This window comes from Agromyces sp. Leaf222 (assembly GCF_001421565.1).
Classification (GTDB): domain Bacteria; phylum Actinomycetota; class Actinomycetes; order Actinomycetales; family Microbacteriaceae; genus Agromyces.
In genome coordinates this window covers 1,196,403-1,311,745 of record NZ_LMKQ01000001.1, presented here as the reverse complement: position 1 = coordinate 1,311,745, position 115,343 = coordinate 1,196,403, and the positions used below count along the sequence as shown (strand labels likewise).

The window sequence follows — 115,343 nt, the reverse complement described above, 5'->3', positions numbered from 1 at the left end:
ACGACGCTCATCGCCCTGTCGGCCTCGAATGCGGCACGATTCGGTCCCGGACTCGGCGCGGTCGCCTCCGGCCTCCCGCCGCACTCGGACGCGTCCGCGCTCCCCTCGGGTGCATCGAGGCTCGAGGTCGCCGTGAGCCTCACCTCCCCCGAGGGAACGCCCGGCGAGGTCGCCGTCTCCGCCTGGCTTCTCGGAGCGGACGGCGAGGCGAGCCGAATCGACGCGGGAACGATTCCGGTCGGTGCCGGCGGCGGCACGGCGCGGGTCGAGCTGCCCGATGCCGCCGGCCTGCAGCTGCTCGGCTTCGACGCGTCGCTCTCCGGGTCGCAGGGCGTCGGCGAGGTCGTGGCACGATTCGGCCCGCTCTCGATCGACGGCGTGCCCGCGGCATCCGGCCTCCAGGTCGACGGCGAGACCACGCTCGACGCGACGCAGCCGACCGGCAGGGTCGGCATCGCGGGCACCGCCCCGCGCGCCCCGGTGCCCGTCGTGCTCGGCGCCGCGCTCGCGGAGCGCATCGACGTGCGCCCCGGCGACACGTTCGCATTCCGGATCATCACCGGTGGCGCCGACGTCGACGCGACCGTGGCCGACGTCGTCGCCGCGGTGCCCGGCGCCGGCGACTCCGGCCTGCTCGCCGACCTCGCCGAGATCTCGCGAGCGGCGTTCGACGCCGACTCCGGCGTTCCCGCCTACACCGAACGCTGGCTCTCGACGCTGGATCCCTCGGCGGTCGCCGACGAGGTCCGGCAGCAGTCCGCCGTCGCGCTCACCGCCACCACTCGCGCGGACGCCTCCTCCGCGCCGCTCATCGGCCCCGCCGTCCAGGCCCTCTGGGCCGGTGCTGCGGGCGCACTGCTGTTCGCCGCGGTCGCGCTCGCCGCGCTCACGACCGCGCTCGCTCGAGCCCGGTTCGGCGAGGTCGTCGTGCTGCGCGCACTCGGCGTGCCGGCTGGCATCCAGGCACGGGCGCGCTTCGCCGAGCTCTCGGTCTCGCTCCTCACGGCGACGTTCATCGGCGTCGTCATCGGCGTCGTCTCCGCAGCCGTGACCGCGCGCGAGCTCGCCAGGGCGGCCGTCTCCGGGGCGCCCGGGGCGCTGGCGGTCGACCTCGAGTTCGACGCGGCGCCATGGGCGCTCGGCCTGCTCGCCTTCCTCGTCGCCTCGGCCGCGATCGGCTGGGCGGCATCGGCGGCGGTCCGGCGTCTCGCCGCGACGCCCGGAATCCGCGAGGAGGAACGATGAGCGCGCGGCATCCGCGACGTCGCCGGCACCGGCGCTCGACGCTCTCGTCGGCGGGCCTCCTCCGACGGCAGCTCGCCGACGCGCCGGGCGCGTCGATCGCGCTCGCCCTGCTCGTGCTCATCGGCGCATTCCTCGCGGTCGCGGTGCCCCGAGCCGCCACGTTGCTGCACACGCAGGCCGTGCACGAGCAACTCGCCGACGTGCCCGCCGCCGAACTGGATCTCACCGCGACGTCGAGAGACCACCCCGAAACGGGCCCGGCCACGGGCCCGACCGAGCTCGACGACGACGTCGCGGCCGTCTGGGGTGCGACCGAGGACCGCCTCACGGCCGTCGTCGACGACATGCCCGCCGAACTCGCGGCCGTCATGGCTCCACCTCGCGCCGTCCTCACCGTGGGGCCGATCCGCGCGCAGGTCGACGGCGCCGGTGCCGGATCGCCCTCGTATCGGATCATGCCCGGCTTCGACCCGCTCATGCGCGAGGACCTCGAACTCACGTCCGGCACCTGGCCCGCACCGGTGGATGCGGACGTGCCCTCCTCCGCTCCGATCGAGATCGTGCTGACGGACCCGGTGGCCGAGCGCATGGAGTGGCCGGTCGACGAAGCACGCACGATCGAGGTCGGGGGCGGCGAACAGCGCGTCGTCCTCTCCGGGACGGTCGCACCCGTCGACGCCGGCGCCGGCGTCTGGACCCACGTGCTCCCCGCCCTCGCCCCCTCCGTCGTCGACAACGGGATCTCCGCTCCCGAGATCACCGCGGTCGCGTTCCTCGACCCCGCCTCGTGGCCCGCATTCGCGACGGCGGACGTGCCGCTCACGCTGACCGTCTGGATCCCCGTCGAACCCACGCGCATCACCGCCGACACGTCCGCAGACCTGCAGAGCCAGCTCGGCCGGTTCGCCAGTGATCCGCACACGGTCGGGTCGGGCACCTGGCTCGAGGAGTACGGGATCGTCGGCGACCTGTCGTTCTCGAGCAGCCTGCGCGACGAGCTCGCGATCGCCGCGACCGCCGCCGCCGCGGGCGACGCCGTGCTCGCCACCGTCGCCTCCGGCCCGATCGGCGTGATGATCGCGGTGCTGGTCCTCGGCGGGCGGACCGTGTTCGAACGCCGCCGCCAGGGCCTCGAGCTCATCGCCGCCCGCGGCGCCTCGACCGGCCGGCTGCGCGGCATCCTCGCCCTCGAAGGGCTCGCGATCGGCGTGCCGGCGGCGATCGTCGGCGGCATCGGCGGAGCCCTCGCCGTCGCGGCCGACGGCGGCTCGGTCGGAATCGCCGTCGCTGCGGTCTTCGCCCTGACTCCGGCGGCGCTGCTGCTCGCCTCGGCTCCGTCGCTGAGCCCGCTCCGCCGCGCTCGCACCGACCTCGGCACGACGGGCGGCGGGCGCCTGCGCCGCCTCGGCGAACTCGTCGTGCTGCTCCTCGCCGCGGCCGCCGTCGCCCTGCTGCTCCGGCGCGGTCTCGCGAGCTCGGCAGCGACCGTCGGCGTCGACCCGCTGCTCGCGGCCGTTCCACTGCTGCTCTCCCTCGTGGCCTGCATCGTCGTGCTCCGCATCTACCCCGTCCCGCTCCGCCGAATCGTCAGGTCGATGGCCGCCAGGCCGGGCCTCGTCGGATTCCTCGGCTCGGCTCGCGCGCTCCGCGATCCCTCGGCCGGCCTCGTCCCCGTGCTCGCGGTCGTCGTCGGCGTGTCGGTCGCGGTGTTCTCCTCGGTGCTGCTCGGCACGATCCGCTCCGGCGTCGAGGCCGTCGCATCCCACCGCGTCGGGGCGGATGCCTCGATCTCGGGCCTTCCGCTCACGCGGGTGCAACTCGAGGCGATGCGCGACGTGCCGGGCGTCGACGTGACCGCCCCCGTCTATTCGACGCGCAGCGTCTCGCTCTCGGTCGACGGGCGCCAGCGCACGACGACCCTCATCGTGATCGACGTGGCCGAGATGCAGGCGGTGCAGGCCGGCCGAGCGGATGCCACGCCGCTCCCCGACTCGCTCGCCGCCCCGCCGGGCGAGGCAGGCGTTCCCGTGCTCGTCTCGGGCCTGGTCGCCGCCGGCACCGCCGACGCCGCCGACGTCACGATCGAGGGCGACCCGTACCTGGTCGAGGGCGTCGTCGACGGCACGACCGCCTACTCGCCCCGAGTGAACTGGATGCTCATGGACCAGGCGAACGCCGGCCCGTACACCTCCACGCTCGTGCCGCGCACGGTGCTCGTCCGCTTCGATGCGGGCGCCGACGACGACGACGTCGTGAGCGCCCTGGCCGAGATCGTCGGCGACGGCAGCACGATCGAGACCGCCGAGCGCGTCGCCGACCGGCTCGGCTCCACGACGACCGTGCGCGGGCTCGTCACGGCGCTCACCGCCGCCATCGTGCTCTCGAGCCTGCTGACCGCGTTCGCGATCGTGCTGACCCTCGTCGTCGGACGCCCCGGACGCGACCGCCTGCTGCCCCTGCTCGCCACGCTCGGGCTCGACCGCCGAGGGCGACGCGCGCTCGTCGCGTGGGAGATCGGCCCCGTGACGGCGATCTCGCTCATCGTCGGCGCGGCGCTGGGAGCCGTCCTGCCGTACGTCGTGCTCGGCGGCATCGACCTGAGCGCCTTCACCGGCGGCGACGCGCAGCCGGAGGTCGCCTACGATCTCTGGCTCATCACGGCCGTGCTCGCGGCATCCGTCGTCGTCACGGTCGTCGCGTCGATGCTGGCCGCATCGCTCGGGTCGCGCATCGACGTGGCACGCGCACTGCGCAAGGAGGAGGAAGGATGAACACCGTGGCAGACACGCTGACCGACCCGCACATCCTGTGCAACGACCTGGTTCGCATCTTCACGGCCGACGGGGTCGAGGTGCAGGCGCTGCAGGGTCTGAACCTGCGCGTCGGCGCGGGCGAGATGGTGGCCGTGGTCGGCGCCTCCGGGTCTGGCAAGTCGACGCTGCTCACGATCCTCTCCGGCCTCGACACCGCCTCGGCCGGAAGCGCGAGCGTGGCCGGCCATGATCTGCTCGCGATGCGGTCGCGCGAACGCGTCGAGTACCGACGCCGAACCGTCGGGTTCGTCTGGCAGCAGGCCTCGCGCAACCTGCTCCCGTACCTCACGGCCGCCGAGAACATCGCGCTCGCGATGAACGTGGCACGCACGGTGCGGGGCGCCGCGCGGGCTTCGCGCATCGACGACCTGCTCGACCTGCTCCAGGTCGGCGAGTTCCGCGACCGTCGGCCCGCGGAGCTCTCGGGCGGGCAGCAGCAGCGGGTCGCGATCGCCGTCGCCCTCGCGAACTCGCCGCTCGTGCTCCTCGCCGACGAACCCACCGGCGAGCTCGACGAAGCGACCTCCGCGAGCGTACTCGAGGCCATGCGCAGCGTCAACGAGGAGCTCGGCGTGACCACGCTCATCGTCACCCACGACCCGACCGTGTCCGGCCATGTGCGGCGCACGGTGCAGATCCGCGACGGCCGCACGTCCACCGAGGTGCTGCGCTCGACCAGGCTCGACGAGCACGGGGGCGAGGAGCACGTCGCCGAGGAGTTCGCCGTCGTCGACCGGGTGGGCCGCCTGCAGCTCCCGCAGGAGTTCGTGCAACGGCTCGACCTGCGTGACCGCGTGCGCCTCGCGCTCGAGCCCGATCACGTGGGCGTCTGGCCCGGCACCGGCACCGGCACCGGCACCGGCAGCGGCGCTGCGGATGCGCCGGGCGGCACCGTTTCCGAGACGGATGCCGCGACCAGCGCACCGACCGATGCGGCCGCTGATGCCGCGGATGCCGCGACCGACTCCGATGACCGCCCCACGACCGAGGAGCAGCGATGACCACGCTCAGAGCCGAGCACGTCAGCCGGGACTTCGCCACGGACGCCGGGGTCGTGCACGCCGTCGCCGAGGTCTCGCTCGAGGTGCGCCCCGGCGAGCTGGTCGTCGTCACCGGTCCGTCGGGCGCGGGCAAGACGACCCTGCTGAACCTGCTCGGCGGGCTCGATCGACCCACCTCGGGGCGCGTGCTGCTCGGCGATGTCGACCTGTCCACGCTCGGCGACGACGACCTCGCGGCCATGCGGCGCGACCGACTCGGGTACGTCTTCCAGTCGTTCGGGCTGATCCCCGTGCTCTCAGCCTCCGAGAACGTCGAGGTCCCGCTGCGGTTGCTCCGCCTGGCGCCGGGCGAGCGCGACACGCGCGTGGCCGAGGCGCTCGACGCCGTCGGGCTCGGCGCGCACGGCGCCCAGCGCCCCTACGAGCTCTCGGGCGGCCAGCAGCGCCGTGTCGGCATCGCCCGCGCGATCGCCGCGAGGCCACCGCTGCTGCTCGCCGACGAACCGACGGGTCAGCTCGACAGCAGCACGGCGGCCACCGTGATGGACCTCATCGGCGACCTGGTGCACTCGCGCGGGGTGGCCGCGGTCGTCACCACGCACGACCCCACGCTCGCGAGGCGAGCCGACCGCGTGCTCGAACTGCACGACGGCCGGGTGCGATCGTTCAGCGCACCCGCACCGACAGGCACGTGACGCAGCCCTCGAGCTTCTCGAACTCGCTGATGTCGACCGTGACGACGCGGTAGCCGAGGTTCGACAGCATCGCGGCAGTCTGCGGCGCCGCCGACGACATGAGGAGCGACTCGTCGCTGAGCGCGACGACGGCGACGCCCTCCGGCTCGTGCACCGGGAGGAACCGCGGGAACAGGCTCGGCACGTCGACCCGCTCGGGGTCGCCGATGACGGTGCCGTCTGGCAGCGCGGTGACGGCGCTCTTGAGGTGCAGCGCCTTGGTGAGCGGCACCGCGACGACCTCGTAGCCGTGCGGGGCGAGCAGCGCCCGGAGCTGGCGGATGCCCTCGGCGTCGGTGCGTGCGCTCGCGCCGACGTAGACGGTGGAGCCGACCTTGAGCACGTCGCCGCCGTCGAGGGTGCCCGGCGCGAGGATGCTCGCGACCGTGACGCCGGGGATCGCGCGCACCGCGCGTTCGACGGCCTCGGTCTCGGGCCGCCGCGACTCGGCGCCGGGGCGGGTGATCACGGCCAGGTCGCCGAACATGACGACCGCGTCCTCGACGAACACCGAGTCGGCCAGGTCGGGCGCGGCGTCGACCTCGACGGTCTCCCAGCCCTCGGCGACGAGCGCGGCGCAGTAGTTGTCCCACTGGTCGTCGGCCAGCGCGTGGTCGACCGGGCGGCGTTCGAGGTGCGTGAGCAGGCCCTCGTCGAGGTTCGTCGCGGGGATGCGCACGAGCGCCAGGCGGCGGGGCGCGCGCTGCGGCGCGTAGTCGAGGATGCCGCGCAGCACGCGGGGCGCGAGGAACATCTCGCCGGCGACCACGGCGAGGATGAACAGGAGGTTGAGGCTCACGAGCGAGCCGACGACGAAGAGGAAGAGCGGCCCGGAGAACGGGATGCCGATGGAGGCCGCGGTGACCGTGGTGCCGACGAGCGCGGCGAGGCAGGCCGACGCGAACCCCGTGATGAGCGTGAGGAACCACGCGCGCGTCGCCCCGGCGGCGTTGCCGACCGAGAGCAGCGCCCACGTGATGAACGCCATGAGCGCGAAGTGGCCGGAGATCTGCCCGAACGCCTGCGGCGACTGCCCGTTGCCGATGAAGAACGCGACCACGGCCACGGCCCCGGCGAGTGCCGCGACCGCCGCCGAGGCGACGAAGACGGCGAGCACGCGGCGCCCGAGTGTCGGCTCGGCCCTGAACCGGGCAGGGGTGGCGGGCGTGGCGGCGGGGGACGTCATGGGACTCGAGCCTAGCGGCCCCGCCGCCGCACTCAGTTCGCCGCGTCGAGACGTGCGTGCGCCAGCCGGTCGGCGGCGGCGAGGGTCGTGATGCCGTGCTCGTCGGCCGATCGCAGCACGGATGCCACGGTGTCGCCGATCGCGGCGATGCGCGCGTCGAGCGCCGCGGCATCGGCGTCCTCGCGGCTCGCGACATCGAGGTAGATGACGCCGCCGGCGTTCACGACGAAGTCGGGCGCCCAGACGATGCCGCGCTCGGTGAGCAGGCCGGCCACCTCGCGGGACGCGAGCTGGTTGTTCGCGGCGCCGACGACGGCGCGCACGTGCAGCTCACGCACCACCTCGGGCGTCAGCACGCCGCCGAGACCGCACGGCACGAACACGTCGGCCTCGACGAGATGGGCGTCGGCGGGGTCGACCCAGGACGCGCCGAGTTCGTCGGCCAGCGCGCGCTTGTCGTGCGCGACATCGGTCACCGTCAGCTCGGCGCCGCCGGCGGCGAGCGAACGGGCGAGCCGGCCGCCGACCTGGCCGAGGCCCGAGATCACGAGGTGCCGGCCGGTGAGTTCGCGGGAGCCGAACACGTGCTCGAGCGTCGCGAGGATCGACGCGTGCACGCCGGCGGCGGTCGCGTCGGCGGGCTCGCCGACACCGCCCTGCTCGGGCGGGAGGCCGCAGACGTGCGCGGTGCGCTCGGCGACGACGGCCATCAGCTCGGCGCTCGTGCCGACGTCTTCTGCGGTCATGTACGCGCCGCCCAGCGACTCCACGGCATCGCCGAGGTCGAGCATCGCGTCGTGGATCGCCCGGCCGTCGAGGGCCGCGCCCTCGGGGATCACGATGACGGCCTTTCCGCCGCCGCGCGCGAGTCCGGCAGCGGCGTTCTTCATCGTCATCGCCTGCGAGAGGCGCAGCGCGTCGGCGAGGCCGTCGGTCCAGCTGGCGTAGCGCCAGAGCCGGGCGCCGCCGAGGGCCTGGCCGAGCCGCGTCGAGTGCACGGCCACGATGATCGAGAGCCCGGATCGGCGACCGTGCGAGATGAGCACGCGCTCGTGATCGGGGGCTTCGAGCGGGAGGGATGCGGCGGTGGCCCGGGCCGTGAACGGGTTGGCGGGGGCGTGGGTGATCGTCATCGATCGTTCTCCTTGTTCATCCGCCTTGTGGGCGGAACGGTGGCGGCGCCTCATGAGCGCCTTCACCTCAAGGATACGTCGATCGGGCGGTGCGTCGACGGGGTTGACGACGGCCCGGAGCCGGGACGACGCGAATGCCCCGAGACGACACGGATGCCGCGGGCGGCCGCCCGCGGCATCCGTCGCCGATCAGTGGAAGAAGTGGCGCTCGCCCGTGAAGTACATCGTGACGCCGGCCTCGCGAGCGGCCGCGACGACCTCTTCGTCGCGCACCGACCCGCCGGGCTGCACGACCGCGCGCACCCCGCCGTCGAGGAGGATCTGCAGGCCGTCGGCGAATGGGAAGAACGCGTCGGACGCGGCGACCGAGCCTGCGGCGCGCTCACCGGCACGCTCGACGGCGAGCTTGCACGAGTCGACGCGGTTGACCTGGCCCATGCCGACGCCCACCGAGGCGCCGCCCGAGGCGAGCAGGATCGCGTTCGACTTCACGGCACGGCACGCGCGCCAGGCGAACTCGAGGTCGGCGAGCGTGGCTTCGTCGGCGGGTTCGCCGGCGGCGAGGGTCCACTCGGAGGCCGGGGCGAAGTGTCGGTCGGCCTGCTGAAGCAGGAGCCCGCCCGAGACCTGCTTCAGTTCGACGGTCGTCGCCTCGAAGCCCTCCGGCAGCGTGAGCAGGCGGATGTTCTTCTTCTTCGTGAGCAGTTCGAGCGCCTCGGCCTCGACGGCGGGCGCGATGAGCACCTCGGTGAAGATGCCCGACACGGTCTCGGCCATGGCGAGCGTGACCGTGCGGTTGGCCGCGATCACGCCGCCGAAGGCCGACACGGGGTCGCACTCGTGCGCGCGGGCGTGCGCGTCGGCGATGGGGTCGGATGCCCCGGCCGACGCCACGGCGATGCCGCACGGGTTCGCGTGCTTGATGATCGCCACGGCGGGCTCGTCGAAGTCGAACGCGGCGCGCACGGCGGCGTCGGCGTCGACGTAGTTGTTGTACGACATCTCCTTGCCGTGCAGCTGCACGGACTGGGCGATGCCGGGCCGGCCGCCGTTCGAGGCGAACAGCGCCGCCTTCTGGTGCGAGTTCTCGCCGTAGCGGAGGTCGGCGTCCTTCGACCAGGTGCCGCCGACCCATGCGGGGAAGGGCGACTCCTCTGCCGGCTGGTCGGGCGCGACGACGGACCCGATCCACGAGGCGACGGCGACGTCGTACGACGCGGTGTGGCGGAACGCCTCGCGTGCGAGGAGGGCGCGCTGGGCGAGCGTGGTGCCGCCGGCCGTCACGGCCGCCGCGATCTCGTCGTAGCGGTCGGGCGAGACGACCACGGCGACGTTCGCGTGGTTCTTCGCCGATGCGCGCACCATGGCAGGCCCGCCGATGTCGATCTGCTCGACGACCTCGGCCTCGCCGGCGCCCGACGCGACGGTCTCGGCGAACGGGTAGAGGTTGACGACGACGAGCTCGTAGGGCTTGATGTCGAGCTCGGCGAGCTGGGTCTCGTGGTGCTCGAGGCGGAGGTCGGCGAGCAGGCCGGAGTGCACCGCGGGGTGCAGCGTGCGCACGCGGCCGTCGAGGTGCTCGGGGTAGCCCGTGACCTCGGCGACCTGGGTGACCGGCAGGCCGGCGTCGGCGATGGCCTTGCCAGTGCCGCCCGTCGAGACGAGCTCGACGCCCGATGCCACGAGCGAGGTCGCGAGCTCGACGAGGCCGCGCTTGTCGCTCACCGCGATGAGCGCACGACGCACGGGAACGACGTCGCGGGGGCGGTAGAGGCTCGGGTCGATCGTGTGTCCGCTCATCGGGCGAGTTCCTTCAGGTCGAGATGGGAGTTGGCGATGTCGAGCACGGCCTGGATCATCAGGCGGCGTTCGACGGGCTTGATGCGGTCGTGCAGGCTCGACTCGGTGTCTCCCGGCAGCACCGGGATGCGCTCCTGCGCGATGATCGGGCCGCCGTCGACCGAGTTGTCGACGACGATGAGGCTCGCACCCGTCTGGTCGACGCCGGCGGCCAGCGCGTCGCGCACGCCGTGCGCGCCCGGGAATTCGGGCAGGTAGGCCGGATGCGTGTTGATGAGCGCCGGTGAGAACGCGTCGACCACCGCGGGCGGCACGAGCCGCATGAGCCCGGAGAGGATCACGAGGTCGGGCTCCCAGAGGCGCACCTGCTCGATGAGCTCGGCGCCCCACGCGTCGCGGTCGGGGTATGCGGTGAACGGCACCGTGAAGGTCGGGATGCCGAACTCCTCGCCGAGCGCGAGTCCGTCGGCGTCGCGGTCGGCGCCGATCGCGACGACCCGAGCTGGGAACTCGGCGTCTCGCGAGGCTTCGAGGAGTGAGCGCAGGTTTGATCCGGTGCCCGAGATGAGCACGACGAGCTTCAGCACCATACGAGCCTACCGGGTCGTGTCGAAGGCCTCGGTGTCGGAGGCGTCGCCGTCGCCGGGCTCGCCGTCATCGCGACCCGGGGCGGCCTCCCGGCGCCACCACGGAGCGTCGGGGTCGGGCGCGACCGTGCGGGCTGGCTGAGCGGGCGCGGGCGCCGACGTGGTCGCGGGCCCGACCGGCCGCGGCGACGGCGCGGGATCGCCGGCTCCGACGGTGCCCACCGGAGATGCGGATGCCGCAGCCGCACCGGAGGCACCGGATGCCGCGGCCCCCGCACGGGCGGCCGCCGACGCCGCGGCCGGCTCGCGGTCGGGAACGGGCTGGAACCGGGGCGCCGGCCGGTCGACGCGCCCCGTCGCCCGGTCGTCGCGCAGCGCGAGCCCGGCACCGACGTGCTCGTTCGCCTCACGGGCGCGCAGGAGTGCGGCGTACCCGCCGACCAGGGCCCCGATGCCGATCGTCGCCGCCGCGACGAGGGCGACGGCGAACCCATCCGGCCCGATCTCGGCGAGGCGGCCCGGACCGACTGCGCCCGACGACCAACGCGCGAGCACGCCGAGGGTCGCGCCGGCGACGATCGCGGAACCGGCGGCGACCGCGAGCGGACGCCACCACTCGGTTGCGGAGCCGTCGGACACCCGACCCCTCGTGGTCGCGACGATCCACGCCCCGACGAAGCCGAGCAGCACCGGCACGACCAGCCACAGTCCGCCCAGCGCGGGCGATGAGTCCGGCAGCGCGCCCAGCAACGGGATCCCGGGCACGGGTCCGAGGACCGTGGACCCCGACGACACCACAGACCCGGCGCCGAGCGCGAAGCCCGGCCCGAGCAGCCATGCCGCGGTCCACACGACGAGGTTCGGCAGCAGGGCGAGCTCGGCCATCGTCAGGGCGATGCCGCCGTCGATGCCGGGATCGAGCGCCTGGTAGAGGCCGGCGATGGTCGCGTAGTCGAGCGTGATCGCGACGGCCAGGAGCACGCCCGCGACGGCCAGCACGCCGAACGCTGCGCCGGCGCCGATGCGCACCGAGACGGCCACCACCTCGGTCAGCAGCGGCGGCAGCGCGGCGACGAGGCGACGCACGGGCCCGGCACCCGCGACATCCGTCGAGGGATTGCGCACGGACTCCCCCACCGAGCCGATGAGCGCGCCGAGGCCGACGACGAAGGCGGGTAGGCCGATCGACCACCACGGGTTCGCGTGCAGGGCGGGCGAGTCGACGATGAGCCCGGCGCCGGCGCCCGCGAGCGCGAACACCGCCATCGCCGCGAGGGCCCCCGTGAGCGCGTGGCCGGCGGCCGCCGAGCGGCGCCCGATGCGCAAACCCGCCGAGATCGACAGCAGCGCGATGCCGAGCAGCGCGATCGCGATCGTGAACGGCTCGGCCGCGCCCTCGAGGCCCGTGCGCGACGCGGTGACCGGATCCGCCTGCGCCGTGAGGTTGACCCCGTGCCCGAGCAGCCACACGCCGGCCGCGGCGTGCACGAAGACCATCGCGTCGACCGCGAGACCGAAGTGCACCGCCCACAGCAGCATGAGCGGCACGAGGGCGAGCGCGAAGCCGATGAGCGCCGCGACGAACGCCTCCAGCGAGGCGAGCAGGGCGATCGTGGTGCGTCTCATTCCTCCGGGAGCCTAGCCCGGAGAGCGCCGCTCACTCGACAGGCTTCGCGCGATCCTTCGGACCCGCCGGCTTCTTCGTCGCGGTCGCGGTGCTCGTGCCCGCGGAGGCTGCGCCGGCGTCGAGTCCGATGCGTTCGTCGGCCTCGATCGTGACGTCGTCGACGACGACGGGACCCCCGTCGAGCTCATCGTCGAGCACGAGCGTGTCGGCCTCGCCGAAGGCACCCGATGCAGCCGCCGCCGCCTCCGCCTCCGCCTCGCGTGCGACCGCGGCCGCGGCGACCTCGTCGGCCGGACGCTGCAGCAGCTCGACGAGCGCGACCAGAAGCAGCGCGACGACGATCGTCCACACCACGAGACTCACGGTGATCGGCCTCGTGAACAGGATGACCGCGACCGCGCCGAGCGTGATGAGCGAGAACACGAGCACGCGCTGGCGGCCGAGCCATGCGCCGAACGAGCCGGTCGTCAGCCCCCGCGCGGCGGCTGCTCGACGCACCGAGCCGAAGCCCGCGTCGGCGAACCCGCGCAGCTTCGCCGGCGTCGGCGTCGGCCCGCTGAGCCAGGCGATGAGTGCTGCGGCCACCGCGAAGACGATGAGCGCGACCGTCGTGGCGAACATGCGATCGACGATCTGGTCGTATATCACCTCTGCGGCGCCGGTCGGCACGATGCCGGGCGAGACCGTGCCGATGAAGTACAGCCGGCCGATGCCGAAGCCGCTCGCGAGGATCGCGAGCGAGACCGCGAGGGCCGACGTGGTCCAGATGATGGCCGTGCGGCGACGCGGCGCCACGAGGATGCCGGCGATGAGGAAGGCGAGCGCGATCCAGGGCAGCCAGATGCCGACGGAGACGGCGAGCCCGTACACGAGCTGCACCGTCACCAGCGATTCCGCCTTCGCCACGACGATGGTGCGATCGATCGCCGGAATGTTGGCCGCGAATCCGACGCCCGCGTCGACGAGCCGTTGCTTGATCTCCTCGATGATCGGCCCCAGCTGGATGCCGAGCTCGCCGTCGCCGCTGATCTGCAACGCCGCATTCGGGTCGCCCTGCAGGGCCGCGATCGTCTGGGTGTGCGTCGTTCGCAACGCTTGCTCGAAGATGTCGCCGAACGCGTCGGAGGTGACGAAGCGGTTCACGATCTGCCCGACGAGCGTCTCGATGCCCTGCGTCGCAGGCCCCTCGAGCAGCCCGAGGGCCTGTTCGGCACGCGGTGGGAGCCCGAGGTCCTTGATGGCGTCGAACACGGCCGATGTGTACGCCGCGATGTCGACCGACTCGAGGATCGCGGTGGTCGCCGCGTCGGAGACGTACGCCTGCACCTCGGGGTCGTCGGCGAGCGGGGCGAACGTCGCGACGAACGTGTCGGTATCGACGAGCTGGTTCTTCGCCCACCCGCCGAGCACGGCGATCGGTGCGAGCAGCACGCCGATGATCACGAGCGCGGTGGCGGCGGCGACACGGCCTCGCCCCGACCGGCGGACCTTGGTCGGCGTCCCGGCGACGGCGCGCGGCACCTCGACCTCGACCCGGAGTCGGGCGTTCTCGGCCTCGAGGGCCTCGATGCGAGCCAGCAGTTCCTGATCGTCTCTTGCAGCCATGCCGTCCCCCTCGGACTCGCCTGTCATCCACACCATATCGGCGCAGGCGCGACGAGCGCAGCGTTCCGAGGAGCGGAGACGCGAAAACGCCCGCCCCGGCCGCCGTGCGAGGCACGGACAGTCGGAGCGGGCGTTTCAGGATGCGGTGCGGGCGACGAACGGGCGCCGGCCCACGGCATCCGGGATCAGAGGGCGGCGTAGACCTCGCGCAGCAGCTGCGCGGTCTCGGACGGCGTCTTGCCGACCTTGACGCCGGCGGCCTCGAGGGCCTCCTTCTTCGCCTGCGCGGTGCCGGCGGAACCGGACACGATCGCACCGGCGTGACCCATGGTCTTGCCCTCGGGGGCGGTGAAGCCCGCGACGTAGCCGACGACCGGCTTGGTGACGTTGGCCTTGATGAAGTCGGCCGCGCGCTCTTCGGCGTCGCCGCCGATCTCGCCGATCATCACGATCGCCTTGGTCTCGGGGTCGGCCTCGAACGCCGCGAGGGCGTCGATGTGCGTCGTGCCGATGATCGGGTCGCCGCCGATGCCGATGGCGGTCGAGAAGCCGAGGTCGCGCAGCTCGTACATCATCTGGTACGTCAGCGTGCCCGACTTCGACACGAGGCCGATCGGGCCCTTGCCGGTGATGTTCGCCGGGGTGATGCCGACGAGCGACTCACCGGGGCTGATGATGCCGGGGCAGTTCGGGCCGATGATGCGGGTCGTGTCGCCCTTCTCCTTGGCGTACGCCCAGAACTCCGCGGAGTCCTGCACGGGCACGCCCTCGGTGATGATCACGAGGAGCGGGATCTCGGCGTCGATGGCCTCGACCACGGCGTCCTTCGTGAACGCCGGCGGCACGAACGCGATCGACACGTCGGCGCCGGTCGACTGGATGGCCTCGGCCACCGAGGCGAACACGGGCAGTTCGACCGAGTTGCCGGAGGCATCGGTGTGCAGCACCGTCGTGCCGGCCTTGCGCGCGTTCACGCCGCCGACCACCTGGGTGCCCGCCGCGAGCATGCGCGCGGTGTGCTTGGAGCCCTCGCCGCCGGTGATGCCCTGGACGATGACCTTGGAGTCCTTGTTGAGGAAGATCGTCATTGCTCTGCAGTCCTTCTTCTACCTACGCGGCGTTCGCGAGCTCGGCGGCCTTGTCGGCGCCCTGGTCCATGTTCTCGGCGAGGGTGACGAGCGGGTGCGCGGCCTCCTCGAGGATGCGGCGGCCCTCGACGACGTTGTTGCCGTCGAGGCGCACGACGAGCGGCTTGTTCGCGGTCGAGCCGAGCTCGGCCAGTGCGCCGACGATGCCCTTGGCGACCTGGTCGCACGCGGTGATGCCGCCGAAGACGTTCACGAACACGCTCTTGACCTGCGGGTCGCCGAGGATGATGCCGAGGCCGTTGGCCATGACCTCTGCCGAGGCTCCGCCGCCGATGTCGAGGAAGTTGGCGGGCTTGACGCCACCGTGGTTCTCGCCGGCGTACGCGACGACGTCGAGCGTGGACATGACCAGTCCAGCGCCGTTGCCGATGATGCCGACCTCGCCGTCGAGCTTGACGTAGTTGAGGTCGAGCTCCTTCGCAGCGGCCTCGAGCGGGTCCGCCGCGGCCTTGTCCTCGAGGAGGGCGTGGTTCGCGTGACGGAACTCGGCGTTCTCGTCGAGCGTGACCTTGCCGTCGAGGGCGATGACGTTGCCGTCTTCGTCGAGGATGAGCGGGTTGACCTCGACGAGCGTCGCGTCTTCGCCCTTGTAGACCTCGTAGAGCTTCACGAAGACGTCGGCGACCTTGTCGACGAGCTCGGCCGGGAAGTTCGCGGCGACCGCGATCTCACGGGCCTTGGCCGCGTCGATGCCCGCGATGGGGTCGACCTCGATGCGGGCGAGGGCCTCGGGCTTCTCGACCGCGAGCTGCTCGATCTCCATGCCGCCCTCGACGCTCGTGAGCGAGAGGTAGGAGCGGTTGGCCCGGTCGAGCAGCACCGAGAAGTAGAACTCCTGGGCGATGCGTGCGCCGCCGGCGACCATGACGCGCTTGACGACGTGGCCCTTGATGTCGAGGCCGAGGATGGCCTGCGCCGCCTCGAACGCCTCGTCGGGGTTCTTGGCGACCTTGACGCCGCCCGCCTTGCCGCGACCGCCGGTCTTCACCTGCGCCTTGACGACGACCACGCCGCCGAGCTTCTCGGCTGCTGCGCGAACCTCCTCGGCGGTGTCGGCGACGATGCCGGGGAGCACCGGCACCCCGTACTGCTCGAACAGGTCTCTGGCCTGGTACTCGTAAAGATCCACGCTCTACTTCCAATCGGTCCGCACGCGCGACCGCGCACAGTGGCTGGTGGGTGTATGCCCGACTGGAATGTCTCGATATCGAGAGATCCGCTGGGGCCGGGTCAATGCTACTCCGCTCGCATCGAGGCTCCGAACCCGCCGTCGACGCGTGGGCCTGGGCCTGGCGAGCTCGGGCCGATCTCTGCGCCGATCAGGGGCGCCGATCAGGAGCGGTCGGATGCCGGTGGCCCGACGCTCGGCATCGTGCTCGTGGGCGGCGGCATCGGTCGCACCTCGACGAACCGCCGTGCGGCGAGCACCGCGAGCAGGCCGACCGCGGCCCCGAGCACCGTCTCGAGCACGCGATCCGCGATCAGGTCGATCAAGGGAACGGGCGAGGCGAGGTGCACGACCGTGAGGGCGAGCGGCGTGATGAAGACGAGGGCTGCGCCGTAGTGGCGGCCGACGAGCAGCTCGGCGCCGAACTGGCACACGGCGATCACGACGATGAGCACCCACGGCGGCGGGTCGGGCCAGAGCACGAGGGCCGTGGCCACGACTCCGACGAGGGTGCCGACGACGCGATGCGCGGCCCGTTGCGCGGTGTGCGCCGCCCGCGCGGGCGGGATCACCGCGACGGCGCTCACGACCGCCCAGTACGGATGGCCGATGCCGAGCGCGAGCGCTGCGGCACCCGCGAGGAGCGCGGCCGCGACGTTCTGCACCACGTTCAGCCAGAGGCGCGGGTCGGTCCAGCCGCGAGCACGCACCGGCGTGCGGCGCGGCAGGTCGCGGAACACGGCCTGCGTGCGTCGAGGAGCCGCGCGTCGCAGCACCCACCCCGACATCGCGAGCAGCCAGGCGAACGCGGCCGCCGCCCACGCGACGCCCCAGCGCTGCCATCCGGTGCCGTCGTCGACCGGCTGGGCCGCGCACACCAGCAGGCCGAAGACCGCGAACAGCGGCCCGGAGGGGGTGACGCCGAGCACGTTGAACACGACGATGACGGCCGTGATGAGCAGCGCGAGCACCGCGGCCTCGACGCCGAGCGGGGCGTGCACGACCGCGAGCAGGATGCCGAGTCCGGTCGCCGCGACCTGCACGGCGCCCGCGGTCGTGACGGTGCGCATGCGCGTGCCGTAGGGCTCGCTTCGGCCGAAGATCGCGGTCATCGCGCCGAACGCGGCGTACGCCGCCCACTCGGTGCGCCCGATCGCCACGAGGATGGTCAGCGGAACCGCCGCCGCGAGGGCTGCGCGGAGTGCGACCTCGACGTCGAGCGTGCGGAACTCCCGCCACCACCCGCCGATCGGGGTCGACGGGCTCATGACACGCGGCCCAGATGCACGGCGGCGTAGGCGAGGGCGGCGACCGTCTCGCCGTCGGTGATGCCGCCGTCGCGCACGAGCCGCCACACCTCGGTCCATGGCACGGCCCGCACCAGGCTGATGCCCTCTTCATGTTGCGAGTGGCCTGCGGATGCCGCGACCTCGAGCCCGGTCGCGAGGAACACGTGCTCGGGCGCCTTGGCGATGCCGTTGAGCGCGCTCATGCGGCCGATCTCGCGCCACTCGGACGCCGCGTACCCGGTCTCCTCGAGGAGTTCGCGCTGCGCGGCGAGCAGCACGTCTTCACCGTCGGTGCCGCCGGCCGGCACCTCGATCGAGGCTCCGACGGTATGCCGGTCGACCGTGACGAGGAGCACCTCGTCGGCGTCGGTCATGGCGACGATGAAGACGGCCGGATGCCGCATCTCGACGACGCCGTAGATGCCGGTCTCGCCGTCGGGTCGCTCGACGTCGTCTTCGACCACGCGGATCCACGGGTTCTCGTAGACCGTGCGGGTGGCGCGGATGGGCCAGGCCATGTCGCGCCTCAGAGCTTCTCGATCGGGGCGATCTTGATGAGCAGCTTCTTCGGCCCCGCGGTATCGAAGGCCACGTGCGCGATGCGCTTCGTGCCCTCGCCCGTGACCTGGTTCACCCGGCCCTCGCCGAAGTCGACATGGCGGATGCGGTCGCCGGCTTCGAGCGTGAGGTCGCCGTTGTCGCGCACGGTGCCCGTGACGCGGTTCGCCCACTCGGCCTTGGGCTTGGCGGACGCCGTGACGCTGAACCGCTCGAGGTCGCGGTCGCGAGTGCCCCAGGCGCCGCCCGGGCGCCGGGCGTTGAGGGCGCGGGGCTGGGTGCCGCCGCGCGAGGTCGCCATTCCGGGCGACTGCTTCCAGTCGACGAGCCCCTCCGGGATCTCCTGCAGGTAGCGGGACGGCATCGCCACGGCGACCTCGCCGAACTGGGCCCGGCTCATCGCGAGCGAGATGTAGAGGCGCTGGCGTGCGCGCGTGATGCCGACGTAGAAGAGCCGGCGCTCCTCGGCAGGACCGCCGGGCTCGGAGGCCGACATCTGGTGCGGCAGGAGCCCCTCTTCGAGACCGGTGAGGAACACGGCGTGGTACTCGAGGCCCTTCGCGGTGTGCAGCGTCATGAGCGACACGGTTCCGGAGGCGTCGTCGAGCTCGTCGGCCGCGGCGACCAGCGAGACCTGGGTCAGGAAGTCGACGACCGTGGCCAGCGGGTTGTCGCGGTCGAAGTCGCGGGTCTGCGCGACGAGCTCGTCGACGTTCTCTGCGCGCGTCTCGTCTTGGGGGTCGCGGCTGCGGCGCAGCGTCTCGATGAGGCCGGAGCGCTCGAGCAGGAACACGAGCACGTCGGACACCTTCGAGGCGCCCTCGTTGGTGCCGGCGGCGACGCCGGCCGCCGAGGGTGCGAGCATGGCCGCGGCCTCGTCGAGCACCGTCGCGAGCGTCGTGATGGCACCCGTGACCTTCGGCCCGAGCCCGAGCGCGTCGGCCGACCGCATCGCCTCGCGGAAGGTGACCTGGTTCGCCTCGGCGAAGCTCGACAGCGCGGTCTCGGTCGCCGGCCCGATGCCGCGCTTCGGCGTGTTCAGGATGCGCCGCAGCGCGAGCTCGTCGAGCGGATTGGCCACCGAGATGAGGTAGGCCATCGCGTCCTTGATCTCGGCGCGCTCGTAGAACTTCGTGCCCCCGACCACCCGGTAGGGCAGCGCCGAGCGCACGAAGATCTCCTCGAGCGCTCGCGTCTGCGCGTTGGTGCGGTAGAACACGGCGATGTCGCGGTAGGCGACGCCCGAGCGGTGCAGCGCCTCGATCTCGTCGGCCACGAACTGCGCCTCGTCGTGCGCGGTGTAGCCCGTGTAGCCGGTGATCTTGTCGCCGTCGCCGACCGCGGTCCAGAGCTTCTTGTCTTTGCGGTCGAAGTTGTTCGAGATCACGGCGTTGGCGGCCGAGAGGATGTTCTGCGTCGAGCGGTAGTTCTGCTCGAGCAGCACGACCTTCGCCCCGGGGAAGTCGCGCTCGAACTCGGAGATGTTGCGGATGTCGGCCCCGCGGAACGCGTAGATCGACTGGTCAGAGTCGCCGACGACGGTGAGGCTCGCGCCCGGGATGCCGCCGGTGGCGTCGGCCACCGCCCTCACGTTGAACCCGTGGTCGGCCATCTCGGCGACGCGCTCGGGCGGAATCGGCTGCGTGAACTCGCGGATCAGCGAGTACTGCGCGTGGTTCGTGTCCTGGTACTCGTCGACCAGGATGTGGCGGAACCGGCGCTGGTAGAGCGACGCGACCTTCGGGAACGCCCGGAACAGGTAGACGGTCTCGGCGATGAGGTCGTCGAAGTCGAGGGCGCTCGCCGCGCGGAGCCGCCGGGTGTACTGCCGGAAGATCTCGAGGAACATGACCTCTTGGGGGTCGTTCATGTTCGCGTTGCGCGCGTAGGACTCGACGTCGGAGAGCTCGTTCTTGAGCTTGGAGATCTTCGACTGCGCGCCGGCGGGGGTGAACCCCATGGTGTCGGCGTCGAGCTCCTTGATGATGCGCTTCAGGACCGTGCGCGTATCGGCCGAATCGTAGATCGTGAACGTCGACGACAGCCCGATGGCCTCGGCCTCGCGGCGCAGGATGCGCACGCACGCCGAGTGGAACGTCGAGATCCACATGCCGGACGCGCCCTCGCCGAGCAGGGCCTCGACGCGTTCGCGCATCTCGGCGGCCGCCTTGTTCGTGAAGGTGATCGCGAGGATCTGGCTGGGCCACGCCTCGCGGCTGTCGATGAGCCCCGCGATGCGATGCGTCAGCACGCGGGTCTTGCCGGAGCCGGCGCCGGCCACGATCAGCAGCGCCTGGCCGCGGTACTCGACCGCTTCGCGCTGCTCGGGGTTCAGGCCGTCGGTGAAGCGGTTGCCGGATGCCGCGGGCTCACCGGATGTCGCAGGTGCACCGGCTGCAGCGGGCGCCTCGCGCCAGCCGGCCGGGTCGTCGGGGTCGAGGATCAGCGTCATGTCCCGACAAGTCTAGGCGCGGCATCCGACAGCGCTCCCCCGCTCCGGACGGAACGAGGGAGCGCGAACGAGCCGGCGCTGAACCGGCTCAGGCGAACTCGACGAGCAGCTCCACCTCGACGGGCGAGTCGAGCGGCAGCACCGCGACGCCGACGGCCGAGCGCGCGTGGCGCCCGGTCTCGCCGAACACCTCGCCGAGCAGCTCGGACGCGCCGTTGATCACGCCGGGCTGGCCGGTGAACGCGGGGTCGGAGGCCACGAAGCCGACGACCTTCACGATGCGCGTGATGCGGTCGAGGGAGCCGATCTCGGCGCGCACCGCCGCGAGGGCGTTGAGCATGCAGGTGCGGGCATAGGCCTTCGCGTCGTCTGCGGGAACGAGGCCGTGGCCGTCGCCCACCTTGCCGGTCGCGGGCAGCGCCCCGGCCGTGAAGGGCAGCTGGCCCGACGTGTGCACGTAGGGCCCGGTGGCCACGGCGGGGATGTACGCGGCGACGGGCGGCGCGACATCCGGGAGCACGATGCCGAGCTCGACGAGGCGCGCCTCGAAGCCGGCCATCAGGCGTGCCCCTCGCCGTCGAAGGCCTTCGCGGCCTGCGCGGCCGCTGCGGCTCCCGCGGAGGCGGCGACCGACTCGGAGCCGCCGACCGGGCGCTTGAGGTACGCGACGAGCCCGCCCTCGGGCCCCTGCACGATCTGCACGAGCTCCCAGCCCTCCGAACCCCAGTTGTTGAGGATCGCGGCGGTGTTGTGGATCAGCAGCGGGGTGGTGATGTATTCCCAGGTGACCATGGGATCCTCGTCTCTCCGTCGACAGGCGGCTCGGTCGGAGTCGGCCGGGGCGACCGGGCAGCATTCAACCCGGCACCCGGGCAGGCGTCATGGGTTTGCCCAGCATCCGTGCCGTTGTTTGTCAGCCTTCTCCGTTAAGCTCCACTATATGTCTGCCCAAAATCGTACGATGAGCGGTGTCGGCTCCGGAGTGCTCGCATTCCTCGGCATGAGCGCTCTCGCCGGCGTGCTCGTGACGGCTGCTGTGACCCCTGCACTCGCTGTGACCGGCATGGCCGCGAACAACAGCATCACCATGTTCGAGAACCTTCCGGGCTTCCTCAAGATCGGCGAGCTCGCGCAGAAGTCGAGCATCTACGCGATCCAGCCCGACGGCACCCCCGCGGAGATCACCTCGTTCTACGACGACAACCGCGAAGAGGTCGAGTTCGACTACATCTCGCAGTTCCTGAAGGACGCCGCGGTCGCCGGTGAGGACCCCCGCTTCTACGAGCACGGCGGCATCGACATCAAGGGCACGCTGAGCGCCGTCGCGAACGAGTTCATCCCGGGCGGTGCGACCCGAGGCGGCTCCTCGATCACGCAGCAGTACGTCAAGAACGTGCTCATCAACAACGGCATGAACGAGGCGAAGACCGCCGAAGAGAAGCAGGCCGCGTACGACGAGGCGACCGCGACGACGCCCGAGCGCAAGCTGAAGGAGATGCGCTACGCCATCTCCATCGACAAGAAGTACCCGAAGGACGAGATCCTCAAGGGCTACCTGAACATCGCCGCGTTCGGCGGGCAGGTCTACGGCGTGCAGTCCGCCGCGCAGTACTACTTCAAGACGAACGCGAAGGACCTCACGCTGCCGCAGGCCGCGAGTCTCATCGCGATCGTGAACTGGCCCGAGAAGTTCCGCCTCGACTACCCCGACAGCGAGACGAACGGCGCCAACACCGTCGTCGACGGCGAGAAGGTGCCGTACGCCGACAACAAGAGCCGTCGCGACTACATCTTGAAGGAGATGCTCGACGAGAAGAAGATCACGCAGGAGGACTACGACGCCGCCGTCGCGACTCCCGTGGAGCCCGTCATCTCGCCGCCGACCACCGGATGCCAGGCCTCGCCGTACTACGCCTACTTCTGCGACTACGTGACGTGGGAGATCAAGGACAAGATGGACAAGGCGGACACGCCTGACGTCAACGAGGGCGCCGAGATGCTCTCGCGCGGCGGTCTGAAGATCTACACGACCATCGACATGCAGATGCAGGATGTCGCGACGCAGGCGCTGAAGGAGAACGTGCCGTCGTCGATCCCCGAGATGGACCTCGGCGGCTCCGTGGTGTCGGTCGAGGTCGGCACCGGCCGCATCCTCGCGATGGTGCAGAACACCGACTACAACGTCGACCCCGACGTCACCGGCGACAACTACTCCGCCGTCAACTACAACTCGGGCATCGACTACGGCGGATCCAGCGGCTTCCAGCCCGGCTCGACGTTCAAGACGTTCACGCTCGCCGAGTGGCTCAACGAGGGTCACTCGCTGAACGAGAGCATGAACGCCACGAAGCGCAGCAACTGGGGCACGTTCAACGACAGCTGCTCCGGCCCGATCGACGTCGGCGGCTGGGACCCCGGCAACGACGAGGGCGGCAACGGCGGGTTCTGGACCGCGCTGTTCAACACCATCAACTCCGAGAACACCGGCTTCGTCGCCATGGCGAAGCAGCTCGACCTCTGCGGCATCAAGAAGACCGCGACCGCGCTCATGAGCGCCGGCCGCGCCGACGGTGGCGAGCTCGGCACCCCGGCCGGCACCGACTGGACCTTCCAGCCCTCGGCCGTGCTCGGCACCGAAGAGGTCGCCCCGCTGTCGATGGCCACCGCGTTCGCGGCGTTCGCCGGCGGCGGCGTCTCCTGCACGCCGATCGCGATCGACAAGATCGAGGACGCCGAAGGCAATGCGGTCGAAGCGCCGAAGTCCACGTGCACCCAGGCGATCACGACCGACGTCGCGGCGGGCATGGACTATGCCCTCAACAAGGTCATGACCCAGGGCACCGGTACCTCCTCGCTCTACAAGATGGACACCTCCGGCACGCCGATGATCGGCAAGACGGGCACCACCGACAACAACGAGGCCACCTGGATGAGCGGTGCCTCGTCTCGGGTCGCCACGGTCGTCGGCGTCTACAACGCGACCGGGCACGTCAACCTCCGCCAGACGTACGTCAACGGCGAGCAGGCGGCCGTGCTCCGACACAACATCTGGCCGCGCGTGATGGACTTCGCGAACACGAAGTACCCCGGCACCGGGTTCCCCGAGCCGAAGAGCGAGTACCTCAGCGCCCCGCAGGCCGAGGTCCCGAGCGTGCTCGGCCTCACCCCCGACGCCGCGCAGAAGGCCCTCGAGGCCGCCGGATTCGGATGGGCGCTCGACGGCGAGGTCGACTCGGCCCAGCCGAAGGGCACCATCGGCGAGCAGAGCGCGACCGGCATGACCTCTCGCGGTTCGCAGATCATGCTGAAGGTCAGCAAGGGAAACCTCGCTCCGGTTCCGAACGTGGTGGGCCAGCAGGCCGACGCCGCCGAGGCCGCGCTGAAGCAGGCCGGCTACAAGGTGCGTCGCGCGAACGAGAACACCGACGACGACAGCAAGGTCGGCATCGTGCTCTCGCAAGACCCTGCGGGCGACGGTTCGGCCGCGGCCGGCGCCACCGTGACGATCACCATCGGCAAGAAGTCGGCCGGCGGCAACGACGGTGGCAACGACGGCGACGGCGAGACCCCGACGGTTCCCGGCGGCGGCGGTTGAGCCCCTCGAAGCTGGCACCGGCCGCGTCGATCGCACTCGCGATCGGCGCGGCCGGTGCCGCAACACTCGCCTGGGGCGTGCTCGTCGAGCGCAAGCGCTGGACCCTGCGCCGCGTCGAGGTGCCCGTGCTTCCGGCAGGTTCGAGCCCCATCAAGGTGCTGCACCTCTCCGACCTGCACATGGCCCCGTGGCAGCGCGAGAAGCAGGCGTGGGTCCGATCGCTCGCCGAGCTCGAACCCGACCTCGTCGTCGACACCGGCGACAACCTCGGCCATGAACGCGGCATCGAGGGCATCCGGGCGGCGTTCGAACCGTTCCGCGGGGTTCCCGGCGTCTTCGTCAACGGCTCGAACGACTACTTCGGCCCGGTGCTGAAGAACCCGTTCCTCTACTTCACGGGGCCGTCGGGCCATGTTCCGCGCAGCAAGCGGCTCGACATCGGCGAGCTGCACGCCTACTTCGCCGAACTCGGCTGGCAGGACCTCGACAACACCGCGACCACGCTCGACCTTCGCGGCACGCACTTCGAGTTCTTCGGCGTCGACGACCCGCACAAGGGCTTCGACCGCCTCGACCTCATCACGGGCGCGATCGACGACCTGCGCGCCGACGACCCGCTCGCCGACGACCGGTGGCCCGATGCGGCATCCGGAACCCCGACCCGGCCGACGGTGACCGTCGGCGTGACGCACGCGCCCTACCAGCGGGTGCTCAACTCGTTCGTGAACCACGGCGCGCAGCTCATGCTCGCCGGGCACACGCACGGCGGCCAGGTCTGCGTGCCCGGCTTCGGTGCGCTCGTCACGAACTGCGACATCCCGCGCACGCAGGTCAAGGGGCTGAGCGTGTGGCGCCACGGCCTGCGATCGGCGTTCCTCAACGTCTCGGCCGGCCTCGGAACCTCGATCTACGCGCCGGTTCGGTTCGCCTGCCCGCCCGAGGCGACGCTGATCACGCTGGTCGCGTCGAGCTGACTCCCCGAGTGGTCTGCGGGCCCCGGTTTATCGGCTATCCTTGTTGAGGCCCGCAAGGGCACCGGGGTGTGGCGCAGCTTGGTAGCGCGCGTCGTTCGGGACGACGAGGTCGCAGGTTCAAATCCTGTCACCCCGACACACATGATGAAGGCCTCCGCGAGAGCGGGGGCCTTCGTCGTTTCCCCGGCGAGACGCTCGCATCGCGGCGTTTCGTGGGGCGACCACCATGAGGTGCAGTGCGGATGCCGCGGGGCACTCCGGAGGCCGCAGGGCACTGCGGATGCCGCGGATCTCAGTCCTGCGGATGCACGACCTCGGGTCGACCACCACCACCGTCGCCGCCGCGGCCACTCGCGGCGAAGCGGACGATCGACATCTCGGGTGGGCCCTCGAGCCCCCACTCGGCCGACCGCGCCTCGACCGCAGCGAGGACCGCCTCGGCGTCGATCGCGACGCTCCTCGGATCGACGGCGAGCCCGACGCCCCTCGCCTTCAGCACGGCCTCCTTGAGCGTCCACGCGCGAGCGAGCGCCCGACGCCGGAGCGGCCCGTCGTCGATCCTCGCGAACACGGCGAGCTCCTCGGGCGAGCACATGCGCCGCACGAGCTGCGGGCGCGCGAACGCCTCGAAGGGCGACGTCTCCACGTCGGCGCCGACGAGGGCGCCGATGCCGACCGCGACCAGCATCGAGGTGCCGCTGTGGGCGATGCTGACGTCGACCGCGGGGTCGCCGCGCAGCCTCGGCTTCTCGCCTGGGCGTTGCTCGGCGAACTCCGGTCGAACTCCGAGGTGCTCGTGCACGAGGTCACGGGCCCAGGCCCGCCCGATCGAGCGCCGAGCGGCGAGACGGAGTCGCCGCGCCTCGCCGTCGGACGCCATCGGCGCTCCCGCCAGCGGGGCGGGCAGCTCGACCGTCCAGTCGCCGCTTCGCCACCACAGGCCGTCGGCGCCGCCCAACGTGCCGCCCCGCGCATCGTGGGGGGCGAGCGCGGTCGGGCCGCCGGTTCCGGTCACGCCGCGGCGAGCCGTTCGGAGATGCCCTCGGCCAGCTCGCCGATCGTCGGGTAGTCCCAGACGATCGTCGGGTCGACGTCGAGTTCGAACTCGTCCTCGATGTCGCCGCACAGGGTCAGGGCGTAGACCGAGTCCAGCCCGAGGTCTGCGAGCGGCGTCGCCGCGTCGAACGTTCCGGCGTCGACCTTGCCGTAGGCCACGACGCGGCCCATCAGCCAGGACTCGATGGTCGGGGCATCCGTGGTCATCTGGTGTCTCCTTCTTCGTGTGGAACCGTCGGCGTCGCCGCCCGTTCCGAGATCGTGAACCGAACGTCGCGGTCGACGAGGTCGTCGGCGATGCCGACGAGGTGCTCGACCGTCTCGGGCGCGAGCGGCGGAACCCGCCCCGCGAGCCTGGCCTCGATTCGGCTCAGGACGGCAGCCCTGACCACCTCGTCGGCCAGGACCGAATCCGTCGGCGCAGCCGCGCACGCCCCGGCCCAGGCGCCGGCGGCGAACAGCAGGGTCAGACGGTGCGCGAGGGCGAAGGCCTCCGGCGGGGCATCCGCCCCGAGCAGCGACGGCGAGATCTCCGAGGCCTCGGCGCGTAACCGGTCGAGCTCGGCGGCGAGCCGGTCGAGCGCGTCGCGCGCATCGCGAGCCTCGACGGAGTCACCGCCGAACGCCGCCCGGACGGTCGGATCCGTCAGCGCGGCGCCGAGCGGGTCGCTCGCCCCCGCCCCGAGCGAGAGCCGGCCGAAGTCGAGCTCGCCGAGCGGGGCGCCGAGCTCGAACAGGTCGGCATCGGTCGCCGTGGTGCGGCGCGAGCGGCGAACCCAGGCCGGGAGGTTGGGCAGGATCGTCAGCAGGCAGGCCGTCGAGCCGGCGTGCCCGATGGGCACGACGGCGAGGTCGCGCACGAACTTCTCGACGACGTCGTACGGCGCGACCCTGGCGTAGAAGGTCGATCCGAAGAGCACGGAGAGGTCCTGCATCGCCGACTGCAGCAACTGCGGCACGAGGTACTTCGACGCCGCCGTCAGCACGAGGCATTCGGCGGGCGCCAGGTGCAGCGCGCGCACGACGACCGCGCTCATCGCGTCGGCGAGCCAGAGATCGGCCATCGCGCCGGCGAGCAGGGCTCGGGCGTGCGGCAGGTCGAGCACCGCCCCGCCGTAGAGGGAGCGTTCGCGGCCGTAGTGCACGGCGAGGTCGAGCGTCGCATCGACCGTCGCCACGGCGAGGGCGGGGATCACCGCGCGGCTCACCTGGAACGCGGTGAGCGCCGTCTGCGCCGCGGTTCCGGGCGCCCCGACGACCGCCTCGGCGGGCACCGGCAGCCCGTGGAACTCGGCCACGCCGATGCGGCAGCCGCGCATGCCGGCCGTGAGCACGCGACGGCCGGTGTCGACGAGCGGCCTGCTCGCGGCATCCTTGTGCCAGAGCAGCAGCGAGTGGCTCCTGGCACCGGCATCGGGCGAGGTCCGCGCCATGACGAGCACCGACTCGGCGCGATCGACGTTGTTGATCACCTGCTTGACCCCGGTGAGCACCCATCCCCCGTCGCCGTCCGGCTGCGCGGTGAACTCGTTCGCGAGCAGGTCGTTGCCGTGGTCGAGCTCGTGGAAGCCGACCGCGATGCGTTCGCCGCGGAGCAACCGCGCCGCGACCTCGCGCTGCTGCGTCTCGTCGCCGGCGACCCACACGTTCAGGGCCGCCATGAGCGACGTGACCCCGTAGCCGAGCCCGAGTGCCGGGTCGCGGCGGAAGATCGGTCGCCAGCGGCGCACGAGGTCCTCGGTCGAGACCCAGCGCCCGCCGAGCGAGGCCGGCACGAACTCCGCCGCCGCATCCCATTCGTCGAGCAGGCTCTCGGCGGTCGTACTCAGTCTCCGCGCGTCGTCGTCGGCGACGATCGACGCGTAGTCGAAGGGGCCAGGATGCCGCGGGTCGCCGAAGAGCTCGTCGAGGTCGTCGGGCGGGGTCGCCGGGGTCGGGGTCGCCGGGGTCGGGGTCGTCGCCTCGGCGCGGCCGTCGAGCATGGTCATGCGGCGTCCGCCCATCCGTCGAGCATCGAGACCGCCCGTGCGCGCGCCGACTCCTCGAAGGCCAGCTCGGCGAGCGCGGACGCCGACGGTGCCGCCGACGTCGAGGCCTGCAGGCCGAGCCGCACGGCGACCCGGTCGAGGATCGCGGTCAGGCGCACCTCGGACGGGGCGCTCGACGCCTGCGGCGACCCGAGGTCCGTGGCGATGGCGCACGCGGCGCCGAAGCAGAGCGCGATCCGCTCGGCGAGGTCGAACGAGGCCGCCGACGGCGCCGACTCCCGCGGCGCGGCTCCGGCCGAGGCCACGAGCCGGTCGTACTCGGCGACGATGCGCCTCGCAGGCGAGGCGGCCGGCCGCGCGCCGAGCAGGTCGACCAGGCCGGGCAGGCTGCGGAGCACTCGCGATCCGCGCTTGGTGACGAGCCTGAGCCTCGACGTGTCGACCCATCCGTCGCGAGCCGCGAAGCCGAAGTCGGCGACGATGCCCTCGGCATCGACGGGCTCGGTGACGCGCGCGATCGACGGGAACTCGTTGATGATCATGTTCAGGTTGACGACGGAGTTGCCGTCGAAGATGCCGACGACCCGGTTGTCGCGCGCGGCCTTCTGGAAGGCGCCGGCGCCGGCGATGCCGAGCAGCTGCGACCTCGCCCCGACGAAGGGCGTGAGATCCCGGAACATGAGGTCGACCGTGTCGGGCACGAGGAACTTCACGAGCGCGCTGACGAGGGACATCTCCTCGGGAGTCCGGTGCGCGCCGCGGGCGCCCGCGTACATGACGGCCTCGGCCAGCAGCGAGTCCGCGATCGCGGTTCCGAGCGTCGCCCGCGCCGCCGGAAGGCCGGCGAGCGAGCGCCCGAAGAGCCGGCGGCCCGACGCGAACCCGGTCGCGATCGCGATCGCGTGATCGGCCGCCCCGAGCGAGAGGGCCGTGGTCAACGGCCTCGTCAGCTGCAGGCTCTTCAGCACGATCTCGAGTCCGTGGCCGGGCGCCCCGACGAGGCGGTCGGCCTCGACGATCGTGCCGTTCAGCTCGAGCCCGCTGATGTCGGCACCGCGGATGCCGTGGGTGGCGACCTTGGGGCGAGCGGACAGGGTGCCCGCGTCGACGCGCTGCTTGTCGACGAGGACGAGCGAGAGCGCCCGCGGCCCCGGCTGTTCGGAGCTGCGGGCGAGCACGGTCATCGCGCGGCCGCGCGTGGCGTTGTTGATCGGCCACTTCGCACCGGTGATCCGGATGTCGCCGCCGATGGGGGCCGCGGTCGCCGTGTTCGAGAGGTCGGAGCCGCGTCCGGGCTCGGTGAGACCCCACGAGACCGGGTCGCCCGCGAGCACGAGCTCGGCCATGTCGCCCGCGATCCGTCCGCCGGCGATCCAGGCTCCGACGGCGCCGAGGAAGGTCTTGCCGTGCGCGACGGCGACCGTGAGGTCGCGACCGGCGAGCCGCCGGATCATCATCATCGGCACGAACACGTCGCCGAGGCCGCCGCCGTGCGACTCCGGCACGTAGGCGCGCTGCAGTCCCCAGCCGTCGACGGCGTCGACGGCGTCGCCGGGGAACTCGGATGCCTCGTCGAGCTCGATCGACCGATCGGTCGTGATCACCGCGCCGGGCTCGTCGGGTTCGCCGAGGAACGCCTCGAAGGCGGCCACCGCCGGGCGATCGAGCCGCTCAGTCGGCGGCGCGGTCTCGTGCGCGTCGATCGTCGAGACCGAGCCCGGGGCCGCCGCGCTCATACGGTGCTCCGATCGAATCCGACGCTGAGCACGGTCGCGAGCCGCTCGTCGGCGAGCAGCGATCGGGTGAGCGCGCGCTGCACCTTGCCGCTCGTCGTGCGGGGCAGCGTGCCCTTGCGGATGAAGGCGATGCCGAGTTCGGGCAGGGTGTACTCGTCGACGACCCTCCGGCGCACCTCCTCGGCCAGCCGCTCGAGCTCGTCGAGCGGCACGCGCGCCGAGTCGACCTCGGCGACGAGACCGACCGCCGGTTGCGAACCGAGACCCTCGAACGCCGCGCTGAGGCATCCGGACTGCAGGAACACCTCAGCGGTCGTCTCGAGGTCCTGCGGATACAGGTTGCGTCCGCGGATGATGATGAGGTCCTTGATGCGGCCCGTGATGACGAGCTCGCCGTCGACGAGCGACCCGAGGTCGCCGGTTCGGAGGTAGCGGCGGTCGCCGGGCTCGCCGACGAGGGTCGCGCCGAAGACGAGCTCGGTCTCCTCCGGACGGTCCCAGTAGCCGCGGGCGACGCTCGGTCCGCGCACGAGGATCTCGCCGATCGCGCCCTCGCCGACGCGGAGGCCGGAGGCGGGATCCATGATCGCGATCTCGTGCCCGGCGGCCGCCGGCCCGCACGAGACGAGTTCGACCACCCGGTCGTCGGATACGGGGTCGTGCAGCTCCCCGGCCTCGACCCCGGCGGCATCGACCCGGATCGGCTTCACCGGCCCGGGCCGCACGCTCGCCGTCACGAGCAAGGTCGTCTCGGCCATGCCGTACGCGGGGATGAAGGCGCGGCCGTGGAACCCGGCCGCGGCGAACCGGTGCGAGAAGGCGGCGAGGGTCGATCCGCGCACCGGCTCGGCGCCCGTGATGACGCCCCGGAGCGCCGACAGGTCGAGTTCGGCGAGCTGCTCGTCGGTGACGAGCCTCGTGCACAGGCCGTATGCGAAATCCGGCCCGACCGTGTGCGTCGAGCGGTACCGGCTGATGAGCCGGAGCCAGAGCAGCGGACGCCGCAGGAACTGGCTCGGCGAGGTGAGCACGCTGTCGGCACCGACGAAGATCGGCTGGAGGAGCTGACCGACCAGACCCATGTCGTGGTAGTGCGGCAGCCAGCCCATCGTGCGCGACTCGGCCGAGATGCCCGCGGCCGCCGTGATCGCGGCCTCGTTGGCGACGAGGTTGCCGTGACTGACCATCACGCCCTTCGGCGTTCCGGTCGAGCCGGAGGTGTACTGCAGCAGGGCGAGCGACTCGGCGGTGATGGCCGGCGGCGTCCACGACGCGGCATCCGCCTCGCCCGCGAAGGTCGTGACCTGCGTGACGGAGGCACCGGCCGGGGCGTCACCGGGCTCGAGGCCCATCGCGGCGAGCGCCGTGCCGTCGGTGAGCACGAGCACGCTGCGGGAGTCGGCGATGATCGCCTCGAGCCGAGCCAGCGCGGCACCCGGCTGACGCATCGCCGCGACGGGCACGGGGGCCGCGACGAGGCCTGCGTAGAACGTCGCGTAGATCGCCCGGATGAAGGCGAGGCCCGGATCGAAGGCGAGGATCACCACGTCTCCGGCGGCGTGGCCGCGCGCGGCCAGTGCGGCGGCGTCGGCGCGAGCCTGCCGGTCGAGGGCCGCGTACGACCTGAACTCGGAATCGGTCGGGCTCGAGTAGAACCTGATTCCGCGCTCCTCGCCGGCCTCGGCTGCGGTGCACATCATGACGTCGACGAAAGTCATGCTCATGACGTCGGCTCCCTCCCCTGTCGGCCGCCCGGCTGATGGAACTCCGTCGTCCGGCGCAACCCCGGGTGTGCCGAGCATATGGAGCGTTGTTGAACACCGCGCGCACACCGTGTTGCGCGCATGTTACGGCTTGGCCCGGAGGCACCCCCAGCTCGGGGGGTGGGATCCGGGCGCGGAGATCGTGCGGATATGCTGACCGCCTGTCGGCGGAGCTCGCCGCACCCACGCACCGGAAGGACCCTCGATGGCCAACGGACTCGGCGCACTCCGCCAACGCCTCTCGCAGCCGCTGCGGTCGCCGGGGCTGCTCGCGGCAGCCGACCGCATCCTCCTCTCCAAGCGCCACGTGGCGGGCCCGAGGGATGGAGCGCACCACGTGCTGCTCGCCCCGGCCGGCGGCGGGAACATCGGCGACCAGGCGCTCGTCGAGGCGTTCATCGAGAACGTCGACGGCCGCGTGAGCGTCATCTGCCGGCGGCCGACCGACTACGCCATCGACGACGACCGGGTGCGCGTGGTGCCCCTGCTCTCGCTCGCCTACGGCGACCTGATCGGCCACGCACGCGACATGCGGGCCTTCCGCGAGCTGCTGCGCACGGCGACCTCGTTCTCGGTCGTCGGCGCCGACGTGATGGACGGCGGCTACGGGCACCGGGCCTCGGCGAACCGCGCAAACCTCGCCCGCCGGGCGGCCGAGGTCGGCATCGACGCCCGGATCCTCGGCTTCAGCTGGAACGCCTCGCCGCATCCCGTCGCGCTCCGTGCGGTGCGCGACGCGGCGGCGAGCGGCGTCGAGGCCGTGCTGCGGGACCCGCGCTCGGCCGCACGCGCCAGGGCCGACGGCATCGAACCCGTCGTCGACGGCGCCGACATCGTCTTCCTCGCCAGGAGCGCCGACGCGGACACCGCGTCGATCTGGGCCGACCGGGTGCGCGGGCCGCTCGCCCTCGTGAACTTCTCCGGCCTCGTGCCGGCCGACGGCGGCCTCGAACCCTATGTCGAGGTCGTGCGCACCCTTCGCGACCGAGGGCACGGCGTCCTCCTGGTGCCGCACGTCTCGCGTCCGGGCGCCGACGACCTGCCGATCTGCCTGGCCGTGGCCGAGCGGTTCGAGCACGACGCCGACGTGGTGCTCGTCGACCACCTGCTCTCGCCCTCGGCGATCCGCGGGCTGACCGGTCGGGCGAGGGTCACGGTGACGGGGCGCATGCACCTCGCGGTCATGAGCCTCATGCAAGGGGTTCCCGCGGTGACCGTGGCCACGCAGGGCAAGGTCGAGGGGCTCATGGACCTCTTCGGCGCACCCCGGCTCTGCGTCGCGAGCGATCGCCTCGCGACCGACCTCGCCCGTGTCGCGGGCGAGACCGCCGACGACGCCGAGGAGCTCTCGAGGCGAATCGTCTCACGGCTCGCCGACGTGCAGGCGCTCGCCGGTCGCAACCTCGCGCGGCTCCCCGTCAGGGATCGGACTGTTACCTCCGGGTAAACAATCGGCGTTCGACCCTCGGTTCACGACGTCCGCCGGATACGCTGAGCGGGCTGGCGACTCGGCCGATGACGGACGCTCGAAGGACGTATTCGGATTCGGGCGTCACACGGGTCGCCGCCGGTAGGGGAGGCGATGTGAACGGTCTGAAGCTGGTGCTGCTGATGCAGCGGGCCCGCGATGCGCTCTTCTCGAAGATCGCCTCGACGGGGTTCGCGAGCTTCGGTGCGCGAACCCGCATCCTGCTGCCGTTCCGGGTCGGCAACGCCCACCGCATCGCGGTCGGTTCCGACGTGCTCATCGGGCCAGGGTCGTGGCTGATCGTGCCGCGGCTCGACGAACCCTCCCCCACGATCGTGATCGGCGACCGGGTGCGCATGAACCAGACCTCGATCTCCGCCGTGCAGAGCGTCGTCCTCGAGGACGGCGTTGCCATCGCGCGCGGCGTCTACATCTCCGACCACACGCACGGGTTCGACGACCCCGACGTCTTCATCCGCGACCAGCCGCTCGCCCGCGTGGCGCCCGTTCGCATCTGCCGCGGCGCCTGGATCGGCCAGAACGCGGTGATCATGCCGGGTGTCACGATCGGCGCCGGCGCGGTCGTCGGCGCGAACTCCGTCGTGCGCGACGACGTGCCGCCGCGCTGCGTGGTCGCCGGCGCGCCCGCGCGCGTCATCCGGGAGCTGACGGCGTGAGCGAGCACCCCGACGCCTCGTACGCCCTCTCCGAGGACGACGCAGCAGCGGATGCCGGCCGAGGGGGCGCGCCTGCCCCGTCCGACTTCGTCTTCACGTTCAGCTACGAGACCTACTCCGACGCGGTGCGGCGCGGCATGATGCGTCCGCCCGACCGGATCCTCTCCAGCCTCATGCGCAGCCCCGAGGTGCGGCGGCTCCTCGTCGCGGACCCGTTCCGCTGGGTGCCGCGCGTCGCCGCCTCGCCGATCCTCGACCGCGACGTGCGATTCCCGGCAGACGAGCGCGTCTCGTACCACCGGCCGGCACGCCTGCGGCGGGAGGACCCGGTCGACGTCGACGGCGTCGCGTCCGAGTACGCGCGCTACGACCGGTCGCTCGAGCGGGCTGCGGCCCGCGCGGGTCTCACGACACCGCACCTGCTCACCACGAATCCGCTCGTGGCCGGGTTCGCGCCCGCCGACTGGGCCTCGGGGGTGACCTTCTTCGCCCGCGACGACTGGCTGAGCTCGCCGGCCAGGCAGGCGTACTGGCCCGCGTACCGCGAGGCCTACCGACGCATCTCCGAGACCGGCCGCTCCGTCGCCGCGGTCTCGGCCGAGATCATCGACCGCATCTCTCCGACCGGTCCGGCGATGGTCGTGCCGAACGGCGTCGAGCCCGACGAGTGGCTCGGCCTGCTCCCGGCCGCCCCGGCCTGGTTCGCCGAGATCCCCGGCCCGCGCGCGGTCTACGTCGGCACGCTCGACTCGCGACTCGACGTGCCGGGCATCGCCGACCTCGCGACGCGCAGGCCCGAGCTCCACGTGGTGCTGCTCGGGCCGTGCCCCGACCCGGAGTACGTGGCCGGCCTGCGTCGGTTCCCGAACGTGCACATCCACCCGAGCGTGGCGAGGGCCGAGCTCGTCGCGACGCTGCGGAACGCCGAGGTGTGCCTGCTGGCGCATCGGCGCACGCCGCTCACCGAGGCCATGAGCCCGCTCAAGGTGTACGAGTACCTCGCCGCCGGCATGCCCGTCGTCTCGATCGACCTGCCGCCCGTGCGCGGCATCGACGACCGCGTGCTGCTCGTCGACAGCGTCGCCGATTTCGCCGACGTCGTCGACCACGCGCTCGACCTGGGCAGGGTGTCGGAGCGGCACCGCATCGACTTCATCGAGGCCAACTCGTGGTCGGCGCGGCACGAGATGGTGCTCGCGCTCGCACGCGCCTGAGCGTCCGAGTCTGAGCCGCCCGCGGCATCCGATCGACCCTCGACCGAGCCCCGTTCGACCTTCGAACACCGCTGCGCCCGAGGCGTGCCCCCCGTTCGGAGGGCACGCCTCGCTGCTTTGTGTCGAGGATGTATCACTCGGCTGAAGAGCCTGTGAACAGGGGGGCGTGCGCCTATCGCCGGGGAGGGGCGAATGCTTTGATCGGCGAAGAGCGCGTTTCGAAGTCGTCGGTTCCCGAACGACCTTCGACCGGGAAACCGCAGGAACCGCTCGATCACCCACAGGCAACGACCGCCTGGCCAAGCACCCATCCCGCATGCGGGCTCCGGCGGTCATCCGTGACCCTGGCTTCCGCTGCACGCTGACTGACGTCCAGGGGGCCAGATGTCCAGTGAGGCCGAACCGATCACCCGAATCGGCATACCCGGCGAGCGCCTGCTCGAGCGCGCATCCGCGGTCGGGCAGCGGGTCACCGCCCAGCCGCGGCGGCTGGGCTGGCGTCGGCGCCTCGTGGTCGCGATCTCGGTGACGGATGCCGCGATCGTGCTCGTCGCGCTGCTCGTCGCCCAGCTGCTGCGATTCCAGACGAACGGGTTCCGGGCGTCGACCCCGCAGTCCGACCTCGCGTACCTGACGCTGACCGCGGCGATCGCGGTCGGATGGCTGGTCGCGCTCTCGGCCACGCGGTCGAGGTTGCTGCGCAACATCGGCACGGGCATGGTCGAGTACCAGCGCGTCGTGAACGCGACCTTCCTCACGTTCGGCACGCTCGCGGCGGTCGCGTTCCTGTTCCAGGTCGACATCGCCCGTGGATACCTCGCGGTGGCGTTCCCGCTCGGACTCGTGCTCCTGCTGCTGGGGCGGGTCGGCTGGCGCGCCGCGCTGCACTCGATGCGACGCGTCGGCCGGTGCACGACCGGCGCGATCATCGTCGGCCGGCCCGACGACGTGGCCCGCGTCGCCGGCGAGCTGCGGCGCAAGTACCGCGTGGGCTATCGGCCCATCGGCGCGACCTACGCGGGCACCTCGCGCTCGTCGCAGCTGGCCGAGATCGACCTGCCGGCCATCGAGTTCAAGGACCTCGCGGCGACGTCGAAGCGCACGAGGACCCGCGCCGTGATCGTCGCCGGCGACCTGCCCGGCGGCAATGCGACCATCCGCCGGCTCGGCTGGGACCTCGAGAACTCGAACACCGAGCTGATCCTCGTCTCCAGGCTCACGGATGTCGCGGGCCCGCGCATCCACCTCAGGCCGATCAACGGCCTGCCCATGGTGCACGTCGACCTTCCGCAGTACTCGGGGTTCGCGCACGCAGTCAAGCGGGTCTTCGACGTGGTCGTCGCCGGAGGCATCCTGCTGCTGTTGCTGCCGCTCATCATCGCGATCGCCATGTCGGTGCGCCTGACGAGCGAGGGCCCTGTGCTGTTCCGCCAGGAGCGCGTCGGGGTCGGCGGGTCGCGTTTCACGATGCTGAAGTTCCGCTCGATGGTCATCGACGCCGAGGCGCGCCTGGCCGAGCTGCAGTCCCGCAACGAGTCCGATGGCGTGCTGTTCAAGCTCAAGGACGACCCGCGCATCACCTCGATCGGCAAGACCCTGCGCCGCTACTCGCTCGACGAGCTGCCCCAGTTGTGGAACGTGCTCGTCGGCGACATGAGCCTCGTCGGCCCGCGCCCGCCGCTGCCCGCCGAGGTCGACCGCTACGAGGAGGACGTCAACCGGCGCCTGCTCACGAAGCCGGGCATCACCGGCCTCTGGCAGGTCAGCGGCCGCTCGAACCTCACCTGGGACGAGAGCGTGAAGATCGACCTCTACTACGTCGAGAACTGGTCGCTGACCGGCGACATCGTCATCCTGCTGAAGACCGCGCGAGCGGTCGTCGGCAGTCATGGCGCGTACTGATCCCCCACCGTCTCCACGAGCAGATCGGACCAGCACATGACCGGATTGATCGTTCAGGAATGGATCGAGGAGTCGGGCGGCGCCGAGCAGGTGCTCGACGGGCTGCGCACGGCACTTCCCGACGCCAGGGTCGCCGCGCTCTGGAACGACGATCCGACGCGATTCCCCCCGGACACCGTCGACGAGTCCTGGCTCGCGCGCACGCCGCTGCGGGGGCGCAAGGCCCTCTCGCTCCCCCTCATGTCCGGCACGTGGCGGCGCGGCTGGGGCACGCTCGAACCCGAGTGGGTCGTCACGAGCAGCTACGTGTTCGCGCACCACGCCGGGTTCGGCACGTCGCGCGGGGTTCCGAAGTTCTCGTACGTGCACACGCCGGCCCGCTACCTCTGGGAGCCCGACCTCGACAGCCGCACCGTCGTGCCGCTCGCCGGGCTCGCCAGGGCGTACCTGCGCGGCATGGACCGTCGCGCGGCCGCGGCATCCGGGTCGCTGGCGGCGAACAGCGCGTTCGTGCGCGACCGCATCCGGCGGGCGTGGGACCGCGACGCCCGCGTCATCCATCCCCCGGTCGACGCCGCGTCGATCGCGGGCGTCCCCGACTGGGCGGTGCACCTGACGCACGCCGAGCGGGAGCTCCTCGAGACGCTGCCCGATCGCGGGTTCCTCATGGCCGCCTCGCGCCTCGTGCCGTACAAGCGGCACGACGCCGTCATCCGCATGGGCGTCGAGCTCGGGCTGCCGGTCGTGGTCGCGGGTTCAGGGCCGGAGCGGGACCGCCTCGAGGCGATCGCGGCCGCAGCACCGGTTCCGGTGCACGTGCTGGGGCGGGTCTCCGACGAGATGATGCGCGCGCTGTTCCAGCGCGCCCTGGCGTTCGTGTTCCCGCCCGTCGAGGACTTCGGCATCATCCCGGTCGAGGCGATGGCCGCCGGATGCCCCGTGATCGTCAATCGCGTCGGCGGGGCGGCCGAGTCCGTCGTCGACGGCGTCACGGGCGTGCACTACGACCCCGACGACCCGAGCGGCTTCGCCGCAGCGGTCGACGCCGTTCGCGCGATCGAGCCGGATGCGGCTCGATCGAGGGCCCTCGAGTTCGACGCCTCGCGCTTCGTCGAGAAGGTGCAGGACTGGGTGCTCGGCGATCAGGCCGTGGCGAGCTCGCGCCCGAACAGCGTGGCCTCGGCGCGCGGGTAGCCGTCGATCCAGTCGGCGCGCCGACGCCAGACCGTGCGCCACGGCGCACGGTCTCGCCGGGTGAGCTTCTCGAGGGCGGCTCGCACGCCGACCCCGGCGACCAGTAGGCGAACCCCGATCGCGGCGCGCGCCGGCGACCACGTCTTGCGCAGCAGCGTGACCTTGCCCGCCATGACCATGCAGCCCTTCGCGCCGCCCGCGTCGCTCGATCCGCCGACCTCGTGCACGATCTCGGCGGCGGGCACGATGACCCGGCGGAGCCCGGCCCGGCCCGCCCGCATGCTGAACTCGGCGTCCTCGCCGTAGAGGAAGTACTCCTCGTCCATGCCGCCGAGGGCCTCCCAGTCCTCGCGGCGCACGAGCAGCAGGCAGCCCGTGATGATGGGCACCTCGCGCACCGTGTCGCGCGGCCAGGTGCCGAGCGATTCGGGGTCGAAGATCGGCGAGTGCTTGAACGCGGTCGACGCCATGGTGGCGAACATGGCGAGCGACCAGAGACTCGGCGCACCCCAGCACGAACTCGGGTCGACGGCGCCGTCCGGCCGCAGGGTGCGGCCGCCGAAGACGCCGTACTCGGGGTGCGTGCGCGCGAAGGCGAGCAGCGCCTCGAGGGATCCGGGTAGCGTGATCGTGTCGGGGTTGAGGAGCAGCACCCATGACCCGGCCGCGGTGCGAGCGCCCAGGTTGACGCCACGCGCGAAGCCGAGGTTCTCGCCGGCGGGGATGACGGTCACCGCGGCATCGGCGAACCGCTCGCGGAAGGCGTCGACGCTGCCGTCGGTCGACCCGTTGTCGACGACGACGAGTTCGAGGTCGACGCCGGGCGACGCGTCGAGCACCGACTGCAGGCACGCGCTCGTCGCCTCGCGGGTGTTGTAGTTCACGACCACGATGCTGAGTTCGGGCACGCTGTCTCCTCTCACGGCCGCGCTCACGATGTCGCGCGGCTGGCTGCTCAGATGCTCACGGGCTCGAGGTCGTCGCGCCGCGTGACGCGCCAGCGCGAGGCCTCCTCGAGGTCGGCGGCGGTGATCTCGTCGGCCGGGCGCACGATCGCGAGGCCGCGTTCGGCGAGGAACGCGGCCAGGTCGTCCTGATGGGCGTCGACGTGCTCGCCGTGCCCGACCGAGCGCGCCGCGAGCACGGGCACCTTGCCCGCGCTGAGCGCGGCGAGCGCGGTGCCGGTTCCGGCGTGGCCGATGACGACGTCGGCGCGCTCCAGCTCGGCCGAGAGCACGGCCGACGGCACGGTGGGCTTCGCGTCGATCGCGAGGCCCGTGACATCCGTCGACCCGGTCTGCCAGAGCACCTCGGCGTCGGCGGGCAGGGCCCGGGCGGCGGACTCGATGAGCCGGCGGAATCCGTACTCGCCGTTGCCGCCGACGGTGACGACCGCGCGTCGGATGGGCTCGGAAGGCGCAGCTGCCCCAGCGTCGGAACCGTCACCGGGAACCGCCTCGACCTGGAACCCGTCGAAGACCGACAGCGCGTAGCCCCATCGCTCGGAGGTGCGATTCGGGTACTGCACGTAGCGGCGCACGCTCGGGATGCGGTCGATGACCTTGCCCGTGGTCGAGAGGTCGGTGACGCGCGTGGCGCTCTCGACGTAGCTGAACGGCACGCGTCGCAGCAGCGCCGGGATGAGCGCGGAGAGGGCGATCTGCGCCCCCGAACTGACCACGCGGTCGACCCCGTGGTCCGAGAGCGCCCTGGTCGCGATGCGGGTGTCGCGGAGCACCCCGATGGTGTCCCTCGGCGGCCTCGTCGGCACGTGCACGACCGTCTGCCCGTCGAGGAGCGATCGGCTCTGCGCGGTGTCGTCGGTCATCCAGACGACGTCGTCGCCCGCGGCGATGCGCGGTGCGAGCATGTGCAGCTGGGCGAGGTGGCCTCCGGAGATGGCCACGAGCATGGTCGTCATCCGATGCCTTTCTCGAGCGCCTGCCAGGCGATCTCGGCGATCACCTGCTGGCCCGTGATCGATGGGTGGAAGTGGTCGATCGACGAGATCTCGTCGGTCGTGAACGGGTACGCGTACACCGCGCCGTCGTCGTCGATGCAGCGTTCGGCGGCGGCGCAGACCGTCTCGATGGCCGCGTTGTACTCGACGACCCTGGCGGCGACCGCGTCGCGCCGGTCGTTCGCCTCGGCGGAGTCGTCGTCGGCCGAGCCCAGCAGGTTCTTGCACGACGGGCTGGAGTTCCACGCCTGCACGGCCCCGGCGTCGGTGCGGCCGATCTCCCAGAGGTGGTGCAGGTCGGGCACCGAGAGCACGAGGATGGTCGCTCCGGGCACCTCGTCGTTCAGCCGCGTGAGCAGCTGTCCGAGGCGGGCCTCGTAGTCGGCCGTCGAGGTCATCTCGCCGAGGGTCGGCGCGCATGCGTCGTTGCCGCCGAGCAGCACGGTCACGAGCTCCGGCTGGGCGGCGACGACCTCGTCGGCGAGCCCGAGCGCGTCTTCGACGTCGCCGCCGTCCTTGGCCGCGTTGACGACGTCGGGTTCGGTTCCGGATGCCGCGGCGAGACGTGCCGCGACCGAGCCCACGACGGGGTCGGTGCCGCCCGACCACGACGCCTTGGCGCATTGCCCCTGTTCGGCGCAGGCGTTGACGCCGAGCGAGACGGAGTCGCCGAGGATCCCGAGGGTGGTCACGGTCGGTGCCGCGGCCGGCTGCTCGACCTCGGTGAGGTCGGGCGGCGCGGCGGCGCTCGGGGTGCAGGCGGCGAGGGCGACGGCCGTCAGCGCAGCGAGCACCGCGGCGGCCATGTACTTCGGGGGTCGCGTCACGAATCGGCCTTCCTGTGCTCGGCCGAGGGTCGGCCGGCCTGCCCATCGGGCTCGACGGGCTCGAGCAGGTCGACCGGATCGCGCGGCTCGATCGGCTCGAGCAGGTCGACCGGGTCGCGCAGGTCGGCCGATTCGACCGGGTCGGCCTGCGCCGCGGCATCCGCACCGCTCGGGGCCTTCGCGGCGGCCGGCTTGCGCACCTGCTTGACGAAGCCGATGATCGCGGCGAGGTCGCGTCGGTAGGCGGGAATGGCGAGGCAGGCGAAGAGCGGCAGGACGCCCGCGGCGACGCCGAGGAGCAACTGCACGATGTTCGGCAGTCCGTCGGTCAGGCGTTCGACGCCGTACGCGGCGCCGAAGCAGAGCGGCGCGAGGATCACGGGCCGGTAGATCGGCTTCAGGATGTCGCCGACGCGCACGAACGTGCCGACGGTCGCGTAGTAGAAGCCGGGAACCAGCAGCACCATCGTGAGCAGGCCGTAGACGAGGGCGAGCCCCTCGACCCCCGCCCACCAGAGGCCGAGGAAGTAGCCGGCGATCACCATCGGCCGGGTCACGAGGTAGTAGACGAGCTGGCGGTGCGCTCGACCGAGGGTGATGTAGAGCCAACCGAGCACGCTGCCGATCGACTGGGCGATGCCGGCGATCGCGAGCAGGCTGAAGAGCGTGGCGGCCTGCTCCCACCCGGGCCCGAGCAGGATCGCGATCAGCGGCTGCGACACCGCGGCGGCCACCGCGTACACGGGGATCGTGAGGTACCCGATGATCATCAGCGCGCCGCGGATGTAGCGGCGGTAGCGGTCGCCGTCGTCCTGCAGCTTGCTGAGCACGGGCAGCGCGACCCGGCCGAGCGTGCCGTTCAGCTGCTGCATGGGCAGCAGGTAGAGCGCGTACGCCCGTGAGTACTGACCGAGGGCGGCCGGGCCCATCTGCTGGCCGATGATGACGTTGTCGGCGTTCTTCGCCGCGTAGTTCAGCAGCTGGACGCCGAAGATGCTGCCGCCCGTCGTGACCAGCGGCACCACGTCGCGCGAGATGTGCGGTCGCCCGAACTTCGGCCGCGACGCGACCCAGAGCGCGATGAGCCGGTAGAGCTGCCCCGCGCCCGACATGACGACGAGCGCCCAGACGCCCCACCCGAGGGCGGCGGCGGCGATGCCGAGCACCACGCCGCAGAGCATCGAGACGACGTCGATGTTCGCGAGCGTGCCGAACTTGAGGTCGCGCTGCACGCGCGCCTGCATCGGCATCGAGAGCCCGTTGATGAGCAGGATGGGCGCGATCGCGAGCGTGAGCGGAACCAGCCGCTCCTCGTCGTAGAGCAGCGCGATGAGTGGGGCGCACGCGGCGATGAGCACCATGAGCCCGACGCCGAGGGCGACCGAGAGCCACATGACGCTCATCCACATGCGCTCGCTGAGCTTCTTCGCCTGGATGATCGCGCCGGTCAGGCCGAAGTCGCGCACGAGGTCGGCGACGCCCACGATGGCGGTGACCATCGCGACGAGGCCGAAGTCGGCGGGCGTCAGCATGCGCGCCAGCACGACCGTCGACGCCACCTGGATCAGCGTCTTGCCGCCGAACCCGCCCATGGTCACGAAGACGCCGCGCGAGGACGTGTGCGCGAGGCGGTCGCCGCCCTGGCCGCTCATGCGCTCACCCGGCTCGTGTCGTCGCGCGCCCAGTCCCGCGACGCATCGCCGATGACCGCCCGGTGCGCACGCACCCGCGGGATCGTCGAGGTGGCGCAGTACACGGCGAACGCCGGCCAGAGCGCAGGGCGCCTCGCCACGCGGCGGATCAGGTTGCCCATCCGGTCTCCGATCGGGTCGTCGGACTGGAGTCGCTCATCGTCGGGCAGCTCGAGGTTGCCGCGCGCGATGCGCGTGGTCCGGCGCAGGTGCGCGCCGAGGGTTCGGGCGCTGCGCACCGTGAAGACGTGGCCGTCGAGCGTGCCGCGTTCGTCGAGCGCGAAGAGCTGCTGCACGAAGCGGTCGTCGGCGATCACGTCGGGCCATGACCCGAACCGTTCGCGGCCCGCCTGCGAGAGGGCGTAGACCCCGGAGCCGATGTGGCCCTGCCTGCGATAGTCGGTCAGCTCCCAGATGCGGTAGTGCGCCTGCACCGGCCACGAGGATGCCGCGGTGTCGACCTCGAAGCGAGGCGACGCGATGAGCGGGCCGTCGGGTTCGCCGAGCAGGTCGGCGAGCGCGAGCAGGGCCGGCAGGTCGATGAGCACGTCGGCGTCCACGTAGGCGCGCGGGAACGCGGTCGTCGCGGCATCCCCCGCATCGAGGGCGGCGATCTTCGACGCCGTCTCGATCTCGACGACCCGCACGCTCGGCTCGAAGGTCCTGGCGATGCGCACGGTCGCGTCGGTGCACCCGTTCGCGACGACGAGGATCTCGCACTCTGCCGCCCTCGGGTCGGCGACGAGCGCCTCGAGCAGCCGGCTGATGATCGCCGCCTCGTCGTGCGCGGGGATGACGATCGACATCCTGGCAGTCATCGCGTCGCCCCCTCGAGCGCGACCTCGTCGGCGGTCGGGGCGTCGACGGATGCCGCGGCATCCGCTCGTTCGACCATGGGCCGCCTCGGCGCCTCGGTGAGCAGCCACGCCCCGACCGCGAGCAGGATGCACAGGACGAAGAACGCCTGGAAGAAGCCGAAGGCGTCGTAGAAGAAGATCGCCGCGATGTAGCCCGAGATCGCCACCGCGATCGCCAGCGCGAGCACCGCGTGGCGTCGCTCGGTGGCCTGCGCGAAGGCGAACCGCAGCAGCATGATCGGCGGCACGAGCAGGAACACGGCGAGGCCGAGCACCCCGAGCGCGCCGGTCTCCATGAGCGTGCCCAGGAACTGGTTGTCGAGGATGAACGCGTTCGCCTCGTCGCCGATCACGATGCGGCTGCCGAATCCGCTGCCGAAGAACGGATGCTGCGCCACCTCGGCCATGGCCGGCTCGAGGTCGGCGAGGCGGCCGGCACCGCCCATGCCGGCGGAGGTGTACTGCGAGGCGACGAGCGAGTCGACGTCGAGGAAGGACAGCACCATCGACTCGAACACCTTGGGCACCACGGCGGCCGCGAGCAGGACCACCGGGAGTGCGAGCGCGAAGATCGCCCCCGCCACCTTCGGATGGAAGATGAGCGTCACGAGGAACATGATCGCGAGCACGACCACCGCGGTGCGCGAGATCGCGGCCATGATGCCGCCGAACAGCATGATCGTCGCGCCGCCGTAGACGATCTTGCGGTTGATCTCGTTGAGCGGCCAGGCGGCGTACTTCGCGAGGTAGACGGCGAGCGGGATCAGGATGCAGAGCACGACCGCGAGGGCGATCGGATGCTGCGCCGAGCCGAACGCCCGCGCGACGCCGGCCCTGCTGACGTCGCCGCCTTCGCGGAGGAGGGTCAGCGGCAGGAAGTTGCCGAGCACGAGGAACACGTTGAACCGGGAGAACCGCTCGATGAGCGCGAAGAACGAGACGACCACGCCGGCCCAGGTGACGAACGTGATGAGCAGCATGACGTCGCGCTCGCTGCGCAGCAGCTGACGGAAGCAGAAGAAGACGGCGAGCATGAAGAGCATCTGGAACATGCCGCCGACGGCCGTGCCGATGAGCGCATCGTTCGCGAGCCCCGTGACGTTGACCACGAACGACACCGCGATGGTCACGAGGAAGATGCCGATCGGCCATCCGAACGCGACCGGCCGCCAGCGCACCTCGGGCTTGAGGATGAGCGAGACGACGAGCGCGATGATGACGATCCCGAGCACGAGGCGATACGGCTCGAGCTGGAACGGCAGCGGGATCGGGATCGCGTACCGCCTGGCCGGCACGAGCATGATGACCGCGGCGAGGCCGATGATCATCGCCGTCCACGTGAAGATGAACCGTCGGAGCAGCACCAGCGCGGCGATCGACCCGATCGCCGCCGCCGCCATGAGCGGCGGCAGCAGGAGCACGGCCGTGAGGGAGACGACCGCGAGCACGACGGCCGCGATGATGACGCGGCGGCGGCTCGGCCGCTCGGGTGCGGGCGGACCCGACCCGAGCCGCTGCCCGCCGTCGCGGGCGCCGACCGCCCTCGAGGCGTGGGCGACGCTCATGCGGGCCTCAGTCCGACCGGGTGCCGGCGCCGACCAGGACCTGGTCGTCATCGGCGGGCTCGATCTCCTCGATGCCGAGCGCGTCCGGTGCCGACGCGGTGCCGTCACCGGCCGGGGTCGGCGCGGTGGAGCGTCGACGCGATCGGCCCCGCTTGCTGCGGCCCGAGCGGTTCGAGCGGATGGCGGCGAGCACGAAGGCCAGGGCGACGAAGCCGAGGAAGACCGCGAAACCGGTCACGACGATCGGGATGGCGGGATTGCTCGTCTCACCGGCGACGGCTGCGCCCGAGGCGAGCACCTCGAGCTCGACGCGGTCCTCGGGGGCGATCTGCTTCGCCGTCTGCTGGTCGCCGACGTAGTCGACGAACACGTCGGTCGCCGTGGCGCTCAGCTCCTCCGCGCGCTCGGGGGTCTGCGCGGTGCCCACGATCTGCAGCACCGGAAGCTTCAGCGACCCGGGGAACCGCTCGTCGCCGGCCGGCTGCGTGGTGCGGCGGATCGCGGTGATCGACTCGGTGTCCTCGTCGAGGGTGCCGGTGCTCGCCTCGACCTCGGTGACGATCGGCTCGCTCGAGACGAGGTACGCGTAGATCTGCGTCGCGGCCGCGAGGTCGAGCGGCTCGGGCGCGGTCACGCCCTCCTCGATGGTCTTGCCCGGGATCTGGGACTGGAACAGCGTGTCGTTCGGACTCGTGACGAGCACGGTCGTGCTCGCGGTGAACGACTTCACCGCGCGGGACTGGACTTCTCCGTTCGTCACGGTGAAGCCCGCGAAGAATGCGGCCACCACGGCGACGATCAGGCCGAACGCCAGCAGCCATTTGTAGCTCCACAGCGTCTGCAGGTACTTCGGAGTCTCCATGTGTTCGTCTCCCTCACGTCGCGACCGGAATGTCGTGGACTGCGATGCCCCCCGTGCCGATCGCTCGGAACCCGGTGCGCCGTCGCAGAAGAGAAAGAGGAACACTTCGTCATGCTCATAGTGCGGCCGGGGTATTAACGGCGCACCCGCTTTCTGTTGCGCGCCTGTTAACTCTCCGAGTCGAAACGACGCACTTCGTTGTATACGTCGCGCATGACCTCGATGGTTGGAAGGACACTAGTCTGCGTCACGGGGGTGTTCCATGGGCTCTACCAGATCGGCGAAGGACGGCGAGCGCATCTCGATCCTCTACAGCTTTCCGCATGCGTTCGGCGCACCCGGCATCGGGTGGACGGCGTGGAACCAGGTGAACGAGCTCGTGCGAGCCGGTCACGACGTGCACCTCGTGACCACCAGCGTGGCGCGACCCGTCGACGGGCTCGCCTCGCTGTCGACCTCGCTCGAGGTCGCCGGTCGGCGCATCCCCCACCGGGTGCTCGGGCAGGACCGCTCCCTCGCCTGGCACGACCGGTTCGCGGCGCGGGTGCTCGCCAAGCGCCTGCCCGACGTCGTGCACGTCTGGCCCCGCTCGGCGGAGCGCACCATCGAGGCGGCGCGGGCACGCGCCATCCCCTCGTTCCGCGAGGTGCCGAACACGCACACGGCGAACGCCTACGAGGTCGTCGCCGCCGAATCCGCGCGACTCGGGCTCGCCCCGCGGGAGGGGTCCTCGCACGCCGCCGACCCCGTGCGGCTCGCGACCGAGGAACGCGAGTGGGCGACCGCGACGGCGCTGCTGGTCCCCTCCGACGCCGTGGCGACCACGTTCCTCGACCGCGGATTCGACGAGTCCCGGCTCCGGCGCCACCGGTACGGCTGCACCCCGCCCGGTGCGGTCGAGCGCGACGACGTCGACGGTGCTCCGCTGAGCGCGGTGTTCCTCGGTCGGGTCGAGGCGCGCAAGGGCCTGCACTTCGCGCTCGACGCGTGGCTCGCGTCCGAGGCGTCCGAGCAGGGCACGTTCCTCGTCTTCGGCGCCGTCGACGAGGCGTACCTGGCCGTGCTCGGCGATCGACTCGCGCACCCGAGCGTGCAGCTGCGGGGCCTCACGGCCTCGCCCCTCGACGAGCTCGCGCAGGCCGACGTGCTCCTGCTGCCCAGCATCGAGGAGGGCAGCGCGCTCGTGACCTACGAGGCGCAGGCGGTCGGCTGCGTGCCGCTCGTCTCGACCGCGGCCGGCGCCCTGCTCGAGCACGACGTGCACGGGCTCGTGCACCCGACCGGCGACGTCGCGACCCTCGCCGCCCACCTCGACCTGCTCTCGGGCAGTCCGGAGACGCTCGGCCGACTCCGGCGGGCCGCACTCGCGCACGGCCCTCAGCTGACGTGGGCCGCGGCGGCGGCGAGCCTCGTCGAGGCGTACACCTCGCGTCCGGCCCTCGCAGTGAATGGAATGGTGCGTGCCGACGCCGCGTGATCTCGCCGTCATCGTCTGCACGCGCAACCGTGCCACGATGCTCGGAGCCGCGCTCGCGTCGATCCTCGAATCCGTGCCGGGCGACGTCGAGGTGCTCGTCGTCGACTCGGCATCCGACGACGGGTCGACCCGCGATGCCGCCATCACGGCGGGTGCGTCGTACGTGCGCAGCGATATCCGGGGCCTCTCGATCGCCCGCGACCTCGGCCTGCGCACCAGCACCCGGCCGCTCGTGCTGTTCACCGACGACGACTGCGTCGCCGTGGCCGGCTGGATCGACCCGGTGCTCGAGCACTTCGGCGACGAGGTCGTCGGCGCCGTCACCGGGCGCATGCTCGACCACACCCTCGTCGGAACCGGCGGCGTCGAGGCGCCGAAGCGGTACACGAAGACCGTGCAGGGCATCGACGCAGGGCACGGCGCGGTCATGGCGTTCCGGCGCGAACTCGTGCTCGAGCTCGGCGGATTCGACCCCGTGCTGGGCGCCGGGCGCACGCTCGCCGGCGCAGAGGACCTCGACATGTTCTGCCGCATCCTCGATGCCGGGCACGCGATCGTGCACGATCCGTCGTGCGTGATCCACCACATGAACACGCGCCAGGGCGACTCGTACACCGAGCTCCACCACGGGTACGGCCTCGGCCTCGGCGCCCTCGCGAACAAGCTCCTCCGACTGCGCTTCACCGTGGGCGTCGCCACGCTCGCGGTGCTGCTCAAGCGCACGGGCGGCCGCACGCTGCGGCACCTCCGCGACCCGCGCAAGGGCAAGGCCGACCGGGCGATGCTGCGCGGCATCCGGCAGGGATTCTTCGCGGGCGCCGGCATGCGCCTCGACGGCTCGACCTTCGTCGACGAGCATCCGCCGCCGGCGACGCCGCTCGAATCCCCGATCGATCGAGACCCCGGGAGGGCACGATGAGCGAACCCGAGGCCAAGGCCGAACTGATCGGCACGCTCGACGAGAAGTACGTCGCCAACGTGATCGCCTTCGAGTCGATGATCGCCGCGGCTGCGCTGATCCTCGACGGCGAGCGGATGCGGGGGGCCGACGGTTCGATCGACCTCGCCGCCGTGCAGGCCAGGCTCGCGGCACTGACGTGGCGGGTGCCGGCGATGCGGCAGCGGCTCGTCGCCACGCCGCTGCGTGCGACCACGCCCGCCTGGGTGCCGGTCGCCGAGATCGACATCGCGAAGCACGTGACGCTGCATCCGCGCATCGAGCCCGACGACCCGCGGCAGGTCGAGATCCTCACGGGGCGGCTCAACGGCCCGATGGATCCCTCCCGCCCGCTGTGGGACTTCCGCGTCGTCGAGCTCGACAGCGGCCGCGTCGCGATCGTCGCCCGCTACCACCACGTCATCGGGGATGCGCTGTTCGGCCTGAAGATCGGCGACGTGGTCGCCGGCACGACCCCGACGCCGCTCATCCCCGAGGTCACGGCGGCGGAGCGCGACGCGGTCGGCGTGGCTCCGCGCACCGGCCTCGGCATCCTCGCCCTCGCGTGGCGCGCCTGGTGGGCCGACCGGGGCGGCGTCGGCGCCGCGTGGCACGAGTACTGGCGCAAGCCCTTCACGCGCCGCCTTCGCCGATGGGGCGGGCGCGTCATCCGGCCCCTGAAGAACCGGGCGATCGTGACCTCTGGCGAAGCCGAGCGGATGCTGGTGCCGCGCCATTCCCGCTACGTCGAGGTCGAGCTCGGGCCGGCGATGAAGCTCGCCTATCGGCTCGGCGGCACCGTGCACGACCTCACCGTCGCGGCGACCCTCCGCGCCGTGGCCATGCTCGAACCCGACTCCGAGACGGTGTCGCTGCTCGTGCCGATCTCGCGGCGCACGCGAACGGATGACGCGGCGCGCAACCACATCAGCATCGTGAAGGTGACCGTGCCGACCTCCGACCCGCTCGAGCTCGTGGTGCCGTCGGTGCGGGCGCAGGTGCAGGCCGCGGTCGACGACCGCTCGCACCGCGACCTCGGCGCATCGGACTGGCGCGGTTACGCGACCTACATCACGTGGGGTCCGAAGCAGCGGTTCTTCGGCGAGGCGCCCATCGAGTCGGTCACGGGCTGGCCGGCCGGCGACCCGCGCGACGACCTCGCCTGCCTCTCGTGCTCGTACGGCACGAAGCTCACCGTCTCGGTGACGGCCCGCGCGACGACCGACGTCGACGCGGTGATGGCCGTGATCGCCGAGTCCTTCTCGGCCGTGCCCTCGATCGCGGGGCGGTGACCATGCCGAAGCTCTCAGGCGCCGCCCGGTCGATGCTCGACCTGCGCACCTACCTGCACGCGTTCCGGCTCGCGCACTTCTCCAGCTACTCGCACGTGCGCCAGGTGCGCCTGCTGCAGCTCGGCGAGGGGGTGTCGATGGCCCCGAACGTGTCGTTCCGCAACGCCGAGCGCATCAGCATCGGCGCGGGCAGCCACATCGGCGAGCATTCGGTGATCTGGGCCGGCAACAGCACAGGCCGCATCGTCATCGGCGAGAAGGCGCTCTTCGCGCCGAACGTGACGCTCACGGCGTCGAACTACGGCATCGTGCAGGGCGACGTCGCGATCATGGACCAGCCCAAGATCGAGCAGGACATCGTGATCGGCGACGGCGCATGGCTCGGGGCGAACGTGGTCGTGCTCGCCGGCGTCACGATCGGCGAGGGCGCGGTCATCGCCGCGGGCGCGGTCGTGACGAAGGACGTGCCGGCCCAGGCGATCGCCGGCGGCGTGCCCGCGAAGGTCATCGGCGAACGGCCGACGGCACGCCCGACCGCGGTCGCGCCGCAGGAGACCGAGTTCCCGAAGGCGGTGCCCGCATGACGGGCGCGCGCGAACCCGGTTCCGCCGACGAGCGCCCGCTCGTGATCGAGGCCGAGCCGGCATTCCGCACGGCGCACGCGAATCCGTACAACGCGCGGCTCTACACGACGATCGTCGCCGAGGGCCACACCGTTCGCGACCTCTCGTACCTGCGCCTGTTCACCCGCCCGGTCGACATCGTGCACCTGCACTGGCCCGAGCTGACGTTCCTGACCGGACGACGGTGGCGCGTGCTCGCGCGCCTGCTGCTGTTCCGGGCCGGGTTGCGCGTCGCGCGGCTCCGCAACGACACGAAGCTCGTCTGGACGGTGCACAACGTCGCCTCGCACGAGCAGCGCTCGACGCCGCGGTTGCGCGCCATGCATCGCCGGCTGCTCGTCGAGGAGGTCGACGGGCTCGTGTCGCTCAGCGAGGGCGGCCTCGACGCCGCGCGCGCGGCGTACCCCGAGCTCGCCGACACGCCGGGCGCCGTCACGCCGCACGGGCACTACCGCCTCGACTACGACGTCGGCATCTCCAAGGACGAGGCGCGCGCCGAGCGGGGCATCGAGGGCGACGCCCTCGTCGTCGCCTCGGTCGGCATGATCCGCGCCTACAAGAACATCCCGGACCTCGTGCGCACCGTCGTCGGCGGCGACCACGAGGTGCGCCTCGTGATCGCCGGAAAGCCCGCCGGGTCGGCGCTCGCGGCCGAGATCGTCGCCGCGGCCGACTCGGACTCCCGCGTGCTCCTCGACCTCGCGTTCCAGTCCGACGCGGCGATCATGGGCTGCATCAGGGCGTCGGATGTCGTCGTGCTGCCGTACCGGGCGATCCAGAACTCCGGGTCGGCGATCCTCGCCCTCTCGGCCGATCGTCCGGTCGTCGTGCCGGCGCTCGGCGCCATGCGCGAACTGCAGGAGCTGGTCGGCCCCGATTGGGTGCGCTGCTACGAGGGCGAGTTCGACGCGGCCGAGCTGGACCGCACCCTCGAGTGGGCGGCGATCCCGCGCCCCGATCGAGCTCCGCTCGATCGGCTCGACTGGGGGGCGATCGCCCGCGAGACCGTCGCCGCCTATCGACGGGTGCGAGACCCGGAACGGGTCGATGGCCCCCTGACCGAGGCGACCGCCTCCGTGAACCGCTGAGTCGGCAGCCCGCCGACCCACCGCAGGCCAAGCGACGGTCCGCCCCGATCCCGAACTCCTGCACCGTCATTCACCCACAGCACCCGAGAGAACCGAGGAGTCCGATGTCCGAACTCGAGTCCCCGACGCGACCGTCGAGCCGCATCCGTCGCCGTTTCGCCGTGATCGCGACCCTCGCCGCGGCCATGCTCGCGACGACGGCCTTCATCGTCGCGCCGGCCTCTGCGGCCGAGCCCCCGCCGGCCGGCGCGTACACCGTGACGTTCACGGATGTCGCGGCCCGCGACGCGGCGATCGGCTCGACGGGCGTCGCGCCCGCCCGCCTGTACGACAGCATCTTCGCCGGCTTCTCGGCCACGCTCACGGCCGATCAGGCCGCAGCGCTCGACGGCGACTCCTCGGTGCTCGGGCTCATGGCCGAGGCTCCCGTGAAGGCGCTCGCGCAGGTCGTGCCGCCGGCGGTCGGAGCCGTCGAGGCCGACGAGCCGCCCGTCAAGGCGGGCAGCGGCGCCGCGTGGAAGGGTCCCGGCGTCGCGGTGATCGACTCCGGCGTGAGCACCCACACCGACCTCAACCTCGCGACCGCGGTCAACTGCCTGCCCACGGGCACGGCGGCCGACGGCGACGGCCACGGCACCGGCGTCGCGGGGGTGCTCGGTGCGATCGACAACACGACCGGCATCCTCGGCACCGCGCCCGGCGTGCCGATCCACTCCGTGCGCGTGCTCGGCGACGACCTGCTCGGCACCGTGCAGTCGCTGCTCTGCGGGCTGGAGTGGGTGGCCGACAACGCCGCGGCGAAGGACATCGCCGTGGTGAACATGAGCATCGCCTACACGGGAACGGATGACGGCAACTGCGGCCGCACGAACGGCGACGCCGTGCACCAGGCCGTCTGCGCCCTGACCGAGGACGGCATCTCGATCGTCGCCGGCGCCGGCAACTCGGGCCGCGACCTCGCGCTCTACTCCCCGGGCAACTTTGACGAGGTGCTGGTCGTGACGAACATGGCCGACTTCGACGGCAAGCCCGGCGGCCTCGGCACGGCCCCATGCAGCGTGACCACCAAGGACGACGCCTACGCGGTCTCGACGAACTACGCGGTGAGCGCCGCCGACCAGGCGCACACGGTCGCCGCCCCCGGCGTCTGCCCGTACACGACGAAGAAGGGCAACCGGTACGGCTACGTCGCGACCGGCACGAGCATGGCGACGGGCGCCGCGAGCGGCGTGGTCGTCGCGTGCTACGCGTTCGGCCCGTGCGACGGCCGCTCGACCGACGAGGTCATCAGCATCGTCCGCGCACAGGCTGCGGCCGCCGCCGCACGCGGGCACGTCTTCACGGGCGACCCGACGAAGCCGGTGGCCGGCAAGTACTTCGGCTACCTCCTCTCGGCGGTGCCGACGGGTTCGACGCCCACGCCCACCCCGACCCCGACGCCGACGCCGACTCCCACGCCGACGCCGACCCCGACTCCCACGCCGACGCCGACTCCCACGCCGACCCCGACCCCGACTCCCACGCCGACCCCGACGCCCACGCCCACGCCGACGCCGGCTCCGGATCGCACGGCGCCCGTCGCGTCGATCACGTCGCCCGCCTCCGGCAGCACCGTGTCCGGCACCTCCGTCGCCGTCACCATTTCGGCGAGCGACAATGTCGGCGTGACCGCCGTCGCCCTCTGGGCGGGCACCACTAAGCTCGGCAACGCGACGAAGCAGGCAGACGGAACCTGGCGTGCGCTCATGAACTCGCGCCTGTATCCGAACGGGGCCTACGGCGTGACCGCGAAGGCCACGGATGCCGCCGGCAACGTCGGAACGAGCGCGCCGATCACGATCGCGGTGCGCAACTGAACGCCGGCGCCGCACGTCGACCAGCACGCCCCCGAAGGAAGGAACCCCTCATGAAGCTCTCCGTCATCGGATGCGGCTACCTCGGAGCGGTCCACGCCTCCGCCATGGCCGAGCTCGGCCACGAGGTGATCGGCATCGACGTGGATCCCTCGAAGGTCGAGGCGCTGCAGGCCGGCCGGCCGCCGTTCTACGAGCCCGGGCTGCCCGAGGTGCTCACCTCGGCGGGTGCGACGGGTCGTCTGCGGTTCTCGACCGACATCGCCGAGGTCGCGGATGCGACCGTGCACTTCATCGCGGTCGGCACGCCGCAGTCGGCCGACGGCTACGCGGCCGACCTGAAGTACGTCGATGCCGCGATCGAGGCCCTGCTGCCGTACCTGAAGGAGGGCGACCTGATCGTCGGCAAGAGCACCGTGCCCGTCGGCACCGCGCGTCGACTCGCCGATCGCATCGCCGAGTCGGGTACGGGTGCTCGGCTGGCGTGGAACCCCGAGTTCCTGCGCGAGGGCTACGCCGTGAAGGACACGATCGAGCCCGATCGGCTCGTCTACGGCGTCGGCGACGAGCGCGACGTCGAGGTGCTCGACGGCGTCTACGCGACGGCCATCGGTGCCGGCACGCCCCGCATCGTGACCGACTACGCCACGGCGGAGCTCGTGAAGGTCGCCGCGAACGCGTTCCTGGCCACGAAGATCTCGTTCATCAACGCGATGGCCGAGATCGCCGAGGTCACGGGCGCCGACATCACGAGCCTCGCGGATGCGATCGGGCACGACGCGCGCATCGGCCGGCGCTTCCTCAACGCCGGCGTCGGCTTCGGCGGCGGATGCCTGCCCAAGGACATCCGCGCGTTCACGGCGCGCGCCGAGGAGCTCGGTCGCGGCGAGTCGGTCGCCTTCCTCAAGGAGGTCGACGCGATCAACCTGCGACGCCGCGTGCGGGTGGTCGACCTCGCGGTCGACGCACTCGGCGGAGCGCCGTACGGCAAGAAGGTCGCGGTGCTCGGGGTCACGTTCAAGCCCCACTCCGACGACGTTCGGGACTCCCCCGCGCTCGACGTGGCCGTGCAGCTGAAGGGTCTCGGGGCCGACGTGGTCGTCACCGACCCCGAGGGCATCGACAACGCCCGCCTGCGGCATCCGCAGCTCCTCTACACCTCGGCCACCGAGGAGGCCCTGCGTCACGCCGACCTCGTGGTGCTCGTGACCGAGTGGCCCGAGTACGTGGGGCTCGACCCGGCTCACGTGAAGTCGATCTCGCGGGCGTCGGTCATCATCGACGGCCGCAACGCGCTCGACACCGAGGCATGGAAGGCCGCCGGCTGGAGCTACGTGGGCATGGGCCGCAGCTGACGCGCTCCGCACACGCGAAGAGGGGTGCCGCTCGATGAGCGGCACCCCTCTCTTACGTCGTCGGGCTCGGCCTCAGGCCCAGATGCGGGCGAGGTAGGCGTCGGTCGGCGTCGGGGTCTGCTGGTCGAACCAGGCCGATCCGTAGGAGCTCATGCCGGTGTCGACCTTCCACCCGCCCGCCGCCGAGAGGTTCTTGGATGCGGCCTTGTCGTACGAGGTCGAGCTGTTGACGACCGACGCCCACTGGGTGTCGTACATCGACCCGAAGACGAACGAGTCCTTCGCGTAGAGCTGCCCCGGCTCGCCGCTGCCGTTGATGGCCTGGCCGATGGTCGGCCCCTGTGCGCCGGAGGGCAGCGGGTAGCGCGCGCGGATCGCGAAGATCTGCGCTGCGAGGATCGTGTGGTCGAGCGTGAGGAACGGCGTGCCGAGGCGGGGGTCCTGCGGCTTGGAGCCGCCGATCTGCAACGCGCTGTTCAGCGAGCCGAAGAACGTCGAGTCGCGGATCGTGAGTCCGCGGTACGCGCCGTTGCCGTACATCTGCAGCGTGTCGATGTGGTCCTTCGCGCCGCTCGGACGGAAGACGGGTGCGCAGTAGCAGCCCTCCCAGAGCGAGTCGGTGATCATCGAGTTGGAGCCGGCCGCGTAGCCGAACGGGTCGTTGATGTCGACCTTCGCATCCGCCATCACGACCTCGTGGGCCGAGCAGCCCTCGAGGATCCCGTTCGACGAGGTCATGCGGAACCCGTGCGAGACCTTCGACTGCGCCCACGCGGTGCGGCTGCAGTCGGTGAGCAGCATGAACCTGCCGTTGATGCGCGCGAACGTGACGCCCTTGACGCCCACGATCCTGGCCGAGTCGACGACCTTCACCGACCCCCAGCCGTTCTTCGGGGAGACGAGGATGTTCTTGGCCGCCGTTGCGCGCCCGACGCCCTTGAGGGCGGCCGGCGATCCGGACGACGCCCCGTATCCGGGCAGGGTGCCCGACGCGATCCGGATGTGCACGCCCGACTGGATCTGCGCATCGGTGACCGAGGCGATCGCCCGGCCGATGGCGGTCCAGTCGCAGGCCACGTCGATGACGGTCTTGAATGCCGCGCCGAACTTCGGCGTGTGCGTCGGCCAGTGCGTGCCGTTCGGCCCGAACGAGCGGATGGTCGTGGACGACACTGCACCGTTCGCGCTCGCCGCCGCGGTGGTCGCCGCGGCCGTGTCGGGGCGCCAGAAGACCGGCACCAGCGGGTCGAGGTAGGCGGCTTGCCCCAAAGCGATCGGCGCGAACAGTGCGGCACCGGTCAGCAGGGTTCGCCGGGAGATGGATTTCGTCATGCGCTTTTCTCCGATCTTCGGATGGACTCCGTGGCGCAATCGGTGTCGACGTGACGCGCCAGATCCTGAGAACTGTCGCGCGAGCCCCCTTGTGCGACGTTTCAACGCTAGTCGGAACGCATTAACCCGTCATTACGAATATGCGACGTCCCCACGACGCACGGTGCTTGCTCAGGCCGCCGACACCCGCGGGATTCGCGCGGGAAACCCGGCCGTCATCGCGTGGGCCTATGGTTGTCGGATGATCGGGCAGGCATTCCGTCGGCGACGCATCGTGCTCGCCCTGGTCTACGCGGCCGCGCTCGCGATCGTGCTGCTCTGGCCGGTGCACATCGACGGCGAGGGCGGATTCGTGCGGTTCGGGCCTCTGCTCGACGCCATCGCGCTCCTCGGCATCCCCCAGTGGGCGAGCTATCCGTTCGTCGAGTTCGCCTTCAACATGGCCCTGTTCGTGCCGCTCGGGCTCCTGCTCGCGACCGGTTCGCCCCGGTCGGGCCTGCGTCGCATCGCGACGGCGCTCGGGGTCGGCCTCGTGGTGAGCTGCCTCGCCGAGTTCGCGCAGCACCTCTTCCTCCCCGACCGCACGACCGATGTGCGCGACGTGGTCGCGAACGCGCTCGGCGCCGGCCTCGGGGCGTGCATCGTCGTCGCGGTCGACTACGGCATCCGCCGGCGACGTGCGGCGATCGCGTCGGCGGCTCGCACGAGCGCGAGGTGCGAGAACGCCTGAGGCGTGTTGCCGGCCTGCCGACCGCTGACGGGGTCGACCTGCTCGGCGAGGAGCCCGAGGTCGTTCGCGTAGCCGAGCAGTCGCTGCATGAGGTGTTCGGCGTCGTCGAGGCGCCCGCTGCGGGCGTACTGCTCGACGAGCCAGAACGAGCACGCGAGGAACGCGTTCTCGTCGCCCTCGACGCCGTCGGTGTCCGACTCGGTGCGGTAGCGGCGCAGCAGTCCGTTGCGCATGAGGGTGCGTTCGAGGTGGGCGACGGTGCCGAGCATGCGCGGGTCGTCGGGCGCGAGGTAGCCCACCTGCGCCAGTTGCAGCAGCGCGGCATCCGGTTCGCGGGTGCCCTCCGACTGCACGTAGCTGCCGAGCTCGGTGTCGTAGCCGGTGCGCTCGATGCGTTCGGCGAGCCCGTCGCGCAGGGCACGCCAGTGCTCGACGGGGCCGTACCTGCCGTCGTGCTCGACGGCGCAGACGGCCCGGTCGAATGCCGCCCACAGCATCACGCGCGAGTGCGTGAAGTGGCGTTCGGGGCCGCGCATCTCCCAGAGCCCGGAGTCGGGCCGGTCGAGGTTGCGTTCGGCCTCCTCGAGCAGCGCGCGCTGCAGCGGCCATGACAGGCCGTCGTCGTCGACCGCCTCGGCGTGCCGAACGGCGTCGAGCGCCATGAGCACCTCGCCGAAGACGTCGGCCTGGAACTGGTCGGATGCCGCGTTGCCCACGCGCACCGGCCCGGCGCCGTCGAATCCGGGCAGCGTGCCAACCTCCCACTCGGGCAGACGACGTTCGCCGGCGACGCCGTACATGATCTGCACGTCGGCGGGGTCGCCGGCAACGGCCCGTTCAAGCCAGCCCCTCCACGCCTCCGCCTCGTGGTCGAGCCCGTGCACCATGAGGGCCTGCAGGGTGAGCGACGCGTCGCGAAGCCAGACGTAGCGGTAGTCCCAGTTGCGAGACCCGCCGAACTCCTCCGGCAGGCTCGTCGTCGCCGCGGCGACGATGCCGCCGGTGTCCTCGTGCGTGAGCAGCCGCAGCACGAGCAGCGAGCGGCGCACGGCGTCGTCGTACGCGCCGAACGAGGTCGAGCGGCCCGCCCACTCGCGCCACCAGCCGTTCGTGCTCGCGATCACCTCATCGACGTCGACGGGCTCCGGCGGTTCGAGGTGCGACGGGAACCAGGTCAGCCGCAGGTCGACAGTCTCGCCCTCTGCCACGTCGAAGGTGCCGACGTGGGCGTGCCCCTTCGCCGTGAGTCGCGGCCCGCGCAGCACGAGCGCGTCGGGCCCGGCGATCGCGAGGAGCGTCGGCCCGGTGGCCGTCGTACGCTGCCGCATCCACGGCAGCGTGGCCGCGTACCCGAACCGCACCCGCAGCTCCTGCCGCATGGTCACGGCGCCCCGGATGCCGCGCACGCGCCGGATCACGTCGCTGCGGGCGTCGTGCCGCCCGCCGCCGATGGGCATCAGGTCGGTCACCTCGACCTCGCCGGCCTCGCTCGTCCACGTGGTGACGAGGGTGAACGTGTCCTCCTCGTAGCGGCGCACCGCCGTGGCATCCGGGTCCTCCGGCCGCAGCAGCCACCGGCCCTGGTCGGCGTCCCCGAGCAGGGCCCCGAAGACGGATGCCGCGTCGAACCGCGGCGGGCAGTACCAGTCGATCGATCCGCCGGCGTCGAGCAGCGCCGTGGTGCGGCAGTCGCCGATGACCGCGTACTCTTCGATCGGGGCGGGCATCTCAGGCCTCCCCGATCGCGGAGCGGTCCGCCGGCCGACGCGAGCGCCCGCTCGCCCACCGCAGCAGCCAATCGAGCGGTCCACGGCCGATGAAGCGCCGCCAGAGCCAGGCGAAGACCATCGAGCCGATGACGAGGCCGATGAGCAGCGGCCACGAGTCATCCGTCACCACGCCCGTCGCCGGGTCGACCCGCACGGAGAGAGCGATGACCACGAGGTGCAGCGTGTAGATGCTGAGCGGCATCGAGCCCATGGCGGCGACCGGCGAGGTGACGGCGATCGTGACGCGGCGCACGGCGGGGGCCGCGAGGCCGGTGAGCACGAGCAGCACGGCGACGACCGCGACCGCGACGCCCGTGTTGCCGAGGGTCTCGAGCGAGGCGCGCAGGGGCACCGACCACGCGGCATCCGCCACGAACTCGGGTTGCGGCGGCAGCGTCGAGAGCGGCAGCAGGATGCAGGCGGATGCCGCGCCGACGAGCCCTGCGACGAAGACCGTGGTGCGCGACGCGAGGTCGAGCCGTGCGAGCGCGAGGCCGATGAGCATGACCGGCACCCAGACGATCACCGGGTAGGCGCCGCTCACGACCCAGTCGATGGGGATGCGGAACACGCCCTGCCGTGTCTCGGCGACGAACGGCGTGCGGGAGGCGATCTCGGCGAGTGCCGGCGTGATCGCGAGCAGGCCGATGCCGACCGCCAGGCCGGCGCGCGGCGGCAGGAACAGCAGGGGCAGCATGAGCAGGAACGCGATGCCGTAGACGTCGAGGATGATGAACACGAGCGGGTGCAGGGTGGCGGCGATCAGCAGCCCCATCGCGATGAGGATCACCGCGCGGATCGCGATCTGGCGACGCAGGATGCCGCGCTCCCCCGCCCCGGCGATCGGTCGCGTGCCGCCCGAGATGAAGCCGAGCCCGATGCCGGCCGTCAAGGCGAACAGCAGACGTGGCCGTTCGTCGGCGATGCCGATGAGCGTCATCGCCGTCGGATCCTCGACGATGGGCGCCACATGCGCCACGAACATGCCGATGAGCGCGAGGCCGCGCGCCGTGTCGACGCCGATGACGCGCGCCGGTGCGGCGCCTGCGGAGCTCATGACCCCATGTTGGAGGCATCCGCTCGCATCGAGGCGAAGACACGACGGAAGCCCGGATCAGCGATCCGGGCTTCCGTCGTGAACTTCCGTGCCGAGGTGCGGTACGAGCTCCACGACGGCAGCGATACTGGGGCGATCGTGTCGGTCACGTAGCCTGACTTCATGGATCCCCGACGGCGGCCGTCGCTCACGAGTGCCGCGCGCAGCGTGTTCGCCGCGTACCTCGTCGTGCTCGCGCTCGTCGTGTTCCTGCCCGCATCCCAGGCTGGGCAGGTCACGGGCGTGCTCGACTGGCTGGCCGGGCTCGCCGGCGACCTTCTCGGCGTTTCCGCCGATTCCGCATACGTCGTGCTCGAGTTCGCGGCCAACATCGTGCTCTTCGTCCCTTTCGGCGTGCTCGCCCCGATCGCGTTCCCCCGCCTGCGACTGCTCACGGTCATCGCCCTCGGGTTCGCAACAAGTATCGTCATCGAACTCGTGCAGTTCGCGATCCCGTCGCGATACCCGACGGTCTCCGACGTGATCGCGAACACCCTCGGTGCTGCGGTCGGATGCCTCGTGGTGGCGGTCGTCGTCCGGAGGCGGTCTACTCGGGCGCGCGCCCTCACGACGGCGCGATCATGACCGGGAGCGGTCTGAAACCGCCCTCATGAATCACGGCGGCGACAGATGCCCGTGCGCTCGTGAAGACACGACGGAAGCCCGGATCAGCGATCCGGGCTTCGGTCGTGAACTTTCGTGCCGAGAGGTAGGGCCGTGACCCGACGGGGTCAGCCCTGCTGGCGTGAGCGGCGCACGGTCGTCATGACGACGACGAGTGCCGCACCCAGCAGCAGCGCGCCGCCGCCGATCCAGATCCACAGCACGGGGGCGTCGTAACCGGTCGTGGCGATGCCTCCGGTGCTGGCCGTGTCAGCCGGCACGACGGTGAGCGTGCCGGTGGCGACCCAGTCACCCGCGGTGTCGGTGATCGTGTAGGTGCCCGGCGTGTTCGAGGACACCTGGAACGAGACCGTTCCCGTGGCATCCGTCGGCCGGGAGGCCGTTGCGGCCTTCAGCACGGCGAGCGTGACGGCATCGGGCGCGGTCGCAGTCGACGGCGTGTTCGGCGGCAGTCCGCTGAACGTCATCGTGCCGACCTCGCCCACGGTCAACGTGACATTCGTGCCCTGACCGGTGTACCCGGCGCCGCCGGCCGCTTGGGCCGCTGCAGGCGCCCCGATCAACGCGGCTGCAACGACAGCGACGGTTGCAAGGATCTTTCGGATCATGATTGCGTTACCCCTCGTATGCTTCATGAGCATCGAGAAACCCCAAGATTCGGAACCCCCCGATGGTGCCGCCGTTCCGAAAGACGACACCCCCTCACCTTAGGGGGGATTCACAGGAAAGCGCGACCCCTAATGTTTCGGGCGTGTAAACGAGTGGAGTCGTTTCGAGGAGAGTACGCTTCTCGCCCGCTTCGCCGCCGAGGAACCCGAACCGGTATTCGGCGCTCTCACCGGGAGCCAGCGTCGAGACCACCTTGCTCAGCGTGTAGCCCGAATCCGACGTCGGATGGTAGCCGACGGGCTCGTCGTCGAGCAGAACGCCCAGGTTGTACGTGCCCTGCGCGCTGTAGACGTGCACCGACGTCGTGATCGAGCCGGGCGGGGTGCCGTACTCGCCGCCGCCGGTGACGTACGACGAGAGGCTCGTCGCGGCATCCGCCGGCGCGGTGTTCGTGAGCTTCACGACGATGTCGTAGTTCGGCAGCCCATCATTACGGCACGTGACGACGCCCGCGCCGACCTGCACGTCGAGGTAGGGGTCCATCTTCGACCCGGTCATGTCGTTGAGGTAGACGCCGAACGCCTGCTCGGCGTCGGTGCTCTCGGGCAGGCCGCCCGCGATCGTCGTACCGGCCAGTACGGCCTGCTCCTCGACATCCGCGTTCCACACCAGAATGCGGCGCTCGGCACCGGCCTGCGCGACCGCCTCGACGAGTGCCTGCGGGTCGGCGCTGCCCGATGCGAGGCTCGCGAAGACGGTCGAGGCGACCTCGGCGAAGATCGCGTCCTGCTGCGAGACCGGATACCGCGCGTAGACGTCGCTGAGCAGGTACTGCACGGCGTTCTCGCTCGTGAGCTGGTCGCCGGTGCTGATCGTGATGGGCCCGGTCGCGCGCAGCAGGTAGCTCAGCATGACCGGGTCGACGGCGACGACCGACTGCACCTCGGTGCCGAACTGGCGCTTCCACATCTCGCGCGCGATCATCGCCGCGAGCGGGAATTGCGGCGTGAAGGTGACGTCCTGCATGTAACTGGCGGTGTTCGGGCCCCAGAGGGCGCGTGTCTCGATCGGGAGCTCGACCACGGTCGGCGTGAACTTCGGGAAGTCGAGCGCGGCCGCCTGTTGCGTCATCGCGACCGTGCCACCGTCGGCATGCACGAGCGCGAGGGACCCCGGCACGCCGCCGAGCGAGCGCAGTTCGGCGTTGTTCTGGAACAGCAGCAGGGTGTCGCGCGGCCCGTCGGCACCGAGCATGGGGGGCAGCAGGCGCACCGCGTTGTCGAACCCTACGACCACGCCCCCGGTCTCGTCGACCATGGCCGTCAACTCATCGCGCGCGTCGGCGAGCGGGCCGATCACGGACGCATCGGCCACGTCGCCGAGTGCGACCGAGGCCGTGTCGAAGGCGACGCGCGCCTCGTGCACGGGCTCCTGCAGGTCGATCATGGCCTGCAGGTCGAGCGCTCCCCCGCTCGGCGCGAACGCCCCGGCGTCGATCGTGCCGGCCGAAGATGCAAGCGGCACCACGGCATCACGCGCGATGCGGTCGACCGATGCCGACACGACCCGCACCACCTCGAGGTTCGGGCCGATCACCGGCAGCACCTCGGCGCCGCGCCAGATCGGGTCGCCCGTCAATGAGGCAGCGGATGCCGCATGCCCGGCCAGTTCGTCGGCCGCGCGCTGCGCCGCTTCGGCGTCGCCCGCCACGATCTGCTTCTGCGCGGTCTTCGCCAGCGGCACCGCCGCCTGCAACTCGTTCACGGCGAGAAACCCGCGGATGCCGATCCAGGCGACGGCGAACACCAGCAGCGCGAGGACACCGACGATCGACCAGGTGATGATGCGCTTTCGGCGCTGCTGCTTACGGCGCTTGCTCGAGCTGTGATGGTGGGAGCGGCCGGAGCTCGAGCTGCGCGAGCGACCGGAGCTCGAGCCGGAGCTCGAGCCGTGCGATCGGCTCGATCCTGAGCTCGAGCTGGAACCGTGCGAACGACTCGAACTCGTATGGTGCGAGTCGCCCGAACGGCTCGACTCATGGCGCCGATCGGATGCTCCATCCCCATGGTCCCGACCCGACGACTCCGAACCCCCGGAAGACGGCGTCACGATCAGTAGCGTAACAATCCACGCGGCGAATACAGCCACGTTAATCCGCCTACTCCTTCAATCAAGATCCTCGACGACGCAACCCTGAATAGGCCAGCGGCGGCGTGTCGAGGACGAGCGCTAACGCCCGGACTATGCTCGCGATGTGACGAACGCCTTGCACCGGGTCGGAGCGCGCGGCGGCGGCATCACGTTGATTGGGCAAGCAGCGCGAATGCTCGTCCAACTTGTGAGTGTGATCACGCTGTCTCGATTGCTCACGCCTGAAGACTTCGGTCTCGTGGCTATGGTGGTCGTATTCATGACCCTCGCGGACCTGATTCGCGACTTTGGCTTGTCCGGCGCAGCGCTCCAAGCGAAGCAACTGAGCCAGCAGCAGGCCTCGAACCTCTTCTGGGCATCGTGGGGGCTCGGCGCCATCAGCGCCGTCGTGCTCGTTGCTGCCACGCCCCTGATCGTCCGTCTCTATGACGAGCCGCGTCTCGCTCAGATCATCCCGGCGATGGCACTGACGCTCTTCATTAGCGGGGCGCAGGCCCAGCTCCAGGTCCAACTTGCCCGGCGCCTCAAGTTCACCTTGCTCGCAGCGAGCGCCTTCGCATCATCTGTCGTCGGCCTTGGCGTTGCAGTTGTCGCCGCGTTGAACGGTTGGGGCTACTGGGCGCTGGTGATACAGCCTGTCGTCGCCGCATTCACGCTGCTCCTCATTCAGAGCATCGGAGCACATTGGCTACCGTCGCTCCCCCGCCGGGGGCACGGTTCGGCGCATCTCTTCAGGTCTGGTGCACAACTTGGGGCCGCCTATTTGTTGACTTGGTCGGCCAGCAACGTCGACAGCCTCCTAATCGGTGCCCGGTGGGGAGCGACGAGCCTTGGGTATTACAACCGAGCCTTTCAGCTCACAGCGACGTTGGTCGGAGGGTTGCTCGGGCCACTGACGAAAGTCGCCGTCCCGCTGCTGAACGAGTACTCGTTGGCCGGAAAACGGCCTGCTGACGCGCTCTTACGAATGCAGTTCTTGCTCGCAGGGCCGGTGTGTGTCCTCATGGTGATGCTCGCGCTGACCGCGCCTTCACTAATACCGCTCGTCCTGGGACCCCAATGGGCTCCCGCTGTTCCATTGGTGCAAATTCTGGCACTCGGCGAGTGCATCCACGTGCTCTCGGTGATCAGCTTTTGGGGCTTTCTCGCTGAAGGACTCTCGAAGCAATTGCTTTACTACAACCTCGTCACGAAGCCGATCGCGGTATCCCTCGTCGTCGTCGCTGCTCCTCTGGGCGTTCACTGGGTCGCTTGGGCATACGTAAGTGGACTTGCCGTGAGTTGGCCGATCAATCTCGCGTGGCTTTCTCGTACTTCCAACTACGAAGGGAGACGATTTCTCGTCGGCGGCTTGAGAGTGCTCGCGACGGCGGGCACCACATATGGCCTGCTTTGGCTGGCACTTCGGGGGTGGGCCGGTTCACAGTCGTGGTGGTTCGTCCTCACCGGCGCGGCCGGTGCGGTCCTGCTTTTCGTCGCCCTCACAGCAGCGTTTCCTTCTGGGCGACGCGACCTCGTTCGGGTGTCCCAGGTAATAAAGAGCCTGCGCTAGGAGCGCCTCCTTGGAACCGAGCCACGCTCAGGCGTACGGGTACCATTCGATACACCGGACGAACTGCGGGGGGCAGTGTGGACGAATTCAGACGGCAAGTGCTTGACCCGAACCTTGATATCGGCAGCGGCATCTATTCCGCAATCGATCCAAACCTCCAACCGCGGTTGAATCAGCGCGGGGAGTACGAGCATGAGGGCCTAGATTCGACGTATCGGGGGCCCGTCGAACTACTGCACCAGGTGTCTGCGTTCGGTGGGGGCCTTGGGCGAGAGGATGAAGTCGCGGCTGAACTTTTCCCCGACGCCCCGTCGGCTGGCCAAAACACCGTACTCGGGCGCCATCGGGGACTCTACGCGGGCTACGTGAACGAGGGCGACTACCGGACGAACGGTAGCTCCGGAGGTTTGGCCACCTGGGTCTTAGTCGAACTTCTTGAGACGAAGGCCATCGACGGCGTGATCCATTTGAAGGCAAGCGCCGGAACCGGCCCACTCTTCGAATACCGAATCTCGCGCACGCCGGACGAGACACGACAAGGTGCGAAGTCTCGCTACTATCCCGGGCAACTTGCCAACGTTCTGGCAGAGGCAGCCGAACTCGGTGGGCGTTATGCGGTGACAGCCATCCCGAGTTTCGCCTACGAACTGCGGCTGCTTCAGCAGCTGCGACCCGAGTATGCCGAACGCATCCCGTACATCATCGGACTGATCTGCGGGCATCAGAAGACCGCCAATTATGCCCTTCAGCTGGCATGGCGCGCGGGCATCCACCCCGAGGATCTCGAAGAGATCGACTTTCGAAAGAAGATCCCAGGTCGACCCTCGAACAAGTACGCGACCGAACTGCGCGGCAACGTGAACGGACAGGTGGTGACCGCCGAGGCAACGGAACTCTTCGGCATGGACTGGGGGCTGGGCATGTTCAAGGCCAACTTTTCGGACTTCACCGAGGACGCCTTCAACGAGACCGCCGACATCGTGCTCGGAGATGCATGGCTTCCGCAGTACACGGCAGATAGTCGAGGAACGAATGTGGTCATCACACGAAGCGCCGAGCTACACGACCTCGTGACGTCCGCTAGTCAGCGCGGTCGACTCAAGCTTGAGATCATCAGCCCCAAGCTAATGATGCAGTCCCAAACGGGGCTAATGAGGCAAAACTTCCAAGAAGTATCCGCTCGATACAACTACCTCGCCAAGCGCGGGGAGTACGTCCCGGCGATCCGCAGGCCATCCAGGAAGCGAGTATCTATGTTGAGGCGCCGCATACAAATCGAGCGGCTCCGGACCTCGCGCGTGAGCCACGATGCTTGGTTGCTCGCCGTACGAGCCGATGACCTTGCCGCATTCGATCGCCGCATGGAGGCACCGATTGAGCGCTATCGCCGCGCTCAGAGGACAGAGCGCCGGCTTCGGAAGCCTCGCGAGGCCCTGGGGAGGCTGTGGCGGAAACTTCAATCGCGCTCGGCGCTCATCGCGGCATCCATACGGGGGGCGCGCTCATGACCGCGCCATTCAGGGGTTTGCCATTCATTGCGCGGCCGTCCATTTGGTGCCCGTTCCGCGGTCCTGTTGAGCGCTTCGGCCAGCTCATCCAATTCGAGGGAGCGTAATGGGTCGCGTTCTAGTCCGAACTCTCCCCCTCCACGGGAACTACGGAAACATCCTTCAAGCCTGGGCACTGCAGCAGTCGCTTACACGGCTCGGTTTATCAACGTTCGTCGACGTCTCAATTTCGACCGAGAAGGGCCGCCGGCGGTGGCCATACGCGAAAGACCTCGTCAAGCGGGCGCTTCTAACGCTCGGCGTCTCGCACCCGTACTGGATCAGGTACGTGCGCGGCGGAGTTGATGCAGCTCTCCAAGACTTCGTCGCCAGACGAATTGATGTAGCACGACTCTATGTCGCGCCCGGGAAATGTGATCTCAAGCTCCTAGAACATGTCGATGCGTTCCTCGTCGGAAGTGACCAGGTATGGCGACGCCCGTACGGCGACGTAGGCTCTTACCTGCTCAATTTCCTGACCGATGACGACCGTCGCCCCAAGATCGCCTACGCCGCATCGTTCGGACGCAACGACCTCGAGGAATATAGCCCGGCACTCCTGGCGGACTCTCGCCGGCTAGCACAGCGGTTCGATGCAGTCTCTGTGCGGGAGAGTTCGGGCGTGCGGCTCGCTGACGAGTATTGGGACGTTCGGGCGTTGCAACACGTCGATCCCACGCTTCTGATAGAGCCTGCCGAATATCTGGCAATCTCTAAAGAGGCGTCAGATACCTTCCCCACCGGCCGACTCGTCGACTACGTGCTGGATGACGAAGTCGAGACGCGCAGATTAGTGGCGCAGATCGCCACAGCACTCGACGAGGTACCGATTTCCTTAATGCCCCCACCCCCTCCCACCAGCTATCGGGAGTTTCGGCGGAATTCAGAGCGTTACCGCAAGCCCAGTATCGGGGCGTGGATCGGGGCAATTTCAGGCGCCAGGTTCGTAGTGACGGACTCGTTCCATGGCACTGTTTTCTCGATAATTCACAATGTACCTTTCGTAGCCGTCGCCAACCGCGATCGGGGGGCCGCACGGTTCGAGAGCTTGCTGGAGACCTTCGGCCTCCGGAGTCGTCTCGTGTATCCCGGCGAGTCTGCGCCTTTAGCCGAAGTCACCACCGATATCGACTGGGAGTACGTGAACTCGCGAATAGCGGCCGAGCAGCGGCGATCATTCGCGTACCTACGTCGGACCTTGAATCAGATAAACAACACTGCGGCGGAGCCAGCGCATCAAAGCTAAGTGTTTCGTGCTTTGCTTCGATCCGACAGCCAGCCGACCAGTTCTCTCGACTTCCCGATGAATTCACCGCCGCATGTCCGTCATGGGTGCTTGGACTGCACACTCCCGATACGCTCTCAAGATGTGTCTCCAGCCTCGTCTGGATCCGAGCGAACCAGACCTCTCAACGATGTAAGGATTGCCCTATGAGTCAATGCCTCATCCTGATTAGCGATGAAGGATACTGGGCACAGTCACTACTGGTGGCTACCCAGGCCGTCGACAACGGGGCTTTGCGACATGCTCAGATCCTCATTTATGGGGTCGACATCGACGAAGATCTCTTCAGCGCGACGCAGAAACTGCTCCGAACGCACACCGAATACGCGGGTATTGAGACACGCCAGCTTCGTACCCGAGACTTCCAAATTCCACATCACCAACTTCACCGCCCCCACTTGACCGCCGTGACTCTCGCCCGGCTCGTCATAGAGCCCGAGCTGCCTAGCGATGTCACCGATTTGATCTATCTTGACGGTGATACGCAGATCGTGGGCGACATCGCGCCTCTCCTCCGCAACCGTGTGCAGGACGGTCGAATACTCGCGGGTCGAGGAGGCCTCTGGCTCGATCCGATTCGCTCCGCGCGGCGACTGCCACCGAACTACCCCGCGTCGCTTGGCGTGACGATGGAGGAGTACTTCAATTGCGGCGTCTTGGGCATGACACGCGAAACGTTGAAGGAATATGGCAGACCCGCGTTGAAGGCGTACCAAGACAATCCATCGACCTTCGTATTTCACGACCAAAGCGCACTGAATCATGTGTTCCACGGTCGAGTCGACTACCTCTACCCGGGTTACAACTTCCATTCCGCATACGGATACGCGGACCTTGCCGAGACGGCAGTGGCACGCAAGATTGTGCACTTCACCGGCGCGAAGAAACCTTGGAACTCGGACGCCTCGTGGTGGCAATTCGGCTATCAGGCCCCCTATTGGGATTTCGCAAGGCGGTTTCCGCGGCTCGCGCATCGGTGGGCTGAACCCGAGCGCGGTGTTTCGCTCAACCGGTCCCGGCTTCGCGAACATAGCGCCCGCGTTTATCACACGGTCCTGCAGCATCGGTCCTTGGACGATCGGCACCGAAAGCTCAGCGCGTACGCGTCGAGTCCGGTCTTTCCATTCGCCTGAAGTCGCGTCCTAAGGAAGCCAGATGAGTAGAGTCCTGAGTGCGCATCTGCAGTCGAACCCACTGGTTACGGTCGTGATCGCGGCATTTGAAGTTGAAACCGTTATCGATCGCGCGATCGAGAGCATCCGCGATCAGACTTATCCCCACTGGGAAATCATTGTGGTTGACGATGGGTCCACCGACAACACGGCGCTTGTCGTGGAGCGTTGGGCACGGGCAGACGCTCGAATCCGACTTATCCAGTTGTCTCGCAACGGCGGTCCCGCCCGCGCGCGGAACCAAGGCATCGACGCGGCAAACGGCCAGTGGATTGCGGTGTTAGACGCGGACGACTTCTGGCGTCCGGGCCGTCTGGATCGCCTCCTCTACTTGGCGGCGGAATATGACGCCGATATTGTGGCGGATCAGATCGCGTTGCGCGGCTCCTCCGACAGTGAGACTGAGTACGCATGGTATTGGTTGCGCCGGGTTCAGCGCATAAGGCTCTCTGATCTCGTGCGCCGCGATTTGCCGGGAACAGGGCGACCGATTGGCTGGGCACAGCCGCTGGTTCGGCGCGCGTTCCTCGACGGGGCGGGCATCAGGTACGACGAAAGCAAACGCCACGGCGAAGACTGGCTAATGCTCTTTGAAGCGTTAGCGCACGGTGCGGTCATGTGGATGACGCCCAGCGCAGACTACGTTTACAACACGCGCGCCACCAATCCGACGAGCGGGACAATCCAGGACTTTGATTCACTCGCTCGCGTCTCCGATGATCTTCGAATGGGTGCCCCGAGGAACGGGCGGGTAAGCAGGCTGCTCGCATACCGAGCTGCGTTATTCAGAGCGCTCCAGAAGCGTGACGCCTTTCTCTCCGCGGTCAAGAGGAAGGAAATTAGACGCGCTGCGACAATGCTGGGCCGATCGCCAACGCTCGTCTTGCTATTGGGTCGACAGTTTCGCGCCCACGTCCGTCGACGACTTCGTTCAAGCATGGGTGGTTTCTTCGGAGGGTAATCCGAGTAGTACTGTGACCGGTCTCCGCGACCCGACGCAGCGATCAGCCACGGCTGGAGACCTCAAATCGTAGACGCGCGACTCTGAAGCGTCACGTACGCGTCGCCCTCGTTTAGAGGAACACAGCTATAGGACGTCTAGCTCTCTCCCGGCTGGTGCATTGACCAACGACTTCGACCCAACAACCTGAAAGCGCTCCTGGCTTGAGCCGGAGCGAGCTTCGCCGCGACACACGTCAGGAATGGCCGCGGACGAGACAAAATGCATGCGACGTCAGCCCAAGGCACTTCTCTTGTCAGATCTTTCGTGGAATCGTCAGCCTTCGACATGAACCTCCAGTTTTCACGAATGGCTCGTGCGATGATCTCGGAACGGAATTGAACCCGGAGTCTGCGGAGGCGCTTCGTTTGAGGAAAGGTCTGTAGGGAGGCCTCAGCGATTGGAAGGAGCGCGAGAAAGTTCTCGGGTTCTCGAATGCCGCCGTTGCTGATAGAACCGTCCCTTTGGACATAGCTATATAGCGCATCCGGCACGATTGAGACGCGTCCCAATGCGGGCATTGACTTCAGCAGCCCACCGTGGTCGGACTTCGAGCGAAGCGGAGGGAATGGCCGTTCAGCGAGCGAGCAGCGCTTGAAGAGCTTGTTCCACAACGCACCTGTACCACCGAGCAAGGTTTCGAGTGCGTCTTCCCCAACCAACTGCCGCCGCGAGCGGTAGCGGATCACATACTCCTTACGTGAAAGGTCGCGACCGAACCTGAAGATCGCCGAGCAAACCACGAGGTCAGCAGCGTCCTCGAGCGCAGCTCCGAGCATGGTCCTTATGAAGTCGCTCGACCACTCGTCGTCTGCGTCAACGAACCAAACATATTCACCGGTTGCTGCCTCGAGCGCGATGTTCCGCGCGTTCGCAACACCCCGATTGGTTGGTAGTTGCACCAGCTTTAGTCGAGGGTCGTCAACGAAGCGCATGATTTCGCTCACAGTCGAGTCCTCAGATTTGTCGTCGATAACAACGACCTCGACGTGCGAGTAGGTCTGATTCAATAGCCGCCGGATTGCGGTTCCAATGTGCGCTTCCACGTTGTACGCGGGCAGTATCACCGACACAACCGGTGGCTGTACGTCGCTCATGCTCCGACAGGCCACGTAGAGCGCGGACCAAGCGATTTAAGAGTGTGCGCTGGAGTAGGACTCGATGCATGAGTGAACACGAGTGGCACGATTGCGAGGAGGGCCACGTATGGGAGGACCTCGATCGACTGATAAATCAAGGTCTGGAGTATGCATGCGGAGACGCCAGCCCGAACCCAGATGTCTCGAACCGGAACGGCGCGGACGACAGCGCCAAGAAGCCAGTACGTCGCGACTGTGCCGACGATTCCCAGGTTCAATAGTTGTTGGAGCAGGCTCGACTCAACCACGCCTAGAGAAAACGACCCACCGAAGTTGCGTGAGATGTTCGTTACAAGCCCCGTGTAACTCCCGAAGAGCAACGGCGAATCGAACCAGGACCCCATTGCGTCGGTCCACTGTCTAACGCGGCCAGAGTTGCCTGCGGAACTGAGGTCCAAGGCACTAAGTGCTCGCACGAGAACTGGGTTCTCCGAGAATGCCAGCGAAATGAAAGTCCATGCGACAACCAGAGCCAACACCGACGCGACTTTGGTTGCCATCGTGCGGCCCGTCGAAACCGCGATCACGATTGTGAACGCGAGGATCATCATCCCGGACCGAGAATAGCTCGCCAGAATCCCGAACACTGCGAGACCCGTAGCGCAGAGCAAGATCGCGGAGCCCCGTCTTCGCCAGGCCCCAAACACCACGATGCCCATGACCGCCAGCACGAGTGGATAGTGCAGATAGCTCCCGGTGAGTCCGGAAGGGCGCGCCTGGTCCCCAAATGTCCCGTAATCGGTGCCAGACAGCAGCCCCCAGCCCATGTATTGCTGAGCGATTGCTGCCGCGACCTGAAGCGATATCACCGCAACGACCGATGGCAGGATGATCTGTATCGCATCGGATCGGCGGTCAGCATCAGACCCCCAGCAGAGGAGCAAGCCAAGTGCGATCATCGTCGCGACGTAGAGCAGCGGAGTGGTGGCCGACGCCAAACTCCACCGATTGATCGTGAAAAACGTCGACACCAGCCCGCTGAATACGAGCGCGTAGACGGCGACATAGCTACCCCACCGCCGTGTGCCCGGCACGATGGTCGCTCGACGACGGAGACAGCCCACGAGTAGAAATGCCGCCGCAGCTTGTACAACGTAAGCGGTCTGCTTCCCGATGGCGAGCTCGATCAGGCCACGAGAAGTCACGATGAGGATGAGAACGAAGACAATCCACGCGAATGCCCTGGCAGGCCGCCCAGAACGGACATCTACATTGAGATGTACTCGAGTCGGTGATCGGAAGAAGGTCATCCCAGCGCATTCCCTATTTCGAGGGAAAGACGGCGCAAGCGCTCGCCGGCACACTGCACCCCATCTTCACTATCGTTGCGATGGTCTTCGATGTAGTCCAGATACGCGTCGACGTCGTCAGGGCCGATTTCGCCGAGTCCTTCCTGGAGCTCTAAGCCGGCCGTGCGGAGCGTCCGACCAACCTTCAGATCCGGGTGCCCGAGGATGATGGCGGGGATCGCACCATCGACTGCACCCAGGATCAGCCCGTGAATTCGATTACCGAGGACTATCGAAGCCTCCGCATACGTCCCGCGCACCACCCGCTCTACGTCGATCAGGCTCGCGTTCTCGGTGCCGATGTGCCGAATGTCGAGCTGCTTCGCAAGATTGCGATTCGCCTCGAAGTCACGGGCGACCTGTGTCACGACAACCAATTCTTTGCCCTTACGTGCGGCCCACGCACCGACCGCCTGCAGAACTTCGGCTGAGGGAACAGGCTTGTCGAATCGGTAGCTCATCACGACATATCGCCGTTCGCCGCTGGCCGGCCATCGCGAAAGTGCGAACGCCCAGTCTGGAGCCACATCCCCACGGCCGAATAACTCGCGCGATGCAGCGTCCCTCCAGACCGACTTGGCTGCCATCTTCGTCGCAATTTCGTGCCCCAGACTCAAGGGACGAGTCTTGTCGCGCGATCCAATACCCGTCCGGTACCCCGGATTCCCGAAAATCCTGCCGACGATGATGAGACAAGAAGTGACGACTCCCCAGAGGAACTCGACACGAGTGGAGGAAATTTCCCCGGGATTCGAAACAAACGCGCTACGGCCGGATCTCATCATTCCCACAGTCGCGGCAAGGAACCATGCCGGGAACCGTCGATAGAGGGTCGTCCCGTGCGGTACTTGGAGCGATGCCACATAGTCGTCGGGAGCATCGCCGAGATAGACGTGCCAGATCCCCACGTGCCCGAGTTTGGCCATCATGCCTCGTCGGAGAAGCGCATCTCCGAGATTGTCATACTGGCCAGTCAAGTAGGAGTAGAGGATCCGAGAATGCCCAGGTTGAGCACTCTCCGACTCGTGTTGGTAGCTCATCGCGTCATGCATGCGAGCTTGCCTCGCGAAGGTTAAGGCTCGCGCGGCGCAGGGTGTTGGTCAGCGTGGAAACACCGAACTTCGCCCAGATTGCGGCCACAACGAACACATCCAACACTTTGCTGCCTGAGCGGAGATGCCGCAGGTAGAACAGCGCCATGCTCCGGTGGAACTGGTAGTTGAGCGCGACCCGGCGGAGCCCGTCTGAGCTCCCACCCTTCAGGTGATGAGCTATCACTCGTCCGTCGTAGACGACTCGCCAACCCGCCTTGCGAAATCGAATGCACCAGTCGAGGTCCTCGGCGTACATCCAATACCGTTCGTCGAGGAGTCCGACCGCGTGGAGCGCGGAACCACGCACCAACATGAACGCGCCATTGACTGCGTCGACGTCCGCCACGGCATCGTCACGAATGTCGGGTCGCACGTAGTCGGAGCCCGTTCGGCCAAGAGCACGAAGGAGGAAGTACTTCGCCGCGGTGCCGACCGACGGAATGCTGCGTTTCGCCGCATGGTCGAGGGTGCCGTCGGCGGTCAGGAGACGGCAACCCATCATCCCGATGTCGGGCTCGCGCTCCAGCACGTCGATCAGATGGTCGATCGTCCCGGGTTCTACGCGAGTGTCCGGGTTGAGCAGGAGCGCATACGCGGAACTCGATGATCGCAGCGCGACGTTGTTCGCGACCGCAAATCCGTCGTTGGACTCCCGTCGCGTGAGATGCACGGTCGGATACTCACGTTCGACGACGTCCGCCGTGCCGTCGGGCGAATCGTTGTCGATGACGAGAACGCGTGTACGGGCACTCGGCATCGCGGACTCCAGAGAATCCAGACAGTCCCTGACCAGATCGCTTCGGCCGTAGGTGACGATGATGATGTCGAGATCAATGGTCGAGCGGCTCAGTGCTGCGTCCCCTTTCGTCATACTGCTGTCCTTCCCGGGCTAACGACGGCCCGGAACGTGCGAACGAGGATCGTCACGTCGCCCGTGATCGACCAGTTCTCTACGTAGTAGAGATCGAGGCGCACGCTCTGTTCCCACGAGAGACTCGAGCGGCCACTGACCTGCCAAAGACCGGTCATGCCGGGCTGCACGAACAGGCGTCGCCCGGCCGCACGATCGTAGAGCTCGACCTCAGCACGGCGTTGCGGCCTCGGCCCCACAAGGCTCATGGTGCCATGCAACACGTTGAACAGCTGCGGCAGCTCATCGAGGGAGTACTTGCGCAGCACTTTGCCGATTCGCGTAATCCTCGGATCGTCGTAGACCTTAAAGAGCGGCTTCGTATCTGCACCATTCTGCGCCAACAGGTTCGCGAGTTGGGCGTCGGCTCCATCGTCCATCGACCGGAACTTCAGCATCATGAACGGTGTACCCTTCAAGCCGACTCGCTCCTGCCGATAGAACACCGGTCCTGGCGACGACAGCTTCACCATCACAGCCAGCACGATGAGCAGCGGCGAGAACAGAACCACCAGCGCAAACGCCACGATGAGGTCGAACACGCGTTTTGCAACGAGCTTGCGCCCTTCGAACTTCGGCGTTTCCACGTGCATGAGCGGCAACCCTGCTACCGGGCGCGTATGGATGCGCGGGCCGCCGATGTCGATGAGGCTCGGCGCGACCACGAGGTGCTCGGCACCCGGATTCAGGCCCCAGCTGAGCTCTCGGACGCGCTCCGGCCCGAGCTCATCGGCGCTCGTGATGATCACGGTATCGGCGCCGAAGTCGCGCATGACGGCAAGCGCATGATTCACGCCGTACTCGACCGGGATCTGCGTGCCGGGCAGGTAGGCGCCGCCATGCCCTGGTACGCATGCCCCGGCGACGCGATAGCCGGCTTCGGGCATCCGCGCGAGCTCGCGTGCGATCAGGGTGACGGATTCCTCGGAGCCGACCAGCAGCACCCGCGACGAGTACTCGCCCCGCTTGCGCTTCACGCCGAGCCATTGGCGCCACATCCAACGCGAGAACAGGAGCACGAGCACCCCGAGCGGGAAGGAGACGAGGATGTACCCGCGGCCGATGTCGATCTTGAAGAGGAACGCCACGATCGCGACGAGGCCGAAAAGTCGCAGTGCGGCATCAGCCACGGCTCGGTACTCCTGCGTGCCGAGGCCGAGCACGCGCGGTGAGCGTGTGTCGTACAACTCGAGGGCGAGCATCCATGCGGCCACGATGATCAGCGACACGATCGTGTAGCTGACCGCGATGTCACCGCGCGAGCCGCTGAAGCCGGTCGCGGTGTAGTCGAGGCCGACCCAGGCGATCTGCGTTCCGAACACCACCCACAGCAGCACGAGCAGGTCCGTGATGCGCACACGGCTCGCCAGTTGCGACGCCCACGCCGTGGTCGACATCGTCGCGGCTGCGTAGAAGCGGCCCATCACCACGTCGCACCCCCGTCCGCCGAGCGGGCGAGCACTCCCCCGGTCCACGCCCACAGGGTGCCGTCGGGCGCGACATCGATCGCGGTGGTTCCGGGCGCGGGGTCGGCCTCGAGGCAGGCGCCCGGTTGCGGTTCGTCTTCGGCAGCGAGGTCGACGACGGCGATGCGGATGCCGCGGCATCCGTCGCCCGTGACCGCCACGAGGTAGCCGGTGGGCCCGCCGGCGAGCGCGACCGCACCCGAAACGGGCGTCGCGGTCGCCGCCCAGACGACCCCGGCGTCGGAGGTGACGAGCACCTCGCCCGATTCGCAGAGCACCGCGGCTGACGTGGGCGACGTCGATGCGAGCTGCGCGATCGCCCCGTCGCACGGAAGCGAGATGCCCGACGGGGCCACCGCCTGCCCGCCGTCGACGTACCAGGTCGGCTCGGGTTCGCTCGTCGCCTCCCAGTCGTCGCCGAGCACGTAGCTGCGGTAACGGCCGATGGTGCAGGCCGCGTCGCGCGCGATCATGGTGACGATCTCGCCCTCGCTCGGGTCCAGCGACTGCAGGTCGGTGAGTCCCTCGGTCACGCCCGCATCCCACGTCGCTCCACCGTCGAGCGTGACCTCGATCGAGGCCGCGACGCCCGGGCAGGTGCCCGTGGAGCCGCGGTAGGCGACGTTCGCGTCGAGTGCGGCGAGCATCACGGTCTGGCGGATGACGGGGGCCGGCGTCGCATCGGAGCTCGCGGCATTCGGCTCATCCGTCGTCGTCGGGCCCGGCGAGGCCGGCGGAATGGTCGGCAGCACCTCGCCCTGCGGGGCGCCGGCCTCGGCGCGGAGTGAGGTCACCGCCCACCAGATGAGCACCGCATCGACCACGACGAACACCACGATGGCCGCGACCGCCCACGGGATGGTCACACGTCGACCGTGCTCGGACTCGCTACGAACCACCGCGACCACCCGACACCGACGTCGTGGCGAGCGCGGACACGATGGCGTCGACGGCGTCGTCGATCAATCGTCCGGCCTCGTCGTAGACCGCGATGGGCGCGCGGTACGGATCGAGGATGTCGTCGTCGTTCGGGTCGGACGGCGGTGGCGCGATGCCACGGGATCGTGCAGCGGCATCGGTCGCCCGTTGCAGGGGCGACGCGGAGCCGGGGTTCGGAAGGCCGAGCGCGGGCGGCTCGAGGTCGAGCCGGCCGAGGATCGAGTCGGGCTCGGCCTGATCGGGGTCGAACCCGCCATCGTCGGCGAGGAACGCGAGCACCCTCGCGAACTCACGCAGCGTGTAGGCGTGGCGCGCGGCACGGGGCACGAGCTCGGCGACCTGCGCCCGGTGCGCCCTGGTGGCCGTGAGCACGAGGTCGGCCTCCTGCACCAACTGCGGGGTGAGCTGCCTGGCGGCGTGCCCCGACGGATCGGCGCCGAACCGCACCGACAGCGCGGCCGCCTCGGCCGTCATCGGCTCGCCGACGAGTGCGCTGGTGCCGGCGCTCGAGACCCGCACATCGTCGATGCCGGCCGCTCGCAGTCGCGCCGCCAGCACCTGCTCGGCCACCGGAGACCTGCAGATGTTGCCGGTGCACACCACGAGCACGTTCACGCGCCCGCCGCCGTCTCCTGCTTCGGCTCTTCTTTGGGGGCGTACCCGTAGCCGTACCCGTAGCCATAGCCGTACCGGCCGTATCCGTAGGCGTCGGGCCCCTTCATCGGCAGCATCGTCAGCACGATGCCCGACACGTTCGCATCGACGTTCTCGAGCACCGAGAACGCGCCCTTGACCTGGCCCTTGTGCGCGCGGCCCACGGCGACCACGAGGATCGCGCCGCCGGCGGCACGCGACAGCACCGCAGCGTCTGTCACCGGCAGCAGCGGCGGCGCATCAAAGAGCACGACGTCGAACGCCCGGTTCAGCTCCTTCACGGTCTCGGCCATGACCTGCGAGCCGAGGAGCTCGCTCGGATTCGGCGGCACCCGACCGGCAGGCAGCACGTACATCTGGCTTCGACCCCACGGCTGGATCACGTCCTGCAACTCGGCGCGGCCGATGAGCAGGTCGGTCAGCCCGACCGCGCCCTCGATGCCGAGGTACGACGCGACCTTCGGCCGGCGGAGGTCGGCGTCGACGAGCAGCACGCGCGCACCGGCATCCGCCAGCGCGATGGCCAGGTTCGCGGCCGTCGTCGACTTGCCCTCCGACTCGATCGAGGAGGTCACCACGAACGAGCGGTCGGGGCGGCCGGCGTCGAGGAACTGCAGGTTCGTGCGCAGCGCCCGGAACGACTCCGCGCGCGGCGAGTGCGGGTCGGCATGCACGATGAGCGGGCGGTCCTTGGCCTTCGGGTCGAAGACGATGCCGCCGATCACGGGCGCGTCGGTGACCTGCTCGATGTCGCGCTCGTTGCGGATGCGGGTGTCGAGCGTCTCGCGCAGCACCGCGGCGCCGACGCCGAGGGCGAGGCCGATCAGGCCGCCGAGCACGATGTTGAGCATGACGTTCGGGCTCACCGGCTTCTGCGGAACCGAGGCGTGCTGCACGAGCGTCAGGCGCACCGGGGAGGCTTCGGCCGGAGCGCCATCTTCACCGGTGTCCTCAGCATTCGCCCCTGTGGTCTCGATCGCCGAGACCACGTTCGTCAGGCTCTCGGAGACCGCCGTCGCGACCTCGGCCGTCAGCGCGGCGTTCTCGTCGGTCACGGTGATCTCGATGAGCGTCGTATCGGGGAGCGTGACCGCGGTCACCTCACGCGCAAGCTCATCGCTCGTCATGTCGAGCTGCAGGTCGGCGATCACGGGTAGCAGAACGATGGGCGTAGTCGTGAGGTCGGCATACGTCTTCACACGCTGCTGGGTGTATGTATTGCCCTGCGCCATCTCGCCGATCGTGCCGCCGTTCGAAGTCGACACGAACACCTTCGCCGACGAGCTGTACATCGGGGTCTGCAGGATCGAGAAGACGGCACCCGCCGCGACGCCGAAGAGCGTGAGCAACACGATCAACACCCAGCTCTGCCGCAAGATGCGGATGTAGTCGCGCAATTCCACGTGTTCAGTCCCCGTCCCCCGCGTGCCTGAAACGTGACACGGTTACGCTAAGCCCCGTGGCACCCTCTCAAGATGCCCCGCGCAGGTGGGGCGTGTCAACAACCGACACCCCCCTATCTGGTGCGGCCGACGACGCGAACGTGCGCTGGGGCGTGACGGATGCCGCGATCGGCATCCTGCTCGCGGCGGCAAGTTCGCTCGGCTGGGCGTGGCTCACCCGCACGGTCGTGATCGACGAATGGCTGCAGGTGCTCGGCGCCTATCTCGCGGTCTGGGTGCCCCTCGTTGTCGTGCTCTGCATCGCGGATGTCGCGCGCGGGCGCCGATCGTTCGCCGCCGACTTCGGGCTCCGCGTTCGCTGGATCGACCTGCTCTGGGGCGTCGGCATCGGACTTCTCGCCCGCGGACTCGTGACCCTGCTCGAGCTCGCGTTCACCGGACGCACCTCGCTCGACGGCGGCGTGCTCGCCCTCCCCACCGGGTTCGCGCTCTGGTTCGGCATCGTGCTCGCGCCCGTGCTCATCGGGCCCCTCATCGAGGAGACGTTTTACCGCGGGCTGGTGCTTCGGGCCGTGCAGCGGCGCACCGGGGGCGGAGCCGTCGTCGCGGCATCCGTCGCCGTCGTCGTGAGCGCGCTCGTGTTCGGGCTCGCCCACCTCGCCCAGGGCGCCGCGCTCTCGCCGACCGCGGCGGTCGTGACCTTCGCCGGCGCGTTCGTGTTCGGCCTCGCGGCCGGAGCGCTCGCCGCCGCGACCGGTCGACTCGGCGGCGCGATCATCGCGCACATGGTGTTCAACGGACTGCTGGTGCTCGCGATCGTGAGCTGAGGCCGGGCGCCGCGGGACGCATGGGTCCGAGACAGCGCGCTCAGTGGCGGCCGTTGAGCACGCCGCCGGACTCCTCGAGGTAGCAGACGCCGCAGAGCGACTCGTAGGTGACGGTCTGAGCGCCGCTCGCGCTGAGCTCCGTCGAAGCGTCGATCGCGACCTGGTCGCCGTCGAACACGAACCGGCCGTCGATCGTGCGACCGTTGAAGATCGCCTTGCGGCCGCAACGGCAGATCGTCTTCAGCTCTTCGAGGCTGTGCGCGACCTCGAGCAGGCGACGGCTGCCAGGGAACGCGACCGTCTGGAAGTCGGTGCGGATGCCGTAGGCGAGCACCGGGATGCCCTCGATGAGCGCGATGCGCAACAGGTCGTCGACCTGCTCACCAGTGAGGAACTGCGCCTCGTCGACGAGCAGGCAGCTCACGTCGCGCCCGTTCTCGGCCGCCGAGATCGCGCGCCGCTGCTCGAACAGCTCACGCGCGTTCGCGTCGGGCGCGATCACGAAGTCGACCTCGCGCACCACGCCGAGCCGCGAGACGATGTCGCGATCGCCCTTGGTGTCGACCGACGGCTTGGCGAGCAGCACGCCGTGCCCGCGCTCTTCGTAGTTGAAGGCCGCCTGCAGCAGCGCGGTCGACTTGCCCGAGTTCATCGCGCCGTAGCGGAAGTACAGCTTCGCCATCAGGCCACCCCTCCCCTCGAACGACGGACCTCAGCTGATGCCATGACGAAACTCCACCGTGACATTCTGCCCGGTCGACGAGACCTCCGCAGCCAACCCCACCGCGCGAGCGACCGCGGCGAACCGCTCGATCGACCGACGGGTGGGCGGATCGGCGCCGAGCACCGCGCCGACCGCGATGCGGACGACACGCCCCTTCGACAGCTCGGTGTCCTCTCGGGTGACGTCCACCCGCACCGACGAGGCCCGGTCGTCGACGGTGAGCCAGTTCAGCAGGGCCGTGAGCGCCGCCCGCTGGTCGTCGTACAGCACCGCCACCGCGGTGTCGGTCTCGACGACCTCGACGGGCACGCCGTGCCGTCGCTCGAGGTCGGCCGCCAGGTCGCTGAGCCAGGTGGTGGCGGTCTCGTCGCGCAGCGTCGAACGCAGGGCTTCGGCGAGCTGGCGTGCGCGCGCGGCATCCGTCACCGACACGCGCTCGACGGTCAGCATCGAGGCGAGGAACGGCAGCACCTCGCGGCGCAGCACGGCGACCCTGCCCTGATCGGACGACCGCGCGAGCCCCGCCCGGTGCTCGGCGTCGCGCCGCAGCAGCAGCTGGTTCGCCCGCCGCTGCCAAGCGAGGGTGATGTGCACGATCGCCCACGAGTAGCCGGCCGCCGCCGAACTCGCGACCACCGTCGGCGCGATGAAGACGAGGATCACGACGGCGATCGGCAGGTCCTGCCACGCCGGGCTGGGTGCCCCCGCCACCAGCACTGCGAGCACGGCCCCGGAGAGCACGCCCGTCGTCAGGAGCGTGGTCCAGCTGCAGTACGGCGCGACCGAGACCATCAGGATGCCGATGACGAGCGGGCCGAAGTCGTCGTAGACGTAGTGATTCTGGCCGACCGTGCTCAGGTACTCGGCCACCGCGGCACCGAGGCCGAAGACGACGATCACCCACATGCGCTCGGGGGTGAACGGTGCCCGCGACGGGCGCGTGGCGACCGTGGCTCCGATCGCCGCGATGAACACGAGCGCGATCGCGACGATCGCCGCGAGCGGGGACTCCACCTCCGACCAGTGCGCGGCCGTCAGCACGATCGCGGTCACGCACGCGATGGCACCGCCGACGTGCTGCAGGATCGACGACGAGGCGAGCGCGATGATCGGATCGAGGTCTTGGGGTGCGAGACGGGCGGCCCTCATGCGCCGCCCTCCGGCATCGTGAGCACGATCGTCGTGCCCAGGCCGATCGCCGACCACACGCGCGCCGAGCCGCCCTCGCGTTCGAGACGCTCGACCACCCCGACCCTGAGTCCGCGCAGGGCGGGCGGCACGCGCTCGGGCTCGAAGCCCGACCCGATGTCCATGACCGCCACCGTGACCTCGCCGCCGCCGTTGCCGAGGATGATCTCCGCCTCCCGCACGCCCGCGTGCTGCGCGACGTTGCGGAGGCATTCCGCGACCGCGATGTCGAGCTCGGCCGCACGGTGCGAGCCGAGCAGCCCGAGCACCGCGAGATCGCCCGTCATCTGCACGTCGAGCTCCACATCCTCCGCGACCGCGAACGCCTGGTCGAGGATCGGCGCGCCGTCGGCCACACCGGATGCCACCGCCGACTCGCCGGACTCGCCGCTGTGCTGTGCGATCCAGTCGCGCCCGACGAGCAACGAGAGGTCCTGCCGGATGCCGGCGCGCAGGCGATCGTCGATCGGCCCCGACCCGGCCGCGGCGATGGCGAGCAGGTGCTCCATCGCGGTGTCGTGGAGGCGCGTGATCGCCTCGAGCTCGTGGTCGCGACGCGCGGTCGCCTCGCGGGCCGCGACATTCGCCCGCACGAGGGCAGCCTGGCGTCGCAGGCCCGCACGCCTCGTGAGCCCGTCGACCGTGCGGACGATGATGATGAACACCGCAAGGGCCGTGGCCCCCGCGCTCACGCGGTACTCGGCGCCGCTCAACTCGGCCCCGATGTAGGTCGCCGTCTGGCCGACGACGTAGGCGGCGACGACCCAGAAGCTCGCGAGCCACGAACCCGCGCCCGCGCCGCCGATGAGCAGCAGCGCGATGCACGGGATCGCGACGACCGCGTTGTCGGTGGTGTCGAGTTCGTGCGTGGACTGCATGGCGAGCACGGTCGTCGTGACCGTGACGGCACCGCCGACCACCAGGTAGAGCACGCTCGAGAAGACGGTTCGATGCAAGGCGACGAAGCACAGCGCGCCGGCCATCAGCAGCAGGAGCCCGGCGGCGATCCACCCCTTCGGCGCACCGCCGATCGCCAGTGCGCTCGCGACGACCGTGCCCATGCCGAGGTAGACCCAGGCCCCGACGTGCCCGGCATGCACGATGGCACGGCTCACCGAGTCGCGCGACACATCGCCGGGTAGCCCGAGCGTCATGGGTACCTCCGGTGTTCATGCCGAGTGGATCGGGTTCACACTGGACTCTCCGGATTATCCCAGCAAACCCATCGATGCACGCAACTGAGCATCGAGATCGATGCCGATGCCGATGCTCGGATGAGCACTCAGGTGCGCCGATCGTCTCGTCGGCAAGTGCGTCAGCCTCGGCGGCCTCGAGGGCAGGCTCAGAACAGGGCGTCGGGGGCCGCCGCGAACTCGGTTCGCGACGCGGATCGGCGCGCCGCGGCATCCGTCAATGCAGCCGACCGCACGCCGCCCGTCGCGGGATCTTCCTGCCCTCGGGCCAGGCCGTGCTCGCGCAGCAGCGGCGCCACGCGCGCGGCCAGCCACTTGCGGTACTCCTTGGGCGCGTAGGCGTTCTGGCCGTAGTACATCGATCGGTACTTCGACTCGAGCTCGGGGTGCTCGCGCGCGAGCCACTGCATGAACCAGGGCTTCACGCCCGAACGCAGGTGCAGGGCCGAGTACACGACGCTCGTCGCCCCGGCCGCCTTGACCTGTCGCAGCGCCTCGTCGAGGTGCGCCCTGGTGTCGGTGAGGTACGGGAGGATCGGCATCAGGAACACGCTGCAGTCGAGCCCGGCCTCGCGCACCGCCGTGACCGTCGCGAGCCTCGCCTTCGTGCTCGGGGTGCCCGGCTCGATCGACTGCTGCAGCTCGTCGTCGTAGACCGCGATCGACATGGCCAGGTCGACCGGCACCTGCCCGGCGGCGTCGACGATGAGCGGCAGGTCGCGGCGCAGCAACGACCCCTTCGTCAGGATGCTGAACGGCGTGCCGCTCGAGGCCAGCGCGTCGATGATGCCCGGCATCAGTCGATAGCGCCCCTCGGCCCGCTGGTAGGGGTCGGTGTTCGTGCCGAGCGCGACGGGCTCGTGCCGCCACGACCGCTTCGCGAGTTCGCCCGCGAGCATCTCGGCCACGTTGACCTTGACGATGATCTGCCGATCGAAGTCGTCGCCTGCGTCGAGGTCGAGGTAGGTGTGCGTGGGGCGGGCGAAGCAATAAACACAACCATGACTGCAGCCCCGGTACGGGTTCACGGTCCAGCTGAAGGGCATCGACGACGGGCCCGGCACGTGGTTCAGCGCCGACTTCGCGAGCACCTCGTGGAACGTCATGCCCGCGAAGTCGGGGGTCTGCACCGAGCGCACGAGGTTGTTGAGCCGCGCGAGCCCCGGCAGGGTGCCCGCCTGGTCGACGCCCAACTGCTGCCCGCTCCACCTCATGCAGACATTCGAACACATGTTCGAACCAGCCGCAAGCGGCGCGCCGCGACATCCGGATGCCGCGGCGCGCCGTCGCTCAGGCCGGCACCGTGGCGCGAGCCGCCCGCCCGGCCGCGAGCTCGAGCCGCTCCCCCGCCCACCGGCGACGCAGCCACCGGTCGTGGCTGGCCACCACGACCGCACCCGGGTAGGCGCCCAGCGCCTCCTCGAGGTCGGTCGCGAGCGCGAGCGAGAGGTGGTTCGTCGGCTCGTCGAGCAGGAACAGGTGCGGCGGCCGCGCGAACACCAACGCCAACGCGAGGCGCCGCTGCTGTCCGACCGAGAGCGCCCCGATCGGCCTCGACTCGTCGCGGGCGGCGATGAGTCCCAGGCTCGAGAGCGGCACCTGCTCGGCCCGCCGCTCACCGAGGGTGCGCTCGTAGATGCGGTGCACCGCGGCATCCGGATCTCCGAAGCGCACGTCCTGTTCGAGCAGTTGCACGCGAAGCCCGCGGCGACGCTGCACCGAGCCGGCATCGACGCGCTGGATGCCGGCGAGCACGTTCAGCAGCGTCGACTTGCCCGCGCCGTTCGCACCCGTGACGAGCATCCGGGCCATCGCAGGCACCTGCAGCGACGGCACCGAGAGGCGACCCTCGACCACGGCATCCGTCACCTCGACGAGCAGGCCTGGTGCCTCGTCGAGCGCGTGCGACCCCTGCGGGATGCCCGCGAAGGTGAGCGGCGCCGGCGGCTTCGGCACCTGGTCGCGCTCGAGCACCTCGAGCCGCACCTCGGCGTTGCGCACTCGCCTCGCGATCGTGCGATCGACGTTCTCGCCCTTGAAGTGACGGATGAACTTGTCGTTGTCGGTCGCCGCCCTGCCGTGCGCGACGGTTCTCGCCGCACCGCTGCGATCGAGGTCGGCACGGAGTCCGAGGAGCTCCTGCTGCTCGGACTCGTACTGGCGCTGCCAGCGTTGCCGCTCATCGGCCTTGACCGCGAGGAACTCGGTGAAGCCCCCGCCGAACACCGTGCCACCGGATGCCGCGAGCAGGTCGTCCTGGCTCGCGCGCTCGGCGCTCGCGTAGATCGGCGGCCCCGCCCGCCCGGCGGACGGGCCCGACTCCACCGCGGCCACCGCGCCGAGCCGAGCCGGATCGAGGTCGACGAGCCCCGTCGCCAGCCGATCGAGGAACTCCCGATCGTGGCTGGCGAAGAGCACCGGCCCGCTCCACGCGCGCAACGTATCCTCGAGGAACGCCGCGGCGTCGTCGTCGAGGTGGTTCGTCGGCTCGTCGAGCAGCAGCGCCTCAGGTGCACGCAGCAGCAGCGCCGCGAGCGCGAACCGGCTGCGCTGGCCGCCCGACACCTCGGCGACCCGGCGCTCGAGCGACACGTCGCCGACGCCGAGCCCGCGAAGCAGCTCGTCGCGCCGTGCGTCGGCGCTCCACACCTCGGCGTGCTCGGCCGCGGCGAGCGCCCGCGCATACCGGTCGGCGGATGCCGCGGCCGCACGTTCGTCGCCCCGCGACCCGCCGTCGGCCATGCCGTCGGCGAGCGCGGCCGCCGCCTCGTGGAGCTCGCGCTCGATGGCGCGCACCTCCCGGAGCGCGTGCTCGAGCACGTCGCCGAGGCGATCATGCGGGGCGAACGGCAGCTCCTGCGAGAGCAGGCCGGTGCGCAACGGCCGGGTGATGCGGCCGTCGGCGACGAGGTCCGTCGCGTCGCGGGCGCCGAGCGCCGCGACGCCCGCATCGAGCGGGGAGCCCGAACCCGGCGGGCCGTCTGCCGTTCGGCCGCCGGCGGCATCCGTCGTCGAACCCGAGGCGAGGAGCCTCAGGAGCGTCGACTTGCCCGCGCCGTTCTCGCCGATGAGGCCGAGACGCTGACCCGGGGCGACCGAGAAGCCGAGATCGCTGAAGACGCGGCGATCGGGGTACTGCGCCGAGAGTCCGTCGGCGCGCAGATAGGAGGAATACGAGACGTGTACCGACATGCGGAACGCCCTTTCACGAATGCTCCCGAGCCGTCGACGGATGCCGCGCGCAGGCGGTCGGTCGAACGGTGCACCGCACGGTGCCGTCGCACGCGCATGGCAGCGCCGACGGCCCGGGAGCGGAGAAGGATCCCGCCGGGCATTGCCGAGATGGATGCAGCCGTCACCGTCGCGAACAGTGGAATGGGTACACCCGGTGTCTACGGCGCCTCAGGCGCGGGACGGTGGGAGTACTCACTTCATAGCGGGTACGACGATAGCAGAGGATCTGCCGAAAAGGCTATGCCTGGATCTGCAGCGCCTTCGCCGTCTCGGCGAGCGACGCCTCGGCCGCGGCCGGATCGCTCGAGAGCGTCGTGCCGTAGCCGGGGATCATCTCGCGGAGCTTCGGCTCCCACTCGGCCATGCGGTCGGGGAAGCAGCGAGCGATGACGTCCAGCATGATCGGCGCGGCCGTCGAAGCCCCAGGCGAGGCGCCGAGGAGGCCCGCGATCGTGCCGTCGGCGCCGGTGATGACCTCGGTGCCGAACTGGAGGATGCCGCCCTTCTCGGGGTCCTTCTTCATGACCTGCACGCGCTGGCCGGCCGTGATGAGCTCCCAGTCTTCAGTCTTCGCCGTCGGCATGAACTCGCGCAGGGCCTGCATCTTCTTCTCGCGGTTGGCCATGAGCTCGCCGACGAGGTACTTCACGAGGTCGAAGTTCTTCAGGCCCACCTGGATCATCGGGCCGAGGTTGTGCAGGCGGATCGAGAACGGCAGGTCGAACCAGGTGCTCGTCTTCAGGAACTTCGGCGTGAACCCGGCGTACGGGCCGAAGAGCAGCGCGGTCTCGCCGTCGACGACGCGCGTGTCGAGGTGCGGCACCGACATCGGCGGGGCGCCGACGGCGGCCTTGCCGTAGACCTTGGCCTGGTGCTGGGCGACGAGCTTGGGGTTCGTGGTGCGCAGGAACTGCCCGGAGATCGGGAACCCGCCGAAGCCCTTGATCTCGGAGATGCCCGAGTGCTGCAGCAGGGCGAGGGCGCCGCCGCCGGCGCCGACGAACACGAAGCGCGCGTTCACGGAGCTGGGCGTGCCGCCCACGAGGTGCTTCACGCGCAGGCGCCAGGTGCCGTCCTTCTGGCGCTTCAGGCGGGTGACCTGATGGTTCGTGTGGATCTCGGCGCCACGCTCGGCGATGTCGGTGAAGAGGAACTTCGTGAGGGCGCCGAAGTCGACGTCGGTGCCCGAGACGATGCGGGTCGCCGCGACCTTCTGCTTCGGGTTGCGCTTCTTCGCGAGGAGAGGGGTCCACTCGGCGATGCGCTCGAGGTCTTCGGTGTACTCGAGGTCGGGGAACAGCGGCTGGTCCTTCAGCGCGGCGACGCGCTTCTTCAGGTACTCGATGTTCGCGGCGCCGCGCACGAACGTCATGTGCGGCGCGGTGTTGATGAAGTTGTGCGGCTCGGGCAGCGCCCCGATCGACACGAGGTACGCCCAGTACTGGCGGCTGATCTGGAACTGCTCGTTGATCGAGACGGCCTTGGCCGCGCTCACGCTGCCGTCGGGGTTCTCGGGCATGTAGTTCAGCTCGCAGAGCGCGGCGTGGCCGGTGCCTGCGTTGTTCCACGCGTTCGAGGACTCCTGCGCGACCTCGCCGAGGCGCTCGTAGACGCGGATGGACCAGTCGGGCTGAAGCCTGGAGATGAGGGAGCCGAGCGTCGCGCTCATGATGCCCCCGCCGATCAGGACGACGTCGACCGTTTCCGCTGAATTCACGGATTCCAGTGTATGCGCCGTCTGGGGTGTGCCCGACCACGGCAGTTCGACGTCGAGAGACCTCGGGTCCTGTCGGAATGCGGCGCTGACCGGCCGCGATCGGGGCGAGCGGATGCCGCGGGCTGTGCGGCAGGGCGAGGCGGCCGCCCGCGGCATCCGCTCGTCGTCAGAGCGCCGCGATGCCGCCGCCGATGAGGCCGACGCCCGCGACGACGAGGCCGACGGTGAGCGAGAGGGCGCCGATCCAGAGCAGGGCGATCGCTCGGCCGGGCTTCTGCGGGTCGGTGCCGAGCACCGAGAGGAAGAACCCGGCGGGCATGAGGATCGCGGCGACGGGGGCTCCGAGCCTCGCCACCCACATCCACGCGTCGTCGAGCGCCGCCGCCTCGAGCACGCCGAGGATCGCGACCGAGAGCACGAGCAGCACGGCCGCGTGCGCGTGCCCCGCGCGGAAGAAGTTCTGCTGCAGGCGGTTGGCCGGCGCCAGGCCTCGCACGACCCTGGTGAGGAAGTAGCCGCCGCTCTCGACCGTGACGAGGGCGAGCAGCAGCGTGCCGATCAGGATGAGGTCGATCGCGTGGTTCATGCTCGATTCCCTTCGGGGTTTCATGATTGGATAGTGATGCTCTCCAATATTAGAGAGTTGCACTATCCAATGCAAGGAGTCCAGATGCGGATGTCAGCCCTCGCCGCCGAGGCGGACCTGCCCGTCGCGACCGTGAAGTACTACCTGCGCGAGGGGCTCCTGCACCCGGGCACCGCGACCGGGGCCACCCAGGCCGTCTACGACGCCGGCCATGTGCGCCGCCTGCGACTCGTGCGCGCCCTCGTCGGCCCCGTGGGACTCAGCGTGCAGCAGGCTCGCACCGTGCTCGAGCTCGTCGACGAGCCGGGCGGCGACCTCTACACGACGCTCGGCCGCGCCGTCGGCACCTTGCCGCCGAGCGCAGCACCCGCCGGCGAGGCATCCGACCCCTACCCGCGCGCCCGCGCCGCGCTCGAGGCGCTCGGCCAGGTCTACGACCCCGAGTTCGCCGCCGTCGCGCAACTCGAGGGGGCGCTCGCCGCCGCCGAGGATGCCGGCCTGCCGATCGGCGCCGACCGCCTCGCCGCCTACGGCCGGGCCGCGGCCGACATCGCCGCATTCGACCTCTCGCGCATGCCGGCCGAGCCGCACGCCGCCGTCGAGTACACCGTGCTCGGCACCGCGCTCTACGAGCCCGTGCTGCTCGCGCTGCGCCGCCTCGCGCACCAGGATGCAGCGGTCAGGCTCCTCGCGCAGACGGACTGAGCGGCTGCGGCGCCGCCGGAGCCGCCGGAGCCGCCGGAGCGTGACCTCAGGACCCGACGGGCTCCGTCTCGCGCGCGACCTCCACGCGTTCGACCCGTGTTCCGCGGGCGACCGCGCTGCGTGCTCGCTCGAGCGCCTCGGGGCTCGCGCCCGCCGTTGCGAGGGCGAGCAGGGATGCACCGACGATCGGAGACGCGTCGAGCATCTCGATCCTGGCGCGCGGCGCCACGACGGCGAGGCCGGACGTGATGCCCGAGATGAGCCGTGGATCCGCCGCACGGATGATGCCGCCGCCCAGCACGATCGGGATCGCGCGATCGGCGAGCCCGAGGCGCGTGACGCACGCACGGGCGAAGGCCACGATCTCGTCGGCCTGCCGGTCGACAAGCTCGGCCGCCACCGCGTCGCCCGACCGTGCGGCCTCGAACACCGCGGGGGCGAGCGCGGCGAGATCGTTCGAGTCTCGCCGGCCGAAGTGCAGGTCCTCGATGAGCGCCTGCACCGAGGCCACGCCGAGACGATCGACGATCGCCGTCGTGAGCGCGGTGCGCGGGCCACGGCCGTCGACATCCCGTGCGGCATGCCACAGGGCCTGCTCGCCGAGCCCGCTGCCGCCGCCCCAGTCGCCCGAGAGGCCGCCGAGGGAGGGGAAGCGCACGTCGGCCCCGTCGGCGCGCACGCCCACCGCGTTCACGCCCGTGCCGCAGACGATCGCCACGGCGTCGGGCTCGTCGGTGCCGGCGCGCAGCAGGGCGTAGAGGTCGTTGGCGACCGTCGTCGAATCGCCGGCCCAGTCGAAGCCCGCGACCGCGGCCGCGTACTGCTCGACCTCGATCGGCAGGTCGAGGCCCGAGACGTAGAGGCCCGCATGCACGACGCGCGATCGCCCCGCGACCGAACGCACGAGTCCGTCGACGACGGCGACCGCCTCGCCGAGGCCCTCGAAGTGCGGGCTCGACCCGCCGCCGCGCGCATGCGCCACGAGCTCGCCGTCGATCGTGAGGGCGACGGCGTCGGTCTTCGAACCGCCCGCGTCGACCGCGACGATGACGCCGCTCAACGCGCCCACTCCAGGAACGGGGCGTTCTCGGCCATGAGCAGGTCGGTGAGCCGCTCGGCCCGCTCGTGCTGCAGCACGAGCGGGTGCGCGCGCATCGCCCGGAGCACGCGGTCGCGACCGCCGTGCACCGCCGCATCGAGGGCGAGCCGTTCGTAGCCGGCGACCGAGGCGATGAGGCCGCGGATGTCGTCGGGCAGCGGAGCGACGGGCTCGGCGTGGAATCGCCCGTCGCGGAACACGGCCGGCACCTCGATGACGTGGTCGTCGGGCAGGAACGGCAGCACGCCGTCGTTGCGCAGGTTGACCACTCGCGAGCGGCTCGCGCCGTCGCGCATCGCCGCGAGCAACTCGATCGCAGCCTCGGAGTAGAAAGCGCCGCCACGACCCTCGAGCGCCGCGGGCTTCTCGTGCTGCGCGGGGTCCGCGTAGAGCTCGAGCAGCTCGCGCTCGATCGCGCGCACCGCCTCGGCCCGCGTCGGCTCGTGCAGCTGCTCGCGCAGGACCTCGTCGTGCGCGTAGTAGTACCGCAGGTAGTAGGAGGGCACGACCCCGAGCTGCGCGATGAGCTCCGGTGCGAGGTGCACCTCGTCGGCGAGGTCGCCGAGCCGGTGCTGCAGCAGCCCGGGCAGCCGGTCGTCGCCGTCGATGACGACGCTCCGCTCCCAGGTCAGGTGGTTGAGGCCGACGTGGCCGAGGCTCACGCGGTCGTGCTCGACGTCGAAGAGCGAGGCGAAGCGCCGCTGGAAGCCGATGGCGACGTTGCAGAGGCCGACGGCGCGGTGGCCCGCCTCGAGCAGGGCGCGCGTCACGATGCCCACGGGATTCGTGAAGTCGACGATCCACGCGTCGGGCTTGGCGTGCTCGCGCACGACGTCGGCGATGCGGAGCACCACCGGCACGGTGCGGAGCGCCTTCGCGAGCCCGCCGGGCCCGGTGGTCTCCTGGCCGATGCATCCGGCCTCGTGCGGCCACGTCTCATCGGCGTGGCGGGCGTCCTGCCCGCCGACCCGCAGCTGGATCAGCACGGCGTCGGCGTCGGAGACGCCGGCCACGAGGTCGGTGGTGCCGATCACCTTCGCGGGGTGCCCGGCGTGCTCGAGCATCCGCTGCGACATGCCCGAGACGAGCGCGAGGCGCTGCGGGTCGGGGTCGACGAGACGGATCTCCTCGAGCGGGAGCGTGTCGCGCAGGCGGGCGAACCCGTCGATGAGTTCGGGGGTGTAGGTCGAGCCTCCGCCGACGATGGCGAGCTTCATGGGTCCTCGATTCGGTTCATATCACACCTCGCGCCTGGCACGAGATGCGGGGTCGATGATCAGGGCGGATGCCCCGTGGCATCCGCCGTTCGACGGTGGGTCGGGTCAGGTGGAGAGCGAGATGTCGGCCTCGAGGTGGTCGCGGATCTGCTCCACGAGCTGTTGGCGCGCACCGAGGAGCACCGGCTGGGCGCCCGTGCCGCTCGTGCGCAGCGCGAGCTTCGGGTGGGCGGCCGCGTCGACGCGCTCGGCGACGAGCTCGACGAGCCGGGGTCCGCCTGCCGTGCCGGTCGGCCCGCCGAGCACGATCATCGAGGGATCGAGGATCGCGAGCAGCGGGTTGACGGCGAGGATGACGCGATCGGCGAGGGCCGACATCGCCGCGTCGTCGTGGGCGAGGCGCGGCAGCACGTCGGCGAGCGTCTCACCGTCGGAGCTCAGGAGCCTCGCCACCGCGGGGCCGCCGAGCAGGTCGGTGAAGTCATTGGCTCCCGGCGCGAGCGGCTCGGCCGTGCGCGGCACCGCGAGGTAGCCGATCTCGCCCGCACCGCCGGAGGCGCCGCGGTGCACGACGCCGCCGAGGTCGAGGCCGACGCCGAGACCGTCGCCGATCCAGAACAGCGCGAAGCTCGCGGCATCCTGCGCGACGCCCGACGAACGCTCCGCCATGGTCGCGAGGTTGACGTCGTTGTCGATCGTCACCTCGAGGCCCAGTTCGCGCTCGATGCGGGCGCGAGCCCCGACGGCCGGCCAACCGGGCAGCGTGTCGGTGAACGAGAGCTCGTCGCCGTCGACGAAGAACGCCGCCTGCACGCCGATCATCACGCGGCTGACCGTGTGCTCGTCGATGCCCGCCTCGGCGCAGGCCGCGCGCACAGCCACGCGCACGTCACCCTCGGGCGAGCGATCGTGCCCGTCGGTCGGGACCTGCACGATCGGATGCTCGTGGTCGGCGGCGTCGACCACGACGGCCTGGATGGCGCGGTCGAGGATCGAGATGGCGACGCCCGTGATGCGATCGGTGCGGACGCCGTACGTGATCGCATTGGGCCCCCGGCCGCCGGATCGCTCGCCGACCGGGTGGATGAGCCCGACGCGCTCGAGCCGTGCGAGCATCTGCGACGCCGTGGGCTTGGAGAGGCCCGTGAGCTCGCCGAGCCGAGACCTGGTCAGCGGACCGTGCTCGAGCAGGAGGCGGAAGGCGGCACGGTCGTTGCGCGCCGCGAGCCACGTCGGGGTGCCCGGGTCGATCTGGCTCATGCCGTCCGCCTCTCTCGTGTCGGTATTCGTGGTCACTCTATCTGAAAAGAATGTTTACTGATTGTCGACTCACCCGCCGCTCCGCACCTCGTCGCGCAACCGACCGAGGCGCTCTGGGTCGGCCGCCGCCTCGAGCAGCGACTTCGTGTACTCGTGGCGGGGATCGAGGATCACCTGCTCGCTCGGCCCCCGCTCGACGATCTCACCGCGGTACATCACCAGGATCTCGTCGGAGAAGTGCCGCGCCGTCGCGAGGTCGTGGGTGATGTAGAGCACGCCCAGCTGCTCCTGCCGTTGCAGCTCGGCCAGCAGGTTGAGCACGCCGAGGCGGATCGAGACGTCGAGCATCGAGACCGGCTCGTCGGCGATGATGAACCGCGACCCGGGGGCGAGTGCTCGCGCGATCGCGACCCGCTGCCGCTGGCCGCCCGAGAGCTCGTGCGGTCGGCGATCGGCGAACGTCGCCGCCGGCGAGAGCCGGACCCGCTCGAGCAGCTCATCGGCCCGTTCACGGATCTGCCGCCCCGAGAGTCCGGGGTTGTGGATGCGCAGCGGCCGCTCGAGGTGGTGCCGGATCGGGTGGAACGGGTTCAGCGAGCTGAACGGGTCCTGGAACACCATCTGCACGTCGCGCCGGTACCTGGCGAGGGCGGCGCCCCTCGTCGCGCTCGGGCGCCCGTCGAGCAGGATCCCGCCCGACGTCGGCGTCTCGAGCTTGGCCATCATGCGCGCGATCGTCGACTTGCCCGACCCGCTCTCGCCGACGAGGGCGATCGTGCGACCGGGCTCGAGCGTGAACGAGACGTCCTTCACGGCATGCAGCGTGCGCACGCTGACGCCGCTGCGCAGCCGGAAGTCCTTCACCAGGTTGCGCGCCTCGAGCGTCGTGCGCTCGGGCACAGGGCCCCGCCCGCTCATGCCGCGCCTCCGCTCGCCGCGCCCGTGCGGATGAAGTCGCCGCGCTCACCGCGCAGGCTCGGGAAGCTCGAGAGCAGTCGCCTCGTATACGGATGCTCCGGGGAGCGGAAGATCTGCTCGGATGCGCCCTGCTCGATGATCTCGCCCTCGAGCATGATCGCGATGCGGTCGCTGATCTCGATGAGCAGCGGCAGGTCGTGGGTGATGAAGATCACCGCGAATCCGAGGCGCTCTCGGAGCCGCATGATCTCGCGGATGATGCCGCGCTGCACGACCACGTCGAGCGCCGTGGTCGGCTCGTCCATGATCATCACCTGCGGATCGAGGGCGAGCGCCATCGCGATCATGACGCGCTGTCGCATACCGCCCGACAGCTCGTGCGGGAAGCTCGACAGACGCGCGGGGTCGACGCCGACGAGCGTCAGCAGCTCTGCGCATCGCGCGTCGCGCTCGGCGCGTTTCATCTTCGGACGGTGCGTGAGGAACACGTCGGCCAACTGCTTGCGCACGTTCATGACGGGGTTCAGGGAGTTCATCGAGCCCTGGAAGACCATCGACACCTTGTCCCACCGGAACCGGCGCAACGACTCGCCGTCGAGGGCGACCACGTCGATGTCGGCACCGGATGCGTCATGGAACACGACCTCGCCGCCGGTCATGAGCGCCGGCGCCTTCAACAGCCGGTTCAGCCCGTAGGCGAGGGTCGTCTTGCCGCAGCCCGACTCCCCCGCGAGGCCGAGGATCTCGCCCCGGTGCAGGGTGATGGATGCCCCGCGCACGGCCTTGACGGGCGGGTCCACCTCGTACTCGATCGAGACGTTGCGCGCGGTGAGCACCGGTTCGCCGGCGGTCGAGACGGCGCCGATGCTGCTCGGGATGGAATCGATGGCGTTCATGCGAATGCTCCGCTGTCGGCGACGCCCTTGCCGGCCTTGGCGGCCCTGCGCTGGCGCTTCGCGTTCTCAGGCGCGAGCCTGAGCTTCGGGTTCACGACCTCGTCGATCGCGAAGTTGATGAGGGAGAGGCCGGCGCCGAGGGCGGCGATGATGAGGCCCGGCGGCACGAACCACCACCAGGCGCCCGTGCCCACGGCTTGGCCGGTCTGCGCGTCGTTCAGCATCGTGCCGAGCGTGATCGACCCCGTCGGCCCGAGGCCGAGGTAGGAGAGGCCCGCCTCGCCGAGCACCGCGAAGATGACGCCGAAGATGAACTGCGCGGCGAGCAACGGCACGAGGTTCGGCAGGATCTCGACGAAGATGATGCGGCCCGGCTTCTCGCCCGCCACGCGGGCGGCGGCGACGTACTCGCGGGTGCGCAGCGAGCGGGCCTGTGCTCGGAGCACCACCGCCGATCCGGCCCAGCCGGTGATGCCGAGCACGAGGGCGACGAGCAGGGAACTCCTCGCGAGCGGCCCGAGCCCCTCGGCGTTCTGCACGTACGCCGCGATCACCATGACGACCGGGAGGCCCGGGATGACGAGGACGATGTTCGTGAAGAGGGTGAGCACTTCGTCGAGCACCCCGCCGAAGTATCCGGCGAACACGCCGAAGATCACTGCGAGCAGCAGGGCGACGATGCCGGCGACGAGGCCGATGAAGAGGGAGCCCTGCGTGCCCCAGGCGAGCTGGGAGAAGACGTCGTAGCCGAGCTTCGTCGTGCCGAGCCAGTGCTCTGCCGACGGCGGCTGCAGCGCCTCGTTGCTCGAGTCGCGCGGCGGCTGGGCGATCATCGGGCCGAAGATGCCGAAGAGCGTGATGAGGGCGACGATCACGACGCCCGTGATGAGCTTGCCAGAGCGACTCGGCAGGAGGTGGCGGAACCGGCCGCCGCGGGTCGACCGGGCGACTGCGAGGGCCGCGGTCGCCGACGCCTCGCGGGCGGTCTCGCGCACGGCCTCGGCGGACACCGGGGCCTGGAACAGGGCGTCGTCGCCCGTGGCGTAGCCGGAGTCCTCGTCGGGACGGACGAGTGTGGGTCGGGAGTCATCCATTGTGTCGCACCCTCGGGTCGATGAAGCCGTAGATCAGGTCCATGAAGAAGTTCGCCGCGAGCACCGTGAGCGTGATGACGAGGAACACGCCCTGCATCAGCGCGTAGTCGAGGCCCTGGACCGCCTGGATCATGAGCTTGCCGATGCCCGGGTAGCTGAACACCTGCTCCATGACGATCGAGCCGGCGACGACGAAGCCCAACGCGATCCCGAACCCCGCGAGGCTCGGGATGGCGGCGTTGCGGGAGGCGTACTTCGTGCGCACGCGGCGCGGGGTGAGGCCCTTGGCCTCGGCGGTGACGACGTAGTCCTCCGACATCGTCGAGACCATCATGTTGCGCATGCCGAGGAGCCAGCCGCCGACCGACGAGATCACGATCGTGGTCGCCGGGAGGATGGCGTGGTAGACCGCGCTGCCGATGAACGCCCAGCTGAGCTCGGGGCCCGCCGGGAACTCGAACACGTCGTAGCCGCCGACGATCGGGAACCACCCCAGTTGCACCGAGAACACCGCCACGAGCACGAGCGCCAACCAGAAGTACGGGATCGACTGGAAGACCGTCGTGACCGGCACGAGGTGGTCGAGCTTGGTGCCGCGCCGCCACCCCACCCATGCGCCGACGACGATGCCGAGCATGAATGAGATGACGGTCGCGACACCGACCAGCGTGATCGTCCACGGCAGCGCCGCGGCGATGAGGTCGGAGACGGTTGCCGGGTACCGCGTCGAGGAGACACCGAGGTCTCCCTGCAGCAGCCGGCCCCAGTACGCCAGGTACTGGTCCCACATGGACATGTCCTTCCCCGCCCCGAGGATGGAGGTGATCGCCTGGATCGTCTCCTCCGAGAGCGGACGCCCGCCGCTCGCACGCCGGAGCTTGCCGAGCATGATCGCCGCAGGGTCGCCCGGGAGCAGGCGCGGGAGCAGGAAGTTGAGCGAGATCGCCGCCCAGAGGGTCACCAGGTAGAAGGCGACCCTTCTCAGGTAGAAGCTCATGCCGCCGCCGTCCTCGAGTTGGGAATGGTTCGTTCCATGGGACCGCTCGGCCTACTTCGCGGGCGTGAGGTGCGCGAGCACGACCGCGTTGGCCACCGCGAGGTAGGGCAGCGGCGCGGCGTACAGGTCGTCCTCGGTCGGCCATCCGCTGAACTTCTCGGTGTTGAAGAAGGACTGCGAGGCGTTCAGCACCACGGGGATGTACGGCAGGTCGCGGGCGATCTCGGTCTGGATGGCGGAGTACGCCTCCTGCTTCGCCGCGACATCCTGGGTCGAGCCGGCCGCGAGCACGGCCGCGTCGACGATCGGGTTCGTGTAGCGCGAGTAGTTCTGCCCGACGAGCGGCATCTCGCCGACCTTCGCGGTCGAGGTGCCGGCGAAGTACTCGTGGTAGTTGGAGTACGGGTCGGCGACGAGGCTCTGCGTGAGTCCGTACAGGGCCATCTGGAAGTCGCCGTTCTGGATCGGGGTCCAGTACTCGGCGTCGGAGACCGTGCGGGCGTTGATGCGGATGCCCGCCTCCGCCGCCTGCTCGGAGATGAGCTTCGCTGCGTCGTTGTAGTCGGTCCAGCCGTCGGGCGAGAACAGGTCGATCTCGAAGGCCGTGCCGCCCTTGCCGTAGAACCCGTCGGCGTCCTTCGTGTACCCGGCCGCCTCGAGGATGGCGCCGGCTTCGGCGGCATCCGCCGTCTGCGGGCTGGTGGCGAGCTCGGGGTCGCCCAGCCACTGCTCGTCTCGCGGCTGGAGGGTGAACGACGGCGAGGACTCGCCCGCGAGGCCGGCGAACGCCTTGTCGGCGATCGTCGCGCGGTCGATGGCGACGTTGATCGCCTGGCGGACCGCGGGGTCGGTCTGCGGGCCCTCGCAGCCGAGGTCGGCGTTGGCGCAGGTCGTGATGGTGGTCGGGTCCTGCTGCTGGTTCATCGTCGTGATGTTGCCCTTGCCGGTGACGGCGTCGGGGTTCGCGATGAACTGGCCGACCCAGTCGATCTTGCCGGTGGTCAGCAGGTCCTGCGACGACTGGTTCGAGTCGAGCCCCACGTACTGGACCTCTTCGACGGCGGGCGCGCCGTCGCGGAACTCGTCGTTGGCCTCGACGGTGTACGCCGCGTCGGAGAAGCTCTTCAGCTTGTACGGGCCGGAGCCGACCGGCTCGGGGTTCGTCTCGGCCATGAAGTCGTCGATGTCGGCCCAGATGTGCTCGGGGATGATGTACGTCGAGCCGAGGGTGAGCGAAGCGCTCGTGAACTGCGGTTCGGTGTAGGTCAGCACGACGGTCGTGTCGTCGGGGGCCTCGGCGGAGACGAACTGCTCGGACTTGTTCGAGCCGTAGCCGAACGTGAAGGCGACATCGGCCGCCGTGAGCGCCTCGCCGTCGTTCCACTTCAGGTCGGGCTTGATCGTGACGGTGAGCGTGCGGCCGTCTTCGCTGTACTCGTAGGAGTCGCCGATGAGTCCCATGGGCTCGTCGGCCGAGAGCTGGTTGAAGAAGAACAGCGGCTCGTAGATCGCACCGAAGGTCGCGTGCACGGCCGTGTCGACGGCGAACGGGTTGAAGTTGTTGTTGATCGGGGTGGCGCTGCCCGCCCAGACCCGCAGGACGGCGCTGTCGCCGCTGCCGCCTCCGGCCGACGGGGCGCAGCCCGTCATTCCCAGTGCGATCGCGGCCGCTCCGGCGGCGAGTGCCACCGCGAAGGAGCGTTTGGTTCGAGTCATCTCCGGCATTCCTCTCGTGCTTCGTTGCGTGGAAGGTGGTGCAGTGCAGTGACGCCGCGCGCAGGATCTCGGTGCTCACGCGTTACTGGAAGCGACCCTAACAGAAAAGGTAGTAACTGGAAACAAGTCATTCAGTTTCTGTTTCCGGTTCGTTTCGGTCCCGGATCGAATGTGCGAACCGTCGGCGCGCACGACGGAAGCGCGGCCCCGACCAGGTCGGGACCGCGCTTCCAGGTGCTGCGAGGCTGGGCCGACTCTCAGGCGAGCAGGGCGGCGAGCGCCGGCAGCTGCGCCGGGTCCTCGAGGGCGGATCCGACGGCGACGGTGCGCACGCCGGCATCGAGGTAGGCGCGCGCGTTCGACGCATCCATGCCGCCGGTCGCCACGAACCGCGCCTGAGGGAACGGGCCGGACATCGCACGGAACCACGGCACGCCGAGCAGCGACGCCGGGAAGGCCTTCATCCACGTGAGGCCGAGCGCGAGCGCCGCCTGCACCTCGGTCGCGGTCGCGACGCCCGGCAGCGACGGCATGCCGGCCGCCGTCGAGGCGCGCACGACGGCGGGGTCGAATCCGGGGCTCACGGTGAACGCGGCGCCCGCCGCCGCCGCGAGCTCGACGTGGCGGGTCGAGAGCACGGTGCCCGCGCCGACCAGACGGCCCTCGGGGCGGCCGGCTTCGGCGACCGCGGCGAGCGCCGCGACATCCGCCTCGGACTGGATGGGCAGCTCGACCATGTCGATGCCGAGGTCCCACGCGGTGCGGGCGAGTTCGAGGCTGCGCGCCTCGCCGAGGCCGCGGAAGAGCGCCATGAGCGGCCGCCCGGCGAACATCGCGTCGAACTCGGCGTTCGAGACGGCGGCGTCGGTCGGGATGGACGGCACGGGAGCGGCGGCGGAAGCGGAAGCGGAAGCGAATTCGGGGGTCATCGGGTGCCTCTCGGGACGTCGGCGGTGTCGGCGATGGTGAGCACGGCGCGTTCGTGGCCGGCGCGGAGTCGCTCGTCGGGGGCGGCGCCGCGGAGCATGGCGTGCAGGTATCCGGCGGCGAACGCGTCACCCGCGCCGACGACCTCGACCACGTCGACGACGAGCGCGGGCACGTGCACGCCCTCGGCGCCTCGCTCGTACGAGGTCGCACCGACCGCGCCGTCCTTCACGACGAGTTCGCGCACGTCGGGCAGCAGCCCGCGCACGTGGTCGGGCGTCTGCGCACCCCAGAGCGCCTGGGCCTCGTCGAGGCCGACGAACACGACGTCGGCACGCGCGGCGAGGGCGAGCAGGCGCCGAGCCGCGGCATCCGCCGAAGGCCAGAGCGATGCCCGCAGGTTGACGTCGAAGCTGACGGGCACGCCGGCGGCCGCCGCGCGGTCGAGGATCGCGTCGATGAGCGCGTCGCACGAGCCCGAGAGCGCCGGCGTGATGCCGGAGACGTGCACGAGGCGCACGTCGGCGATCGGCAGCGTGTCGACGAAGGCGGGCTCGAGCCGCGAGGCCGCGGAGCCGGCGCGGTAGTACTGCACGCCGTTGCCCGGGTCCTTCACGTAGAGGCCGGTGGGCGCCGAGGCGTCGCGCCGCACCCAGGCGGTGTCGACGCCGTGCTCGCGCACCTGGCGCAGCAGCCGTCGGCCGAGCGCGTCGTCGCCGACGGCGCTCGCCCAGGCGGCGGGGGTTCCGAGTGCGGCGAGGTGCGCTGCGACGTTCGACTCGGCGCCGCCCGGGTCGAGGTGGAACGCGATGGCGGACTCGAGCGGTTCGGCGACGGCCGGCGCCACGAGCACCATCGTCTCTCCGACGGTGAGCACTTCTGGGCGCGGGGTCACGACCCCTATGCTTGCTGGTGTGCAGATTCGGCGCAAGCCGGTTGCAACATGTGCAACATCTATCGACCCGGGGCGCCGACCAGCGCGATGGCCGGGGCACCGACCAGAGCAATTGAGGAGCAGCGGATGTCACGCCGAACCGACGACCTCGCCGACGAGGTGCTCTCGCCGGGCGACACGGGCCTGCCGGCGCGCGCCGCCGGCCTGACCGTGCGCGAGTTCCTCGCGACGAAGCCGCGGCTGGGCGAGTTCTGGACTCCGCTCACCGTGCTCGACGCCGAGGCGATGCGCGGCAACGCCGCGACGATCCAGGCGTGGGCGGAGTCGAAGGGCATGGAGCTCATGCCGCACGGCAAGACCACGATGGCGCCCGCCCTCTGGAACCTGCAGCTCGAGATGGGCGCGACCGGCCTCACGCTCGCGACCCCCGGGCAGGTGCGCACCGCGCGCTCGTTCCGGGTGTCGAGCATCATGCTCGCGAACGCGCTCGTCGCGCCGGCCGCGCTCGCGTTCATCGCCGGCGAGCTCGCCGACCCCGACTTCTCGTTCCGGTGCTGGGTCGACTCGGTCGACACCGTCGCGGCGATGGAGCGCGGGCTCGCGGAGTCGCTCGCCGGCACGGATTCCGCGCTCCCCCGCCCGATCGACGTCCTCGTCGAGCTCGGCGCGCCGGGCGGCCGCACGGGGGCACGTTCGCTCGAGCAGGCCGTCGAGCTCGCGCAGCGCGTCGCCGACTCCCCGGTGCTGCGGCTCGTGGGCGTCGCGGGCTACGAGGGCAGCCTCGGGCACGACCGGTCGCCGGCGGCCCTCACCGCCGTGCGCGGCTACCTCTCCGGTCTCGTCACCCTGCGCGACCTCCTGCTCGACCGGGGCCTGCTCACGCCGGGTGGCATCGCCGCCGACGACGTCATCGTGAGCGCCGGCGGCAGCGCCTACCTCGACCTCGTCGCCGAGGTGTTCGCCCCCGCGATCGCAGCGGATGCCGCGACCGGCCGCCGCACCCGATGGATCCTCCGCTCGGGCGCCTCGCTGCTGCACGACCACGGGTTCTACCGCGGCATCTCGCCGCTCGACGACCTGCTCGAACCGGCGATGCGCGGCTACGCGCGCGTCGTCTCGCACCCGGAGCCCGGCCTCGCGCTGCTCGACGGCGGCAAGCGCGATTTCCCGTACGACGAGGGCCTGCCCGTGCCGCTCGGGGCCGCCGCCGCGATCGGGGGCGACGAGCGGTCGCTGGACGAGGCATCCGTCACCGCCCTGAACGACCAGCATGCGTATCTCCGCGCCGACGAGCTCGGCACGACCCTGCCGGTCGCGATCGGCGACGTCGTGTCGCTCGGGCTCTCGCACCCGTGCACCGCCTTCGACAAGCGCCGCTGGTTGCCCGTCGTCGAGCGTGCCGGCAGCGACGTGGTCGTCGACCTCGTGCGGACGTTCTTCTGATGACCGCACCGACGCACGTACCGTCGCACGGCGAACGCGGGCCCCGCGTCATCCGCGATGTGATCGTGGTCGACGGCGATTCGGGGCCGGTCGCCGAACTCGGCGAGCCGGTCGACGTCGTGGTCGAGGGCGAACGCATCGCCCGCGTCGAGCCTCGCGGCAGCACGCGCGACGCCGACCTCGACACGACGCAGGTCATCGACGGCCGCGGACGCCTGCTGCTGCCCGGGTTCATCGACGCCCACGCGCACGCCGACGGCCTCGTCTTCGACCCCGACGTGCAGCTCGCGCTGCTGCGGCAGGGCGTCACGACCGTCATCGGCGGGCAGGACGGCGTCTCGTACGCCCCCGGCGACGGCACGTACGCGAGCGAGTACTTCGCCGCGATCAACGGCCCGCACCCGGGCTACCGCGGGGGCGGCATCCGCGAACTGCTGGCCTCGTACGACGACGCCACCGCCGTGAACCAGGCGCTGCTCGTGCCGGCGGGCACCGTGCGCCGGCTCGTCTGCGGGCGATCGGCGGAGGACGCGAGCCGGGCCGAGCTCGACGCGATGCTCGCCCTGGTCGCCGAGGGCCTCGCCGACGGCGCCGTGGGCCTGTCGACCGGACTCGACTACGTGCCGGGCGCCTTCGCCACGACCGAGGAGCTCGCGCGCCTCGCCGAGCCGGTCGCCACGGCGGGCGGCGTGTACGTCTCGCACATGCGCGGCGGCTACGAGTCGGGCTCCGCCACGGGCATCGACGAGATCCGGGCGATCGCGCAGCAGTCGGGCGCCGCCGTGCACGTGTCGCACTTCCACGCCGAGCCGCACCTCGTGCACGGGCTCATGGCGGGGCTCGCGGCATCCGGCGTCGACGCGAGCTTCGACGCGTACCCGTACACGCGCGGCTGCTCGATCCTGGCGATGCCCCTTCTGCCCGCGTCGATCACCGTGCGCCCGACCGCCGAGGTGCTGGCCCTGCTCTCGGATCCGGTCGAGCGGGCGCGCCTGCTCGCCGAGTGGTTCCCGACCATCGTCGACTACCCGAGCCTCGGCCCCGACTGGCCCGAGATGCTGACCCTCGCGCACGTCGCCGCCCCCGCATTCGGATGGGCGCACGGCCTGACGATCGGCGCAGCGGCGGCCCGCTCAGGCACCACGCCCGCCGAGTTCGCGCTCGACGTGCTCGTCGCGTCGCGGCTCGAGGTCAACGTGGTCATGGCCGTGCGGTACGCGCGCACCGACGCCGACCTCGCGTCGATCCTCACCCACCCGTTCGCGATGGGCGGCTCCGACGGCATCTTCGTCGGCGCCCACCCGCACCCGCGGGCCCGCGGCTCGTTCGCCCGCTACCTGCACTCGCTCGTCGTCTCGCAGGGGGTCATGAACTGGGCGGATGCCGCGGCGCTCGTCTCGACGAGGGCCGCCGACCGGTTCGGGCTCGGCGACCGGGGGCGCGTGCGTCCGGGCGCCGTCGCCGACCTCGTGCTCGTGGATCCGGCGCGCATCGCCGACCGCGCGACCTATGAAGATCCGCTCGCCCTCGCCGAGGGCATCGACGACGTGCTCGTCGCCGGCGTGCCGGTGCTCGCAGGCGGGCGACTCACCGGCGCGACGCCCGGCCGCGGCATCCGTCGCTCGACCTGCCCGAAGGAAGCCTGACATGTCGCAGTCCGTCACCCGCGCCGCGCGCATCATCGACGCCATCGCCGCCGATCCGCGCACCGTCGCCGAGCTCGCCGAGGCCTTCGACCTGCACCGGTCGACGATGTTCCGCGAGCTGCAGGCGCTCGAGGAGGTCGGCTGGGTGCGCCGCCGGGGCAACGGGCGCTACACGCTCGGCACCCGGCTCGCCGCGCTCTCGAAGGAGGCGCTCGACTCGCTCGACCTGCGCGAGGCCGGCTCGGCGCATGTGCGGCGGCTGCAGCGGCGCGTCGGCAACACCGTGCACCTCGCGGCGCTCATGGACCGCTCGATCGTCTACGTCGACAAGGCCGAAGACGAGTCGGGCGTGCGCATGTACTCGCGCGTCGGCAAGGCCGTGATCCCGTACTGCTCGGCCGTCGGCAAGGCGATCCTCGCGAACCTCGACGTGCCCCGGCGCGACGCCGTGCTCGACGGCGTCACCTGGGAGCGCTTCACCGACCTCACCATCACGACCCGCGAACGCCTCGACGAGGAGCTCGCGCGCGTGCGCGCCCGCGGCTGGGCCACCGACGACCGCGAGTTCGAGCCGTACGTCAACTGCCTCGCCGTGCCCATCGAGAGCCAGCTCGGCGTCGTCGGCGCGATCTCGGTGACGGCCGTGCGCATGGTCGCCGACCTCGACCGGCTGAAGTCCCACCTGCCCGCGCTCCGCGAGGCCGCCGCCGCCATCTCGGCCGAGATCGGCTGACGGCGCCCCGACCGCCGAAGACCCGACCACCGAAGACCTGAACAGCGAACGACCGAACACCGAACACCCACTGGAGGAACCATGTCCAAGACCGCCGTCACCCTGTCGAACGCCCCCAAGCCCGCCGGCCCCTACAGCCACGGCGTGGTCGCCAACGGCTTCCTGTACACGGCCGGCTTCGGCCCGCAGGACCCGGCCACCGGCCTCGTCGTCGAGGGCGGTGCCGCCGAGCAGACCCGCCAGGTGCTGCGCAACATCGGCGCCGTGCTCGCGGAGTACGACCTCTCGTTCGACGACGTCGTGAAGGTCACCGCGCACCTCGAGGACCTCGCCGACTTCGCCGAGTACAACGTCGCCTACGCCGAGTTCTTCACCGAGCCCTACCCCGTGCGCACCACGGTCGGCTCGCGCCTCGCGAACATCCTCGTCGAGATCGACGTGGTCGCCGCGATCCCGCAGGACTGACCCGGTGATCGGCGCACGCCGCCCCTTCCCCTCGTAGACTGGGCCGACACCGGCCGCTGGGGAGGGGGCGACGTGCCGAACGATGCCCCGCGCGGCGACGAGCCCGTCGTGCGCCACGACCGCGATGACGCACGCTACGTGCTCCGCGGCTCGACGTCGCCCTCGCCCGACGCGAGTTCGGCCGACGAGTCGGCAGCCCGCATCCCCGCCGGCGGCAGCGCTCCCGGTGCCGCTCCAGGTCTCGCCCCCGGCCCCCGTCCCGCCGCACGGCGGCCGAGTCGGGCGCTGCCCATCGCTCTCATCGCCGCCGCAGCGCTGCTGCTCCTCGCCCTCGCCGCATTCGCGACGTCGCTCATCATCGTGTCGCAGCAGCCCGAAGGCAATCCGCTCCGGGATCGTGCGCTCTTCGTCGACCCCGATTCGAACGCCGCCCGTGCGGCCGAGGCATCCGGCACCGAGGAGCAACGTGCGGCTGCCGCGCGGATCGCCGAATCCCCCTCCGCGATCTGGCTCACGCCGGAGCGCGTGCAGCCCGGAACGGCGTCCGGCGTGGTCGCCGACACCGTGGCGCAGGCGAAGACCACCGGCGCGCTCCCGGTCTTCGTGGTCTACGGCATCACCGACCGCGACTGCGGCGGGTTCTCGTCGGGAGGCCTGCCGGGCGACGAGTACCTCGACTGGGTCGACGAGATCGCCGCAGGGCTCGGCGACCGCACGAGCATCGTCGTGCTCGAGCCCGACTCCCTCGCGCTCGCGTCCGAATGCCCGGACCCCGACGCGCGCACCGAGCTCGTGCGATCCGCACTGGAACGCTTCTCGGGCACCGGCGCCGAGGTCTACCTCGACGGCGGGCACTCCGCGTGGCTGCCCGCCGCCGACATGGCGGAGCTGCTGCGCGCCGCGGGCGTCGACCAGGCCCGCGGCTTCGCCACCAACGTGTCCAACTCGCAGGCGACCGACGCCGAGGCCACCTACGCCATGCGGATCTCCGACGCGCTCGGCGGCGCGCACGCGATCATCGACACGTCGCGCAACGGCGCAGGGCCGCCCACCGACGGCGAGTGGTGCAACGCAGCCGGTCTCGCACTCGGCGACGAGCCGCACGCGCTCGACGACCCGGTCGTCGACGCGGTGCTGTGGGTGAAGCCGCCAGGCGAGAGCGACGGTACGTGCAACGGCGGGCCGGCCGCAGGGACCTGGTGGCCCGAGCAGGCGGAGGAGCTGGTCGCGAACGCCGATCGGCTCGCTGGAGGATCATGATGAACGGGGGAACACATGACGGCACGTGACCGCGTCGCGGTGATCATCGAGGACGATGCGGACATCCGCCGCCTCCTCGAGGAGGTGCTCGAGCAGGGCGGGTTCGAGACGCACAGCGCCGGCAACGGACTCGACGGGGTCGAGAAGGTGCGCCGCTACCGGCCGACGCTCACGACCCTCGACGTCAGCATGCCCGGCATCGACGGCTTCGAGGCGGCCAAGCGCATCAGGGCGTTCAGCGACACCTACCTCATCATGCTCACCGCCCGGACCGAGGAGATCGACACCCTGATGGGCCTCGAGTCGGGGGCCGACGACTACATCGCGAAGCCGTTCCGCCCGCGCGAGCTCCGCGCGCGGATCGACGCCATGATGCGCCGCCCTCGCCTCGCCGTCGCGGGAGGCGAGGGCGACCCGTCTTCGGTGGGTTCGGCAGAAGCCGTGACGCCCGACGCCTCAGCCGGAACGGCGGCGCCGCTGAAGCCCGGAGTGCCCGCCGAACCGTCGACGACGCCCGCGCAGCCATCCCCGGCAGCCGCCGTCGTCGTGCCGGCGACCGCCGCGGGCGACGAGGGGTGGATCGAGCACCGGGGCCTCCGCCTCGAACCCGACATGCGCCTCGTGGTCGTCGACGGCGACGAGGTCGAGCTCACGCGCAGCGAGTTCGACCTGCTCAGCCTGATCATCTCCTCGCGCCGGCGCGTACGCAGCAAGGCCGACCTCGCCCTCGCGCTCCGCGGAGAGAGCTACGTCACGTCGTACTACGTGAGCGACGCCGACAAGCGCGCCGTCGAGGTGCACCTCGCCAACCTGCGACGCAAGCTCGGCGAGAACGCCAGCCAGCCACGCTGGATCGAGACCGTCCGCGGCGTGGGGTACCGGCTCACCGCAGACGACGGGGCGTGAACGCGACGACGGATGCCCCGCCTCGGTCGAGGCGGGGCATCCGTCGTTCCCGCGGCAACCGTCAGGTCCGCGGCATCCGTCATCAGACCTTGTAGCCGTGGTGGCGGCGCACCAGCTTGCCGAACATGCCGAGCGTCTGCAGCACCGTGATGGTGCCGAGCACGGGCCAGCCCACCCAGAGGATCGACGACTGCACGACGGGGCTGAGCTGGGTCCAGATCGCGACCATGGCGATCACCGCGGCGAGCGCGATGAGCATCGGTGCCAGGTAGGCGTGCCCCGAGCCGCGCTCGGCCTTGGCCTGGGCGGCCCAGTTGTCGACCTGCTTCTTGCTGGCGAACTTCGTCCAAGCCCTCGTGAAGTGCCCGATGCGCACCCACATGTACACCTCGGCCGGCACCAGCAGGGCGGCGAACAGGATGTCGCGCACCGAGCGGTGCTCCATCGACAGGGCGATGCGGAGGTTCAGCAGGATGGCGACGACGGGCGGGATCAGCCACACGGGGCTGAACACGAACGCGCCGATCGAGAGCGACCCGGCGAGCAGCACGAGGAAGAGGATGCGGCTGAGCGCGTTGATCGCCATCGACGCGTTCTCCCACCAGCGCAGGCGCAGGTTGGGGTGGAGGGGCTGGCCCTTCGTGTCACCGCGCTGACCGGGCCACATGAGCTCGATGGCGCCGTAGTTCCACTTGACCTGCTGGGCGTCGAGCGCACGCAGGGTCGTCATGCCGCCCACGTCGGCGCGAGCACGCGCGCTGATCTTGGTGAGGTATCCGGCGCTCTTGATCTGGAGCGAGAGGAGCGAGTCCTCGACCTCGCTGTCCTTGACCCACGGGGTGGTCTGACGGTTCGCGGCCATCGCGTCGCGAAGCGCGTGCGTCGCGAAGATCGAGTACTGGCCGCCGAGCACGGCCATGTTGCGGCCCCGCAGCATGTTCTGCATGTTGAACGCGGCGAACTGCGCCCGCTGGCCGGCGATGAGGAACGGTGCGACGACGCCCTTCATGTCGTGGTCGTCGATCGAGTAGATCGCCGAGATGCCGCCGATGCGGCTGTCCGAGGCGATCTCGGCCTCGAGGAACTCGACGGCGCGCTCGTCGGCGACCGTGTCGCCGTCGACGCCGAGCAGGAAGTCGAGGCCCTCGACGAGCGTGTAGCCGTAGTTCAGGGCGCCGACCTTCTTGTCGGGGTTCTTGCCGATGTCGTGCACGAAGATCTCGGTGAACTGCTCGAGTCCGTTCTCGTCGATGCGCGTGTGCGCTCCGGCGAAGGCCGCGGCGACCTCGACGGTGCGGTCGGTCGTGTTGTTCACGACGACGTGCACCACGTCGGGCAGTCGCGTCTGAGCGAGCAGCGACTCGAGGACGGCGCCGATCGACGCCTCCTCGTTGTAGGCGGGGACGATGCAGCCGATCGTCGAGCGGGTGGACGGGAGGGTGTCCACGAGCGCGGCGAAATCGTCGACGTACGCTTCGAGTTCGGGAGCGGGAAGCGGCCGGACGTACGAGTCCGCGATGTCCGAGCCGTCTCGCTTGACGGCCCCGTGGGCGATGGGGCTGGCGACGACACCGGTCATCATGGAACTCCTTCGATGTAGTGGTGCAGCGTCCCCGCACCACGTTCCGAGTCTGGCGGGGCGACCTCGGGTTCAGCGCTGGGATGCGATAGCGTCGGCTCAAGATCTGCTCAAGATTCCGGCGTTTGGGGGGGCCAGACGTCGCCGGACCGGAAGGCATCCCGTGCGCGAGCATCCCAATCACGTGTCCGTCCGTCGCATCGCAGCCGTCGCGGCGATCTCGGCCGCAGCGTTCCTGCTGGGCGGATGCTCGGCGCCGCCGTGGCTCGCCGGAAGCGGCACCCCGTCTCCATCGCCCTCGGCGACGAGCACTGCAGCGCCCGTGCAGAACGACCTCGCGGCCGGTGCCGTCACCCGCACCATCGAGGTCGGCGCGGTCACGCTCACGATCGACTACTGGTCGACGCTGCCGATGGATCAGTGGACCGCCGCCGCGAACAAGCCCCTGAGCTTCTCGGTGCATGCCGTGGTGACCCCCGCCGACGGCCAGAAGATCTACCTCGCCAAGGTCACGGCGGTCCCGGTCGTCGGGGGCCCCGGAGGCTCACTGCCCGCACCCGAGCCGATCGTCGACCAGGCGAGCGTCGCACCCGGCTACCTCGTGCTCGACCCGTACAGCTACAGCCAGACCTTCATCGTGCCGCCCCTCGACGACGCATCCACCAGCCTCGACCTGACGATGAAGTACGAGCTCCTGCTGCAGTCGACGCCGACCTCCGCCGACTACGCGAAGCAGACCGCCGTCGACACGCTGTCGATCGCGATCGCACCGGAGGGCTGAGCGAGGAATCACTCGGCGACCGCGACCACACCGCCGCCCTTCGCCCGAGCGTTCGCCGCGGCATCCGCTGCAGCCGTCATGAGCGCGTCGAAGTCGTAGCCGAAGCGATCGGTGCCGGCGAGGCCGATGCTCGCCGAGAGCCGGAGTCCCTGCGCGGCGTCGATGCGATGCTCTCGCAGCCCTCGCTGAACCGCCTCGGCATCATCGGCGGCCAGGTCGAGCCGTGCGTACGGCGCGACCAGGACCAGCGATCCCGGCCCGTCGTGGCCGATGTCGGAGTGGGGCGAGCCATGGCGCCGCACGATCTCGGTGAACTCCGCCAGCAGCTGGTTGCCCACTGACCGACCGAACGCCGTGTTCAGCGCGTCCAGTTCGTCGACCTCGATGCGCATGAACACGAGCTGCTCGTCGTGATAGTTCGCTCGCTCGAGCCAGTCGCCGACGATCTCGCGGAACGAATCGTCGTTCAGCACGGCGTCGGCGGAATACGGCAAGGCCATGCTCCGCCGACTCGACGCGCGCGGCACCCGCTCGCCTTGGAGGACGACGAGGCTCACGACGGCGACGACCATCAGCGCGATGAGCACGAATCCGGCGGACTCGGTGCCGAGCGCAGCCCTGAACCACGGGTCCTCCGGGCCGATCGCGATGAATGCGACCGCCCTCGTGGCGTAGTAGACGGCGACGATCACGAAGATGACCGTCAGCCCGCGCGCGGCCCAGTGCACGCGCATCGGCGCGCGCACGGTCTCCCACACGCCGAGCGCGGCGAAGAGGGCGATGAGCGCGAACATGAGGAGTGCACCCGCCCAATCGCCGCCGTCGGCTCCTGCGGCGAGCACCGCGACGGCTGCCGCGCCCGCCGCGAGGAGTGCGATCCACGCGAGCGGCCGCCGCCCGTTGTACGCCCGCGCACCGCACCAGAGCAGGGCCGGGCTCAGCACGACCGCGGCATTGCCGATCGCGACCGCCCACCAGGCCTCGGGGTTCACGATCCAGGTCGCGTAGGAGAACGACGCGAGGATGCCCGACATGAAGGCGACCGCCCAGACTCGGCCGGCGGCATCCGCCGTGCGGAGCACCGTGTCGAGGATGAACATGACGCCCGCGACGATGGTGACCGTGATCACCGCGAGCTGAATGGTGTACGGATCGATGATCACGGCTCCCCCTGGCCCGCGGTCGGCAGCGTGACGATGACGGTCGTCCCGACGCCCTCCTCGCTCTCGATGGACAATCTGCCCCCGTGCCGCTCGACGAAGTCGCGTGCAATGCCGAGCCCGAGGCCGCTGCCGTGCACGCTCCCCTGGCGCACGGACTCCGAGCGGAAGAATCGATCGAAGATCTTCGGCAGCTCGGCCTCGGGTATGCCGATGCCGGAGTCCCGCACGACGATCCAGGCCGTGCCGTCGTCGGCGGTGACCCCGATCGAGACCTCCCCGCCCTCGTCGTTGTACTTGATGGCGTTCGAGAGCAGGTTGTCGACCACCTGCCGAAGACGGAACGGGTCGACGCGTGCGATCACCCGCTCGGCCGTCGTGATGGTGACGGTGATGCTCCGCTCGTCGGAGCGGGGGCGGAGCGACTCCACCGAGTCGCGCACGATGGATCCGAGATCGGCGTCGACGAACTGCAGGAGCGGGGGCGCATCGGCCTGACGCGCGCTCTGGAGGATGCTCGCGATGAGTTCGAGCATCCGCTCGCCGTTCCGCTCCATGATCTCGAGGTTGCGCCGAACCGGGGCCGGCAGCCCCGGGTCGTCGAGCGAGAGTTCGATGTAGCCGAGCACCGAGGTCATCGGCGTGCGCAGCTCATGCGAGACCGACGCGACGAGGTCGTCGCGAGCGCGGATCGCCCGGAGTTCGGCCGTCACGTCGCGCACGACGAGCACGCTGCCGTCCGGTTCGTTGTCGACATCGAACAGGCGGCGTGCCGTCGCCGCCACGGCCGCCAGCTCGTGCCGCTCCGTCGGGATCCACGTGATGACGTCGTCGAATTCCTCGCCGTCGGCGGCCCGGTTGAACGGGAGCTCGCGGGCGTCGAGGGCGGTCGCCCGGTCCTCGGCGAACGCCGTGCCGTGGCGCGCGTCATCCGGCCGCCCGATCTCCAACCCGTAGAGCCTCGCGTACGCCGCGTTCATGATCGCGCCGCGTCCGTCGCGGTCGAGGCGCACGACGCCGAAGTCGACCGCGTTCAGCACGTCGGCGAGGAGGGCCTCCTGCCGGCTCGCCCGCCGGAGCGCCCGCTCGAGCTGGGTCGCCTGCGAGCGCAGCAGCACACGCTGCGCCGCGGCACGTCGACTCGACAGGACCGCGCTCGTCGCGACGAAGAGCAGCGCGATCGGCAGCAGCACCACGCCGGGGACGGCCGCAGACGCGAACTCCCGATCCGCGAGGATCTCCGACGTCCAGACCAGCACCGATGCGGACCCGACCGCGATGATGGCACCGCGCACCCCGAAGTAGCTCGAAAGCCAGAGCGTGGGGAAGATCCAGAGCAGGCCGACGCCGATCCCCGGGTCGCCGATGCGCATGAGGCCGATGGCGACGATGTCGAGCACCGGCACGATCATCACGAAGTCGCGCGGCAGCCGATGCCACGGGGTCACGACGGTGACGCCGGTGACCACGAACGCCAGGACGACGCCCGTGAGGACGAGCGGCTTCGCCATCGACCCCGGCGCGAACGCCTGGAGGGTGAAGACCACGACGATCAGCGCCACGCCGAACAGCAGCTGCGACAGGATCACCGAACGGTCGAGGGTGACGCTCCCCCTCTGAGGCTCCCCCGATGCCCGCATGCAGCGAGCCTACTCGCGCGGGCGCCTGACTCGTCGAGGGCGTTCCGGCCACCCGAGACACGCTGCGCCGATGCGCGATGCGGCGGATCAGAGCCCGATGGACCGCAACTCCGCGTCCATGCGACGCGCCATCTCGGCGTAGCCCTCGTCGTTCGGATGCAGGCCGTCGTCCGCCATCCAGTCGGGGTGCCCCTCGATCCAGTGCGAGGCGCCGGCGATCCAGTCGGCGTCGACCCGCTCGGCTCCCGCCCGCACCCAGGCGATGATCTGCTCGACCGACTCCGGGCGCTCATCGGTGTACCAGAACGGCTCGACCACGACGAGCCGGGCGTCCGGCAGCTCCTCGGAGAGCCGTTGGAGGTCGGCGTCGATCGCCGCGCGGATGTCGTCGGCGCGCGAGGGCATCGAGAAGTTGTCGTTCAGCCCCATCGTGACGAAGACGAGGTCGGGCGCCGGCTCCTGCGTGACGATCGCCTCGACGAGGTCGGTGCCGGGGCCGCCGAGACCCGGCTCCCGGTTGGTCACGAAGCCGAGTCCGTTGACGCTCGGGTTGAACTCCGCCCAGCCTCGGTCGGCCGCGATGATGCTCGACCAGCGTCGCTCCGGGCTGCTCGCACCGGTGCCGAGCGTGTACGAGTCGCCGTAGAACGCGACGACGGGCGCGTCGGCCGGCAACGCCTCACCTGCGCGGTCGGATGCCGGTGCGCCGGCGCAGGCCGCCAGCAGCAGCCCGACCGCGCAGGCGCCGACGATCGCGCCGATGCGCGAGCCCGGTGGGCCCGCGCTGCCCGCCCTGCCCGCCCAGATGCCGAACGCCCGCCTGCCCCGAGTCCTCATGAGAGTGGTTCGGGGCCGACGGGCGTTCGGATGGTCGGCGTGGTCGCCTCGCCGGTGTGTCAGACCGCCGCGGGCTGCTTCGCCGCGATGAGCTCCGCGATCTGCACGGCGTTCAGCGCTGCGCCCTTGCGGAGGTTGTCGTTCGAGATGAAGAGCACGAGGCCCTTGCCGTCTTCGGCCGACTGGTCCTGACGGATGCGACCGACGTAGCTCGGGTCGGTGCCGGCGGCCTGCAGCGGCGTGGGCACGTCGCTGAGCGCGACGCCGGGGGCGTCCGACAGCAGCTCGGTCGCGCGCTCGGGCGTGATCGGGTTCGCGAACTCCGCGTGGATCGAGAGCGAGTGACCAGTGAAGACGGGCACGCGCACGCAGGTGCCGGCCACGCGCAGGCCCGGCAGCTCGAGGATCTTGCGGCTCTCGTTGCGCAGCTTCTTCTCTTCGTCGGTCTCGAGGTCGCCGTCGTCGACGATCGAGCCGGCGAGCGGGATCACGTCGAACGCGATCGTGCGCGGGAACTTCTCGGCCTCGGGGAACTCGACCGCACGGCCGTCGTGCACGAGCAGGATGGCGTCCTGCGCCACGGCGGCGCGCGCCTGCTCGAGCAGCTCTTCTCCACCGGCGAGCCCGGCACCCGAAACGGCCTGGTACGTCGAGACCATGAGGCGCTCGAGCCCGGCCTCGTCGTGCAGCACCTTGAGCACCGGCATGGCCGCCATCGTCGTGCAGTTCGGGTTGGCGATGATGCCCTTGACGGCCTCATCGATCGCGTGCGGGTTGACCTCGCTCACGACGAGCGGCACCTCGGGGTCCATGCGCCAGCCGCTCGAGTTGTCGACCACCGTCACGCCGGCCGCGGCGAAGCGCGGGGCCTGCGCCTTCGAGAGCGTGGCTCCGGCCGAGAAGATCGCGATGTCGAGGCCGCTCGGGTCGGCCGTCGAAGCGTCTTCGATGACGATGTCCTCACCCTTCCAGGGGAGGGTCGAGCCGGCCGAGCGCGCCGAGGCGAAGTAGCGGATGCTCGCGACCGGGAAGTCGCGCTCCTCGAGCAACTGGCGCACGACCGCGCCGACCTGACCGGTGGCGCCGACGACGCCGATGTTCACTCCGTGTGCCATGCGTGATTCCCTATCTCTGCGGGCTCGCGGCATCACCGCGACCCGGACGATCGTCATTCCAGTGTGCAGGACGTCGGCGCCGATTCAGGACCGAATGCGAGCATTCGTCCGGTTCTGGCAGCTTTCGCCCGATCTGCGGCAGTCGACGGATGCCGCGGGCGGCCCCGGTGCGACGGATGCCGCGGCATCCGCTCGACCGAAGCCGGCGTTCGACTCAGCGGCCGGTGCCGCCGTGCACGACCGCGTCGACGTCGGAGTCGAGCCCGAACGCCGTGTGCACCGCGCGCGCGGCGTCGGCGACGCTGTCGGCACGCGTCACGACCGAGATGCGGATCTCGCTCGTGGAGATCATCTCGATGTTGATGCCGGCCTCGTAGAGCGCCTCGAAGAGCTTCGCCGAGACGCCGGTCGCGCTGCGCATGGCGTTGCCGACGAGCGAGAGCTTGCCGATCTGGTCGTCGTACTGCAGCGACTCGAAGCCGATCGAGTCCTTCGCGTTGGCGAGGGCCGTGAGGGCGCGCTCGCCGTCGGCCTTCGGCAGGGTGAACGAGATGTCGGTGCGCCCCGTGGTCGCCGCCGACACGTTCTGCACGATGACGTCGACGTTCGCGTTGGTGTTCGCGACGATCTTGAAGATCTTCGCCGCGACGCCCGGCTTGTCGGGCACCCCGACGACGGTGATCTTGGCCTCGGACAGGTCGACCGCGACTCCGGCGATGACGGACTCTTCCACAGCTGCTCCTTCGGGAAGACGCGAGGGGTCGTAGACGATCGTCCCCTCGTTGTTGTTGAACGACGAACGCACGTGCAGGGTCACGCCGTGGCGGCGGGCGTACTCGACCGCGCGGATGTGCAGCACCTTGGCACCGGATGCCGCGAGCTCGAGCATCTCTTCGCTGGTCACGCGGTCGAGCTTCTGCGCCCGCTTGACCATGCGCGGATCGGAGGTGAACACGCCGTCGACGTCGGTGTAGATCTCGCAGACGTCGGCCTCGAGCGCTGCGGCGAGGGCCACGGCCGTCGTGTCGCTGCCGCCGCGGCCGAGCGTGGTGATGTCGCGCGACTCCCGGCTGAAGCCCTGGAAGCCGGCGACGATGACGACCGCACCCTCGTCGAGCGCCTCGCGGAGGCGCACCGGGGTGACGTCGACGATGCGTGCGGCGCCGTGCGTGGCATCCGTGATCATGCCCGCCTGGCTGCCCGTGAACGAACGCGCCTCGTGGCCCATGCTCTTGATCGCCATCGCGAGCAGCGCCATCGAGATGCGCTCACCCGCCGAGAGCAGCATGTCGAGCTCACGGGGCGCCGGGAGCGGCGAGACCTCGTCGGCGAGGTCGAGCAGCTCGTCGGTCGTGTCGCCCATGGCGGAGACGGCGACCACCACGTCGTTGCCCGCCTTGCGGGTCTCGACGATGCGCTTGGCCACGCGCTTGATGCTCTCCGCATCGGCGACGGACGACCCGCCGAACTTCTGCACGATCAAGCTCACGTGGTCTCCAAGGGGGTGGGTGGGGCGCCGGGTTTGCACCTCGGGACGCCGGAACCTCCATCATACGTGCGGCGCGTATGCGCCTCCGGCAATGTGACGGCGGCCCCCACGGCATCCTCGAAGTTGTATCTATATGGGTCTCGAATGCTCAGAAGATGTTCACCTACGTGTTCCCCGGTTTCGCTCGGAATCCTCCGCCACCGCCGACAGACTCGGAAATCCACCCATCTGGAAAGGACCAGAAATCGTGCGAACACGAAACCGCGCCGTGATGCTCACGGCCGGCTGCCTCGGCATCGGACTCCTCATGCCCGCCACCCCCGCAATGGCCCACGACAGCGGGGAACTCGCCGCGACCACCTCGTTCTCCGAGGACTTCGACTCCCTGAGCGGCTCGCTCGGGCCGTCGGTCCACGAGACCCACATCCCCAAGACCACGCTCGGCTGGACACCCACCGCACCCACCGGCTGGACCGTCGCCAACGATGCATCGATGGGTGCCAAGGGCAAGAGCGAATGGCGCGGCTGGACGTTCGCGACCCCGTCGTTCTGGGCCGCGGCGCAGGGCGGGCAGGGTCGCGAGGCCTTCGCGAAGGGCTCCGGAGTCGTCGCCGTGGCCGACAACGACGAATGGGACGACGGGAACAACCCCGGCGAGCAGCTCTTCGCCAGCACCCTCACGTCGCCGTCCGTCGCCGTCACGGGCGGCTCGACGGTGCACGTCAACTTCGACTCGAACTACCGCCAGACCGGACCCCAGGTCGCCGCGCTCGAGGTGTCGTTCGACGGCGCCGCTCCCGTGCGGCTCTTCGAATACTCGACCGCCGTACTCGGCGACCAGGTGTACCTGCAGAACCGCACGCTCACCCAGCCCGTCGCCGTGCCGGTCGGCGCCACCTCGATGAAGCTCGGTTGGGTCATCGAGAAGGCGACGAACGACTGGTACTGGGCCGTCGACAACATCAGCGTCGACTCCGAGCCGCGCGCCGGCGCCGAATCGCCGCTGCCCGACCCCGGCCCCCGGCCATCCGATGT

The 115,343-nt window shown here is 70.3% G+C and carries 96 protein-coding genes and 1 tRNA gene (2 of these 97 cut by a window edge); 36 read left to right on the top strand and 61 right to left on the bottom strand.

The features are described from left to right. The 4 genes in view from ASE68_RS05695 to ASE68_RS05680 are tightly spaced (each overlapping or abutting the next) and all read left to right on the top strand, a layout consistent with a single transcriptional unit that may run on beyond the window. Positions 1-1,245 carry the 3' portion of a hypothetical protein gene (locus ASE68_RS05695; protein ID WP_157421564.1) on the top strand. 1,791 nt of this gene lie to the left of the window's left edge, so 1,245 of the gene's 3,036 nt are visible here — the last part of the coding sequence; its start codon lies beyond the left edge, outside the window; the stop codon is at positions 1,243-1,245. Continuing rightward, a complete protein-coding gene (locus tag ASE68_RS05690) occupies positions 1,242-4,016 on the top strand; it encodes an FtsX-like permease family protein (RefSeq protein ID WP_055856057.1) in 2,775 nt (924 codons plus the stop codon). Before ASE68_RS05695 ends, ASE68_RS05690 begins: the two co-directional genes overlap by 4 nt. After that, the gene (locus ASE68_RS05685) at positions 4,013-5,059 is read left to right on the top strand and encodes an ABC transporter ATP-binding protein (RefSeq protein ID WP_082462053.1); all 1,047 of its coding nucleotides are present in this window, start codon (positions 4,013-4,015) and stop codon (positions 5,057-5,059) included. The genes ASE68_RS05690 and ASE68_RS05685 overlap by 4 nt, the downstream gene beginning before the upstream one ends. Then, complete coding sequence (locus ASE68_RS05680; RefSeq protein ID WP_055856054.1) at positions 5,056-5,754, top strand: ABC transporter ATP-binding protein; 699 nt, start codon at positions 5,056-5,058, stop codon at positions 5,752-5,754. Before ASE68_RS05685 ends, ASE68_RS05680 begins: the two co-directional genes overlap by 4 nt. On the opposite strand, the gene ddaH is transcribed toward ASE68_RS05680, so the two are convergent. The 13 genes from ddaH to ASE68_RS05615 all read right to left on the bottom strand — a co-directional run bounded on the left by ddaH (position 5,726) and on the right by ASE68_RS05615 (position 21,138). Further along, positions 5,726-6,979, bottom strand: a complete 1,254-nt coding sequence (gene ddaH / locus ASE68_RS05675) for a dimethylargininase (RefSeq protein ID WP_082462052.1) — start codon at positions 6,977-6,979, stop codon at positions 5,726-5,728. The genes ASE68_RS05680 and ddaH overlap by 29 nt on opposite strands. A 32-nt stretch (positions 6,980-7,011) precedes the next feature. Next, positions 7,012-8,112 carry a Glu/Leu/Phe/Val dehydrogenase family protein gene (locus ASE68_RS05670; protein ID WP_055856051.1) on the bottom strand — a complete coding sequence of 367 codons (1,101 nt, stop codon included), beginning with the start codon at positions 8,110-8,112 and terminating at the stop codon, positions 7,012-7,014. A gap of 189 nt (positions 8,113-8,301) precedes the next feature. Then, on the bottom strand, positions 8,302-9,912 hold the full coding sequence (gene purH, locus ASE68_RS05665) for a bifunctional phosphoribosylaminoimidazolecarboxamide formyltransferase/IMP cyclohydrolase (RefSeq protein WP_055856048.1): 1,611 nt from the start codon (positions 9,910-9,912) through the stop codon (positions 8,302-8,304). Then, the gene (gene purN, locus ASE68_RS05660; RefSeq protein ID WP_055860789.1) at positions 9,909-10,499 is read right to left on the bottom strand and encodes a phosphoribosylglycinamide formyltransferase; all 591 of its coding nucleotides are present in this window, start codon (positions 10,497-10,499) and stop codon (positions 9,909-9,911) included. The genes purH and purN overlap by 4 nt, the downstream gene beginning before the upstream one ends. A gap of 9 nt (positions 10,500-10,508) precedes the next feature. Then, a complete protein-coding gene (locus tag ASE68_RS05655) occupies positions 10,509-12,125 on the bottom strand; it encodes a DUF6350 family protein (RefSeq protein ID WP_055856044.1) in 1,617 nt (538 codons plus the stop codon). Between the two features lie 31 nt (positions 12,126-12,156). Next, positions 12,157-13,731: a hypothetical protein gene (locus ASE68_RS05650; RefSeq protein ID WP_157421563.1), complete on the bottom strand. Its 1,575-nt coding sequence runs from the start codon at positions 13,729-13,731 to the stop codon at positions 12,157-12,159. 185 nt (positions 13,732-13,916) lie between these two features. Then, positions 13,917-14,819, bottom strand: coding sequence for a succinate--CoA ligase subunit alpha (gene sucD, locus ASE68_RS05645; protein WP_055856038.1), 903 nt, complete (start codon positions 14,817-14,819; stop codon positions 13,917-13,919). Positions 14,820-14,841: 22 nt separating this feature from the next. Next, on the bottom strand, positions 14,842-16,008 hold the full coding sequence (gene sucC, locus ASE68_RS05640; RefSeq protein ID WP_055856035.1) for an ADP-forming succinate--CoA ligase subunit beta: 1,167 nt from the start codon (positions 16,006-16,008) through the stop codon (positions 14,842-14,844). Between the two features lie 203 nt (positions 16,009-16,211). Beyond that, entirely contained in the window at positions 16,212-17,315 is a 1,104-nt protein-coding gene (locus ASE68_RS05635; RefSeq protein WP_082462051.1) for an FUSC family protein, read from the bottom strand. Further along, a complete protein-coding gene (locus ASE68_RS05630; protein ID WP_055856030.1) occupies positions 17,312-17,854 on the bottom strand; it encodes an NUDIX hydrolase in 543 nt (180 codons plus the stop codon). The genes ASE68_RS05635 and ASE68_RS05630 overlap by 4 nt, the downstream gene beginning before the upstream one ends. 8 nt (positions 17,855-17,862) lie before the next feature. Further along, positions 17,863-20,346, bottom strand: a complete 2,484-nt coding sequence (locus ASE68_RS05625) for an ATP-dependent helicase (RefSeq protein ID WP_082462050.1) — start codon at positions 20,344-20,346, stop codon at positions 17,863-17,865. An 88-nt stretch (positions 20,347-20,434) separates the two neighbouring features. Next, positions 20,435-20,905: a RidA family protein gene (locus tag ASE68_RS05620; protein ID WP_055856027.1), complete on the bottom strand. Its 471-nt coding sequence runs from the start codon at positions 20,903-20,905 to the stop codon at positions 20,435-20,437. Next, entirely contained in the window at positions 20,905-21,138 is a 234-nt protein-coding gene (locus tag ASE68_RS05615) for a hypothetical protein (RefSeq protein WP_055856024.1), read from the bottom strand. Before ASE68_RS05615 ends, ASE68_RS05620 begins: the two co-directional genes overlap by 1 nt. Positions 21,139-21,307: 169 nt before the next feature. Between ASE68_RS05615 and ASE68_RS05610 the strand changes: the two genes are divergently transcribed. The 3 genes from ASE68_RS05610 to ASE68_RS05600 all read left to right on the top strand — a co-directional run bounded on the left by ASE68_RS05610 (position 21,308) and on the right by ASE68_RS05600 (position 25,051). Further along, on the top strand, positions 21,308-23,941 hold the full coding sequence (locus tag ASE68_RS05610; protein WP_162238253.1) for a transglycosylase domain-containing protein: 2,634 nt from the start codon (positions 21,308-21,310) through the stop codon (positions 23,939-23,941). Continuing rightward, positions 23,938-24,915 (top strand): metallophosphoesterase, encoded by a 978-nt coding sequence (locus ASE68_RS05605; protein ID WP_055856018.1) that lies wholly within the window; start codon positions 23,938-23,940, stop codon positions 24,913-24,915. Before ASE68_RS05610 ends, ASE68_RS05605 begins: the two co-directional genes overlap by 4 nt. A 62-nt stretch (positions 24,916-24,977) precedes the next feature. Continuing rightward, positions 24,978-25,051, top strand: a tRNA-Pro gene (locus ASE68_RS05600). A 156-nt stretch (positions 25,052-25,207) separates the two neighbouring features. On the opposite strand, the gene ASE68_RS05595 is transcribed toward ASE68_RS05600, so the two are convergent. Genes ASE68_RS05595 through ASE68_RS05575 form a run of 5 tightly spaced genes read right to left on the bottom strand, consistent with a single transcriptional unit; the run spans position 25,208 to position 31,419 of the window. Beyond that, positions 25,208-25,930 carry a 4'-phosphopantetheinyl transferase superfamily protein gene (locus ASE68_RS05595; protein ID WP_055856014.1) on the bottom strand — a complete coding sequence of 241 codons (723 nt, stop codon included), beginning with the start codon at positions 25,928-25,930 and terminating at the stop codon, positions 25,208-25,210. Next, on the bottom strand, positions 25,927-26,178 hold the full coding sequence (locus tag ASE68_RS05590; protein WP_055856011.1) for an acyl carrier protein: 252 nt from the start codon (positions 26,176-26,178) through the stop codon (positions 25,927-25,929). The genes ASE68_RS05595 and ASE68_RS05590 overlap by 4 nt, the downstream gene beginning before the upstream one ends. Continuing rightward, positions 26,175-27,959, bottom strand: a complete 1,785-nt coding sequence (locus ASE68_RS05585) for an acyl-CoA dehydrogenase (protein ID WP_162238252.1) — start codon at positions 27,957-27,959, stop codon at positions 26,175-26,177. Before ASE68_RS05585 ends, ASE68_RS05590 begins: the two co-directional genes overlap by 4 nt. Beyond that, positions 27,956-29,695 carry an acyl-CoA dehydrogenase family protein gene (locus ASE68_RS20150; RefSeq protein WP_055856006.1) on the bottom strand — a complete coding sequence of 580 codons (1,740 nt, stop codon included), beginning with the start codon at positions 29,693-29,695 and terminating at the stop codon, positions 27,956-27,958. The genes ASE68_RS05585 and ASE68_RS20150 overlap by 4 nt, the downstream gene beginning before the upstream one ends. Continuing rightward, complete coding sequence (locus ASE68_RS05575) at positions 29,692-31,419, bottom strand: fatty acyl-AMP ligase (RefSeq protein ID WP_162238251.1); 1,728 nt, start codon at positions 31,417-31,419, stop codon at positions 29,692-29,694. The genes ASE68_RS20150 and ASE68_RS05575 overlap by 4 nt, the downstream gene beginning before the upstream one ends. 244 nt (positions 31,420-31,663) lie before the next feature. Between ASE68_RS05575 and ASE68_RS05570 the strand changes: the two genes are divergently transcribed. The 5 genes from ASE68_RS05570 to ASE68_RS05550 all read left to right on the top strand — a co-directional run bounded on the left by ASE68_RS05570 (position 31,664) and on the right by ASE68_RS05550 (position 37,913). Next, entirely contained in the window at positions 31,664-32,905 is a 1,242-nt protein-coding gene (locus ASE68_RS05570; protein WP_055856004.1) for a polysaccharide pyruvyl transferase family protein, read from the top strand. Positions 32,906-33,042: 137 nt separating this feature from the next. Beyond that, on the top strand, positions 33,043-33,603 hold the full coding sequence (locus ASE68_RS05565) for a DapH/DapD/GlmU-related protein (protein WP_055856001.1): 561 nt from the start codon (positions 33,043-33,045) through the stop codon (positions 33,601-33,603). Further along, positions 33,600-34,817, top strand: a complete 1,218-nt coding sequence (locus ASE68_RS05560) for a glycosyltransferase (RefSeq protein WP_055855996.1) — start codon at positions 33,600-33,602, stop codon at positions 34,815-34,817. Before ASE68_RS05565 ends, ASE68_RS05560 begins: the two co-directional genes overlap by 4 nt. Positions 34,818-35,201: 384 nt before the next feature. After that, positions 35,202-36,719 carry a sugar transferase gene (locus ASE68_RS05555; protein ID WP_055855994.1) on the top strand — a complete coding sequence of 506 codons (1,518 nt, stop codon included), beginning with the start codon at positions 35,202-35,204 and terminating at the stop codon, positions 36,717-36,719. A gap of 36 nt (positions 36,720-36,755) precedes the next feature. Further along, positions 36,756-37,913 (top strand): glycosyltransferase, encoded by a 1,158-nt coding sequence (locus tag ASE68_RS05550; RefSeq protein WP_055855991.1) that lies wholly within the window; start codon positions 36,756-36,758, stop codon positions 37,911-37,913. On the opposite strand, the gene ASE68_RS05545 is transcribed toward ASE68_RS05550, so the two are convergent. The 7 genes from ASE68_RS05545 to ASE68_RS05515 are packed head-to-tail and all read right to left on the bottom strand — an operon-like array spanning position 37,862 to position 45,675. Then, entirely contained in the window at positions 37,862-38,821 is a 960-nt protein-coding gene (locus ASE68_RS05545) for a glycosyltransferase family 2 protein (RefSeq protein WP_055855988.1), read from the bottom strand. The two genes, ASE68_RS05550 and ASE68_RS05545, sit on opposite strands and share 52 nt — an antisense overlap. A gap of 47 nt (positions 38,822-38,868) precedes the next feature. Beyond that, on the bottom strand, positions 38,869-39,834 hold the full coding sequence (locus tag ASE68_RS05540) for a glycosyltransferase (protein ID WP_055855985.1): 966 nt from the start codon (positions 39,832-39,834) through the stop codon (positions 38,869-38,871). Next, complete coding sequence (locus ASE68_RS05535; RefSeq protein ID WP_157421561.1) at positions 39,831-40,700, bottom strand: GDSL-type esterase/lipase family protein; 870 nt, start codon at positions 40,698-40,700, stop codon at positions 39,831-39,833. Before ASE68_RS05535 ends, ASE68_RS05540 begins: the two co-directional genes overlap by 4 nt. Then, positions 40,697-42,352, bottom strand: a complete 1,656-nt coding sequence (locus tag ASE68_RS05530) for a lipopolysaccharide biosynthesis protein (RefSeq protein ID WP_055855979.1) — start codon at positions 42,350-42,352, stop codon at positions 40,697-40,699. Before ASE68_RS05530 ends, ASE68_RS05535 begins: the two co-directional genes overlap by 4 nt. After that, a complete protein-coding gene (locus ASE68_RS05525) occupies positions 42,349-43,209 on the bottom strand; it encodes a glycosyltransferase family 2 protein (RefSeq protein WP_082462045.1) in 861 nt (286 codons plus the stop codon). The genes ASE68_RS05530 and ASE68_RS05525 overlap by 4 nt, the downstream gene beginning before the upstream one ends. Next, positions 43,206-44,813, bottom strand: a complete 1,608-nt coding sequence (locus ASE68_RS05520; protein ID WP_055855973.1) for an O-antigen ligase — start codon at positions 44,811-44,813, stop codon at positions 43,206-43,208. The genes ASE68_RS05525 and ASE68_RS05520 overlap by 4 nt, the downstream gene beginning before the upstream one ends. A gap of 7 nt (positions 44,814-44,820) precedes the next feature. Next, on the bottom strand, positions 44,821-45,675 hold the full coding sequence (locus ASE68_RS05515; RefSeq protein WP_055855971.1) for a hypothetical protein: 855 nt from the start codon (positions 45,673-45,675) through the stop codon (positions 44,821-44,823). Between the two features lie 262 nt (positions 45,676-45,937). Between ASE68_RS05515 and ASE68_RS05510 the strand changes: the two genes are divergently transcribed. From ASE68_RS05510 to ASE68_RS05480, 7 genes are all read left to right on the top strand, one after another. Continuing rightward, on the top strand, positions 45,938-47,152 hold the full coding sequence (locus ASE68_RS05510; RefSeq protein ID WP_055855966.1) for a glycosyltransferase family 4 protein: 1,215 nt from the start codon (positions 45,938-45,940) through the stop codon (positions 47,150-47,152). Further along, complete coding sequence (locus ASE68_RS05505; protein WP_055855962.1) at positions 47,136-48,071, top strand: glycosyltransferase family 2 protein; 936 nt, start codon at positions 47,136-47,138, stop codon at positions 48,069-48,071. The genes ASE68_RS05510 and ASE68_RS05505 overlap by 17 nt, the downstream gene beginning before the upstream one ends. Next, positions 48,068-49,381: a wax ester/triacylglycerol synthase domain-containing protein gene (locus tag ASE68_RS05500; protein WP_055855959.1), complete on the top strand. Its 1,314-nt coding sequence runs from the start codon at positions 48,068-48,070 to the stop codon at positions 49,379-49,381. The genes ASE68_RS05505 and ASE68_RS05500 overlap by 4 nt, the downstream gene beginning before the upstream one ends. A gap of 2 nt (positions 49,382-49,383) precedes the next feature. Continuing rightward, positions 49,384-49,965, top strand: a complete 582-nt coding sequence (locus ASE68_RS05495; RefSeq protein WP_055855956.1) for a DapH/DapD/GlmU-related protein — start codon at positions 49,384-49,386, stop codon at positions 49,963-49,965. Continuing rightward, complete coding sequence (locus ASE68_RS05490; protein WP_055855953.1) at positions 49,962-51,092, top strand: hypothetical protein; 1,131 nt, start codon at positions 49,962-49,964, stop codon at positions 51,090-51,092. The genes ASE68_RS05495 and ASE68_RS05490 overlap by 4 nt, the downstream gene beginning before the upstream one ends. Before the next feature lie 104 nt (positions 51,093-51,196). Next, the gene (locus ASE68_RS20420) at positions 51,197-52,948 is read left to right on the top strand and encodes an Ig-like domain-containing protein (RefSeq protein ID WP_055855950.1); all 1,752 of its coding nucleotides are present in this window, start codon (positions 51,197-51,199) and stop codon (positions 52,946-52,948) included. Positions 52,949-52,998: 50 nt separating this feature from the next. Beyond that, a complete protein-coding gene (locus ASE68_RS05480) occupies positions 52,999-54,300 on the top strand; it encodes a UDP-glucose/GDP-mannose dehydrogenase family protein (RefSeq protein ID WP_055855948.1) in 1,302 nt (433 codons plus the stop codon). A gap of 72 nt (positions 54,301-54,372) precedes the next feature. Here the strand turns inward: ASE68_RS05480 and ASE68_RS05475 are convergent, their stop codons facing one another. Beyond that, complete coding sequence (locus ASE68_RS05475) at positions 54,373-55,632, bottom strand: hypothetical protein (protein WP_055855945.1); 1,260 nt, start codon at positions 55,630-55,632, stop codon at positions 54,373-54,375. A gap of 241 nt (positions 55,633-55,873) precedes the next feature. Here ASE68_RS05475 and ASE68_RS05470 point away from each other — a divergent pair, with 241 nt between their 5' ends. Continuing rightward, positions 55,874-56,362: a VanZ family protein gene (locus ASE68_RS05470; RefSeq protein ID WP_055855942.1), complete on the top strand. Its 489-nt coding sequence runs from the start codon at positions 55,874-55,876 to the stop codon at positions 56,360-56,362. Here the strand turns inward: ASE68_RS05470 and ASE68_RS05465 are convergent. Continuing rightward, a complete protein-coding gene (locus ASE68_RS05465) occupies positions 56,290-58,089 on the bottom strand; it encodes a glycoside hydrolase family 15 protein (RefSeq protein ID WP_055855939.1) in 1,800 nt (599 codons plus the stop codon). The two genes, ASE68_RS05470 and ASE68_RS05465, sit on opposite strands and share 73 nt — an antisense overlap. Before the next feature lies 1 nt (position 58,090). Next, positions 58,091-59,188 carry a DUF418 domain-containing protein gene (locus ASE68_RS05460; RefSeq protein WP_055855936.1) on the bottom strand — a complete coding sequence of 366 codons (1,098 nt, stop codon included), beginning with the start codon at positions 59,186-59,188 and terminating at the stop codon, positions 58,091-58,093. Positions 59,189-59,350: 162 nt separating this feature from the next. Here ASE68_RS05460 and ASE68_RS05455 point away from each other — a divergent pair, with 162 nt between their 5' ends. Next, positions 59,351-59,812 carry a VanZ family protein gene (locus ASE68_RS05455; RefSeq protein ID WP_082462042.1) on the top strand — a complete coding sequence of 154 codons (462 nt, stop codon included), beginning with the start codon at positions 59,351-59,353 and terminating at the stop codon, positions 59,810-59,812. 146 nt (positions 59,813-59,958) lie between these two features. On the opposite strand, the gene ASE68_RS05450 is transcribed toward ASE68_RS05455, so the two are convergent. After that, on the bottom strand, positions 59,959-60,342 hold the full coding sequence (locus ASE68_RS05450; protein WP_157421559.1) for a hypothetical protein: 384 nt from the start codon (positions 60,340-60,342) through the stop codon (positions 59,959-59,961). 211 nt (positions 60,343-60,553) lie between these two features. Beyond that, complete coding sequence (locus ASE68_RS05445) at positions 60,554-62,266, bottom strand: DUF4012 domain-containing protein (RefSeq protein ID WP_055855929.1); 1,713 nt, start codon at positions 62,264-62,266, stop codon at positions 60,554-60,556. Positions 62,267-62,714: 448 nt separating this feature from the next. On the opposite strand from ASE68_RS05445, the gene ASE68_RS05440 reads away from it, so the two are divergent. The 5 genes from ASE68_RS05440 to ASE68_RS05425 all read left to right on the top strand — a co-directional run bounded on the left by ASE68_RS05440 (position 62,715) and on the right by ASE68_RS05425 (position 69,128). Then, entirely contained in the window at positions 62,715-64,163 is a 1,449-nt protein-coding gene (locus tag ASE68_RS05440; protein WP_082462041.1) for a lipopolysaccharide biosynthesis protein, read from the top strand. Between the two features lie 77 nt (positions 64,164-64,240). Then, a complete protein-coding gene (locus ASE68_RS19795) occupies positions 64,241-65,671 on the top strand; it encodes a Coenzyme F420 hydrogenase/dehydrogenase, beta subunit C-terminal domain (protein ID WP_157421558.1) in 1,431 nt (476 codons plus the stop codon). A gap of 106 nt (positions 65,672-65,777) precedes the next feature. Continuing rightward, positions 65,778-66,956 carry a polysaccharide pyruvyl transferase family protein gene (locus tag ASE68_RS19790; RefSeq protein ID WP_082462039.1) on the top strand — a complete coding sequence of 393 codons (1,179 nt, stop codon included), beginning with the start codon at positions 65,778-65,780 and terminating at the stop codon, positions 66,954-66,956. A gap of 185 nt (positions 66,957-67,141) precedes the next feature. Next, the gene (locus tag ASE68_RS19785) at positions 67,142-68,128 is read left to right on the top strand and encodes a glycosyltransferase (protein ID WP_082462038.1); all 987 of its coding nucleotides are present in this window, start codon (positions 67,142-67,144) and stop codon (positions 68,126-68,128) included. Between the two features lie 22 nt (positions 68,129-68,150). Next, positions 68,151-69,128: a glycosyltransferase family 2 protein gene (locus ASE68_RS05425; protein WP_055855916.1), complete on the top strand. Its 978-nt coding sequence runs from the start codon at positions 68,151-68,153 to the stop codon at positions 69,126-69,128. Positions 69,129-69,265: 137 nt separating this feature from the next. On the opposite strand, the gene ASE68_RS19780 is transcribed toward ASE68_RS05425, so the two are convergent. From ASE68_RS19780 to ASE68_RS05390, 8 genes are all read right to left on the bottom strand, one after another. Further along, positions 69,266-70,264, bottom strand: coding sequence for a glycosyltransferase family 2 protein (locus tag ASE68_RS19780; protein ID WP_082462037.1), 999 nt, complete (start codon positions 70,262-70,264; stop codon positions 69,266-69,268). Next, positions 70,261-71,451 carry a hypothetical protein gene (locus tag ASE68_RS05420; RefSeq protein ID WP_157421557.1) on the bottom strand — a complete coding sequence of 397 codons (1,191 nt, stop codon included), beginning with the start codon at positions 71,449-71,451 and terminating at the stop codon, positions 70,261-70,263. Before ASE68_RS05420 ends, ASE68_RS19780 begins: the two co-directional genes overlap by 4 nt. Positions 71,452-71,552: 101 nt before the next feature. Beyond that, the gene (locus tag ASE68_RS20140) at positions 71,553-72,503 is read right to left on the bottom strand and encodes a hypothetical protein (RefSeq protein ID WP_157421556.1); all 951 of its coding nucleotides are present in this window, start codon (positions 72,501-72,503) and stop codon (positions 71,553-71,555) included. 136 nt (positions 72,504-72,639) lie between these two features. After that, positions 72,640-73,560, bottom strand: a complete 921-nt coding sequence (locus ASE68_RS05410; RefSeq protein WP_055855913.1) for a glycosyltransferase family 2 protein — start codon at positions 73,558-73,560, stop codon at positions 72,640-72,642. Then, a complete protein-coding gene (locus ASE68_RS05405; protein ID WP_082462324.1) occupies positions 73,557-75,023 on the bottom strand; it encodes a sugar transferase in 1,467 nt (488 codons plus the stop codon). The genes ASE68_RS05410 and ASE68_RS05405 overlap by 4 nt, the downstream gene beginning before the upstream one ends. After that, on the bottom strand, positions 75,023-75,931 hold the full coding sequence (locus tag ASE68_RS05400) for a hypothetical protein (protein ID WP_055855911.1): 909 nt from the start codon (positions 75,929-75,931) through the stop codon (positions 75,023-75,025). The genes ASE68_RS05405 and ASE68_RS05400 overlap by 1 nt, the downstream gene beginning before the upstream one ends. Before the next feature lie 22 nt (positions 75,932-75,953). Next, positions 75,954-76,619 carry a low molecular weight phosphatase family protein gene (locus ASE68_RS05395; protein ID WP_055855909.1) on the bottom strand — a complete coding sequence of 222 codons (666 nt, stop codon included), beginning with the start codon at positions 76,617-76,619 and terminating at the stop codon, positions 75,954-75,956. Continuing rightward, positions 76,616-78,061, bottom strand: a complete 1,446-nt coding sequence (locus ASE68_RS05390) for a polysaccharide biosynthesis tyrosine autokinase (RefSeq protein ID WP_055855906.1) — start codon at positions 78,059-78,061, stop codon at positions 76,616-76,618. Before ASE68_RS05390 ends, ASE68_RS05395 begins: the two co-directional genes overlap by 4 nt. Before the next feature lie 92 nt (positions 78,062-78,153). Between ASE68_RS05390 and ASE68_RS05385 the strand changes: the two genes are divergently transcribed. Then, positions 78,154-78,888, top strand: a complete 735-nt coding sequence (locus ASE68_RS05385; RefSeq protein ID WP_162238250.1) for a CPBP family intramembrane glutamic endopeptidase — start codon at positions 78,154-78,156, stop codon at positions 78,886-78,888. A gap of 40 nt (positions 78,889-78,928) precedes the next feature. On the opposite strand, the gene ASE68_RS05380 is transcribed toward ASE68_RS05385, so the two are convergent. The 7 genes from ASE68_RS05380 to ASE68_RS05350 all read right to left on the bottom strand — a co-directional run bounded on the left by ASE68_RS05380 (position 78,929) and on the right by ASE68_RS05350 (position 87,530). Then, positions 78,929-79,570: a thymidine kinase gene (locus tag ASE68_RS05380; RefSeq protein WP_055855900.1), complete on the bottom strand. Its 642-nt coding sequence runs from the start codon at positions 79,568-79,570 to the stop codon at positions 78,929-78,931. 30 nt (positions 79,571-79,600) lie between these two features. Next, on the bottom strand, positions 79,601-80,761 hold the full coding sequence (locus ASE68_RS05375) for a hypothetical protein (RefSeq protein WP_055855897.1): 1,161 nt from the start codon (positions 80,759-80,761) through the stop codon (positions 79,601-79,603). Continuing rightward, complete coding sequence (locus ASE68_RS05370; protein ID WP_055855895.1) at positions 80,758-81,954, bottom strand: sensor histidine kinase; 1,197 nt, start codon at positions 81,952-81,954, stop codon at positions 80,758-80,760. The genes ASE68_RS05375 and ASE68_RS05370 overlap by 4 nt, the downstream gene beginning before the upstream one ends. Positions 81,955-82,142: 188 nt before the next feature. Beyond that, positions 82,143-83,207: an Rv2578c family radical SAM protein gene (locus ASE68_RS05365; protein ID WP_055855894.1), complete on the bottom strand. Its 1,065-nt coding sequence runs from the start codon at positions 83,205-83,207 to the stop codon at positions 82,143-82,145. Positions 83,208-83,283: 76 nt separating this feature from the next. Continuing rightward, positions 83,284-85,185 (bottom strand): ATP-binding cassette domain-containing protein, encoded by a 1,902-nt coding sequence (locus ASE68_RS20845; RefSeq protein ID WP_055855891.1) that lies wholly within the window; start codon positions 85,183-85,185, stop codon positions 83,284-83,286. Between the two features lie 280 nt (positions 85,186-85,465). Beyond that, positions 85,466-86,944, bottom strand: coding sequence for a malate:quinone oxidoreductase (locus ASE68_RS05355; RefSeq protein ID WP_255353496.1), 1,479 nt, complete (start codon positions 86,942-86,944; stop codon positions 85,466-85,468). A 166-nt stretch (positions 86,945-87,110) separates the two neighbouring features. Continuing rightward, positions 87,111-87,530, bottom strand: a complete 420-nt coding sequence (locus tag ASE68_RS05350; protein WP_055855890.1) for a hypothetical protein — start codon at positions 87,528-87,530, stop codon at positions 87,111-87,113. Positions 87,531-87,614: 84 nt separating this feature from the next. Between ASE68_RS05350 and ASE68_RS05345 the strand changes: the two genes are divergently transcribed. Then, positions 87,615-88,235 carry a MerR family transcriptional regulator gene (locus ASE68_RS05345; protein WP_055855888.1) on the top strand — a complete coding sequence of 207 codons (621 nt, stop codon included), beginning with the start codon at positions 87,615-87,617 and terminating at the stop codon, positions 88,233-88,235. A gap of 46 nt (positions 88,236-88,281) precedes the next feature. Here the strand turns inward: ASE68_RS05345 and ASE68_RS05340 are convergent, their stop codons facing one another. The 10 genes from ASE68_RS05340 to ASE68_RS05295 form a co-directional block, all read right to left on the bottom strand. Further along, positions 88,282-89,295 (bottom strand): N-acetylglucosamine kinase, encoded by a 1,014-nt coding sequence (locus ASE68_RS05340; protein ID WP_369800061.1) that lies wholly within the window; start codon positions 89,293-89,295, stop codon positions 88,282-88,284. After that, on the bottom strand, positions 89,292-90,551 hold the full coding sequence (locus ASE68_RS05335; RefSeq protein WP_055855885.1) for a 6-phospho-beta-glucosidase: 1,260 nt from the start codon (positions 90,549-90,551) through the stop codon (positions 89,292-89,294). Before ASE68_RS05335 ends, ASE68_RS05340 begins: the two co-directional genes overlap by 4 nt. Positions 90,552-90,656: 105 nt before the next feature. Beyond that, entirely contained in the window at positions 90,657-91,811 is a 1,155-nt protein-coding gene (locus tag ASE68_RS05330) for an ROK family transcriptional regulator (protein WP_055855882.1), read from the bottom strand. A 69-nt stretch (positions 91,812-91,880) separates the two neighbouring features. Beyond that, positions 91,881-92,729 (bottom strand): ABC transporter ATP-binding protein, encoded by an 849-nt coding sequence (locus ASE68_RS05325; protein ID WP_055855879.1) that lies wholly within the window; start codon positions 92,727-92,729, stop codon positions 91,881-91,883. Continuing rightward, positions 92,726-93,625, bottom strand: coding sequence for an ABC transporter ATP-binding protein (locus ASE68_RS05320; RefSeq protein WP_055855876.1), 900 nt, complete (start codon positions 93,623-93,625; stop codon positions 92,726-92,728). The genes ASE68_RS05325 and ASE68_RS05320 overlap by 4 nt, the downstream gene beginning before the upstream one ends. Further along, entirely contained in the window at positions 93,622-94,719 is a 1,098-nt protein-coding gene (locus tag ASE68_RS05315; protein WP_082462034.1) for an ABC transporter permease, read from the bottom strand. Before ASE68_RS05315 ends, ASE68_RS05320 begins: the two co-directional genes overlap by 4 nt. Next, a complete protein-coding gene (locus ASE68_RS05310; RefSeq protein ID WP_055855874.1) occupies positions 94,712-95,716 on the bottom strand; it encodes an ABC transporter permease in 1,005 nt (334 codons plus the stop codon). Before ASE68_RS05310 ends, ASE68_RS05315 begins: the two co-directional genes overlap by 8 nt. 51 nt (positions 95,717-95,767) lie before the next feature. Next, positions 95,768-97,432: an ABC transporter substrate-binding protein gene (locus ASE68_RS05305; RefSeq protein WP_055860774.1), complete on the bottom strand. Its 1,665-nt coding sequence runs from the start codon at positions 97,430-97,432 to the stop codon at positions 95,768-95,770. Positions 97,433-97,689: 257 nt separating this feature from the next. Continuing rightward, positions 97,690-98,361 carry a bifunctional 4-hydroxy-2-oxoglutarate aldolase/2-dehydro-3-deoxy-phosphogluconate aldolase gene (locus tag ASE68_RS05300; RefSeq protein ID WP_082462033.1) on the bottom strand — a complete coding sequence of 224 codons (672 nt, stop codon included), beginning with the start codon at positions 98,359-98,361 and terminating at the stop codon, positions 97,690-97,692. After that, positions 98,358-99,254: a sugar kinase gene (locus tag ASE68_RS05295; RefSeq protein ID WP_082462032.1), complete on the bottom strand. Its 897-nt coding sequence runs from the start codon at positions 99,252-99,254 to the stop codon at positions 98,358-98,360. The genes ASE68_RS05300 and ASE68_RS05295 overlap by 4 nt, the downstream gene beginning before the upstream one ends. Positions 99,255-99,380: 126 nt before the next feature. On the opposite strand from ASE68_RS05295, the gene ASE68_RS05290 reads away from it, so the two are divergent. The 6 genes from ASE68_RS05290 to ASE68_RS05265 all read left to right on the top strand — a co-directional run bounded on the left by ASE68_RS05290 (position 99,381) and on the right by ASE68_RS05265 (position 105,707). Next, positions 99,381-100,697 (top strand): alanine racemase, encoded by a 1,317-nt coding sequence (locus ASE68_RS05290; RefSeq protein ID WP_055855871.1) that lies wholly within the window; start codon positions 99,381-99,383, stop codon positions 100,695-100,697. Further along, positions 100,697-102,343, top strand: coding sequence for an amidohydrolase family protein (locus ASE68_RS05285; RefSeq protein WP_055855869.1), 1,647 nt, complete (start codon positions 100,697-100,699; stop codon positions 102,341-102,343). Before ASE68_RS05290 ends, ASE68_RS05285 begins: the two co-directional genes overlap by 1 nt. A gap of 1 nt (position 102,344) precedes the next feature. Continuing rightward, positions 102,345-103,076: an IclR family transcriptional regulator gene (locus ASE68_RS05280; RefSeq protein WP_055855866.1), complete on the top strand. Its 732-nt coding sequence runs from the start codon at positions 102,345-102,347 to the stop codon at positions 103,074-103,076. A gap of 81 nt (positions 103,077-103,157) precedes the next feature. Next, complete coding sequence (locus ASE68_RS05275; RefSeq protein ID WP_055855863.1) at positions 103,158-103,541, top strand: RidA family protein; 384 nt, start codon at positions 103,158-103,160, stop codon at positions 103,539-103,541. A gap of 72 nt (positions 103,542-103,613) precedes the next feature. Continuing rightward, positions 103,614-104,801 (top strand): glycoside hydrolase family 6 protein, encoded by a 1,188-nt coding sequence (locus ASE68_RS05270; RefSeq protein WP_055855861.1) that lies wholly within the window; start codon positions 103,614-103,616, stop codon positions 104,799-104,801. 15 nt (positions 104,802-104,816) lie between these two features. Next, a complete protein-coding gene (locus ASE68_RS05265) occupies positions 104,817-105,707 on the top strand; it encodes a response regulator transcription factor (protein WP_055855858.1) in 891 nt (296 codons plus the stop codon). 82 nt (positions 105,708-105,789) lie between these two features. On the opposite strand, the gene ASE68_RS05260 is transcribed toward ASE68_RS05265, so the two are convergent. Next, the gene (locus tag ASE68_RS05260) at positions 105,790-107,286 is read right to left on the bottom strand and encodes a glycosyltransferase (protein WP_082462323.1); all 1,497 of its coding nucleotides are present in this window, start codon (positions 107,284-107,286) and stop codon (positions 105,790-105,792) included. 184 nt (positions 107,287-107,470) lie between these two features. Between ASE68_RS05260 and ASE68_RS05255 the strand changes: the two genes are divergently transcribed. Then, a complete protein-coding gene (locus tag ASE68_RS05255) occupies positions 107,471-108,067 on the top strand; it encodes a hypothetical protein (protein ID WP_055855855.1) in 597 nt (198 codons plus the stop codon). A gap of 8 nt (positions 108,068-108,075) precedes the next feature. Here the strand turns inward: ASE68_RS05255 and ASE68_RS05250 are convergent, their stop codons facing one another. The 5 genes from ASE68_RS05250 to ASE68_RS05230 form a co-directional block, all read right to left on the bottom strand. Then, a complete protein-coding gene (locus ASE68_RS05250; RefSeq protein ID WP_055855852.1) occupies positions 108,076-109,230 on the bottom strand; it encodes a GGDEF domain-containing protein in 1,155 nt (384 codons plus the stop codon). Beyond that, positions 109,227-110,867 (bottom strand): cell wall metabolism sensor histidine kinase WalK, encoded by a 1,641-nt coding sequence (locus ASE68_RS05245; protein ID WP_082462031.1) that lies wholly within the window; start codon positions 110,865-110,867, stop codon positions 109,227-109,229. Before ASE68_RS05245 ends, ASE68_RS05250 begins: the two co-directional genes overlap by 4 nt. Positions 110,868-110,954: 87 nt before the next feature. Continuing rightward, on the bottom strand, positions 110,955-111,704 hold the full coding sequence (locus ASE68_RS05240; protein ID WP_082462030.1) for an SGNH/GDSL hydrolase family protein: 750 nt from the start codon (positions 111,702-111,704) through the stop codon (positions 110,955-110,957). A gap of 59 nt (positions 111,705-111,763) precedes the next feature. Continuing rightward, on the bottom strand, positions 111,764-112,819 hold the full coding sequence (locus ASE68_RS05235; protein WP_055855845.1) for an aspartate-semialdehyde dehydrogenase: 1,056 nt from the start codon (positions 112,817-112,819) through the stop codon (positions 111,764-111,766). Between the two features lie 214 nt (positions 112,820-113,033). After that, entirely contained in the window at positions 113,034-114,308 is a 1,275-nt protein-coding gene (locus ASE68_RS05230; RefSeq protein WP_055855843.1) for an aspartate kinase, read from the bottom strand. Between the two features lie 247 nt (positions 114,309-114,555). Between ASE68_RS05230 and ASE68_RS05225 the strand changes: the two genes are divergently transcribed. Next, a protein-coding gene (locus ASE68_RS05225) for an alkaline phosphatase family protein (protein ID WP_162238249.1) crosses the window boundary here: on the top strand, positions 114,556-115,343 show its beginning. It continues 2,056 nt past the right edge of the window; 788 of the gene's 2,844 nt are visible here — the first part of the coding sequence; it begins with the start codon at positions 114,556-114,558; the stop codon falls past the right edge of the window.

What these genes read in the sequence shown, in the direction of transcription:
- ASE68_RS05690 (WP_055856057.1), top strand. Translation starts at nt 1,242, where the DNA reads ATGAGCGCGCGGCATCCGCGACGTCGCCGGCACCGGCGCTCGACGCTC.
- ASE68_RS05685 (WP_082462053.1), top strand. Translation starts at nt 4,013, where the DNA reads ATGAACACCGTGGCAGACACGCTGACCGACCCGCACATCCTGTGCAAC.
- ASE68_RS05680 (WP_055856054.1), top strand. Translation starts at nt 5,056, where the DNA reads ATGACCACGCTCAGAGCCGAGCACGTCAGCCGGGACTTCGCCACGGAC.
- ddaH (WP_082462052.1), bottom strand. Translation starts at nt 6,979, where the DNA reads ATGACGTCCCCCGCCGCCACGCCCGCCACCCCTGCCCGGTTCAGGGCC.
- ASE68_RS05670 (WP_055856051.1), bottom strand. Translation starts at nt 8,112, where the DNA reads ATGACGATCACCCACGCCCCCGCCAACCCGTTCACGGCCCGGGCCACC.
- purH (WP_055856048.1), bottom strand. Translation starts at nt 9,912, where the DNA reads ATGAGCGGACACACGATCGACCCGAGCCTCTACCGCCCCCGCGACGTC.
- ASE68_RS05655 (WP_055856044.1), bottom strand. Translation starts at nt 12,125, where the DNA reads ATGAGACGCACCACGATCGCCCTGCTCGCCTCGCTGGAGGCGTTCGTC.
- ASE68_RS05650 (WP_157421563.1), bottom strand. Translation starts at nt 13,731, where the DNA reads ATGGCTGCAAGAGACGATCAGGAACTGCTGGCTCGCATCGAGGCCCTC.
- sucD (WP_055856038.1), bottom strand. Translation starts at nt 14,819, where the DNA reads ATGACGATCTTCCTCAACAAGGACTCCAAGGTCATCGTCCAGGGCATC.
- ASE68_RS05635 (WP_082462051.1), bottom strand. Translation starts at nt 17,315, where the DNA reads ATGAGCCCGTCGACCCCGATCGGCGGGTGGTGGCGGGAGTTCCGCACG.
- ASE68_RS05630 (WP_055856030.1), bottom strand. Translation starts at nt 17,854, where the DNA reads ATGGCCTGGCCCATCCGCGCCACCCGCACGGTCTACGAGAACCCGTGG.
- ASE68_RS05625 (WP_082462050.1), bottom strand. Translation starts at nt 20,346, where the DNA reads ATGACGCTGATCCTCGACCCCGACGACCCGGCCGGCTGGCGCGAGGCG.
- ASE68_RS05620 (WP_055856027.1), bottom strand. Translation starts at nt 20,905, where the DNA reads ATGGCCGGCTTCGAGGCGCGCCTCGTCGAGCTCGGCATCGTGCTCCCG.
- ASE68_RS05615 (WP_055856024.1), bottom strand. Translation starts at nt 21,138, where the DNA reads ATGGTCACCTGGGAATACATCACCACCCCGCTGCTGATCCACAACACC.
- ASE68_RS05610 (WP_162238253.1), top strand. Translation starts at nt 21,308, where the DNA reads ATGAGCGGTGTCGGCTCCGGAGTGCTCGCATTCCTCGGCATGAGCGCT.
- ASE68_RS05590 (WP_055856011.1), bottom strand. Translation starts at nt 26,178, where the DNA reads ATGACCACGGATGCCCCGACCATCGAGTCCTGGCTGATGGGCCGCGTC.
- ASE68_RS05585 (WP_162238252.1), bottom strand. Translation starts at nt 27,959, where the DNA reads ATGACCATGCTCGACGGCCGCGCCGAGGCGACGACCCCGACCCCGGCG.
- ASE68_RS20150 (WP_055856006.1), bottom strand. Translation starts at nt 29,695, where the DNA reads ATGAGCGCGGCGGCCCCGGGCTCGGTCTCGACGATCGACGCGCACGAG.
- ASE68_RS05575 (WP_162238251.1), bottom strand. Translation starts at nt 31,419, where the DNA reads ATGAGCATGACTTTCGTCGACGTCATGATGTGCACCGCAGCCGAGGCC.
- ASE68_RS05570 (WP_055856004.1), top strand. Translation starts at nt 31,664, where the DNA reads ATGGCCAACGGACTCGGCGCACTCCGCCAACGCCTCTCGCAGCCGCTG.
- ASE68_RS05555 (WP_055855994.1), top strand. Translation starts at nt 35,202, where the DNA reads ATGTCCAGTGAGGCCGAACCGATCACCCGAATCGGCATACCCGGCGAG.
- ASE68_RS05550 (WP_055855991.1), top strand. Translation starts at nt 36,756, where the DNA reads ATGACCGGATTGATCGTTCAGGAATGGATCGAGGAGTCGGGCGGCGCC.
- ASE68_RS05540 (WP_055855985.1), bottom strand. Translation starts at nt 39,834, where the DNA reads ATGACGACCATGCTCGTGGCCATCTCCGGAGGCCACCTCGCCCAGCTG.
- ASE68_RS05530 (WP_055855979.1), bottom strand. Translation starts at nt 42,352, where the DNA reads ATGAGCGGCCAGGGCGGCGACCGCCTCGCGCACACGTCCTCGCGCGGC.
- ASE68_RS05525 (WP_082462045.1), bottom strand. Translation starts at nt 43,209, where the DNA reads ATGACTGCCAGGATGTCGATCGTCATCCCCGCGCACGACGAGGCGGCG.
- ASE68_RS05520 (WP_055855973.1), bottom strand. Translation starts at nt 44,813, where the DNA reads ATGAGCGTCGCCCACGCCTCGAGGGCGGTCGGCGCCCGCGACGGCGGG.
- ASE68_RS05515 (WP_055855971.1), bottom strand. Translation starts at nt 45,675, where the DNA reads ATGGAGACTCCGAAGTACCTGCAGACGCTGTGGAGCTACAAATGGCTG.
- ASE68_RS05510 (WP_055855966.1), top strand. Translation starts at nt 45,938, where the DNA reads ATGGGCTCTACCAGATCGGCGAAGGACGGCGAGCGCATCTCGATCCTC.
- ASE68_RS05500 (WP_055855959.1), top strand. Translation starts at nt 48,068, where the DNA reads ATGAGCGAACCCGAGGCCAAGGCCGAACTGATCGGCACGCTCGACGAG.
- ASE68_RS05495 (WP_055855956.1), top strand. Translation starts at nt 49,384, where the DNA reads ATGCCGAAGCTCTCAGGCGCCGCCCGGTCGATGCTCGACCTGCGCACC.
- ASE68_RS05490 (WP_055855953.1), top strand. Translation starts at nt 49,962, where the DNA reads ATGACGGGCGCGCGCGAACCCGGTTCCGCCGACGAGCGCCCGCTCGTG.
- ASE68_RS20420 (WP_055855950.1), top strand. Translation starts at nt 51,197, where the DNA reads ATGTCCGAACTCGAGTCCCCGACGCGACCGTCGAGCCGCATCCGTCGC.
- ASE68_RS05480 (WP_055855948.1), top strand. Translation starts at nt 52,999, where the DNA reads ATGAAGCTCTCCGTCATCGGATGCGGCTACCTCGGAGCGGTCCACGCC.
- ASE68_RS05475 (WP_055855945.1), bottom strand. Translation starts at nt 55,632, where the DNA reads ATGACGAAATCCATCTCCCGGCGAACCCTGCTGACCGGTGCCGCACTG.
- ASE68_RS05470 (WP_055855942.1), top strand. Translation starts at nt 55,874, where the DNA reads ATGATCGGGCAGGCATTCCGTCGGCGACGCATCGTGCTCGCCCTGGTC.
- ASE68_RS05465 (WP_055855939.1), bottom strand. Translation starts at nt 58,089, where the DNA reads ATGCCCGCCCCGATCGAAGAGTACGCGGTCATCGGCGACTGCCGCACC.
- ASE68_RS05460 (WP_055855936.1), bottom strand. Translation starts at nt 59,188, where the DNA reads ATGAGCTCCGCAGGCGCCGCACCGGCGCGCGTCATCGGCGTCGACACG.
- ASE68_RS05455 (WP_082462042.1), top strand. Translation starts at nt 59,351, where the DNA reads ATGGATCCCCGACGGCGGCCGTCGCTCACGAGTGCCGCGCGCAGCGTG.
- ASE68_RS19790 (WP_082462039.1), top strand. Translation starts at nt 65,778, where the DNA reads ATGGGTCGCGTTCTAGTCCGAACTCTCCCCCTCCACGGGAACTACGGA.
- ASE68_RS19785 (WP_082462038.1), top strand. Translation starts at nt 67,142, where the DNA reads ATGAGTCAATGCCTCATCCTGATTAGCGATGAAGGATACTGGGCACAG.
- ASE68_RS05425 (WP_055855916.1), top strand. Translation starts at nt 68,151, where the DNA reads ATGAGTAGAGTCCTGAGTGCGCATCTGCAGTCGAACCCACTGGTTACG.
- ASE68_RS19780 (WP_082462037.1), bottom strand. Translation starts at nt 70,264, where the DNA reads ATGAGCGACGTACAGCCACCGGTTGTGTCGGTGATACTGCCCGCGTAC.
- ASE68_RS05410 (WP_055855913.1), bottom strand. Translation starts at nt 73,560, where the DNA reads ATGACGAAAGGGGACGCAGCACTGAGCCGCTCGACCATTGATCTCGAC.
- ASE68_RS05405 (WP_082462324.1), bottom strand. Translation starts at nt 75,023, where the DNA reads ATGGGCCGCTTCTACGCAGCCGCGACGATGTCGACCACGGCGTGGGCG.
- ASE68_RS05380 (WP_055855900.1), bottom strand. Translation starts at nt 79,570, where the DNA reads ATGGCGAAGCTGTACTTCCGCTACGGCGCGATGAACTCGGGCAAGTCG.
- ASE68_RS05375 (WP_055855897.1), bottom strand. Translation starts at nt 80,761, where the DNA reads ATGAGGGCCGCCCGTCTCGCACCCCAAGACCTCGATCCGATCATCGCG.
- ASE68_RS05370 (WP_055855895.1), bottom strand. Translation starts at nt 81,954, where the DNA reads ATGACGCTCGGGCTACCCGGCGATGTGTCGCGCGACTCGGTGAGCCGT.
- ASE68_RS05365 (WP_055855894.1), bottom strand. Translation starts at nt 83,207, where the DNA reads ATGAGGTGGAGCGGGCAGCAGTTGGGCGTCGACCAGGCGGGCACCCTG.
- ASE68_RS20845 (WP_055855891.1), bottom strand. Translation starts at nt 85,185, where the DNA reads ATGTCGGTACACGTCTCGTATTCCTCCTATCTGCGCGCCGACGGACTC.
- ASE68_RS05350 (WP_055855890.1), bottom strand. Translation starts at nt 87,530, where the DNA reads ATGAACCACGCGATCGACCTCATCCTGATCGGCACGCTGCTGCTCGCC.
- ASE68_RS05345 (WP_055855888.1), top strand. Translation starts at nt 87,615, where the DNA reads ATGCGGATGTCAGCCCTCGCCGCCGAGGCGGACCTGCCCGTCGCGACC.
- ASE68_RS05335 (WP_055855885.1), bottom strand. Translation starts at nt 90,551, where the DNA reads ATGAAGCTCGCCATCGTCGGCGGAGGCTCGACCTACACCCCCGAACTC.
- ASE68_RS05330 (WP_055855882.1), bottom strand. Translation starts at nt 91,811, where the DNA reads ATGAGCCAGATCGACCCGGGCACCCCGACGTGGCTCGCGGCGCGCAAC.
- ASE68_RS05325 (WP_055855879.1), bottom strand. Translation starts at nt 92,729, where the DNA reads ATGAGCGGGCGGGGCCCTGTGCCCGAGCGCACGACGCTCGAGGCGCGC.
- ASE68_RS05320 (WP_055855876.1), bottom strand. Translation starts at nt 93,625, where the DNA reads ATGAACGCCATCGATTCCATCCCGAGCAGCATCGGCGCCGTCTCGACC.
- ASE68_RS05315 (WP_082462034.1), bottom strand. Translation starts at nt 94,719, where the DNA reads ATGGATGACTCCCGACCCACACTCGTCCGTCCCGACGAGGACTCCGGC.
- ASE68_RS05310 (WP_055855874.1), bottom strand. Translation starts at nt 95,716, where the DNA reads ATGAGCTTCTACCTGAGAAGGGTCGCCTTCTACCTGGTGACCCTCTGG.
- ASE68_RS05305 (WP_055860774.1), bottom strand. Translation starts at nt 97,432, where the DNA reads ATGACTCGAACCAAACGCTCCTTCGCGGTGGCACTCGCCGCCGGAGCG.
- ASE68_RS05300 (WP_082462033.1), bottom strand. Translation starts at nt 98,361, where the DNA reads ATGACCCCCGAATTCGCTTCCGCTTCCGCTTCCGCCGCCGCTCCCGTG.
- ASE68_RS05290 (WP_055855871.1), top strand. Translation starts at nt 99,381, where the DNA reads ATGTCACGCCGAACCGACGACCTCGCCGACGAGGTGCTCTCGCCGGGC.
- ASE68_RS05285 (WP_055855869.1), top strand. Translation starts at nt 100,697, where the DNA reads ATGACCGCACCGACGCACGTACCGTCGCACGGCGAACGCGGGCCCCGC.
- ASE68_RS05280 (WP_055855866.1), top strand. Translation starts at nt 102,345, where the DNA reads ATGTCGCAGTCCGTCACCCGCGCCGCGCGCATCATCGACGCCATCGCC.
- ASE68_RS05275 (WP_055855863.1), top strand. Translation starts at nt 103,158, where the DNA reads ATGTCCAAGACCGCCGTCACCCTGTCGAACGCCCCCAAGCCCGCCGGC.
- ASE68_RS05265 (WP_055855858.1), top strand. Translation starts at nt 104,817, where the DNA reads ATGACGGCACGTGACCGCGTCGCGGTGATCATCGAGGACGATGCGGAC.
- ASE68_RS05260 (WP_082462323.1), bottom strand. Translation starts at nt 107,286, where the DNA reads ATGACCGGTGTCGTCGCCAGCCCCATCGCCCACGGGGCCGTCAAGCGA.
- ASE68_RS05245 (WP_082462031.1), bottom strand. Translation starts at nt 110,867, where the DNA reads ATGCGGGCATCGGGGGAGCCTCAGAGGGGGAGCGTCACCCTCGACCGT.
- ASE68_RS05240 (WP_082462030.1), bottom strand. Translation starts at nt 111,704, where the DNA reads ATGAGGACTCGGGGCAGGCGGGCGTTCGGCATCTGGGCGGGCAGGGCG.
- ASE68_RS05235 (WP_055855845.1), bottom strand. Translation starts at nt 112,819, where the DNA reads ATGGCACACGGAGTGAACATCGGCGTCGTCGGCGCCACCGGTCAGGTC.